130 protein-coding genes and 1 pseudogene (2 of these 131 cut by a window edge) are annotated in these 107,414 nt (G+C 62.9%); 64 read left to right on the top strand and 67 right to left on the bottom strand.

Translation table 11 applies throughout. From position 1 onward, the window contains the following. The 8 genes from hisD to NKI54_RS08370 form a co-directional block, all read left to right on the top strand. Positions 1–94, top strand: partial view of a histidinol dehydrogenase gene (hisD, locus tag NKI54_RS08335; RefSeq protein ID WP_352569218.1) — the final stretch only. The gene continues 1,229 nt to the left of window position 1, outside the view; only the last 94 of its 1,323 coding nucleotides appear in the window; the start codon falls outside the window, past its left edge; its stop codon occupies positions 92–94. A gap of 15 nt (positions 95–109) precedes the next feature. Continuing rightward, entirely contained in the window at positions 110–1,132 is a 1,023-nt protein-coding gene (locus NKI54_RS08340; RefSeq protein WP_352691116.1) for a zinc-dependent alcohol dehydrogenase, read from the top strand. Between the two features lie 31 nt (positions 1,133–1,163). Then, positions 1,164–1,895: a histidine utilization transcriptional repressor HutC gene (gene hutC / locus NKI54_RS08345; protein WP_352691118.1), complete on the top strand. Its 732-nt coding sequence runs from the start codon at positions 1,164–1,166 to the stop codon at positions 1,893–1,895. A 225-nt stretch (positions 1,896–2,120) separates the two neighbouring features. Next, entirely contained in the window at positions 2,121–3,122 is a 1,002-nt protein-coding gene (locus NKI54_RS08350; RefSeq protein WP_023676187.1) for an ABC transporter substrate-binding protein, read from the top strand. Between the two features lie 97 nt (positions 3,123–3,219). Beyond that, positions 3,220–4,017 (top strand): ABC transporter permease, encoded by a 798-nt coding sequence (locus NKI54_RS08355; RefSeq protein WP_502898207.1) that lies wholly within the window; start codon positions 3,220–3,222, stop codon positions 4,015–4,017. A 10-nt stretch (positions 4,018–4,027) separates the two neighbouring features. Continuing rightward, a complete protein-coding gene (locus tag NKI54_RS08360; RefSeq protein ID WP_352634583.1) occupies positions 4,028–4,810 on the top strand; it encodes an ABC transporter ATP-binding protein in 783 nt (260 codons plus the stop codon). A gap of 204 nt (positions 4,811–5,014) precedes the next feature. Continuing rightward, positions 5,015–5,416 (top strand): YciI family protein, encoded by a 402-nt coding sequence (locus NKI54_RS08365; RefSeq protein WP_352578795.1) that lies wholly within the window; start codon positions 5,015–5,017, stop codon positions 5,414–5,416. An 86-nt stretch (positions 5,417–5,502) separates the two neighbouring features. Further along, a complete protein-coding gene (locus NKI54_RS08370) occupies positions 5,503–6,759 on the top strand; it encodes an RNA polymerase sigma factor (protein WP_352634581.1) in 1,257 nt (418 codons plus the stop codon). An 87-nt stretch (positions 6,760–6,846) separates the two neighbouring features. Here NKI54_RS08370 and NKI54_RS08375 read toward each other — a convergent pair whose 3' ends face one another. The 4 genes from NKI54_RS08375 to NKI54_RS08390 all read right to left on the bottom strand — a co-directional run bounded on the left by NKI54_RS08375 (position 6,847) and on the right by NKI54_RS08390 (position 8,249). Then, positions 6,847–7,254: a PIN domain-containing protein gene (locus tag NKI54_RS08375; RefSeq protein WP_352578797.1), complete on the bottom strand. Its 408-nt coding sequence runs from the start codon at positions 7,252–7,254 to the stop codon at positions 6,847–6,849. Further along, the gene (locus tag NKI54_RS08380; protein WP_023676182.1) at positions 7,244–7,474 is read right to left on the bottom strand and encodes an AbrB/MazE/SpoVT family DNA-binding domain-containing protein; all 231 of its coding nucleotides are present in this window, start codon (positions 7,472–7,474) and stop codon (positions 7,244–7,246) included. Before NKI54_RS08380 ends, NKI54_RS08375 begins: the two co-directional genes overlap by 11 nt. Positions 7,475–7,581: 107 nt before the next feature. Then, a complete protein-coding gene (locus tag NKI54_RS08385; protein WP_352578798.1) occupies positions 7,582–8,010 on the bottom strand; it encodes a type II toxin-antitoxin system VapC family toxin in 429 nt (142 codons plus the stop codon). Beyond that, the gene (locus tag NKI54_RS08390) at positions 8,007–8,249 is read right to left on the bottom strand and encodes a type II toxin-antitoxin system Phd/YefM family antitoxin (RefSeq protein ID WP_352691121.1); all 243 of its coding nucleotides are present in this window, start codon (positions 8,247–8,249) and stop codon (positions 8,007–8,009) included. The genes NKI54_RS08385 and NKI54_RS08390 overlap by 4 nt, the downstream gene beginning before the upstream one ends. Positions 8,250–8,443: 194 nt before the next feature. Between NKI54_RS08390 and NKI54_RS08395 the strand changes: the two genes are divergently transcribed. The 6 genes from NKI54_RS08395 to NKI54_RS08420 all read left to right on the top strand — a co-directional run bounded on the left by NKI54_RS08395 (position 8,444) and on the right by NKI54_RS08420 (position 10,916). Next, positions 8,444–8,767: an ArsR/SmtB family transcription factor gene (locus NKI54_RS08395; protein WP_023716560.1), complete on the top strand. Its 324-nt coding sequence runs from the start codon at positions 8,444–8,446 to the stop codon at positions 8,765–8,767. Beyond that, positions 8,764–9,174 carry an SRPBCC family protein gene (locus NKI54_RS08400; protein ID WP_352578799.1) on the top strand — a complete coding sequence of 137 codons (411 nt, stop codon included), beginning with the start codon at positions 8,764–8,766 and terminating at the stop codon, positions 9,172–9,174. Before NKI54_RS08395 ends, NKI54_RS08400 begins: the two co-directional genes overlap by 4 nt. Before the next feature lie 71 nt (positions 9,175–9,245). Further along, a complete protein-coding gene (locus tag NKI54_RS08405) occupies positions 9,246–9,638 on the top strand; it encodes a VOC family protein (protein WP_352451012.1) in 393 nt (130 codons plus the stop codon). 82 nt (positions 9,639–9,720) lie between these two features. Further along, positions 9,721–9,951, top strand: coding sequence for a hypothetical protein (locus tag NKI54_RS08410; protein ID WP_352578800.1), 231 nt, complete (start codon positions 9,721–9,723; stop codon positions 9,949–9,951). 4 nt (positions 9,952–9,955) lie between these two features. After that, positions 9,956–10,426, top strand: a complete 471-nt coding sequence (locus NKI54_RS08415) for a DUF1801 domain-containing protein (RefSeq protein WP_352691124.1) — start codon at positions 9,956–9,958, stop codon at positions 10,424–10,426. A gap of 91 nt (positions 10,427–10,517) precedes the next feature. Further along, positions 10,518–10,916: a DUF1801 domain-containing protein gene (locus tag NKI54_RS08420; protein WP_292654454.1), complete on the top strand. Its 399-nt coding sequence runs from the start codon at positions 10,518–10,520 to the stop codon at positions 10,914–10,916. Here NKI54_RS08420 and NKI54_RS08425 read toward each other — a convergent pair whose 3' ends face one another. After that, on the bottom strand, positions 10,917–11,825 hold the full coding sequence (locus NKI54_RS08425; RefSeq protein WP_352578802.1) for a dihydrodipicolinate synthase family protein: 909 nt from the start codon (positions 11,823–11,825) through the stop codon (positions 10,917–10,919). 240 nt (positions 11,826–12,065) lie between these two features. Here NKI54_RS08425 and NKI54_RS08430 point away from each other — a divergent pair, with 240 nt between their 5' ends. The 6 genes from NKI54_RS08430 to NKI54_RS08455 all read left to right on the top strand — a co-directional run bounded on the left by NKI54_RS08430 (position 12,066) and on the right by NKI54_RS08455 (position 17,799). Further along, a complete protein-coding gene (locus tag NKI54_RS08430) occupies positions 12,066–13,163 on the top strand; it encodes a Gfo/Idh/MocA family protein (protein ID WP_352691126.1) in 1,098 nt (365 codons plus the stop codon). A gap of 12 nt (positions 13,164–13,175) precedes the next feature. Beyond that, on the top strand, positions 13,176–13,835 hold the full coding sequence (locus tag NKI54_RS08435) for a ThuA domain-containing protein (protein ID WP_352691128.1): 660 nt from the start codon (positions 13,176–13,178) through the stop codon (positions 13,833–13,835). A gap of 140 nt (positions 13,836–13,975) precedes the next feature. Then, on the top strand, positions 13,976–15,175 hold the full coding sequence (uxuA, locus tag NKI54_RS08440) for a mannonate dehydratase (RefSeq protein WP_352680329.1): 1,200 nt from the start codon (positions 13,976–13,978) through the stop codon (positions 15,173–15,175). Continuing rightward, the gene (locus tag NKI54_RS08445; RefSeq protein ID WP_352680330.1) at positions 15,172–16,086 is read left to right on the top strand and encodes a PfkB family carbohydrate kinase; all 915 of its coding nucleotides are present in this window, start codon (positions 15,172–15,174) and stop codon (positions 16,084–16,086) included. Before uxuA ends, NKI54_RS08445 begins: the two co-directional genes overlap by 4 nt. Positions 16,087–16,184: 98 nt before the next feature. Beyond that, positions 16,185–16,967 carry an SDR family NAD(P)-dependent oxidoreductase gene (locus tag NKI54_RS08450; protein WP_352457404.1) on the top strand — a complete coding sequence of 261 codons (783 nt, stop codon included), beginning with the start codon at positions 16,185–16,187 and terminating at the stop codon, positions 16,965–16,967. Positions 16,968–17,037: 70 nt separating this feature from the next. After that, positions 17,038–17,799, top strand: a complete 762-nt coding sequence (locus NKI54_RS08455) for a GntR family transcriptional regulator (RefSeq protein ID WP_084641055.1) — start codon at positions 17,038–17,040, stop codon at positions 17,797–17,799. On the opposite strand, the gene NKI54_RS08460 is transcribed toward NKI54_RS08455, so the two are convergent. From NKI54_RS08460 to NKI54_RS08470, 3 genes are read right to left on the bottom strand one after another with little or no spacing between them, the layout of a single operon-like run. Next, complete coding sequence (locus NKI54_RS08460) at positions 17,785–17,973, bottom strand: hypothetical protein (protein WP_352457405.1); 189 nt, start codon at positions 17,971–17,973, stop codon at positions 17,785–17,787. The two genes, NKI54_RS08455 and NKI54_RS08460, sit on opposite strands and share 15 nt — an antisense overlap. Positions 17,974–17,981: 8 nt before the next feature. After that, complete coding sequence (locus NKI54_RS08465) at positions 17,982–18,110, bottom strand: hypothetical protein (RefSeq protein WP_280952094.1); 129 nt, start codon at positions 18,108–18,110, stop codon at positions 17,982–17,984. A gap of 5 nt (positions 18,111–18,115) precedes the next feature. Further along, positions 18,116–18,331 carry a DUF2934 domain-containing protein gene (locus NKI54_RS08470; protein WP_023676165.1) on the bottom strand — a complete coding sequence of 72 codons (216 nt, stop codon included), beginning with the start codon at positions 18,329–18,331 and terminating at the stop codon, positions 18,116–18,118. A 219-nt stretch (positions 18,332–18,550) separates the two neighbouring features. Here NKI54_RS08470 and NKI54_RS08475 point away from each other — a divergent pair, with 219 nt between their 5' ends. The 6 genes from NKI54_RS08475 to NKI54_RS08500 are packed head-to-tail and all read left to right on the top strand — an operon-like array spanning position 18,551 to position 22,660. Then, a complete protein-coding gene (locus NKI54_RS08475) occupies positions 18,551–18,949 on the top strand; it encodes a hypothetical protein (RefSeq protein ID WP_352578809.1) in 399 nt (132 codons plus the stop codon). Next, entirely contained in the window at positions 18,946–20,166 is a 1,221-nt protein-coding gene (locus NKI54_RS08480; RefSeq protein WP_352691130.1) for an NRAMP family divalent metal transporter, read from the top strand. The genes NKI54_RS08475 and NKI54_RS08480 overlap by 4 nt, the downstream gene beginning before the upstream one ends. Next, positions 20,166–20,528 (top strand): hypothetical protein, encoded by a 363-nt coding sequence (locus NKI54_RS08485; protein ID WP_023676162.1) that lies wholly within the window; start codon positions 20,166–20,168, stop codon positions 20,526–20,528. The genes NKI54_RS08480 and NKI54_RS08485 overlap by 1 nt, the downstream gene beginning before the upstream one ends. Further along, positions 20,528–20,866, top strand: a complete 339-nt coding sequence (locus NKI54_RS08490; RefSeq protein ID WP_352691131.1) for a hypothetical protein — start codon at positions 20,528–20,530, stop codon at positions 20,864–20,866. The genes NKI54_RS08485 and NKI54_RS08490 overlap by 1 nt, the downstream gene beginning before the upstream one ends. A gap of 34 nt (positions 20,867–20,900) precedes the next feature. Then, a complete protein-coding gene (locus tag NKI54_RS08495; RefSeq protein WP_352691132.1) occupies positions 20,901–22,187 on the top strand; it encodes an SDR family oxidoreductase in 1,287 nt (428 codons plus the stop codon). Continuing rightward, complete coding sequence (locus NKI54_RS08500) at positions 22,187–22,660, top strand: DUF2269 family protein (protein WP_023676159.1); 474 nt, start codon at positions 22,187–22,189, stop codon at positions 22,658–22,660. The genes NKI54_RS08495 and NKI54_RS08500 overlap by 1 nt, the downstream gene beginning before the upstream one ends. Before the next feature lie 39 nt (positions 22,661–22,699). On the opposite strand, the gene NKI54_RS08505 is transcribed toward NKI54_RS08500, so the two are convergent. From NKI54_RS08505 to NKI54_RS08545, 9 genes are read right to left on the bottom strand one after another with little or no spacing between them, the layout of a single operon-like run. Then, complete coding sequence (locus NKI54_RS08505) at positions 22,700–23,269, bottom strand: c-type cytochrome (protein WP_352691133.1); 570 nt, start codon at positions 23,267–23,269, stop codon at positions 22,700–22,702. Beyond that, positions 23,250–24,134, bottom strand: a complete 885-nt coding sequence (locus tag NKI54_RS08510; RefSeq protein WP_023676157.1) for a cytochrome c oxidase assembly protein — start codon at positions 24,132–24,134, stop codon at positions 23,250–23,252. Before NKI54_RS08510 ends, NKI54_RS08505 begins: the two co-directional genes overlap by 20 nt. Beyond that, entirely contained in the window at positions 24,131–24,472 is a 342-nt protein-coding gene (locus NKI54_RS08515) for a hypothetical protein (RefSeq protein WP_352569438.1), read from the bottom strand. The genes NKI54_RS08510 and NKI54_RS08515 overlap by 4 nt, the downstream gene beginning before the upstream one ends. A gap of 1 nt (position 24,473) precedes the next feature. Further along, positions 24,474–25,079, bottom strand: coding sequence for a cytochrome c oxidase subunit 3 (locus NKI54_RS08520; RefSeq protein ID WP_352691134.1), 606 nt, complete (start codon positions 25,077–25,079; stop codon positions 24,474–24,476). Beyond that, the gene (gene ctaD, locus NKI54_RS08525) at positions 25,076–27,052 is read right to left on the bottom strand and encodes a cytochrome c oxidase subunit I (RefSeq protein ID WP_352691136.1); all 1,977 of its coding nucleotides are present in this window, start codon (positions 27,050–27,052) and stop codon (positions 25,076–25,078) included. The genes NKI54_RS08520 and ctaD overlap by 4 nt, the downstream gene beginning before the upstream one ends. Beyond that, on the bottom strand, positions 27,049–28,065 hold the full coding sequence (coxB, locus tag NKI54_RS08530; protein ID WP_352569232.1) for a cytochrome c oxidase subunit II: 1,017 nt from the start codon (positions 28,063–28,065) through the stop codon (positions 27,049–27,051). The genes ctaD and coxB overlap by 4 nt, the downstream gene beginning before the upstream one ends. Then, on the bottom strand, positions 28,062–28,595 hold the full coding sequence (locus tag NKI54_RS08535; protein ID WP_352569233.1) for a c-type cytochrome: 534 nt from the start codon (positions 28,593–28,595) through the stop codon (positions 28,062–28,064). Before NKI54_RS08535 ends, coxB begins: the two co-directional genes overlap by 4 nt. Continuing rightward, positions 28,592–29,461, bottom strand: a complete 870-nt coding sequence (locus NKI54_RS08540; protein WP_352569234.1) for a substrate-binding domain-containing protein — start codon at positions 29,459–29,461, stop codon at positions 28,592–28,594. Before NKI54_RS08540 ends, NKI54_RS08535 begins: the two co-directional genes overlap by 4 nt. Further along, positions 29,442–31,235 (bottom strand): methanol/ethanol family PQQ-dependent dehydrogenase, encoded by a 1,794-nt coding sequence (locus tag NKI54_RS08545; protein ID WP_352569439.1) that lies wholly within the window; start codon positions 31,233–31,235, stop codon positions 29,442–29,444. Before NKI54_RS08545 ends, NKI54_RS08540 begins: the two co-directional genes overlap by 20 nt. A 329-nt stretch (positions 31,236–31,564) precedes the next feature. Between NKI54_RS08545 and NKI54_RS08550 the strand changes: the two genes are divergently transcribed. Together NKI54_RS08550 and NKI54_RS08555 are read left to right on the top strand one after the other, a co-directional pair. After that, a complete protein-coding gene (locus tag NKI54_RS08550; RefSeq protein ID WP_352796248.1) occupies positions 31,565–32,395 on the top strand; it encodes an SIR2 family NAD-dependent protein deacylase in 831 nt (276 codons plus the stop codon). Positions 32,396–32,832: 437 nt separating this feature from the next. Beyond that, a complete protein-coding gene (locus tag NKI54_RS08555; protein WP_023676147.1) occupies positions 32,833–33,327 on the top strand; it encodes a hypothetical protein in 495 nt (164 codons plus the stop codon). Between the two features lie 32 nt (positions 33,328–33,359). Here the strand turns inward: NKI54_RS08555 and NKI54_RS08560 are convergent, their stop codons facing one another. From NKI54_RS08560 to NKI54_RS08570, 3 genes are all read right to left on the bottom strand, one after another. Beyond that, on the bottom strand, positions 33,360–33,659 hold the full coding sequence (locus NKI54_RS08560; protein WP_023676146.1) for a DUF982 domain-containing protein: 300 nt from the start codon (positions 33,657–33,659) through the stop codon (positions 33,360–33,362). A 70-nt stretch (positions 33,660–33,729) separates the two neighbouring features. Beyond that, positions 33,730–34,023 carry a DUF982 domain-containing protein gene (locus NKI54_RS08565; protein ID WP_023676145.1) on the bottom strand — a complete coding sequence of 98 codons (294 nt, stop codon included), beginning with the start codon at positions 34,021–34,023 and terminating at the stop codon, positions 33,730–33,732. A 125-nt stretch (positions 34,024–34,148) separates the two neighbouring features. Continuing rightward, the gene (locus tag NKI54_RS08570; RefSeq protein ID WP_023676144.1) at positions 34,149–34,352 is read right to left on the bottom strand and encodes a hypothetical protein; all 204 of its coding nucleotides are present in this window, start codon (positions 34,350–34,352) and stop codon (positions 34,149–34,151) included. A 312-nt stretch (positions 34,353–34,664) separates the two neighbouring features. Here NKI54_RS08570 and NKI54_RS08575 point away from each other — a divergent pair, with 312 nt between their 5' ends. Then, positions 34,665–35,228, top strand: coding sequence for a sigma-70 family RNA polymerase sigma factor (locus NKI54_RS08575; protein ID WP_352634736.1), 564 nt, complete (start codon positions 34,665–34,667; stop codon positions 35,226–35,228). Between the two features lie 50 nt (positions 35,229–35,278). Further along, on the top strand, positions 35,279–35,407 hold the full coding sequence (locus NKI54_RS08580) for a hypothetical protein (RefSeq protein WP_352634551.1): 129 nt from the start codon (positions 35,279–35,281) through the stop codon (positions 35,405–35,407). Positions 35,408–35,595: 188 nt separating this feature from the next. Here the strand turns inward: NKI54_RS08580 and NKI54_RS08585 are convergent, their stop codons facing one another. The 10 genes and pseudogenes from NKI54_RS08585 to NKI54_RS08630 form a co-directional block, all read right to left on the bottom strand. Beyond that, positions 35,596–35,814, bottom strand: coding sequence for a hypothetical protein (locus NKI54_RS08585; RefSeq protein ID WP_023676213.1), 219 nt, complete (start codon positions 35,812–35,814; stop codon positions 35,596–35,598). Positions 35,815–36,039: 225 nt separating this feature from the next. Next, positions 36,040–36,804 (bottom strand): annotated as a pseudogene (locus tag NKI54_RS08590) (class I SAM-dependent methyltransferase); the annotation flags it as partial. Then, complete coding sequence (locus NKI54_RS08595) at positions 36,801–37,790, bottom strand: GNAT family N-acetyltransferase (protein ID WP_352691138.1); 990 nt, start codon at positions 37,788–37,790, stop codon at positions 36,801–36,803. The gene NKI54_RS08595 and the pseudogene NKI54_RS08590, both read right to left, overlap by 4 nt. A gap of 7 nt (positions 37,791–37,797) precedes the next feature. Then, a complete protein-coding gene (locus tag NKI54_RS08600) occupies positions 37,798–38,862 on the bottom strand; it encodes a glycosyltransferase family 4 protein (RefSeq protein WP_352691140.1) in 1,065 nt (354 codons plus the stop codon). Positions 38,863–38,882: 20 nt separating this feature from the next. Next, a complete protein-coding gene (locus NKI54_RS08605) occupies positions 38,883–39,815 on the bottom strand; it encodes a glycoside hydrolase 5 family protein (RefSeq protein WP_352569240.1) in 933 nt (310 codons plus the stop codon). Continuing rightward, on the bottom strand, positions 39,808–40,569 hold the full coding sequence (locus NKI54_RS08610; protein WP_352569241.1) for a TIGR04290 family methyltransferase: 762 nt from the start codon (positions 40,567–40,569) through the stop codon (positions 39,808–39,810). The genes NKI54_RS08605 and NKI54_RS08610 overlap by 8 nt, the downstream gene beginning before the upstream one ends. Before the next feature lie 2 nt (positions 40,570–40,571). Next, entirely contained in the window at positions 40,572–41,372 is an 801-nt protein-coding gene (locus NKI54_RS08615) for a nucleotidyltransferase family protein (RefSeq protein WP_352569242.1), read from the bottom strand. Then, positions 41,372–42,475, bottom strand: coding sequence for a CgeB family protein (locus NKI54_RS08620; RefSeq protein ID WP_352569243.1), 1,104 nt, complete (start codon positions 42,473–42,475; stop codon positions 41,372–41,374). The genes NKI54_RS08615 and NKI54_RS08620 overlap by 1 nt, the downstream gene beginning before the upstream one ends. A gap of 14 nt (positions 42,476–42,489) precedes the next feature. Next, entirely contained in the window at positions 42,490–43,086 is a 597-nt protein-coding gene (locus NKI54_RS08625) for a histidine phosphatase family protein (RefSeq protein WP_352569244.1), read from the bottom strand. Further along, the gene (locus tag NKI54_RS08630) at positions 43,083–44,186 is read right to left on the bottom strand and encodes an inositol-3-phosphate synthase (protein WP_352569245.1); all 1,104 of its coding nucleotides are present in this window, start codon (positions 44,184–44,186) and stop codon (positions 43,083–43,085) included. Before NKI54_RS08630 ends, NKI54_RS08625 begins: the two co-directional genes overlap by 4 nt. A 152-nt stretch (positions 44,187–44,338) precedes the next feature. On the opposite strand from NKI54_RS08630, the gene NKI54_RS08635 reads away from it, so the two are divergent. Further along, positions 44,339–46,171, top strand: coding sequence for a hypothetical protein (locus tag NKI54_RS08635; protein WP_352691142.1), 1,833 nt, complete (start codon positions 44,339–44,341; stop codon positions 46,169–46,171). On the opposite strand, the gene NKI54_RS08640 is transcribed toward NKI54_RS08635, so the two are convergent. From NKI54_RS08640 to NKI54_RS08680, 9 genes are read right to left on the bottom strand one after another with little or no spacing between them, the layout of a single operon-like run. Beyond that, complete coding sequence (locus NKI54_RS08640) at positions 46,108–46,401, bottom strand: hypothetical protein (RefSeq protein ID WP_352691144.1); 294 nt, start codon at positions 46,399–46,401, stop codon at positions 46,108–46,110. The two genes, NKI54_RS08635 and NKI54_RS08640, sit on opposite strands and share 64 nt — an antisense overlap. Positions 46,402–46,425: 24 nt before the next feature. After that, positions 46,426–47,472 (bottom strand): UDP-glucuronic acid decarboxylase family protein, encoded by a 1,047-nt coding sequence (locus tag NKI54_RS08645; protein WP_352691146.1) that lies wholly within the window; start codon positions 47,470–47,472, stop codon positions 46,426–46,428. Between the two features lie 23 nt (positions 47,473–47,495). Continuing rightward, positions 47,496–48,605 (bottom strand): CgeB family protein, encoded by a 1,110-nt coding sequence (locus tag NKI54_RS08650; protein WP_352691148.1) that lies wholly within the window; start codon positions 48,603–48,605, stop codon positions 47,496–47,498. Continuing rightward, positions 48,602–49,696 (bottom strand): CgeB family protein, encoded by a 1,095-nt coding sequence (locus NKI54_RS08655; protein WP_352569250.1) that lies wholly within the window; start codon positions 49,694–49,696, stop codon positions 48,602–48,604. Before NKI54_RS08655 ends, NKI54_RS08650 begins: the two co-directional genes overlap by 4 nt. Further along, positions 49,693–50,823, bottom strand: coding sequence for a CgeB family protein (locus tag NKI54_RS08660; RefSeq protein ID WP_352691150.1), 1,131 nt, complete (start codon positions 50,821–50,823; stop codon positions 49,693–49,695). The genes NKI54_RS08655 and NKI54_RS08660 overlap by 4 nt, the downstream gene beginning before the upstream one ends. Before the next feature lie 2 nt (positions 50,824–50,825). Next, a complete protein-coding gene (locus tag NKI54_RS08665; RefSeq protein ID WP_352691151.1) occupies positions 50,826–51,929 on the bottom strand; it encodes a glycosyltransferase family 4 protein in 1,104 nt (367 codons plus the stop codon). Beyond that, positions 51,914–53,206, bottom strand: coding sequence for a TIGR04295 family B12-binding domain-containing radical SAM protein (locus tag NKI54_RS08670; protein WP_352691152.1), 1,293 nt, complete (start codon positions 53,204–53,206; stop codon positions 51,914–51,916). The genes NKI54_RS08665 and NKI54_RS08670 overlap by 16 nt, the downstream gene beginning before the upstream one ends. Next, complete coding sequence (locus NKI54_RS08675; RefSeq protein ID WP_352457432.1) at positions 53,203–54,282, bottom strand: NAD-dependent epimerase/dehydratase family protein; 1,080 nt, start codon at positions 54,280–54,282, stop codon at positions 53,203–53,205. Before NKI54_RS08675 ends, NKI54_RS08670 begins: the two co-directional genes overlap by 4 nt. Further along, on the bottom strand, positions 54,279–55,385 hold the full coding sequence (locus tag NKI54_RS08680) for an NAD-dependent epimerase/dehydratase family protein (protein WP_352691154.1): 1,107 nt from the start codon (positions 55,383–55,385) through the stop codon (positions 54,279–54,281). The genes NKI54_RS08675 and NKI54_RS08680 overlap by 4 nt, the downstream gene beginning before the upstream one ends. 256 nt (positions 55,386–55,641) lie before the next feature. On the opposite strand from NKI54_RS08680, the gene NKI54_RS08685 reads away from it, so the two are divergent. Next, entirely contained in the window at positions 55,642–55,914 is a 273-nt protein-coding gene (locus tag NKI54_RS08685; RefSeq protein ID WP_023676123.1) for a hypothetical protein, read from the top strand. 29 nt (positions 55,915–55,943) lie between these two features. Here NKI54_RS08685 and NKI54_RS08690 read toward each other — a convergent pair whose 3' ends face one another. Continuing rightward, a complete protein-coding gene (locus NKI54_RS08690) occupies positions 55,944–56,492 on the bottom strand; it encodes a response regulator (RefSeq protein ID WP_352691156.1) in 549 nt (182 codons plus the stop codon). A gap of 49 nt (positions 56,493–56,541) precedes the next feature. Next, positions 56,542–56,739 (bottom strand): hypothetical protein, encoded by a 198-nt coding sequence (locus NKI54_RS08695; RefSeq protein WP_352457435.1) that lies wholly within the window; start codon positions 56,737–56,739, stop codon positions 56,542–56,544. A gap of 251 nt (positions 56,740–56,990) precedes the next feature. On the opposite strand from NKI54_RS08695, the gene NKI54_RS08700 reads away from it, so the two are divergent. Both NKI54_RS08700 and NKI54_RS08705 read left to right on the top strand, forming a co-directional pair. Further along, positions 56,991–58,772, top strand: coding sequence for a chemotaxis protein CheB (locus NKI54_RS08700; RefSeq protein ID WP_352691158.1), 1,782 nt, complete (start codon positions 56,991–56,993; stop codon positions 58,770–58,772). A 14-nt stretch (positions 58,773–58,786) separates the two neighbouring features. Continuing rightward, a complete protein-coding gene (locus tag NKI54_RS08705; RefSeq protein ID WP_245274673.1) occupies positions 58,787–59,128 on the top strand; it encodes a response regulator in 342 nt (113 codons plus the stop codon). A 67-nt stretch (positions 59,129–59,195) separates the two neighbouring features. Here the strand turns inward: NKI54_RS08705 and NKI54_RS08710 are convergent, their stop codons facing one another. Further along, complete coding sequence (locus tag NKI54_RS08710; protein WP_352457437.1) at positions 59,196–61,496, bottom strand: FdhF/YdeP family oxidoreductase; 2,301 nt, start codon at positions 61,494–61,496, stop codon at positions 59,196–59,198. A 146-nt stretch (positions 61,497–61,642) separates the two neighbouring features. On the opposite strand from NKI54_RS08710, the gene NKI54_RS08715 reads away from it, so the two are divergent. From NKI54_RS08715 to NKI54_RS08740, 6 genes are all read left to right on the top strand, one after another. After that, the gene (locus NKI54_RS08715; protein ID WP_352472892.1) at positions 61,643–61,861 is read left to right on the top strand and encodes a hypothetical protein; all 219 of its coding nucleotides are present in this window, start codon (positions 61,643–61,645) and stop codon (positions 61,859–61,861) included. A 34-nt stretch (positions 61,862–61,895) separates the two neighbouring features. Then, entirely contained in the window at positions 61,896–62,333 is a 438-nt protein-coding gene (locus tag NKI54_RS08720; protein ID WP_502898205.1) for a GFA family protein, read from the top strand. A 321-nt stretch (positions 62,334–62,654) separates the two neighbouring features. Continuing rightward, the gene (locus NKI54_RS08725) at positions 62,655–62,855 is read left to right on the top strand and encodes a hypothetical protein (protein ID WP_352457439.1); all 201 of its coding nucleotides are present in this window, start codon (positions 62,655–62,657) and stop codon (positions 62,853–62,855) included. A 120-nt stretch (positions 62,856–62,975) separates the two neighbouring features. Then, positions 62,976–63,236, top strand: a complete 261-nt coding sequence (locus NKI54_RS08730; protein WP_352451552.1) for a hypothetical protein — start codon at positions 62,976–62,978, stop codon at positions 63,234–63,236. Between the two features lie 127 nt (positions 63,237–63,363). Then, entirely contained in the window at positions 63,364–63,543 is a 180-nt protein-coding gene (locus NKI54_RS08735; RefSeq protein ID WP_292657139.1) for a hypothetical protein, read from the top strand. A gap of 3 nt (positions 63,544–63,546) precedes the next feature. Next, positions 63,547–63,765: a hypothetical protein gene (locus tag NKI54_RS08740; RefSeq protein ID WP_352455303.1), complete on the top strand. Its 219-nt coding sequence runs from the start codon at positions 63,547–63,549 to the stop codon at positions 63,763–63,765. A gap of 43 nt (positions 63,766–63,808) precedes the next feature. On the opposite strand, the gene NKI54_RS08745 is transcribed toward NKI54_RS08740, so the two are convergent. Then, entirely contained in the window at positions 63,809–64,069 is a 261-nt protein-coding gene (locus NKI54_RS08745; protein WP_352451554.1) for a hypothetical protein, read from the bottom strand. 447 nt (positions 64,070–64,516) lie between these two features. On the opposite strand from NKI54_RS08745, the gene NKI54_RS08750 reads away from it, so the two are divergent. The 9 genes from NKI54_RS08750 to NKI54_RS08790 all read left to right on the top strand — a co-directional run bounded on the left by NKI54_RS08750 (position 64,517) and on the right by NKI54_RS08790 (position 72,324). Then, entirely contained in the window at positions 64,517–65,233 is a 717-nt protein-coding gene (locus NKI54_RS08750; protein ID WP_352691163.1) for a GntR family transcriptional regulator, read from the top strand. Next, complete coding sequence (locus NKI54_RS08755) at positions 65,233–66,327, top strand: LLM class flavin-dependent oxidoreductase (protein WP_352451596.1); 1,095 nt, start codon at positions 65,233–65,235, stop codon at positions 66,325–66,327. The genes NKI54_RS08750 and NKI54_RS08755 overlap by 1 nt, the downstream gene beginning before the upstream one ends. After that, positions 66,327–66,872, top strand: a complete 546-nt coding sequence (locus NKI54_RS08760) for a flavin reductase family protein (protein ID WP_352691165.1) — start codon at positions 66,327–66,329, stop codon at positions 66,870–66,872. The genes NKI54_RS08755 and NKI54_RS08760 overlap by 1 nt, the downstream gene beginning before the upstream one ends. A gap of 79 nt (positions 66,873–66,951) precedes the next feature. Then, positions 66,952–67,929 (top strand): TRAP transporter substrate-binding protein DctP, encoded by a 978-nt coding sequence (dctP, locus tag NKI54_RS08765; RefSeq protein WP_352691167.1) that lies wholly within the window; start codon positions 66,952–66,954, stop codon positions 67,927–67,929. Between the two features lie 58 nt (positions 67,930–67,987). Next, positions 67,988–68,500 carry a TRAP transporter small permease gene (locus tag NKI54_RS08770; RefSeq protein ID WP_352575489.1) on the top strand — a complete coding sequence of 171 codons (513 nt, stop codon included), beginning with the start codon at positions 67,988–67,990 and terminating at the stop codon, positions 68,498–68,500. Between the two features lie 3 nt (positions 68,501–68,503). Beyond that, on the top strand, positions 68,504–69,814 hold the full coding sequence (locus NKI54_RS08775; protein ID WP_023676099.1) for a TRAP transporter large permease: 1,311 nt from the start codon (positions 68,504–68,506) through the stop codon (positions 69,812–69,814). Between the two features lie 26 nt (positions 69,815–69,840). Continuing rightward, positions 69,841–70,554 (top strand): hypothetical protein, encoded by a 714-nt coding sequence (locus NKI54_RS08780; RefSeq protein ID WP_352691170.1) that lies wholly within the window; start codon positions 69,841–69,843, stop codon positions 70,552–70,554. Positions 70,555–70,596: 42 nt separating this feature from the next. Continuing rightward, complete coding sequence (locus NKI54_RS08785; protein WP_352691172.1) at positions 70,597–71,355, top strand: HpcH/HpaI aldolase family protein; 759 nt, start codon at positions 70,597–70,599, stop codon at positions 71,353–71,355. Positions 71,356–71,367: 12 nt separating this feature from the next. After that, on the top strand, positions 71,368–72,324 hold the full coding sequence (locus NKI54_RS08790) for a C-terminal binding protein (protein ID WP_352691173.1): 957 nt from the start codon (positions 71,368–71,370) through the stop codon (positions 72,322–72,324). A 241-nt stretch (positions 72,325–72,565) separates the two neighbouring features. Here NKI54_RS08790 and NKI54_RS08795 read toward each other — a convergent pair whose 3' ends face one another. The 8 genes from NKI54_RS08795 to NKI54_RS08830 all read right to left on the bottom strand — a co-directional run bounded on the left by NKI54_RS08795 (position 72,566) and on the right by NKI54_RS08830 (position 79,868). Then, on the bottom strand, positions 72,566–73,018 hold the full coding sequence (locus NKI54_RS08795) for a MaoC/PaaZ C-terminal domain-containing protein (RefSeq protein ID WP_352569274.1): 453 nt from the start codon (positions 73,016–73,018) through the stop codon (positions 72,566–72,568). A 1-nt stretch (position 73,019) separates the two neighbouring features. Continuing rightward, on the bottom strand, positions 73,020–74,096 hold the full coding sequence (locus tag NKI54_RS08800) for a Gfo/Idh/MocA family protein (RefSeq protein WP_352691175.1): 1,077 nt from the start codon (positions 74,094–74,096) through the stop codon (positions 73,020–73,022). Further along, positions 74,089–74,418: an L-rhamnose mutarotase gene (locus tag NKI54_RS08805; RefSeq protein ID WP_023676093.1), complete on the bottom strand. Its 330-nt coding sequence runs from the start codon at positions 74,416–74,418 to the stop codon at positions 74,089–74,091. The genes NKI54_RS08800 and NKI54_RS08805 overlap by 8 nt, the downstream gene beginning before the upstream one ends. Before the next feature lie 9 nt (positions 74,419–74,427). After that, positions 74,428–75,540: a mandelate racemase/muconate lactonizing enzyme family protein gene (locus NKI54_RS08810; RefSeq protein WP_352575500.1), complete on the bottom strand. Its 1,113-nt coding sequence runs from the start codon at positions 75,538–75,540 to the stop codon at positions 74,428–74,430. Between the two features lie 4 nt (positions 75,541–75,544). Beyond that, positions 75,545–76,642, bottom strand: coding sequence for an ABC transporter ATP-binding protein (locus NKI54_RS08815; protein ID WP_352691177.1), 1,098 nt, complete (start codon positions 76,640–76,642; stop codon positions 75,545–75,547). A gap of 1 nt (position 76,643) precedes the next feature. Beyond that, positions 76,644–77,510, bottom strand: coding sequence for a carbohydrate ABC transporter permease (locus NKI54_RS08820; RefSeq protein ID WP_352451567.1), 867 nt, complete (start codon positions 77,508–77,510; stop codon positions 76,644–76,646). A 2-nt stretch (positions 77,511–77,512) separates the two neighbouring features. Further along, positions 77,513–78,409, bottom strand: a complete 897-nt coding sequence (locus NKI54_RS08825) for a carbohydrate ABC transporter permease (RefSeq protein WP_352575504.1) — start codon at positions 78,407–78,409, stop codon at positions 77,513–77,515. A gap of 142 nt (positions 78,410–78,551) precedes the next feature. Beyond that, on the bottom strand, positions 78,552–79,868 hold the full coding sequence (locus NKI54_RS08830; RefSeq protein WP_352691179.1) for a type 2 periplasmic-binding domain-containing protein: 1,317 nt from the start codon (positions 79,866–79,868) through the stop codon (positions 78,552–78,554). Positions 79,869–80,026: 158 nt separating this feature from the next. On the opposite strand from NKI54_RS08830, the gene NKI54_RS08835 reads away from it, so the two are divergent. Both NKI54_RS08835 and NKI54_RS08840 read left to right on the top strand, forming a co-directional pair. After that, complete coding sequence (locus tag NKI54_RS08835) at positions 80,027–80,815, top strand: IclR family transcriptional regulator (protein WP_352691181.1); 789 nt, start codon at positions 80,027–80,029, stop codon at positions 80,813–80,815. A 67-nt stretch (positions 80,816–80,882) separates the two neighbouring features. Continuing rightward, positions 80,883–81,719, top strand: a complete 837-nt coding sequence (locus NKI54_RS08840; RefSeq protein ID WP_352691183.1) for an amidohydrolase family protein — start codon at positions 80,883–80,885, stop codon at positions 81,717–81,719. A 65-nt stretch (positions 81,720–81,784) separates the two neighbouring features. On the opposite strand, the gene NKI54_RS08845 is transcribed toward NKI54_RS08840, so the two are convergent. Genes NKI54_RS08845 through NKI54_RS08880 form a run of 8 tightly spaced genes read right to left on the bottom strand, consistent with a single transcriptional unit; the run spans position 81,785 to position 89,320 of the window. Next, complete coding sequence (locus NKI54_RS08845; RefSeq protein ID WP_023676085.1) at positions 81,785–82,750, bottom strand: ABC transporter permease; 966 nt, start codon at positions 82,748–82,750, stop codon at positions 81,785–81,787. A gap of 5 nt (positions 82,751–82,755) precedes the next feature. Continuing rightward, complete coding sequence (locus NKI54_RS08850) at positions 82,756–83,706, bottom strand: ABC transporter permease (RefSeq protein WP_352691185.1); 951 nt, start codon at positions 83,704–83,706, stop codon at positions 82,756–82,758. Next, complete coding sequence (locus NKI54_RS08855) at positions 83,703–84,446, bottom strand: ATP-binding cassette domain-containing protein (RefSeq protein WP_352472917.1); 744 nt, start codon at positions 84,444–84,446, stop codon at positions 83,703–83,705. Before NKI54_RS08855 ends, NKI54_RS08850 begins: the two co-directional genes overlap by 4 nt. After that, entirely contained in the window at positions 84,439–85,176 is a 738-nt protein-coding gene (locus NKI54_RS08860; RefSeq protein WP_023676082.1) for an ATP-binding cassette domain-containing protein, read from the bottom strand. The genes NKI54_RS08855 and NKI54_RS08860 overlap by 8 nt, the downstream gene beginning before the upstream one ends. Before the next feature lie 57 nt (positions 85,177–85,233). Beyond that, on the bottom strand, positions 85,234–86,421 hold the full coding sequence (locus tag NKI54_RS08865) for an ABC transporter substrate-binding protein (protein WP_023676081.1): 1,188 nt from the start codon (positions 86,419–86,421) through the stop codon (positions 85,234–85,236). A 20-nt stretch (positions 86,422–86,441) separates the two neighbouring features. Beyond that, positions 86,442–87,584 carry an extracellular solute-binding protein gene (locus NKI54_RS08870; RefSeq protein WP_352691290.1) on the bottom strand — a complete coding sequence of 381 codons (1,143 nt, stop codon included), beginning with the start codon at positions 87,582–87,584 and terminating at the stop codon, positions 86,442–86,444. Positions 87,585–87,604: 20 nt separating this feature from the next. After that, entirely contained in the window at positions 87,605–88,765 is a 1,161-nt protein-coding gene (locus NKI54_RS08875) for a CaiB/BaiF CoA transferase family protein (protein WP_352590347.1), read from the bottom strand. A 3-nt stretch (positions 88,766–88,768) separates the two neighbouring features. Then, on the bottom strand, positions 88,769–89,320 hold the full coding sequence (locus NKI54_RS08880; RefSeq protein ID WP_352455282.1) for a MaoC family dehydratase: 552 nt from the start codon (positions 89,318–89,320) through the stop codon (positions 88,769–88,771). A 190-nt stretch (positions 89,321–89,510) separates the two neighbouring features. Between NKI54_RS08880 and NKI54_RS08885 the strand changes: the two genes are divergently transcribed. Beyond that, the gene (locus NKI54_RS08885) at positions 89,511–90,608 is read left to right on the top strand and encodes a lactonase family protein (RefSeq protein WP_352691188.1); all 1,098 of its coding nucleotides are present in this window, start codon (positions 89,511–89,513) and stop codon (positions 90,606–90,608) included. A 7-nt stretch (positions 90,609–90,615) separates the two neighbouring features. On the opposite strand, the gene NKI54_RS08890 is transcribed toward NKI54_RS08885, so the two are convergent. After that, on the bottom strand, positions 90,616–91,329 hold the full coding sequence (locus tag NKI54_RS08890; protein WP_352691190.1) for a GntR family transcriptional regulator: 714 nt from the start codon (positions 91,327–91,329) through the stop codon (positions 90,616–90,618). A 258-nt stretch (positions 91,330–91,587) separates the two neighbouring features. Here NKI54_RS08890 and NKI54_RS08895 point away from each other — a divergent pair, with 258 nt between their 5' ends. From NKI54_RS08895 to NKI54_RS08920, 6 genes are all read left to right on the top strand, one after another. Further along, on the top strand, positions 91,588–92,676 hold the full coding sequence (locus tag NKI54_RS08895; RefSeq protein ID WP_352691192.1) for an ABC transporter ATP-binding protein: 1,089 nt from the start codon (positions 91,588–91,590) through the stop codon (positions 92,674–92,676). Between the two features lie 36 nt (positions 92,677–92,712). Next, positions 92,713–94,002, top strand: a complete 1,290-nt coding sequence (locus NKI54_RS08900) for an ABC transporter substrate-binding protein (protein WP_352451581.1) — start codon at positions 92,713–92,715, stop codon at positions 94,000–94,002. Between the two features lie 199 nt (positions 94,003–94,201). Further along, positions 94,202–95,113 (top strand): ABC transporter permease, encoded by a 912-nt coding sequence (locus NKI54_RS08905; protein WP_352691292.1) that lies wholly within the window; start codon positions 94,202–94,204, stop codon positions 95,111–95,113. A 4-nt stretch (positions 95,114–95,117) separates the two neighbouring features. Further along, positions 95,118–95,936 carry an ABC transporter permease gene (locus NKI54_RS08910; protein ID WP_352451583.1) on the top strand — a complete coding sequence of 273 codons (819 nt, stop codon included), beginning with the start codon at positions 95,118–95,120 and terminating at the stop codon, positions 95,934–95,936. Between the two features lie 2 nt (positions 95,937–95,938). Continuing rightward, positions 95,939–96,679, top strand: a complete 741-nt coding sequence (locus NKI54_RS08915; protein WP_352691194.1) for an aspartate/glutamate racemase family protein — start codon at positions 95,939–95,941, stop codon at positions 96,677–96,679. Positions 96,680–96,684: 5 nt separating this feature from the next. Next, positions 96,685–97,521 (top strand): GNAT family N-acetyltransferase, encoded by an 837-nt coding sequence (locus NKI54_RS08920; RefSeq protein WP_352691196.1) that lies wholly within the window; start codon positions 96,685–96,687, stop codon positions 97,519–97,521. Positions 97,522–97,572: 51 nt separating this feature from the next. On the opposite strand, the gene NKI54_RS08925 is transcribed toward NKI54_RS08920, so the two are convergent. From NKI54_RS08925 to NKI54_RS08950, 6 genes are all read right to left on the bottom strand, one after another. Then, positions 97,573–97,719: a hypothetical protein gene (locus NKI54_RS08925; protein WP_352634466.1), complete on the bottom strand. Its 147-nt coding sequence runs from the start codon at positions 97,717–97,719 to the stop codon at positions 97,573–97,575. Between the two features lie 75 nt (positions 97,720–97,794). Further along, positions 97,795–99,087, bottom strand: a complete 1,293-nt coding sequence (locus NKI54_RS08930; protein WP_352691198.1) for an NAD(P)/FAD-dependent oxidoreductase — start codon at positions 99,085–99,087, stop codon at positions 97,795–97,797. Next, entirely contained in the window at positions 99,084–100,061 is a 978-nt protein-coding gene (locus NKI54_RS08935) for a branched-chain amino acid ABC transporter permease (protein ID WP_352691294.1), read from the bottom strand. The genes NKI54_RS08930 and NKI54_RS08935 overlap by 4 nt, the downstream gene beginning before the upstream one ends. Beyond that, a complete protein-coding gene (locus NKI54_RS08940; protein WP_352569309.1) occupies positions 100,058–100,966 on the bottom strand; it encodes a branched-chain amino acid ABC transporter permease in 909 nt (302 codons plus the stop codon). The genes NKI54_RS08935 and NKI54_RS08940 overlap by 4 nt, the downstream gene beginning before the upstream one ends. Next, positions 100,963–101,712 carry an ABC transporter ATP-binding protein gene (locus NKI54_RS08945; protein ID WP_352452381.1) on the bottom strand — a complete coding sequence of 250 codons (750 nt, stop codon included), beginning with the start codon at positions 101,710–101,712 and terminating at the stop codon, positions 100,963–100,965. Before NKI54_RS08945 ends, NKI54_RS08940 begins: the two co-directional genes overlap by 4 nt. Continuing rightward, positions 101,709–102,506 carry an ABC transporter ATP-binding protein gene (locus NKI54_RS08950; protein WP_352569310.1) on the bottom strand — a complete coding sequence of 266 codons (798 nt, stop codon included), beginning with the start codon at positions 102,504–102,506 and terminating at the stop codon, positions 101,709–101,711. Before NKI54_RS08950 ends, NKI54_RS08945 begins: the two co-directional genes overlap by 4 nt. A 126-nt stretch (positions 102,507–102,632) precedes the next feature. Between NKI54_RS08950 and NKI54_RS08955 the strand changes: the two genes are divergently transcribed. Genes NKI54_RS08955 through NKI54_RS08980 form a run of 6 tightly spaced genes read left to right on the top strand, consistent with a single transcriptional unit; the run spans position 102,633 to position 107,012 of the window. Further along, positions 102,633–103,370: a GntR family transcriptional regulator gene (locus NKI54_RS08955; RefSeq protein WP_352505374.1), complete on the top strand. Its 738-nt coding sequence runs from the start codon at positions 102,633–102,635 to the stop codon at positions 103,368–103,370. Continuing rightward, complete coding sequence (locus NKI54_RS08960; RefSeq protein ID WP_352691202.1) at positions 103,367–103,855, top strand: DUF3830 family protein; 489 nt, start codon at positions 103,367–103,369, stop codon at positions 103,853–103,855. Before NKI54_RS08955 ends, NKI54_RS08960 begins: the two co-directional genes overlap by 4 nt. Continuing rightward, positions 103,856–104,215, top strand: coding sequence for a TIGR04076 family protein (locus tag NKI54_RS08965; RefSeq protein ID WP_352569311.1), 360 nt, complete (start codon positions 103,856–103,858; stop codon positions 104,213–104,215). After that, entirely contained in the window at positions 104,212–105,267 is a 1,056-nt protein-coding gene (locus NKI54_RS08970; protein ID WP_352569312.1) for an aldo/keto reductase, read from the top strand. The genes NKI54_RS08965 and NKI54_RS08970 overlap by 4 nt, the downstream gene beginning before the upstream one ends. Next, positions 105,264–105,704: a DUF4440 domain-containing protein gene (locus NKI54_RS08975; RefSeq protein WP_352569313.1), complete on the top strand. Its 441-nt coding sequence runs from the start codon at positions 105,264–105,266 to the stop codon at positions 105,702–105,704. Before NKI54_RS08970 ends, NKI54_RS08975 begins: the two co-directional genes overlap by 4 nt. 48 nt (positions 105,705–105,752) lie before the next feature. Next, positions 105,753–107,012, top strand: coding sequence for an ABC transporter substrate-binding protein (locus tag NKI54_RS08980; protein ID WP_352569314.1), 1,260 nt, complete (start codon positions 105,753–105,755; stop codon positions 107,010–107,012). A 75-nt stretch (positions 107,013–107,087) separates the two neighbouring features. Here the strand turns inward: NKI54_RS08980 and NKI54_RS08985 are convergent, their stop codons facing one another. Continuing rightward, a protein-coding gene (locus tag NKI54_RS08985) for a sigma-70 family RNA polymerase sigma factor (RefSeq protein ID WP_352575528.1) crosses the window boundary here: on the bottom strand, positions 107,088–107,414 show its end. 591 nt of this gene lie beyond the right edge of the window; only the last 327 of its 918 coding nucleotides appear in the window; its start codon lies off the right edge, out of view; the stop codon is at positions 107,088–107,090.

The raw sequence follows: 107,414 nt of genomic DNA on the forward strand, positions 1-107,414 counted from the left end.
CGCCCTGCATGCCCGCAGGCTCGCCCGCTACGAAGGATTCAGCTCGCATGAGAACGCGGTTTCGGAGATCCGCGATCGCTATCTCGCCGGCTGAGCGGAAACGATGACGATGAGGGCGGCGCGACTCCATGGACCCGGCGACTTGCGCGTCGAGGATATCGCCGCGCCAGGCGCTCCCGAGCCGGGCTGGGTGAAGCTGAGGGTCGATGCCGCAGGCATTTGCGGTTCCGATCTCCACAACTTCCGCACGGGCCAATGGATAAGCCGATCGCCTTCGACGGCTGGCCATGAGCTGACAGGCACGGTGATCGCCATCGGCGAGGGCGTGGACACCGTCGCTGTTGGCGACCGCGTGGTCGCCGATTCCCGTTTCTGGTGTGGAGAATGCGCGCAATGCCATGCAGGCAGGCGGCATCTTTGCACGTCGCTGGGCTTTGTCGGCGAGATATGCGACGGCGGATTTGCCGAACAGGCGGTCCTGCCCGCACGCCTGCTGCACGTCGTCGATGCCGCGCTTGACGAACGGGTCGCGGCGATGGCCGAGCCGCTGGCTGTAGCGTTGCACGCAGTGCGGCGTCTGCCGAAAACGGCCGGCTCCGTTCTTGTCGTCGGCTGCGGGACTATCGGCGGGCTTGCCGCACTGCTGCTTTCCCGGACATTCGCAGGTACCGTGCTCGTCGCCGATCGCAACCCTGGCCGCTGCGCCCGCGTGGCGCGTGTGACCGGCGCCAGCATCGTCGATTTGAACCGGGACGCCATTGCCGCCGCCACCGCGGATGCCCCCTTGCTCGCTGCCGTCGAAGCAACCGGCAGCGTCGCAGCACTCGGCCAGTTGCTCGGCGTTCTCGATGCCGGCGGCACCGTTGCGATGGTCGGCATATTCCATGGCCGCCTCGATATCGATCCCAACATCCTGGTTGAACGCGAAATAGCATTGCTGGGATGCCACGCCTTTGCCGATGAGCTTCCCGACGCCATTCGGATGCTCGGCGAATTGACCGAGCCCATGGTCGAACTGATCGACCGCGAGATCGGCCTGGATGATGTTCCCGCAGCCTATGAGCGGCTGTTGGCGGGGCAGGGTGACGGCTTGAAAACGATCATCCGGATGCGGTGTGCCGGGCGCGTGTGATTTCCGAACCTTGCCGGAAAGGATTTTTGAAATGATAACTTTGCCCGACACCGCCAGCCCTCTTTACGAGAAGGTCAAGGACTACATCCTGACGAACATCGGAACGGGGCGATGGAGCAAGGACCGCAAGCTGCCTTCCGAAAATGAATTCGTGGCGACACTCGGCGTGTCTCGGATGACGGTCCATCGTGCCTTGCGGGAGTTGACCTCTGCGGGTTTTCTGATCCGGCTCCAGGGCGTCGGCACATTCATCGCGCCACCTCGACCGCAATCCGCACTGATCGAGATCAACAACATCGCGGCGGAAATTGTCGCGCGGGGAAACAGGCATCGCTCCGAGGTTATCGTCCTCGAAAAGATCATGCCGACAAAGGAGCTCGCGCTTTCGTTCGAGTTTGCAAAGCGCGTGTCGGTCTATCATTCCATCGTCGTTAACTTCGAGAACGACCTGCCTGTGCAACTGGAAGAGCGCTTCGTCAACCCGGGCCTGATACCCGACTATGACAAGCAGGATTTTTCCAGGACAGCGACCTACGACTATCTCATGCAGAAAACCCCGGTGACGGAGGTCGAGCACATCATCTCGGCGACCCCTGCCGATGCCGAGACGGCGCGGTATCTGGGCGTCGACGTCGGCAGCTGCTGCCTGTTTCTGCATCGCCGGACATGGACGGGCGCCGTCGTTGCCACGATCAGCAAGCTGACTTACGTTGGCAGCCGCTACTCGCTTGGCAGTCGATATTCTCCATCCAAAAAAACCTGATCGCAGTGAAGCGAATCAGAGTCGGAAGGAGGGGGCTAACTTGTATATGCATGTATGTATTTAGCCTTGACATCCGCTGTTGCTGACGTTGAAGTGTCGTCGCACTTTCGTTGAACGAACAGCTAAGATGCCGAGGCACGGTGCCGCAAGGGCAGAAGCCCGCATTCTCACCAGGCCGGATGTTTGGTTCAAAAAAGCGGCCTGATCATCAAGGGGAACAAGATGATGCGTAACCTAGCAGGACAATTTCGGGCACTCGTTATGGCTGCTGCCGTCGGGTTTGCCCCGGCGGTCTACGCGGCCGACACGACAATTCCGGCGACGCCTGAGGCAGGAACATTCAAGATCGGCATCGAGCCATGGCTTGGCTACGGCCAGTGGCACGTCGCCGAAGCCAAGGGTCTGTTCAAGGCAAGCGGGCTGTCCGACGTACAGATCGTGAACTTCGCCGAGGACAAGGACATCAACGCCGCCCTGGCGAGCGGCCAGCTCGATGCCGCCAACATCGCGACCCACACGGCTATGGGCATGGTAGCGGCCGGCCTGCCGGTGAAGATCGTGCTTCTGCTCGACGTCAGCATGACGGCGGACGCCATGATCGCCGGCAAGGACATCGCCTCCGTCGCCGACCTCAAGGGCAAACAGGTCGCTTTTGAGGAAGGCACGACGAGCGACATCCTGCTCAAATACGCGCTCGCCAAGAATGGCATGTCCATCGCCGATGTCCAGCCGGTTCCAATGCCGGCGGCGGATGCCGGCAGTGCGTTGATCGCCGGCCAGGTCCCGGTGGCGGTGACCTATGAGCCCTATCTCACCGCGGCCAGGGCACAGAACAAGGACGTCAAGCTGCTCTTCACCGCAGGCGAAGATCCCGGCCTGATCAGCGACGTGTTCGTGGTGCGCGATGAGGTGATCAAGTCGCGTCCCGGCCAGGTGCTTGCCATGATCAAAACCTGGGATGCGGCCCTGAAGGCTTACAATGCCGACACGCCCGACGGCCGGGCGATCATCTCCAAGGCAGTCGGTTCGAGCGTCGAAGACCTCAACACCGCCTTTGATGGCGTGCGTTACTATACTCTCGCCGAAAACAAGGATGCGCTGACGGGCGAATTTTCCACCAAGACATTCGCCGATGTCGAGGCAGCCGCCAAGAACGCCGGGCTGCTTCAGGCGGACGTGACGCCGGAGCAGATGATCGACCCGTCATTCGTCAAGGCCGCGAAATGACGAGGGCCGGCTCGCGGTGGTGACGCAAATGTCCGAGCAGCGTGCGACCAAGCCAAGCCCGTCTCACGCAGCGCCGGGGCCGGTGATCAAACAGCCGATGCGCCGTCGCCCCTCCACCGGGCTCGGCGCGCCCATCGCACGCTCGCGCTTCCTGATGATAGCAGTGGCGGTTTTTGCCGGCCTCGGTCTCGCCTGGTGGGCGGCAACGGGGCTGGGGCTGGTAAAGCCGATTTTCCTGCCCTCGCCGGGGAGCGTGGTGACCCAGCTCGGCAAGCTCTCGGGTGACGGCACGCTGTGGCTGGATGTCAGAGCCTCGATATACCGTATTTCCATTGGCTTCCTCATCGCCTCGGCATTGGCGATTCCGATTGGCGTGCTGATCGGCAGCTTCAGGACCTGGGAAGCGGCGATCGAGCCGCTTGTGGATTTTATCCGCTACATGCCGGTGGTCGCTTTCGTGCCCCTCTCCATCCTGTGGTCGGGGACCGGCGATGCCCAGAAGTTCCTGATCATCTTCATCGGCACCTTCTTTCAGCAGGTGCTGATGATCATGGACAATGTGAAGCGGGTTCCCGCTGATTTCATTGGCCTTGGCAGGACACTCGGCCTGCCGGATCGCAGGATCCTGACGCGCATTGTGGTTCCCAGCGCCTTGCCAGGCATCTGGGATACGTTACGCATCAGTCTCGGCTGGGCATGGACCTGGCTGGTGTTGGCGGAACTTGTCGCGGCGACATCAGGCCTCGGCTACCGCATCACCGTGTCCCAACGCTATTTCCAGACAAACACCATCATCGGCTACATCCTGCTGCTGGGCGTGCTTGGCCTCATTACCGACCAGGTCATGAAGGCACTGGGAAAAGTGCTGTTCCGGCAGGAGGGCCACGTGCAATGAGGCCGGGCCGATGAGTTTGCCCAAACTGCGGATCGAGGGTCTCCACAAGAGCTTCGGCACGGGCGCGCGGCGCACGGAAGTGCTGCGCGATATCAACCTCGATCTTGCCGACAACGAGTTCGTCTCGCTGGTGGGCACGTCGGGTTGCGGCAAGAGCACGCTGCTGTCGATCGTTGCCGGACTGCAGGATTTCGACGCGGGAGATATTGCCATCGATGGCGCGCCGATCCTGCAGCCGGGCCTCGACCGCGGCGTCGTCTTCCAGTCCTACACCCTGCTTCCCTGGCTGACGGCGCAGCAGAATATCGAGTTCGCCCTCAAGGCCGCGGGTCATGATCGCGCGACCTGCCGCAGGATAGCACGCGAGCATCTCGATCTGGTCAAGCTCCCGCACAGCGCCAATCGTTATCCGTCTGAGCTTTCGGGCGGCATGAAGCAACGGGTGGCCATAGCGCGTGCTCTTTCCTATCGACCCAAAATGCTTCTGATGGACGAGCCCTTTGGCGCGCTCGATGCCCTGACCAGGCATCAGATGCAGGAACTCCTGACGCAGATCTGGGAGGAGCACAGGCTCACCGTGCTCTTCGTCACCCATGATGTGGAAGAAGCCGTCTACCTGTCGGACCGCATCGTCGTGATGGGGATCGGCCCGGGACGCATCATGCAGACCTTCAATGTCGACATCGAGCGCCCGCGCCGGGAAGAGGTCATGGAAACCCCGGCCTTCATGGATTTGCAGCGCAGCGTACACAAGGCGATCCGCGAGGCTTCAAAACGTCCCGAAATGGTTTAGGCGGGCCACTCAATTACTTACAATCGGCGACCAGCGTTGCGCCCAATCTCGATATCGCGCCATCGCGATTCCTGACCAGGGGAGCCGCGATCGGCGGCTTTCTCCTCAACCTCGAAAAAAATTTGCAGGACAATGTCGATTTCCTAAACTCCGTTCGTCGTTTCGATGCCGGCCGGTGAGTCCGGCTCAACAAGGAGACAGACGATGCGTGTGATGGTGCTCGTGAAGGCTACCGAAGACAGCGAAAAGGGCTTTGTCCCCACGCCCGAGGCGAAGGAGGCGATGGAGGCGATGGGCAGGTTCAACGACGAGCTGCGCAATGCCGGCATCTTGCTCGACGCCGATGGCCTCAAGCCCTCCTCGCAGGGCAAGCGCGTTGCGTTCGATGGTCCCCGCCGGACGGTCATCGACGGGCCTTTCGCCGAGACCCGAGAACTGGTCGCCGGTTTTTGGCTCTGGGAAGTCAAGGACATGGACGAGGCGGTCGCCTGGGTGAAGCGCTGCCCCAATCCCATGCCGGGACCGAGCGAGATTGAAATCCGGCCGCTGTACGAGATGGCTGATTGGCAATGGGAATCTGACGCCGGAGGTCACGCAAATCCATGACCGGACGCGCGAGAAGCTCAGCGGCAACTGAACCTGTTGGCCGCAACCTGTTTTGCCTTCGTTATGGCTTTGGCCGATAAGGCAGCATGACGGCAGGCGAGACGCAGCAGGCGATCGAGGCGATTTTTCGCATTGAACGTGCCCGGCTCATCGCGGGCCTGGCCCGCCTCGTGCGCAATGTCGATCTTGCAGAGGAACTGGTGCAGGACGCCCTCGTCATAGCCCTATCCGAATGGTCCAGGACCGGCGTTCCGGCCAATCCCGGCGCTTGGCTGATGACGGTCGCCAAACGCCGCGCCATCGACGCGATCCGTCACGACAAGATGCGCGAGCGCAAGCATGAGGAGATCGCGCGGGAGCTGGACGGCGAGTGCGATGGTACGGCCGAGGGAAACGAAATGGCCATGAACGACGATCTTGGCGACGAGCTGCTGGGCCTCATCTTCACAGCCTGCCACCCCATACTTTCGGCCGACGCCCGCGCGGCCCTCACGCTGCGTGTCATCGGCGGCCTGACGACGGACGAGATCGCCCGTGCTTTCCTGTCGAGCGAGGTGACGATCGCCCAGCGCATCGTCCGCGCAAAGAGGACGATCGGAAAGGCCGGGCTCAGCTTCGAGGTGCCGCGCGGCGCCGAGCGTGCGGCGCGTCTGTCCTCGGTGCTGGAGGTCATCTACCTCATCTTCAATGAAGGCTATGCTGCCACGGCAGGCGACGACCTTGTCCGGCCGAGCCTGTGCCTGGAGGCACAACGGCTCGGCCGCATGCTGGCGGGGTTGATGGCCGAGGATGCCGAGGTGTTCGGCCTGCTGGCTCTGATGGAAATCCAGGCATCGCGCCTGCCGGCACGCATCGGGCCGGACGGCGCCCTCTTGACCCTGACCGAGCAAAACCGCGCGCGCTGGGACCAGCTGCTGATCCGCCGAGGCCTTGACGCGCTGGCCCGTGCCGAAGCCCTCGGGGGCGATGGCCCCTATGTGTTGCAGGCCGCGCTTGCAGCCTGTCACGCGCGGGCGCGCAGTCCGGCCGATACCGACTGGCCCCGTATCGCAGCGCTCTACGACCGGCTGCGTGCAGTGATGCCCTCGCCGGTGGTCGATCTCAATCGAGCGGTCGCGCACAGCATGGCCTTCGGGCCCGAAGCGGGCCTGCGGCTGGTAGACGAGATTGCCGACGCCGCCGCCTTGCGCAATTATGCGCCATTGCCGGCGGCGAGGGGCGATTTTCTGTTTCGGGCCGGCCGGCTGGCCGAGGCCCGCGCCGAATTCGAGGCTGCGGCCAAGCTCACCCGCAACGTGCGCGAAGCGGCCTTTCTCCTCGCCCGCGCAGACGCTTGTGGTTGACAGCATCGCTCTCCGTGCCCGACGCGCCGCTCGGCAACATCGAAAGCCGCCAGTTCGCTCCCGGCCAGCTCCCTTCAATGAGCGTGATCAGCTCGCAACGCGAAAGGGATTAACGATGCGCAAGCCTTCGTCGAGCGCCATTCCGTGCTGCATGTCCTCCGACCAAAGTGTATCGCAGCCAGCGTGAACCGCCGCGGAGGCGATCATCGCGTCATAGGTGGAAAGGCCGTACCGCTCGGCGAGCCTCAATCCTGTTTCGTGGGTCTCGAGCGTGAGCGGATGAACCGTCAACAGGCCGCGCAGCGTGGTCAGCAGCGCATGCGTGTCGTCCCATGACATTTGCATCTTCCGACGCGCGACATTGGTGAGTTCATTGAGAACCTGCACGCTGATCGCCCCGCCATCGGCGATGACCGCCTCGGCCCGATCCGCCTTCGCCGTGTCGCCTGACGCGATATAAAGAAGGACATTGGTATCGAAAAAACTAACGGGCATTTGCCTCGTCCCGATCGAATTTGAAGTCAGCGGGAAGCCGACCGCGGAAGGCGCGGAGACGCTTCAGCAACTCCTCACGCCCGGGCTTCCGCGCGACGCCAAGCTGGCGGGCGTCAGCGACATGGATTTCGATCTCATCGCCTTCCCTGAGTTCAAGCGCTTCGACCACAGCGGCGGGAAGGCGGACCGCAAGACTGTTTCCCCATTTGGCGACCTGCATGCCACTTCCTCTCTTAGATATACGCTGGAAGAAATGTATATCCACAAGTCGTCAAGGTCAAGAATTGCAGCCAATCGGTTTATTCATTTTGGAGGAGAGGGCCTCGATCATGCCAGCAACTGCGTCGGCACGCCGAGAATCGGTCCTGCCTCGGCGAGCCGCTGGTCGAGGGTCCACACCGTGGCGCCATGCTCCGATGCCGTCGCGAGGTGCAGGGCGTCGCCAGCACGAAGCCCGAGGATATGCTGATCGGCGAATTTCGCGGCGACCCGAAAATGCCCGCCCGTCACCGGCAGCACGGTGAAGCTCTCAGCGACAAGCCTATTGAACATCGCGAGCGCTGCCGCGCGTTGCTCCAGGTCGATCTGTCCGGTCCGAAGCTTGATCGCCATGGCGGAGGACATCTCGGTGATGGTCCAGTCGCTGATCACAAGTTGCGCTGGGTCCTGCTCCGCCAGCCAGCCCTGAACGCGCGCGGTCATGGCTTCGTTGGATAGCGCCGCGATGATCAGCGAAGTATCGAGATAGGACGTCAATAGCGATCGCCATCTCGCATCGATCGCACCAGATCGGCGGCAGCCTGAGCCTGCAGAGGCATGGTTGCGGTCAGGGAATGGAGCAGGACGGCGTCGATCCGTTTGCGAGGGCGGGCCACGGCCGTGAGCCTGGCGACCGGCTTGCCACGCCGGGTTATGTCGATCGAGTCTCCAGCTTCAACCCGGTCGACGAGCTCACTCAGATGTGCCTTGGCGTCCGCCAGATTGACCGCGTCCATGTCACGCTCCTGACCATGTAGATGGTCATGTAGCGTATAACGCGTGACAATTCCAGTGCAGAGCACGGCGAATAAGCAACTGGCTGCGTGAGCGAAGCAGGTGACCTGCAACGAGAAACATGCCGCTTCCCACTTGACTCATACATATCCCGGTGGTTATACATCGACCAATAGCCGAAGGGTTATCGATCCCAATGCCAAACGCTCACGATGTGCTCTTCAGAACGCTTGCCGATCCGACTCGGCGCGCTATTTTTGAGCGGCTGTGTCGCGAAGGAGAGCAGACGGTCGGGGCTCTGACGGCTCAGGCCGGGATCTCGCAACCGGCCGTGTCAAAACATCTCGGCGTTTTGAGGCAGGCCGGGCTCGTGCGCGACCGCCATGCAGGGCGACAGACCCATTATAGCGCGCAGCTTGCTGCGCTTGCCCCCCTGATTGACTGGACAAGCCAGATGACCGGGTTCTGGCAGAGCCGGTTCGACGACCTCGAAGACCTGCTCAAAAGGATGGACCAGTGAACGAAATGGCGACCGAAACGCTCTCCGTCGTTGTCGAACGGGAAATCGCTTATCCGCCCGAGAAGATCTGGCGCGCGCTCACGCAACCACACTTGATCGAGGAGTGGCTCATGAAAAATGACTTCAAACCTGTCGCGGACCACCGTTTCAATTTTCACGCAGACTGGGGCGCTGTCGAATGTCAGGTGCAGACGGTCGAGCCGAACAGAACACTGACTTACACGTGGGATACCAAGGATCTCAAGAGTGTCGTCTCCTGGACCCTCACCCCCACGAGCACCGGAGCCCGCTTGCGCATGGAACAGTCGGGCTTCCGGCCGGATCAGCAGCCTTACTTCCGGGGTGCCAAAGTCGGCTGGCCGAGGTTCTTTGACGATCTGGAGCAGGTTCTGGCGCGGACGGACTGAGATCCGCTGGGCTATCCAAGCAAGGGCTCTGTTACAGAGCGACATCACGAGGCGATAATGGAGGCAAGCCAATGAAGATCAAGTTGGCCAAAGTATACGTGGACGACCAGGAAAAGGCACTGGGCTTTTACACCGAAACGCTCGGCTTTACCAAGAAGGCCGATTTCAGCAATGGGCCGTTTCGCTGGCTGACCGTCGCATCACCCGACGAGCCGGACGGTGCCGAGCTGCAACTCGCGCTCAATGACAACCCGGCGGCCAAGGCCTACCAGCAAGCCATTTTCCAGCAGGGCCAGCCCGCGGTCATGTTCTTCACCGATAACGTCAAGGGCGACTACGAGCGCATAAAAGCGCGCGGCGCCGAGTTCACGATGCCGCCGACCGAAGTAACCGGCTCGACCATCGCCCAGCTGAACGACAACTGCGGCAACCTCGTTCAAATCACCCAACTGGCGCGCTGGTAAAGCATGCGCTCAGTGGCGTGGCTGCCCGGCGGGAGTCGCCAAACGGGCCGCCCGATCCGCTTCGTCTTCAGAGGAGGTCTCAATGGATTGGAACAAATGGGTTCGGCAGATCCACCGCTGGCTGTCGATTATCTTTGCGGCGGTCGTCGCCGCCATCTTCATCAGCCTGGGAGTAGGCAAGGAGCCCGCCTACTGGGTATACCTCTTGCCGCTGTTTCCACTCGGCTTGCTCCTGCTTACCGGTCTGTACATGTTCGTGCTGCCTTACGCTCCCAAGTGGCGCAACGCAGGGGGCGCCGGCGCATTGGAGTGAACGCATGGCCAACAAGACGTCCATCAAGTCAGCGGCGGTCGCGAAGAAGCCCGCCGCCAAGCCTGCAGCCGCCAAGCCGGTCCTCCTCGCAGGCGGCAACCCGCAGATCCCGAAGGGTGATGGTGACGCTCCTGTGCAGGCCTACATCGCGGCCATGCCGGGCTGGAAACGCGACGTCGGCCGCCGCCTCGACGCACTCATCGAGCGCAACGTTCCCAACCTGCGCAAGGCCGTCAAATGGAACTCGCCCTTCTATGGCGTAGAGGGTCAAGGCTGGTTCCTCAACTTCCATTGCTTCACAAAGTACATCAAGCTGGCTTTCTTCCGCGGCACGTCGCTGCATCCTGTCCCTCCAGGCGAGTCCAAGCACAAGGACGTGCGCTACTTCGACATCCGCGAGGACGACCAGCTCGACGAAGCTCAACTCACCGACTGGGTAAAGCAAGCCAGCCAGTTGCCTGGCGAGCGAATGTGAGTGGAATGCGAGTCATTCCCGCAAACCCGGTGCCGACTAGCGGTATTCATGTGACGGGCGAGCGGCAACAACCCTAGGGAAAGCGACAATGATGATGAAGAGTGGCTCTATGGAAGGAAATGCAGAGAGCTCTCCCTCTCAGCTGATAGATGCGAGGATCAGTGAGCTGGGCGATTGGCGAGGCAAGACGCTTTCCCATGTCCGCGCTCTCGTCAAGCAGGCTGACCCGGAAGTGGTCGAGGAGTGGAAGTGGCGAGGCGTTCCGGTGTGGTCGCACGCCGGAATAATCTGCACCGGCGAGACCTACAAGAACGTCGTGAAGGTGACCTTCGCAAAGGGCGCCTCCCTGCCGGATCCTTCAGGCCTGTTCAACTCCAGTCTCGAAGGCAACACCAGGCGCGCCATCGATATCCGTGAGGGCGAAGATATAGATGAGAATGCGTTCAAGGCGCTGATACGCGCTGCTGCCGCCCTGAACACGGCCCGATAGTCAGCTCCGGCCGATATGGTCGGCTAGCGGGCCGAGAGCGGCGAGCAAAGCTTCGCCGGTGGCTTGCGTCGCGTTCTCATGCGGCGCGCGCAGGTTCAGCCAGCGTCTGTCGCCGGACCGTACCGCCAGCACTGCCTTCATCGCGGAGATGAGGCCGGCGTCCTGGATGATTTTGCGGAACGCCTTGATGGCGGCATCCGCGTCAGTAATGTCCTCTCCCGCCAGTGCTGCGTCGTAGAGGGCCCGGATCGCTGGGGCATTCAGATTGACCGTCGCCGAGATGCACCCCGCAGCACCGTTGGCGAGGCCTTTCGTCAGCTGTGCTTCCGAGCTCGGGAACACCGCGACCCTTGGGGCTGCCGCAATGACCGCCGCGGTGTTGTTCCAATCGCCGGCGCTGTCCTTGTAAGCCACCACGACATCCGGAAACGCTTGGCTCAAGCGGGCGGTCAGCGCCGGGCTCACCGGTACGCCGGAATTCTGCGGGATGTGGTAGAGGATCATCCTCATCGCCGGGTTCGCCACCCGTTCGATCAGCTCGCCATAGTAGCGGGCCTGTCCGTTGTCGCCGGCGGCCGTATAGAAGAACGACGGCAGCACCATCACCCCGGCACAGCCGAGCCCGACGGCATGCGCCGTCAGCTCGACGGTTTCGGCAAGTGCTGTGACACCGGTGCCGGGCATCAGACGGCCTGGCGAAATGCCGGCCTCGACCAGCCACTCCAGCGCTTGCATGCGCTCGCGCAACGAGACGGACAAGGCCTCGCCCGTGGTGCCGAACGGCGACAGGAAGTGCGCTCCCTGATCCAGCACCCATTTGGCGTGTGACATCCAGAGGTCGCGGGCAATGCGGCCGTCGTTTTCGAACGGCGTCAGGATCGGTGCGATGGTTCCTTGTGGGCGGATCATGTGCGTCCTTCTAAAGCCGGCATCAAAAATGTCGAGCAAGCTACATGAAGCAATGTTGCTGAGTACCGGCCGTTCGACCTCGAAAGCAAGCGGCTCGCGCATAGGCGCGCGATTGTGATCGGGCGGCGGTTCTGAGGCTCTCGAAGTATATCCTTGTCACGGGATAACGTCGTCTGGCCGAAAGGGGGGTGACAAACGAGTTCTGCTGTTTCATCAATGCCGCCTTTTGAGGAGAAGCCCATGCGGAGGATCGGTGTCGGCATTATCGGCTGCGGCAACATTTCGGATGCCTATCTGAAGGCATCGCCACAATTCCCGGTGCTCGACATTGTCGGCGTCGCCGACATCAACCGGGCGGCGGCCGAGGCCAAGGCAGCGGCCTACGGCCTGGCTGCCATGCCGGTTGACGCGCTGTTGGCCGATCCGCGCGTCGAGATCGTGCTCAATCTGACGACGCCGCAGCATCATGTGCCGGTCGGCCTGCAGGCTGTCGGGCAAGGCAAGCACGTCTATTCCGAGAAGCCGCTGGCAACGACGCTCAGCGACGCCGAGCGGCTGGTCGCGGCCGCGCGCGAAAAGGGCGTGCGCGTCGGCTGCGCACCCGACACCTTTCTTGGCGGCTCCCACCAGACGGCGCGGCGGCTGGTCGATAAGGATACGGTCGGGACCATTGTCGCCGGCTCTGCCTTCATGCAGGTGCCCGGCCACGAACTCTGGCATCCCAATCCGGATTTTTACTATCAGCCCGGCGGTGGGCCGATGCTCGACATGGGACCGTACTATCTGACCTGCCTGGTCAATCTCCTGGGTCCGGTAAAATCCGTGACCGGGCAGGCGAAGTCATCCTACGCCACCCGCACCATCGATTCTGGACCGCGCCAGGGCGAAACCATCCGGGTCGAGGTGCCGACCCATATTTCCGGCCTGCTCGCATTCGAGAATGGCGCCGCGGTCTCGATCACCACCAGCTTCGACGTCTGGAAGCATGAACACAATCACATCGAACTTTACGGAACCAGGGGCTCGATGATCGTCTCCGATCCCAACCAGTTCCAAGGCGACATCAGGACCAGCCAGCGCAAGGGCGACTGGACGGTGGCCGATCAGATCCATTCGTATGGCGACGGCAATTACCGGGGCCTCGGCCTTGCCGACATGGCGCAGGCGGTCGTCTCGGGCAGACAACACCGCGCCAGTCTCGATCTTTCCCTCCATGTCCTGGAAATCATGGAATCGATCATCTCTTCAGCAGAGATAGGGCAGTGTATCGATCTCAGATATGGCTGCGCCCGGCCGGCGCCGATGCGCGCCGACCTGCCTTTCGGAATTCTGGAATAGGGGAATAATGCGATGAGCAAGACGGCACTGATTTTCTGGGGCGGCTGGGAAGGTCACACCCCGGCCCGAAGCGCCGAAATCGTCAAGGAGATGCTGGCCGGCAACGGCTTCGACGTGCAGCTGGAGCAGGGGACTTCGGCGCTTGCCGATCCGCAGCTGGGCAAGCTCGATCTCATTGTCCCGGTGATCACCATGTCGACGATCGAAAAGCCGGAGCTGCAAAACCTGACCAGCGCCGTCAGGGCCGGCACCGGCCTTGCGGGCTTTCACGGCACCATGTGCGACAGCTTCCGCAACGAGCCGGAATACCAGTTCATGACCGGCGGCCAGTGGGTCGCCCATCCCGGCAACATCATCGACTATCACGTCGACATCACCAGGCCAGGCGATCCGGTCATGCAGGGCATCGACGGCTTCGCCTACCGTTCAGAGCAGTATTACATGCATGTCGATCCGACCAACGAGGTGCTGGCGACGACTACTTTCACCGGCGAGCATCTCGATTTCATCGCCGGCGTCGTCATGCCGGTTGTCTGGAAGCGCCGCTACGGCAAGGGCCGCGTCTTCTACAGCGCGCTCGGGCACACCGCCGACGAGTTCGCCGTGCCGCAAATGCGCACGATGTTCGAACGCGGCGCGATTTGGGCCAGCCGAAACTCGGACCTTGAATAGCCGTTCAATCTGAACGCCACGTATCGTTGTAATCTTTTAAAGGGCGGCCGCCCGAACGCTGACACAGGCACAATTGACTACCATGGTAGTATCCAATACACCAGCGGTCTTCATCGAGAAATTCCGCAGCTGGAGGTCGAATGGAGCAGACGTGGCGATGGTTTGGTCCGAGCGACGCGGCAACGCTTGCCCACGCAAGGCAGGCCGGCGCAACCGGCATCGTGACAGCATTGCACGACATCCCTTACGGCGAAGTCTGGCCGATCCACGCTATCAGGCAGCGCCAGGCGCTTATCGAGGCGGATCCGGCGATGGGCCTGAAATGGAGCGTCGTCGAGAGTGTGCCCGTGCACGAGGACATCAAGCTCGGCCGCGGCGATCTCGACCGGCTCTACGACAATTTCAGGCAGACCTTACGGAATCTCGGCGCCTGCGGTGTGCGCACGGTCTGCTACAACTTTATGCTGATCCTCGACTGGACCCGGACCGACCTGGCTGCGCCGCTGCCGGGCGGTGGACGGGCGCTCCGCATGAACATGCACGAGCTTGCCGCGTTCGATTGCTACATGCTGCAGCGCAAGGGATCGGAGCGCGACTATGCGTCCGATGTTCTCCAGCGGGCGAGCGAATGGTTCGAGACGACGCCGGATACGTCAAAAGAGCGTCTGCTCGCCAACATCATGGCCGGCCTGCCGGGCGCCTTCAAGCGCTACGACATAGCAGAATTGCGCGAAGTGGTGGCCGAGCAATCGGGCCTGTCGCACGACCGGCTGCGCGAGAACCTCGTCCGTTTTCTCGAAAACGTGCTGCCGGCGGCCGAAGAGGCGGGCGTCACGTTGGCGATCCACCCGGACGATCCGCCGCGCGATCTCGTCGGCCTGTGCCGGATCGTCAAGAACGCCGACGACATCGCCCTTATCCTGGACGCCGTGCCATCGGCCCATAGCGGCCTCACCTTGTGCACGGGGTCGCTGGGCGCCAACCCGGCCAATGACGTGCCCGCCATCGCCAGGCGCTTTGCGCACAAGATAAACTTCGTGCATCTGCGCAACGTCAGCAAGGACCCGGACGGCTCGTTCATGGAATCCGAGCATCTGAGCGGCGATGTCGACATGGTCTCGGTGGTCTCGATCTTGCTCGACGAGCAGCAACGCCGCCGCGACGCCGGCGAACCGGCGGCGCTGCTGCCGTTTCGCCCGGATCATGGCCACGAGCTGATCGATGACGCTGCGCGGCACACCCATCCCGGCTACCCCGTGATCGGCCGTCTTCGCGGCCTTGCCGAATTGAGAGGCGTGATGACGGCGATTGCCCATCAGCGCGGCTACCGGCTGCAATGACGGCGCCCCGCCTGCTCTGCGTCGGCGCGCTCACCTACGACACGATCTTGCGCCTCGATGTCCTGCCCTCCGGCGCCGGCAAGTTCCTGCCAAGCGAGGCCGTGCAGATCGCGGCCGGCATGGCGGCAAGTGCCGCCGCGTCGGCCAGCCGCCAGGGCGGGCAGGTCTGGCTATGGGCAAGCGTCGGCGACGATGCTGTCGGCCGCGATGTCATCGGCCAGATGGAGGCGGAGCGGGTCGACTGTTCGCTGGTGCGCAGGGTTGAAGATGGCCGCTCGGCCATTGCCACGATCCTGGTCGATGCCGCCGGCGAGCGTATGATTGTGCCCTTCTACGATGCAGTCACGCAAGCCGATCCTGACCGTCTTCCGCCCGCGGATTTTTCCCGCTTCGACGCCGTGCTGGTTGATGTCCGCTGGCCCGGAGCCGCGGCCCTGGCGCTGGCGAAGGCTCGCGAGTGCGGCATCCCGGCGATCCTTGACGCCGATGTCGCGTCGCGACCGGTGCTCGACCGGCTGCTGCCGCTCGCCTCGCATGTCGTTGCTTCGCTGCCGGCGGCACGCATCCTTTGCGGTCCGGAGATATCCGCCGGTTCTGCCGTCGCCATTCTCGGCGAACGGACCGGCGCCTTCGTGGCGGTCACCGATGGCGCGAACGGCACCGTGTTCCGCTACTCGGGCAGCAATGACGTCCGTCATCTGCCGTCGCCGCGGGTCGAAGCCGTCGACACTCTGGCGGCAGGCGACGTGTTCCACGGCACCTTCGCTCTCGGCCTGGCCGAAGGTTGGGACGAAGAGCGGGCGATAGCAGTGGCCAGCGCCGCCGCCGCCCTGAAATGCCTGCGCTTTGGCGGACGTCTTGGCGCACCGACGCGCGCGGAAACGCTGGCTTTCATGCAAGGATCGACATGATGCCGAACCCGCTTGGGCCGGCTCGGTGGAAAGAGCACGTCAAGTGGCGGCCGTCGACTACCATGGCAGTTCCTGCGCAACTGTTCGAGGGAGGATAAATGGCTGAGTTCAAAAAACGCGCACTGGTCACGGGGGCGGCCATGGGCATCGGCCGTGCTGTCGCCGAAAGACTGGCCGAGCAAGGCGTCGACCTGATCCTGTTCGACCGGGCGGGCGATCAGCTGGATGAGGTCGCGGCGCAGCTTTCGGCGCGCGGCGTGACCGTGCACACCGTGCTCGGCTCGACCGCCGACACTGAGGCCTGCGGCCGCGCCGTCGAGCTTGCCCGGTCCGCGTTCGGCGGGCTCGACATGCTCTCCCACAATGCCGGCATCCAGCGTTACGGAACGGTGGAGACCACGGACGAGGCGCTTTGGGACGAGGTGATGAACGTCAACCTCAAGGCTGCCTACCTGCTCTCCCGCGCGGCGATGCCGCTGCTGCGGCAAAGCCGCGGCGCCATCGTCCATATGAGCTCGGTGCAGGGTCTGGCCAGCCAGGAAGGGGTTCTGGCCTACAGCACGGCCAAGCACGGCCTGATCGGCTTGGTCAAATCGATGGCCGTCGACTATGCGCCGCTCGGCGTGCGCGTCAATGCCGTCGCTCCGGGTGCGGTCGACACGCCGATGCTGCGGGATGCGGTCAAGCTCAACGATAAGCCCGACGAGATCCTGCGCATCCTCGACAATATGCATCCGCTCGGCCGTACCGCCCAGCCGCAAGAGATTGCCGCAGTCGTCGCCTTCCTGCTGTCCGACGATGCCTCCTTCGTCACCGGCGAGGTCGTACGCGTCGATGGCGGCCTGCTGGCGCGCATCGGCGGTTCTCCGCGCAAGGAATAACGTCGGCGCTGCTGCTTGCGCAGGCATTTCATGAACGGCTTGAAGCTGCAGAGCCTATAAGGGGTCGCCGATGGCAGGGCTTTTGGGAATGCGGACCATCACCGAGGGGCGGCTCGGCGAAACCGCCCCTGGCGCTTCAGTTGCGGCTAGGACGTTCGAGGTTTTGCTCGACCAGATCCTGACCTTCCGCCTGAAGCCGCACGAGCTGATTTCTGAAAAGGCGATGTCGGAAGCCCTCGGCGTGAGCCGCACGCCGGTCAGGGAGGCGCTCGCCCGGCTGGCCGGTCTTGGCTTGATCGACATTTATCCGCAGCGCGGCAGCATGGTGGCACCGCTGCGGATTGCCGATCTCGAGAAATCGCAGTTTCTGCGCGAAGCGCTCGAAGTCGGCCTGATCAAGCGCGCGGTCGAGAGCCCGCGCCGTGCCGACCTGCTTGCCGTGCTCAAAGGCGAACTGGCGGTCCAGGAGACGTTCGCCTCCATCGCGGACGACAGGCGCTTCTTCAAGTCGGACGAGCTGTTCCATCAGCACATCGCCAGCCATGCCGGCTTCCCCGGAATCTGGGCCGATATCAGCGCGGCGAAGCTGCACATGGACCGCTTCCGCTTCCTGTCTTTCCCGCGCCTCGACAGCATGTCGGTGGTTCTCGGCCAACATCGGCGGATCGTCGATGCGCTCGAGCAGGCCGACGCCCTTGCCGCGGAAGAGGCGATGCGAACGCATCTTCGCCGCATCTTCGAGGTGCTCGAAATCGTCCGGGAGCGCTATCCCCATTATTTCGAGGCAAACGGCAGTGTGAGCCCGCTTTCGGCCGGCTCAATCCAAGCCTGAGCCTTTCTTGCGCGCTTCCGAAGGCGTCTTGGTCTTGCTGCCGGATTTGTCGGAAGCTGGCTCGGCTTTGCGATCTTGACCCTCGCCGCCTTGCTCCTTGCGGAGCTGCTTTTCCACTATCGATCGCGATCCTTCCGCCGGGTCTTGTTCAGGATGAGTATCGGTTCCCGTCATGTCGGCTCCTATCCATTTTGATCAATTGCGTGCGGCGTGGGCTGACCTCCGCCGCCGGTTCTGTCGCGCCCGATCATCAGCCAGGCGGCGAACAGCACGACCAGTACGACCACGATCCAGGCGACGAAACGAGGCATCGGCCTCATGTCCCTCGCCGCCGCTTGCTGCCGCGTGCCTCCGGATCGGAGCCGGCCTCGACCGTTGGATCGGGCACGACCGGGCCGCGTTCGGCCTCGGAACCCTCAGCTTCGATCTCCTGCACGGCCTGATCCCAGTGCTCGCGCTCACGTCCTTGCGGACGGCCTTCGCGCTCCCAGATCTCATGGGCTCGCTGCCGGATACGCTCTTCCCTGTCCATGGCCTTTGCCTCCTCATCCCCTAATCCGGCGATCGCTGGTTTGTTCCGCGGTGCCAGCGCCGTTCATCGCGGTTCAGTTGACCTGATCATCCAGCGCTCTAGATCAAACTTCGCGCCGAAGTCGCCTGGTGCGGGGAGAACAATCGTGTGGCAGCAACGCTACAAGCACGTATTGTAAATGCCGTTACAGCCATCGGTCTTCGACCAGACCGCCTGTGCTTGCTGCTGATAATATTTGTACTGACGGCATGCTCGCCTTCCGGCCAGGTCGAGCAGCAGTCGAAAACCGCGGCTTCCGCCACACAGACCGCATCGCTGGTCCTGGAGAGCTGGATCGCTGGGGAAGCCCCGTCGAGATACACGTCGCGCACTTTGCAATCGGTCGGCAAGGCGCTCGCCGATGCCGGTGCGCAAATCCAGTCCGCCAAGTCGCCTGAGCCCAGCGGGCAAGCCGGTCTGACGATGGTGGTTGGACGGCTTTCGGCAACGGTAATGCGCGCGGCGACGGCCGTGCAGAACGGCAACCGCTCGGAAGTGGAACAGGCGCAGCAGGATCTGCGGGCCGCCGCCGCCGACCTGAGCACGTCCTACGCGAAATATTTCGCGCCGAAATCATGAAGAAGCTGCTCGAAATATCGCTCGGCGTCGTCACCAGCGTTGGCGGCTTTCTTGAGGTCGGATCAATGGCGACCGCCGCTCAGGCCGGCGCGGCGTTCAGGTTTCAGCTGATATGGGCCGTCGTCCTGGGCACGATCTGCATCATCTTCCTGGTCGAAATGGCCGGACGCTTCGCCGCAGTTAGCCATCACACCATCGCCGACGGGATCCGGGAACGGTTTGGCTTCAACGCCTTTCTGTGGCCGTTGCTTGCGACCTTGCTGGTCAACTTCCTGGTCATGGCAGCCGAAATCGGCGGTGTTGCCATTGCGCTCGAGCTCGCCACCGGCATCGGCTTTCAGTGGTGGGCGCTGCCGGTCGCTTTTCTGGCATGGCTGTTCCTTTGGAAAGGCACGTTCGGATTCATCGAAAAAGGCGTCGCGATCCTCGGGCTGGTCACGCTGTGCTTCGTGGTTGGCGCCGTCATGCTGAAGCCCGATTGGGGGCAGGTCGCGGCCGGGGCCGTGCCAACACTGCCGAATCACGACGCGGCCAACTACTGGTTCATGGCGGTCAGCATTCTTGGTGCGTCGATCTCGCCCTATCTGTTCATGTTCTATTCGTCGGGAGCGATCGAGGACGAGTGGGACAAGAGCTATCTCGGAGCAAATCGGGCGATTGCCGGCCTGGGCATGAGTTTTGGCGGCACAATCGCTATGGGTGTGCTGATTGTGGCGGCGCTCGTTCTGGCAGCACACGGCATAGAGCGGGTCGACGACTACCACCAACTGCCGCTGATGCTGATCCAGATCTTCGGTTTCTGGGGGTTCGTCCTGTTCGTCGCTTCACTTGGCATTGCCTGTTTCGGTGCCGTGCTCGAAATCGGCCTGCAGCAAGCCTACCTTGTGGCGCAGGGTTTCGGCTGGACCTGGGGCGAGAACCTGAAACCGCGCGACGACCCGGGTTTCAGCACCGTCTATACAATCTTGTTGGTTCTCGCCGCCATTCCGATCGCACTGGGCCTCGATCCGCTGAAGCTCACCATCTTTTCCATGGCGCTGACGGCCGCCAGCCTGCCGCTGACCGTGGTGCCGTTCCTCTTCCTGCTGAATGACGAGCGTTATGTCGGCGAGCACCGCAATGGCATGATAGCGAATGCCGCGGTCATCTTCATCATCGCGCTCGGTTTCGTGCTCGCGATCGTGACCATTCCTTTGCAGATATTCGGAGGCACGTGATGAAGTTGCTGCGCGACATCCTGGACAAGCAAGTGGTCGACCGCGAGCAGGTCAAGATCGGCAAGGTCGACGGGCTGGTGGCCGAGCTCAGGCCAGGCGAGCCGCCTAAAATCGTTGCGGTCGAGCTCGGCTCGATCACGCTGGGGCGTCGGCTTGGCGAGCGACCCGGGCGCTGGATGGCGCGGGTTGCGGCAAGGCTCGGCGGCAAGCGCCATGCCGAGCCGCACCGCATCGCCTGGAACAAGGTGCGCGACATCGGCGTCGACATCGAGTTCGATATCGACGTCCGCGAAACGGCGATTTTCGACTGGCAGGACTGGCTGCGCGATCATGTCATTGGGCGTATTCCGGGAGCTGGATGATGGCCACCGTCAATCTTGAGCAATTGGCTGGCAGGAATGTGCTTTCGCAGCGCGGCAAAAGCATCGGCCGTATCGAGGAGATACGCGCCGAACCGGATGGCGACGACCTGGTAGTTGCCGAGTACCATGTCGGCATCTACGCGGCCTTCGAGCGTCTGTCCGCTTCGGCCATCGGCATTTCGGTCCTCGACGCCTTTCGATTGCGCAGTCGCGACAGCGTGTACCGCATTCCCTGGGACAAGCTCGACATCTCCGACCCGGCGCGGCCGCGGTTGTTATGCACGACGGAAGAACTTTCCGGTATGAAGGGGAGTATCGAGGGCGATAAACCGGAATGAACGATACTTTCCCGCCGTCGGAGAATGGGGTCCAGTGAAAGTCCTGGTTACCGGCGCCACCGGCCTGATCGGTGCCTCCGTCGTGGCACGCCTTCTTTCCGAAAGGCATGAGGTGATCGGATTGGTCCGCAGCCCCGGCGCAAACCGGGCCGGCAATTATCAATTGCTGGTGCTGGACATGGCGGCGGCGCTGCAGCCCGAAGACTGGCTACCGCATCTCAGGGGTGTCGACGCCGTCGTGAATTGTGCCGGCGTCCTGCAGGACAGCCCTCGCGAAAAGACGCGCGAAGTCCATCGCGATGCGGCGGCAGCACTCTTCCTCGCCTGTGCGCGGGCAGGGGTTGCCCGGGTAATCCACTTCTCGGCGATAGGCGTCGATCGGGCGCAGCCTTCGGCATTCTCGGCGACGAAACTGGCCGGCGACCAAGCGCTTATGGCGCTTGATCTGGATTGGGTGATCCTGCGCCCGTCCGTGGTGCTCGGCCGGCCGGTGTTTGGGGCCAGCGCATTGTTTAGGGGTCTCGCCTCGCTGCCGGTGCTACCGTCCATGCCCGGCACCGGCCGGCTCCAGGTGGTACTACTCGACGATGTGGTCTCAACAGTCGTCTTCCTTCTCGATCCCGACAGTCCGTCTCGCGTCGTGTTGGAACTTGTCGGTCCCGAACAGCTGAGCATGGACGAGGTCGTCGGCAGCTATCGCCGATGGCTCGGCTGGGCTCCTGCAGCCAGGTTTGTCTTGCCGGCGGCTGTTGCAAGGCTTCTCTACCGCCTCGGCGACCTTGCCGCGATGTTCGGCTGGCGTCCACCGATGCGCACCAACGCGGCCAGAGAGATCGCCCGAGGAGCGGTTGGAGATCCCTCGGACTGGACCGCCGCGACCGGCATACGCCCGCAAACCCTGGCGGGCTTCCTCGCGCTCAATCCGGCAACGGTGCAGGAAAAATGGTTTGCCCGGCTGTATTTCATCAAGCCTGCGATCTTCGTCGTCCTGCCCTTCTTCTGGATCGTGACGGGTATTGTGTCGCTGACCACCGGCTATAACGGTGGCATCGAGCTGATGCAAAGCACGGGGGCTGGCATCTTGTCGGCGCCGACCGTGATAGCCGGTGCTCTTGCCGACATCGCCGTCGGCGCGCTCCTAGCCTGGCGGCCAGCGACGCGAAAAGGCCTCTATGGCGGCATCGCGCTCTCGCTCTTCTACCTTGTCGTCGGAAGCTTCCTGAGCCCCGATCTGTGGAACGACCCGCTTGGGCCGTTCCTCAAGGTGTTGCCGATCCTGGTGCTGCACTTTGTGGCCTTGGCAGTGCTGGAGGAGCGTTGATGCTCTATTTCCTGCTGAAATTTCTGCATGTCATCGGCGCATCCGTGCTGCTTGGTACCGGCGCCGGTATCGCTTTCTTCATGCTGCTCGCCCACAGGACCGGCAATGCCGCGACGGTTGCGGCCGTGGCGCGTATCGTCGTCGTCGCCGACTTCCTTTTCACCGCGACGGCCGTGGTCGCGCAGCCTTTGACCGGAGCCGCGCTCGCCTGGCAGGCAGGCTACTCGCTGTCGGAGGGCTGGATCGTACTTTCGATCGCGCTCTATATCTTCACCGGAATGTTCTGGCTCCCGGTCGTCTGGATGCAAATGCAGATGCGCAAGCTGGCATCGCAAGCCGCCGCTGCAGGCGCGCCGTTGCCGCCGCGCTATCATCGGCTCTTCTGGCTGTGGTTCGCCTTCGGCTTCCCCGCCTTCGCTGCGGTACTCGGGATTTTCTGGCTGATGATCACTCGGCCTGCGATCGACTGGTGAAGACAGGCCGCGTGCAGCTGCCGGGATGAGCGATGACTTTCATTTCAGCGAATAGAGATAGGCCGCGATATCCCGCGCCTCCTGCTCGGAAATTCTGGTCGAAGGCATTGCCGTGTGCGGATTGATCTCTCTTGCGGCGCGTATCCAACGGACCATGTTTCGCGGGTTGTTGGACAATACGCCGCCGATATAGACCCGGGTGGCCAAGCTGGCGTCGAGGCGTGGACCGACCAGTCCCTGCGCGCCGGGCACGCCGGTGATCGTGTGGCATCCGGCACAGCCATTGGCCATGATGATTGGTATGGCGCGGGCGCCAACACCGCCGGTTGCATTGTCGGCCTTCTGCTCCACTCGACGGCTTTGCTCAAAGTACAACGCGATCCCGGCCAGGGCTGCAACAAGCACGACAATTGCCGCGGCGCCGAGGATGGGTCCGGACGGAGTGAAGCGCGATGTTGCGCGCACGCCGATGCTGCCAGGGGCATTGTCCGTCTTATGCGCGACCCTGACGAGGCGCTCCGGCCACAACGTCAGCGCCGCCCAAGCTGCGGCCAGCACGGCAATTGCCGTCCCGGTACCAATGACCAGCTTAGACAGCCTGGAGCGCATGCGACGCCTCCCATCTTCTCTGTCCACTTGAGCGAATCCACAGACCGGCCAGCAGCAACGCGGCTCCGCCATAAATCAGGCCGGCCGGAACCCACATCACCAAGCCGGCGAGCTGCTGGTCCTCGAGCGGGCTAAGGCTCCACAATTCCGCGCCGGCTGCGTTTACCGGGTACCACAGCCTTGGCGAGACCAGCAGCAGCACCCCGAGCAGGCCGGTGTGCAGCGAGGTGAAAAAGAGGTGCATGACTGCGCTGCCGTAGGCTTGTTCGCGGCCTGAACGCGGCAGCAGCACCCACCAGAACAGCAGCCCCGTACCAAAGAAGCTGGCATGTTGCGCATAATGCAGGACACCCTGTGCAAGCGCCGCCTCGAACAGCGCCGGAACGTGCCACGCCCAAATCGCGACGCCGTGCAGGAAGGTCGCGGCTAGAGGGCGGCTGACGGCGGCCCAAACGGTTCGAAGCACCTTCGCCTGCCCGGCTGCGCCAAATGCCAGCCGCAGCTTGGTCGGCAATGCCCACATCATCGCCGCCGCCGGACGGGAGGCGACCAGCAGGGGTGCCGCCACCGCCATCAACAGCTCGTGCTCGATCATGTGGGCGGTGAAAACGCGCTCACCCAATGCATGGAGCGGACTGACCAGTGCTGCCGCCAAAATGGCCCAGCCGGTCGCAAACAGCAGGGCTTGCCGCAACCGCAACGGGCGGCTGCGGGCACTCCGCCGCCACAGCCGAAAGGCGCCTGCCGCGTAAAGCAGTGCGACCATGGTTAGCGGCAGCGTGATCGGCAACGCCAGCGTCCAGCCGGCCTGCGGGGCGCCGGCACCGTAGCAGATCGAGGTCGAGAAGAGCGCGTCGAAGCTCATCGTAGGCAGCCGTCAACAATGAGCGAAGCCGCGCCTTGCATGACGATTACCAGCGCAAACAGCACCGCGCTGAGAATGCCGATCTTGGCGACGAAATGCTCGGTGCCGCGCGTACGATCCGGTTTAAAGGCGGCGCCACCTTGCTGTCGCGCCCGCCACGAAAGCCCGCCGCCGAGCAACGCCAGCACTGTCAGCACCAGCGCAATGACCGGTATGACGGGAATACCGTGGGCGCACTGCCACTCCACGAACGCATAATTCAGCTGCGTCGACACCGCCCAAGCCAAAGGCCCGGACAACAGCCCGCCCCATGATGTGCCCAAGCGAAGCGCACGCATCTCAGTCAAGCCTCGGCATCCAGTAGATCAACAGATAGATCGGGATCCAGGTCGCGACCACGAAATCCCAGTAGAAGACGTTGTCGCCAACGTCCCCGAAACGCCGGCCGCTATAGCCATGGCGCGTGAACATCAGGACCGTCAGCACCAGCGTGTCGCCGACGTCGGTAATCAGGTGCGTTGTGTGAAGGCCGAGCAGGACCCACAGCATCGAGCCGTACGCATTGGTATCCCAATAAATGTTGAGGGCCGGAAATTCGAACCACCGCACGACAAGCGGTGCGATACCGAGCAGCGACATGACGATCAGGCCGATGCGCACGGGCACCATGGCACAGGCTTCGGTGTAGCGGTTCAGTATGTGATTGGGCACCACGCTGGCGAGCAGCAACAGCGTGACGATGGTGCCCGGCCAATGGTTGGGCGGCGGCACGCCCAATGGCCATTTGGGCGACAGATAGGCGAGGTAAAGATAGGTGCCTGCGGCGAGCGCGAAGCCGGTGCCCTCCAGCGCCATGAAGGCGAGAGTGCCCCACCAGGTCGGGCTGCGCGGTCCGATCCCGAAGGTCGGGAGTTTGGAAAGATCGGCGGCAGGACGCTGTTTCATTCCTCATCCTCCGGATCGCCTTTCGGCCAGAACCAACCGATCAAAGTGATGGCGATCGGCCCGGCTCCCCAGACCACCGCCCACGGGCTGAAGATCGAATAGAGAAAGGTGGCGCCGACGGCGAGCGCGGCGAACAATGGCCAGATCGACGGCGTCGCCGACTTCTCGCGCACATCTGGATGCGCCTCTGCCACGGTCGAAATGACAAGTTCGCGCGCGTCGACGCGAAGCCCGGTCGCGACAGGCAGCGTGTCACGTTCGGCCCAGAGCGGCTCGGCGTGGGTAACCACCGGGATCCGAGCGAAATTATAGCTCGGCGGTGGAGATCTCGTCGCCCATTCCAGCGTGCCGGCATTCCAGGGATTGTCCCCGGCCGGGGCGCCCCTCGAGGCGCTGTACACCAGGTTTATAGTGAACAGAACGAAGCTTAGGAACAGGATGACCGCGCCGGCTGTGATGAACAGGTTGATGTTGCCCCAGCCGAGTTCCACCGGATAGGTGTAGACCCGCCGCGGCATGCCCCACAGGCCGACAATGTGCATCGGAAAGAACGCCGCATTGAAGCCTAGGAAGGCAAGCCAGAAGTGCCAGCGTCCGAGACGTTCGCTCATCATCCGGCCGGTGATCTTGGGGAACCAGAAATAGGTCGCGCCGAGCAGCGGGAACACCGACCCGCCGATCAGCACGTAATGGAAATGCGCGACCACGAAATAGGTGTCGTGCACTTGCAGGTCCAATGGCACCGACGCCAGCATCACCCCAGTCAGGCCGCCCGCGACGAACGTGAAGAAGAAGCCGAACACGAACAGCAGCGGCGTTCTGATTATCGGGCGTCCGTCCCACAATGTCGCCAGCCAGCAGAAGATCTGCAGCCCGTTCGGGATGGCGATCAGCATGCTCGAGGCGGTGAAGAAGCTCGCGCCGAGCTTGGGCAGACCGGTTGCGAACATGTGGTGAACCCACAGGCCGAACGACAGAAAGCCGACCGCGATCAAGGCCAGTACCATGCCCAGATAGCCGAAAACCGGACGCCGGGCGAAAGCGGCGATGATCGAGGACACCATGCCGGTAGCCGGCAGGAATATGATGTAGACTTCGGGGTGGCCGAAGAACCAGAACAGGTGCTGGAACAGCAATACGTCGCCGCCCTCGGCGGGATTGAAGATATGGGTGCCGACCAGGCGGTCGAGGATCAGGAACGTCGACGTGATCATGACCGCCGGCATCGCGAACACGATGACGAAGGAGGTGACCAGCATCGCCCAGACATAGAGCGGAATCTTGTCCAGCGACATGCCCGGCGCACGCTGCTTCAGCACGGTGACGATGGTGGCAACCGCGACCGCCAACGATGACACTTCGGTATAGGTGATCATCTGCGCCCACACGTCGGAACGCTTGCCTGGCCCGAATTCAGGACCGGACAGCGGCACGTAGGAGAACCAGCCGACGTCGGGCGCCATGTCGAGTGCAAACGAGACCCAGGCGAAGAGGCCACCGGAGAGATAAATCCAGAAGCTGAATGCATTGAGGCGCGGAAAGGCGATGTTGCGGGTGCCGACCATCAGCGGCACGAGGTAGATGCCGGTCGCCTGGACGATCGGCACCGCAAACAGGAACATCATGGTCACGCCATGCATGGTGAACAGCTGGTTGTAGCGGTCGGGCCCGATCAGCCCGCGCTCCGGCCCCGACAGTTGGATGCGCATGGCAACGGCGCTGAGGCCACCGAGGCACAGGAAGGCGAAAGCGGTGATCAGGTAGCGCCGCGCGACAATCTTGTGGTCGACGCTCGAGAGCGCACCGATGATGCCCGGCGCCGTCTGCCATGTCCGCGCCAGCCAGCGGTCAAGGCTGGAGTCGTCGAGGCTGGTATCGCGAGGACCGTCGCGCTCGGGGGCCAGGTCTCCTTTGCCGGCCGCTGCTCGCTCGCCGGCGAGCCGACGCTCACGGGCCACGTCGGCGCTGCTCATTTCAGGCCCTCGAGATAGGCGACGATCGCATTCAGTTCGTCCCCGTCCAGTCGCACCACCGGCATGTGGGCGCCTGGCTTGATCCCCTGCGGATTGGCTATCCAGGCTGCGAGATTGCCGCGGCTCATTGTCAGCGTGCCGGCAGCGAGCGTTTGCCGGCTTGCGATATGGGTGAGGTTTGGGGCGACCGTGCCGCCGGCGATGGTGCCGCCGATCTTGTGGCACATCACGCATGGCCGTTTGAGGAACAGGTCGTGGCCGGTTTTGGCCTCGGCCGACACGGGGGCGGCTGCCGGCCGCAGCTGATCGTTCAGCCAGGCATCGAAGACGGGCCGAGGTTCGGCGATGATGAAGGTGCTCATATTGGCATGCTGCGCGCCGCAGAACTCGGCGCATTGCCCGCGATAGACGCCGGGCTTGTCCGCCTTCAGATCGAGAACGTTCTCGTGGCCTGGAATGACGTCCAACTTGCCCGAGAGGTTCGGCACCCAGAAGGAATGGATAACGTCGGTCGAGGTCACCACAAGCCGCACCGGCTCGCCCGCCGGGATGTGGATTTCATTGGCGGTCGTCAGGATGCGGTTCGGCTGGTCGTTTTCGTAGCGCACCTCCCACCACCATTGATGCCCGGTCACCCGGATCGTCAGCGCCGCATCCGAGCCGATGGCGGCGAGCGTCCCGTTAGCGAAGTAGCTCAGCAGCGTCAGGCCGACCAGGATCAGGGCGGTAGCGGCGAGTGCGGCGACGACAATTCGCATCTTGCTGCGCTCGGCCGCAGCGTCGAGGACAAGCGGGTCGCCGAGCGGCGCCGCGCGCCGGGCCAATGGCACGATCAGCACGGCCATCACCAGAAGCCAGACCACCGTGCACAGCGCGGTGAACAACCAGATCAGCCATGCGAGTTCGCCCGCGGCCGGGCCCTTTGGGTCGAGCGCGGATTGCCAGCCGCTGCATCCTGCAAGGAGCAGGATGCAGGCCGTGCACCCGCACACCGTCCAGACACCGCGGCTCACGGCGACTTCCCCAGCGTCGCGGCGTCCGGCAGGCGATTCTCGGATGGATGGGGCATCATGTCGTCGTCGCGGCCCGGCGCGGCGGAGGACGGTGCGTTGCCGCTCAGTGCCCGGACGAAGGCAGCAAGCTCCCAGATCTGGTCGTCCGGGATCTTGTCGCGGAAGCTCGGCATGCCGTTTGGCCGACCGTCCCCGATCGTGGCGTGGATGCTTTCGATCGAGCTGCCATAGAGCCACTTCTGGTCCATGAGCGCCGGGCCCATGCCGCCACCGCCGTTGGCATGGCAGCCGGAACAGTTGAACCAGTTGAACAGACGCTTGCCCTCGCTGAGGTGGAAGGCGTTGGCCTCGAACACTCCGGCCTTGTTGTTGGACGAGGTTGGCCGCTGGCCGCCCGGCTCGAGGGCCGTGACGGCTGCCGGTTGATCGCCCGAGCCGAGCGCCGACTGTGGACGCGTGTCGCGTTCCTCACGCTGGCAAGCGGCAAGAACGAGCATCGCCGACAGCACGCATGGAAGGCCGCGGTTCATCGCGCTGCCGCCCCGGCGACGTCGAGGCGAGGCACGTCATATGCCGCCAGGGTTGCATCGATCTCGGCGCGGTGTTTGGCGAGCGCTGCGTCTACCTCGCTGCGCAGCGCATCGTCGTCGTGGCGCACGCCCATCGAGATGTCGTAGATCATCGGCAGCAGCGGACCGTCCATGCGCGGCGCAACCGGCGTAATCCGCAACGGTACTTTTTGCCTGGCACCGAAGTAGCCGGCCAACGGCCCCCAGACGACGGCCATATCGATGTCGCCATTCGCGACCGCCTCAATGATGCGCGCTGGCGGGTTCGGCGCCGAATAGTCGCCATAGACGGGGAAACCGACGAGATGGCCGACGATGCCGCGACTGCCAAGCGCCAGGACGGGTGGCGAGTTGGCGCCGTCGTCGCCGATCAGCTGGACGCCGATGTGCAGATCGCGCAGGCGAGGATCGTTGAAGGACGCGATTTCCGGCGCATCCCTGCGTGTCACGAAGACATAGGAAGACCGGTAGTAGGGCGCGGTGGTGCGCAGCATCTCGAGATTGGCGGGCGTGCCGGGCACAAGATCGCACAGGCCGGCCTTCAGCGTGTTGCGGACGAAGCCACGGCGCTGTGCCCACCATGTGTAGGAAACCGTTGCGCCAAGCTCCGTCGCGACGAGTTCGGCGATCTTGTTTTCAAAGCCCTGCCTGGCGGCATTGGAGAACGGCATGTTGTTGGGATCGGCGCAGATCCTCAATTCGCGCGCATCGGCAACGGCGGCGACGAGCGAGAGCGCCAGTGCGCCGACCGCGGCGCCAAACCGCCGGGAAGATTTTCTCCGTGCGCGCGCAACTCGGCCGGTCGTCTCAAGGGAGCCGGAACACATACAGCGTACCTCCCGGCGTGGTTACATCCTTCAGATCCTTCATGACGTTGACGAAGCCGAGCGCGGCGGTGGCGTCGCGCGGATCGAGATCGCTGGATACGATCGCGCCGGCCCAGCCGCCGACGCCCGAAAGAATCGCGACATATTGGTGCCCGTCCGGGCCGCGATAGGTGATCGGCTGGCCGATGATGCCGGACGACGTCTTGAACTGCCACAGCAGTTCGCCGGTCCTGGCGCTGACCGCCTTGAACCAGCCTTCCATAGTGCCATAGAACACGACGTTGCCGGCGGTGGCGACGGCGCCGCTCCACACCGGAAAGTTCTCCTTCAGGCTCCACGCCGGCTTGGCGGCGGCGACATCCCAGGCGGTAAAAGCACCGCGATCGCCGCCTGGTCCGGGGATCATGCGCACGTTCATGCCGACATAGGGCGTGCCGGCGATGTAATTTACCTCGACGCCCTCTTCGTCCATGCAGAGATTGTTGTGCGGGATGTAGAGCAGGCCGGTCTTGGGCGAGAACGCCGAAGGCTGCCAGTCCTTGAGGCCGGACGCGGTCGGGCAGATGTCGCGCACGACCTTGCCGGTGCCGGTCTTCTTGTCCGGATTTACAATCAGCCGGCCGGTCTTGAGGTCGACGCCCGTGCTGGAATTGACTGGCCCGAACGGGACTGCCGACAGGACCTCGCCTGTGGTGCGATCCAACAGATAGACGTAGCCGTTGCGTTCCGGTCGGACCAGCACCTTGCGGGGCTTGCCCTGCCAGGTCATGTCGAGCAGCACCTGTTCGTTGATGCCGTCGTAGTCGTGCAAATCGTGCGGGGTCCATTGATAGAACCATTTGGCTGCGCCGGTGTCGGGATCGCGGGCAAAGATTCCGGCGGTCCATTTGTTGTCGCCGGGCCGCAGATCCGGATTCCACGGACCGGGATTTCCGGTGCCATGGAAGATCAGGTTTAGGTCCGGGTCATAGGAGATCCAGCCCCACACATTGCCGCCGCCGATCTTCCAGGCGTCGGGCGGCCACGACGTCACGCCGAGATCCTTGCCCTTGTCCATGTCGTAATGCGGCTTGAAATCGGGGCCGATCAGCACCTCGGCGTCAGGGCCGGTATTGTAGGCCGTCCAGACGACATGCCCGTCGCCGGCGTCGAGCGCCTTGATCCAGCCGCGTACGCCCATTTCGCCGCCGGAATTGCCGACCAGCACTTTGCCCTTCACCACCAGCGGCGCCATAGTGATGGTCTCGCCGATATTGATGTTGCCGATATGGGTGTTCCAGACCGGTTTGCCGGTGGCCGCATCGACGGCGATGGCATGGCCATCGAGCGTGTTGAAATAGATGCGCCCTTCGAAGAAGGCTGCACCGCGGTTGACCACGTCGCAACAGGCAACTCCCTGCGCGGCGGGCTCGGGGTTGGGCTCGAATTTCCACTTCATCGGCGCGCCGGGCTTGGTAAGGTCAAGCGCATAGAGGATGTTGGGGAAGGGCGTCACGATGTACATCGTGTTGCCGACGACCAGGGGCGCAGCCTCCTGACCCTTGTTGACGCCGGTCGAGAAGGTGAAGGCCACTTGCAGGTTTTTGACGTTGTCTTCGGTGATCTCCGCAAGTTCGCTGTAGCGGGTCGAGGCGTAGTTCTTTGCCGGCATCGCCCATTGGCCGTCGTCGGGCGGAGCAGCTGCGGCAGGCGGATTTATCGCAAAGCTTGACGTTGACTGAGCAACCGCCGCGGTAGTCAGCGCGAAGCCTGCCAGCAGCGTCCATCCCAGCATCGCAGCCAATGGCCTCTTTCCCCTTTTGCCAGGCACCCTATTTTTCGCCGCCACCAGTCGCGCTTGCCTCATTGGCTGTCGAGTTTGCCGACATTGGCGCAGAGCTCCATTAGCTGCAGCTGCGCCGTGTTTGTTGAACACTCTCCAACGCGTGAGCGGCGCAGAAGTGCCAAATGCAACGAAATAAATGTCGGATTCGGTTGGCCAAAGTCGGCGGCCGGGCGCTCGGGACAGCCGATCCGAATGTTAGCACTCAAGTCGGAAGTAAATCTATTCCCGGTGGTCCGGGTTCGGCTGGAACGGAGCGGCGCTTTTCGCAGTTGTGTCGAATGCTGTCTGCAGTCGAGCAACTGGCTCAATCGGTAAAAGAGCGGCGAGCGATCTTGTTCGTTGGAGCCGGGGTGTCGATGAGCGTCGGCTTGCCGTCCTGGCAAAAGCTCATCGAACACATGCAAAAAGAACTCGGTCTGGACGAGGATACGATCGGTGCGCCGGAGGCCAGCTATCAGGCGCTTGCCGAATACTACCGGCTGAAGCAGGGGAGCCTCGGCCCCTTGCGCAGCTGGATGGATCGTGAATGGAGCGTCTCGCGGGAGAAAGTGCAGGGCTCGGCGATCCACAAGCTCATCGTGTCGCTCGATTTTCCGATCATCTACACGACAAACTACGACCGAAATCTCGAAGTTGCCTTCGAGATCCATAGCCGGCCCTTTGTGAAAGTGGCCAATGCGAAGGATTTGCCCAAGGCCACTGGCGAGGTGACGCAGATCATCAAATTCCACGGCGATTTCGACGACGATAAATCTTTGGTCCTGGCGGAGACCGACTATTTCGACCGGCTGTCGTTCGATTCGCCGCTCGACGTGAAATTTCGGGCCGACGCGCTCGGGCGCACCATCCTGTTCATCGGCTACAGCATGTCCGACATGAACATCCGTCTGCTGCTGCACCGGCTTTGGCAGACCTGGCGCCGCTCCGGCTATGACAAGAATCGCCCGAAATCCTTCATCTTCATGTCGCAGCCGAGCATCGTCCAGGAGGCTGTCCTCGGCCACTGGGGCATCGATATGCTGACCGAAGAGGCAGACGATCCTGAGGACGCGCTGCTCGCGTTCCTTAACGAACTCGAGGACAGGGTGGGCCGGCCAGACGGCGCGTGAGAAAACTTGCCGAAACGGATTGGCCAGGCGCTGGGAACCGGCTGATCCGGGACCGAGTCTGAATGGGCGCACGCAAACACCAGCGAAAAATGCATGCCAAACACGACCTGTCGGCCGAGTTGCCTATGAGATCGATTGTTTTGCCCGCAGGTGCGGTCTGACCAGGGACGAAGCACTCAAGATGATGCAAAATGCCGGCAGGTCCAACGATGGCACCAAGGCATCTGGCGAATCCGGGCCGAAGTAGCCGCATGGATTCTACATAGCGGGCGGCCGGGACGGTCATCCGGCACAGCTGCTTCGTCGTCGGTCTCGGTATCCGCATTGCAGTCGGTGGTGGCGCGCACCGCTGAGGATCAAGCGATGCACCGGCCACCACCGATGGAACATCCGCCGACAATTTTCGTTGACATGCTCCACAAGGCGAGAGGTCGAACATGTCGAAGTTCCAAGCCGCTACTCCGGAGCGTTTGCAGCAGCTCAGGCTCGAGGCGACAGCGCACTTTGCGCCGCTCATACTGCGCGAGGCGCTGGTGCGTCTCTGCCGAGCGTGTGGAAGCGAGAGCCTCGAACGGTTCGAGAAGACCATGGTTGACCAAATCGAGGCATCGCGTGACGAAAAGGCCGATTTCGACACAATGAAGGAATTTGCCATCGAACAGCTCTATGGCTGGATTCGAGAAGTCAGGTCTTCACCGGACATGACACAGCCGCTGGAGAATGTAGACACCCGAAGGACCCCTGGCCGCTCGGAAGAGCCGCAGACGCTGGAAGACCAGCTGCAGGCGGGTCTGGAGGATTCTTTCCCCGCAAGCGACCCGCCGGCTGTTGTTTCCACCGCGATCCCCGGCGGATCGAAGAAGCTGGTCGGAACCGACGAGGTCCTCAGGCAGCAGCGGGAGAAAAAGGCCGAGGAAGCCAGCCATTCGTGATAAACGGCTCTGCGGGGAAGCAGCCTGCCGGTTCACCCGCCGTCCGGCATGAAGGCTGTCCGGGCATGTGTGTCATGCGGCTCGCCTTCGACAAGAATCTTCGCTTCCAAAGCCGCGTCGATAAATGCTTCGCGGGCTTCCGCTGCCGTAATCTGGCCGATCTGGGCGCCATCCAATGCATCCCCCGCCATCAGCGACAACGGGGCATTGCGGGCAGGCCATTTCTCGCTTTTGAGGCAGTAAGAAGCCTCGAAAACGGAGCTGACCATTCGCGATCGTCCCGGCTTGCCGAAGTAGATGCAAACCGGAGCATCGAACTTTATCTCCAGCATGGCGGTCCTCCCGATTTAACCACCCTTGATATAAATTAGCCTCAGCGGGTCACATGGCCTGCTGGGCATTTTAGCCGACGTCGCGAACCGCAGTGGGATTGGTGCCTGCTGGTATTTCGGCGGCGACATCGTGCGCCAGAATGCCCGCCTTGCGGGCGAATGCTTCGAACGCCGCGCGCACGGTCTCGGCATCGACCTCGTCAGCCAGCCCGGCGCGACAGGCGTCGAACGCCGCCTTGTGCGCCGGGCCGCGGCTCGGCCATTCGTTCAAGACGTCATAGGCCTGCCAGATATTTTCGACATGGCGAGGGAAACCAAGGCCGACGAGAATTGGAACGGGGCGGCCAAACGATTTTTTTGTCATCTGTGTCTCCGCGAAAGAGCCTGTCGCATCAACGCTGGGCGGACGCGAGGCCCATGCCCTTTAACGCGGGATTGCTGCACGGGTTGCAGCGGGTTTGTTCGATCGTGCGCCGGCCGATGCTGGCGTCACTTGTTGGTCCGCATCTTTTGCCGGGGATTGATACCGCCTTGAGGCGTGGTGTCGTTCTCGACATCGCCTTCGAACGTGTTGTCGCCCTGATCGAGCCGGTCGCCCTCCTTGATCGTGCCCTTGGAACTGCCGATGCCGGGATCGTTGGCAAGGTCGCTATCGGCCGGCGTTTTGCCTTTGGCGTGCTTGTTTCCTGTCATGGGTTCCTCCTGTTTTGAGGTGGCGGACTGTCCTTGAGGTGGCGGCCCAGGCTCGCTGCGAAAATCGCGTTTCGACACGCCAATGGCGGCGCCCCGGATTTTCGGACGGCCTGGATTCCAACTCCGCGATACCGGTGGTTGTTCCGTCAAAAATATCACCGCCGGCTGGGTTGCCCAGCCAAGCCGCTCCGGTTCCCGATCCGGGTGATTTTCGCCAGCCGGAACGATCTTTCGCCCAATGCATTTAACTGGTCTGCGCTCACGAACTCATTCTGGACGGGAGCTGGACCATTGCCACCTACAGCCTACGCCTTGGCGACTCGCGAAACCGAAGAAGTTTCCATCGTCGACCTCATACCCGCTTTGAGGGCTTTCGCCCGCACCTTCTGCCGCACTCCCGATGATGCCGACGACCTGGTCCAGGAGACGCTGACCAAGGGCTTGGCCAACATTGACAAGTTCGAAGCTGGAACGCGCATGAAGTCATGGCTCTTCACGATCATGCGCAACACCTACTACACGCGTGTCAGGGCCGCGGTGAGGGAAGCGCCCGGCCTGCTCGACTGCGCTTCGCTGCGGCCGATCTCGGAAGCGACGCAGGAATGGTCCGTACAGGGCAAGGAGGTCCACCAGGCCATCCAGAGCCTTCCCGAGCACCAGCGCGAGGTTCTGATGTTGATAGGCGTTCTGGGCGTCAGCTACGAGGAAACCGCCGAAATATGCGGTTGCGCGGTGGGAACCGTGAAGAGCCGGCTCAACAGGGCACGCGCCGGCGTGCTGGAATACCTTGGCGAAAGTTCCTCGCGAACCCTGATGGAAAGGCGCAGCTATCTGTCCGAAGGACAGCTGGACTTCGAAGCCGAGAGGCGCCGCTAATACACGTCACGTTAGTTGCTGGTCTCGCGCAAGCGCCTTTCGATAAGCGCATGCTGCAACTCGATCGCAAGTTTGGTCAGCCGGTCAGGAACCCTTTCCTGTTCGATGGCCGCAAGCAAGGAAGCGATTTCCCGATCTATCGTCAGATCGGCACGCCTGCTGCCGGAATCTTCCCTTGAGCGAGACATCGCGTTCTCTTGGCAAATGTTGGTTCCTTCACCTCACTCTGGTGGCAACAGTGCGAGTTTGCAAGAATTTGCAGGGCGTCCATGCGACCGGCATCGGTCCTTGCACAGCTTCGTCAGCGGTTGGGCTCTCGCTGCGTTTCAATTGCTCGCCGGCTGCAAGCCATATGCTGCCGCAACGATCAGTCTTCAGGCCGCCGATCCGCTGAATGATCCTGGTACTGCTCGGACTTGACCCGATTGCCGTCGAGCCCACGCTCCTTGGTGTGCTGCTTCTTGTCTCTGTTGGACAGAACGGCGTTCTCTCCGATCTTGTCCTTGGGAAGATCGGTCATCGCGCCAGCGCCAGCGCCTTTGCCGTGACTGCCGCGACCGATGTGCTTCTTGCTGCCGGACGCCATCTTGTTCTCCTTCATACTGTCGAATAGCGGCTTTTCCCGTTCGGCATCCGAACCAGCGTTGGGCCGCAATGTTCCGATGGAAATCGTAAGCAGGAAGGCATCGCCGTCCCAGTGCCGGAAAGGCTTTTCGCCGTCGACGAGGACTTGCATGCCATTTGCGTTGGCGAAGTTATGGACATCGGCGCGATCCAGCGCCGGCGATCCGCGATATGAATAATTCAAAAGCGCGGCCATGCCCGGCCTCTTCAGCACGCGCGCGATTTCCACGAAATGTCGCTCCGCAAGGCCGGCCAGCACCAGATAGGGAAAGCTGTCGACGGCCAGCACGCGGTCGAAGCTGGCATCGCAAAAATCGGCAAGATCGAAACCGCGCGTAGGGCGGAATTCTACATTGCCGAGCCCGGCGCATCGCCGGCGGGCGATCGAGATCATCGCTGGGGATATATCGCTGCCGACGATCCGGCGCGACAGAGCGGAGAGCGCCTGTTCGAACCGACCGATACCACAGCCGATATCCAGTATGTCGCGGTCAGTGCCGGTAAAGCCTCGCCTCTCCAGCCATGCAACGATCTCAGCCGTAGCGGCAGAGAGCTTTTCCTCATTGCCCAGCGATGACAGCTGGACGCTCGCCGCCGGGGAGATCGCCGCCGCCGCGTCAAACCCGGCCGCCAGCCGCTTGACGACCGCATCGTCGGTCTCGTCCTCGCCACGCTCGTGCCGAACGGCACCACCTGTTTTGCGCAGCGTGGCGAATATCTCGGGCCTGCGCCGCAGCAGGTCGGCAATCCGTTGCAGTTTTGCCGTGTTTCGCGGGTCAGCCGAGTGCGTGTTTTGCGCAATCTTCGCCAATTCTGCAGCATCGATTCCTGTCTCGAAACGGAGAGCCAGCCTTGCGATGACGGCTTCGACGCCGGCACCGTCTGCCATGCAATCCTCCAGCACCCGCCTTGCTGATGTCGACCGCCGAGATTCCGGCTGGGTCGCGCTCATCGCCCTTTGCTCCGCGTCCAGATCTTGCGCATCGTCCACCGGTCTACGGCGCCCCAGCTGTACTTGTAGGCCTCTTGTCCGCGCAGAAAATCGAACTCTTCCGCGCCTTCGCAGATCGCCTGCCTTATCGCTTGGCCGATGAGCAGCGCGCCGGGACTTTCCTCGGCATAGGCCGGATCGAAGCCACCGAGGTAAGCGCAAGCGCGGCCCCGATGATGGAACCCGTAATAGGCGCCCACGATCGCGTTACCGATCGTGATAAGCCAGCATCGGGCAAGTACCTGTGCGACCAGCTGCGGCAGCGCCTGACGGTGGAATGCTTCCACGCGGGAATCGGACAGAACGCCGTCGCCGTGTCCGGCCCAGCGCGCGCGGTGAAGGCGGATCAGGTGGTCGAGGAATGTCTGCGGATCGGACAAAGCGGGTTCGATGGAGACACTGCCGCGTCTCGACGCGGCCCTGTGGGCGCGGCGCAATTGGCGCCTCCGCCGCGCCGGAACGCAGCCTTGAAGCGTCTGGTCGCCGGCGAGGGCGAGCACCGGGCAAGCGGCGTGACCGACGGCTTGGCACGATTCGAGCGCGGCATGCCTGATGGCAAGGCCGGCGCCGCCGGGAGGCAGGTCCTGCAAGATCCACTGTGACCAGCCGACGGAAAGAACGGCGCCACCGATGACTGCGCCGACCGGTTCGGCGATCTCGGGAAGACAAAGGACATCCAGATAGTCGCTCACCGAAATGCCGAGCGGAAGCAATCGCGCGCCGGCGTCGTGGCGTTCCAGATAGAGTGGCGCCAGGCCGACCAGATCGTCGCCACGCCAGATGGCGACCGTCGCTAGGTCGCCGGGAGCAAATGTCCGCCACCATGGCAGCAACCATGCGGGAGACTGGAACGGCGTCGCCGAGGGACTGCTCGACCAGAGTTCCCACCAGTGCGGCTCGAGGGCTTCGAGGTCCGCCGGATCGTCGATGATCTCACTGCGGAGCATGTCGCGCTCACTTTGCCGTCGCGAGCTGCCCGCTGTCTGTGCCGAGCCGTGCCAGCGCCCGATAGGCGTCCATGTAGGAGGAAACCATGCGGTCGAGTGAAAAGCGCCGCCGCGCCTCGGCCCGGCAGGTCTCGGGGTCCAGGCTGGGTGCGGCAGCGATGGCTTCGGCCATCTTGTCGACATCCCCAACCAGATACCCGGTCTTGCCGTGCTCGACCACATCCGGCAGTGCGCCATTCGGGAAGGCCACCACGGGGGTGCCGCAGGCGAGCGCCTCCATGGCGACGAGCGAACTGGTTTCCGCGGCAAGGCTCGGGATGACTAGGCAGCGGGCTGTGTTCAGCAGGCGCCGCTTGGCGACAAAGCCGAGCGGACCAAGGAAGCGGCGCCGGTCGTCCAGCCGGGGTTCGACCTCGTCGCGAAAATACGCTGTGTGCGTTTCATAGGGGTAGACCTTGCCACCGATGACCAGCGGCACGCTGGCCTTCTTGGCTGCGTCCAGCGCCAGATGGATGCCCTTTTCCGGGCAGACGCGGCTGAGCACGAGCGCAAAGTCGTGTTTGGCCTGCGGTTCGCTCAGCGCGTCGACGTCCACTCCGTTGGGAATCGGCCCGATCAGCCTGGCTCCCGGCGGCGCGGTTCTTTGCTGAGCCGCGGATACAGCATGCAGCCATAGATCGTTTCGCGCCGGATTGAGAGCGTCGGCCGGATACCAGTCGAGCGGCAAATGCAAGGTCACCAATGTCGGCCCGTCGCCCGGCAGATAGGCGTCGAAATCGATGCCGTGCAAATGAACCACGTCGATTGGCCAACGGGCGCGCGCGGCAGCAATTGCGGCGCGATGAGCACGCTGTGCCCGGTGCCTCGCCGCTTCATCGAGCACGCCCGGTTCGGCCGGCGTCTCGATGAGGACACCCGCCGCGCTCGAGCCTTGGCAGCCGATCACGATCGAACGGTGTCCGGCGCGTACGAGCGCCTGGTCGAGCATCGACAGAACCTGCTCGGCGCCGCCGACCGCATCCGGCCCGACCGGGGCGAGGGGATAGGCGACGTTGAGGACGGTGAGCGTCATGGCTGGAGAGCCGAAGCTCCTCACGCTGCGGAGGCGCGCAGCCTGCCGACCGAAGGGGCAGCGATGCTGCCGGCATATCGGCGCGTCATTGCCGCGCAGAAGTCGGCGAATTCCTCCGGCACCAGCGGCGGACTGCTGTGGTGCGGCATCATTCCGCGGTGTTCCGGCGTGAAGCAGAAGGTGACCGTCACGTCGAAGTCGGCCAACGCCTCCATCTGCCTGTCGAACCAGTCAAGTGCGTTCGGCCTGAAGCTGTCGGCCCAGGAAAGCCCGGTGCGCAGATTGGTGACGCCGAGCCGTTTCATCCAGGCGACGGCGTCACCCAGCCGGTGATCTTCGAAATGGAACCACTGCACCAGTCCCATTGCCGGCGCGTGGCGCAGGAATTCCTCGAGCGCGGGCTTTGGCGTGCCGTCCTGGCGCAGCAGGCCCATGTAGAAATGGCGGTAGTAGGAAGAGCCTTCCGCCTCGCGATGGCGCGTCGTCGCTTCCCATTCTCGCGGCAGGTCGTAGAGGCTATACCATTGGATGCGCGGTGCGTTGCCGATCAGCAGTTCCGCGGTCCGGCGCAGGCCCCAGACCTGCACCTCCTCGGCGCCGAAGGTCGACACGCCGACCTCGCTGACCCATACCGGAAGATCGGTGACAGCCGAAATCTCCCCGATCTTCTGCGGCCATTCGTGGATCTGCCAGAGGTTCCAGTCGAGCGGGAAACCGTGCACGGCGACAGCATCGACATGATCGAGCACGTCGAACTCCTTCATCCGTGTCATGAAACCGGCATCGATCGGCGAGATGCCGCCAAGAACCTTGGTCAAGGCCGGATTCTCCGACGCGATCGCGTCGGCGGCCAGGATTGCCATGTTGGCGAAGCGGCTCCAGTCGGGGTCGAGCTCGGGATCCCAGTGGGATTTGTTGTTGGGCTCGTTCCAGATCATCGCGGCTTCAATCATTTATCGGTCCTTTCGACGGGTAGACGGCGGCGCCGCCGGCCGGCACGTCGCCGGTGCGGCAGAAATAGACCTCCTGCTCCGGTTGCAGCACGATCTCGAAGCCGGCGCTGCGCAGCATGGCTTCGGTGCAGGCGCGATTGGGAATCCACCAGTTGGTCGGGTCGTCGGCATAGCGATGCTCGATGAAATGCAGCTTTGGGAACTCCGGCCGGTCGAACAGGTCGTGGGTCCAGAAATGATAATTCTGCTCGAGCGCCGGCACGTTGGTGCTGCCGCGCTGCATCGACTGGAAGATCATCAGGTCCCGGGCGACGTGCTCCCGGATCAGATCGAGTGCGAGCAAGGGATGGCGCAAATGGTAGAGCACGCCCATGAACAGCACGATGTCGAACCGCTCATGCAGGGCGCCAACGTCGTAGACCGAGAGCTGCCGGAATTCGATGTCGCAGTCTGCTACCTCAGCGGCAAAGCGCGCCTGCGCCAGGTAAGCCTCATCGAAATCGATGCCAAGCACGCGGCCGGCGCCGCGGCGTTTCATCTCGATCGAATAGAAACCCGCATTGCAGCCTATGTCGAGCACCGCCTTGCCGGAAAGATCGGCGGGGATGGCGTCGGCGAATTTGCGCCATTTGATCAGGGGGTAATTGCCGAGGAAATGATCGGGAGCCGTTTCGACGCCGGCCAATTCCATGTTGTGGAACCATGGGCCGAGCGCATCGATACGGCGGCGGATTTCGGCATCGGAATGCAGCATGGCTAGCCTCCTTCGCCTGCGAGGACAGGGACGTGCTGGTGGCCGGGCAGCGTAATGGCGACTTGGTCGTCCTTGGTACCGCCGGCGCTTTCAAGCAGGCGAAGTGCGGTGCGGTAGCCGTTGAAGGTGCCGACGTCGACATAGGCGGTGCCAGCCTTGATGCCATAGGCATCGCCTCCGGCGGCGAGATAGGCATTGACCAGCGTTCCGATATATTCGTCGCACCGGTCCCGTTCCCGCCACAGCGCGGCGAGCTGGTGAAGGGTGCGGCCGGGCATCTTGAACGCACCCCAGATCCAGTTCGATTGGGCATTCTGCTGCTTGACCTGGATTTGCTTCACCCGGTCGTCCTGGTCGACAACGACGGCATCGAAGAACTCCGGCTGGTCCACCGGAAACAGCAGGAAGGACAGGCCGTCGTCCGGGAGGGCCAGGAAGCCGTCTTCGGGAAACCAGATTGTATCGGGCAACCCGACCAGAACGGTCTCATCGGCTGTGACGAGCGGTGCGGCACGGAAGATGGCGTCGCAAAGGCCGACCGGAGAGGGCTGCACCACAAACAGCGCAGTCGCGTCGGCATAGCCGGCAGAATAATATTCGAGGATATCCGACTTACCCGAGCCGATGACGAAGCAGATCTTGTCGGCCCCCGCGCGCACCATGCGGCGCACCAGGTATTCGCTGACCGCGCAAGGCCGCTCGGTGTTGCCGTCGATGCGGCTGCCGACCGGCAGAAGCTCCTTCGAAAAGCCGAGCGGCTGGATGCGGCTTCCCCGTCCGGCTGCGGGCACGATGCCCAACATCAAACTGCCTCCTTCAACGGCTCGCCATGCGTGGAGCCGTGCAGTGCATCGGACAGGATGCGGTCGAATTCCTTCGCGCGCCGCGCCGAGGTGTGTTCGTCCAGCACCCGCTCGCGCGCTCGGCGGCGGATAGCGTCAAGCTCGGCGTCGGACAGGTCGAGCGCGGCGACCACGTCGTCGGTGCTGTTCGCCACGACGATCTCTTCGCCGGGCCGGAAAAAGGCCTCCAGTCCCGGCCATGTGTCGCTCACCATCGCGGCACCGCAAGCGGCGGCTTCGAACAGCCGGCCGGAAGGACACCAGCCCCTTTCGGCCATCGCCTCGCGGGTCACGTTCAGGGTCAGCCGTGATGATGAAAAGAAGGCGGGGTGGTCGGCCGGCGGCAGATGCCGGACGAAGAAAATATTGTCGCTCCACGGGAATTCCTGCGGATATTGTGCGCCGCCAATGATGAAGCGGCGCTCCGGCAGGCGCGCAGCCGGACTGACCAGCAGCCTCTCGACCCCGACCTGGCGGTCTGCCGCATAGGTCCCGAGATAGGAAAGGTCGCCGGCAAACTCCGGCCTGGGCGGAGCCGGCCGGTGTCGCTCTGGATCGACATGGCCGTAGAGCGGCATGACGCGGCGTGCACCCAGCATCGACTTCAATGCGTCGATCGCGGTGCCTCCCGTGTAGCTCAGCACGAGATCGAAATCGCGAAGCCCTTCCGGCCCGAAATAGGCCGGAGGCTCACCTTGTTCGATCCGCGCCAGTGTCACCGGCGTATCCAGATCGTAGAACACCTTCAGCCCGCGACAGGCCTGGAGGGCAAGGCGCGACGCGCTCACGGCATCGGGGCAATAGGAGGTGACGATGACCACATCGGCCTCATTCATCGCCTGCTCGGCAACGCGCTGGATGTCCTCCCAATCCTGATAAAGGACGAGGTTGCCGCCATCCAACTGGTCGAGGTCGCGCGTCCCGGCATAATAGGGAGTGTTGCGTTCGAAGAAGGTGATAGACCAGCCCAGCCCGGCCATCGCCCGGATCAATCCGCGCCACAGCGTAGCGTGCCCATTGCCCCACGACGATGTCACGGTAAGACCGAAAATGACCATGCGCATCCGGCAATTCCTCGTCAGGCAGCTTCGTTGAGTCTGATCAGCTTCGACCCCCAGTCCCCCCAAACAACCGTGGTGATCGACGCTGGGTCGATATCGAAGCGAAAGCAGTTTCCCAGCGACAGGCCGAGCACCTTGCACACGGCGGCCTTGATGACGTCGGCATGGCTGACCAGTGCGACGCCCTGGTTCTGGTAGGTGCCGCGGACCTGCTCGATCAATGAGACGACGCGTTGCTGCACGTCCAGCATGGTCTCGCCGCTCGGTGTTCTCGCCTGCTGACGCTGGTCGTTCCACACTCGCCAGTCGGCATCCTGGTTCAGCTCTTCGAAGGTCTTTCCCGACCAGGTGCCGAAGTCGATCTCATCGAGTTCCTCGCGGATCACGATCTCACCGGCATTGCAGGCGAGCGCGATCGGATTGGCAGTCTCCTGCGTGCGTTCGCGCGGGCTGCAGAAGATTGCCGCTATCGCGTCGCGTGCCATGCGGTCTGCCAGATGCGAGGCCTGTGCCTTGCCGGCTTCGCCGAGGCAAACGCCGGCCATCCGTCCGGCAAGATAACAGCCGACATTGTCGTGCGCGGCGTGGCGCACCAGAAAGAACGTCGTCGTCATTCCGCGGCATCGAGCATCGGCTCGTCCTTGCCGGCGATGAACGAGAGCGTGCGCTGGCGGGCTTCCGCGTCGGTGAACTGCTCGGGCGGCGATTTCATGAAATAGCTGCAGGGACCGGTCAGCGCGCCCGCGATACCGCGGTCGAGCGCCAGCTTGGCGCAACGCACCGCATCGATGACGACGCCGGCCGAATTGGGCGAATCCCACACTTCCAGCTTGAGCTCGGCATTCAGCGGCACACCGCCGAAGGTTGTGCCTTCGACCCGGATATAGGCCCACTTGCGATCGGTCAGCCACGGGACATGGTCGCTCGGCCCGACGTGAATGTTGCCGGGCTCCAGGGGAACGTCGATCTGGCTGGTGACGGATTGCGTCTTTGAGATCTTCTTCGATTCCAGCCGCTCGCGTTCCAGCATGTTGAGGAAGTCGGTGTTGCCGCCGAAATTGAGCTGATAGGTGCGATCGATGCGCACGCCGCGCTCGCGGAACAGGTTGGCGAGCAGCCGGTGGACGATCGTCGCACCGACCTGGCTCTTGATGTCGTCGCCGATCAGCGGCAGGCCGTGCTGCTCGAAGCGCCGGCGCCACTCCGGCCGCGAGGCGATGAAGACGGGTATGCAGTTGACGAAGGCACAGCCCGCCTCGAGCGCGCACTCGGCATAAAAGCGCGTTGCCTCCTCCGAACCGACAGGCAGATAGGACACCAGGATTTCGGCGCCGCTTTCGGCGAGGATCTTGCCGATGTTGGCGACCGGCTCGTCGGCCTCCACGATCTCGTCGCGCAGATATTTGCCGATGCCATCCAGCGTCGGTCCGCGTTCGACGCGGGCGCCGGTAGGCGCTACATTGGCAAAGCGGAAAGTATTGTTCGGCGCGCTGTAGATCGCGTCTGCCACATCGCGTCCGACCTTGCCGTTGGCGACGTCGAAAGCGCAGACCACTTCGATGTCCTTGACATGATAGCCGCCAAGATCGGCATGCATCAGCCCGGGTATGGGCTCATTGCTCCTTGCGTCGCGGTAATAGGTGATGCCCTGAACAAGGGAGGAGGCGCAGTTGCCGACGCCGACTATTCCGATCCGAACTTTCTTCGATCCCACGAAACCGCTGCCTATGCTGTTGAAGGTAAGTTCTTCGTGCCAAACCGCCTGCCTCGCTGATTGTTCCTTGCCGGCTGCAAAAATCGTGCAACCGATGGTGGATCAAAGTAGCGCTCGCCGAGTTGTGCAGTGAGGCCAACCGGGACGGGACAATGATCGTCTATGGCGACCACAAGCGAATTGAGAGCGCGCGATATGTTCGCGGCTCGGCCTGCAAAGCGGCCGGGCACATTGCGGATATGCCAAGCGGGATCGGACGGCACGCAGCCCTGGTCGGCCTGTTCATCAAGATCTCGGAATTGGTCCAGGGCCTTGCCGATGCTGAATTCGAGGCCAACGGCATGGACAGGAATTCCCGACAGCGGATCGCGGGCGCAAATCTCCTGGTCGGCTTGGCCCGGGACGTGGGCAGATCGTGGGCGGCCGGATTCGCCATCGACGGCCCGGTCGATGCCGAAGTGCCGCGAATGCTGGCCGAACTCGATTGCGATGGCGAAATCCTCATCGGCACGGCCGAGGGCTACGCCCATTACGCGCTCTATCCGGAGAGCTATTTCGTCGCCGCGCGGCAGTCGGGTCTCGATGCGAACACATGCGTAATCGGCATCCGCAGCATCGGCCTGGGGCTTGCAGCGATGGTGGCTGCAGCCATCGGCGCACCGGCACCCGTCAGCGTCCGTCCGACCGGTCATCCGTTTCGCAGGCGGCTTGCCGCCGATCCGGAACTGATCGGCGGCTGGAGGACAAGGCCATCGGCCCATTTCGCTGTCGTCGATGAGGGCCCGGGCCTGTCCGGCAGCTCGTTTCACGCAGTCGTCGCATGGCTGCAAGCGCTGGATATCGATGCCGGGCGCATCCATCTGTTCCCCAGCCATTCGGGTGGGCCGGGCCCCGAGGCATCGACGAACAGTCGGGAGGCATGGACGGTTTGCCAAAAACACAGCGTGGATTTCGAACGGACTTTCCCTGCTGGATCCGCTGTCCCGACGTTGCGGGATTGGGTGGCCAGGACGATCGGCCGCACAGCGGCCAGCCTGACCGAAACATCCGCCGGAGAGTGGCGTCGCTTGCACTATGGCTCGCTGGATCATTGGCCACCTGTTCACCGCGGCTTCGAGCGGCGAAAGTTCCTCGCTTTTGCGGGCCGGGGAAAATGGTCGGTCAAATTCGTTGGCCTCGGCGAAATCGGAATGCAAAAGGCCGAGACCGCCAGGAAGCTGCACGATGCAGGCTTTGGCCCGGAAGTCGCCGGGCTGTGCCATGGCTTTCTCGTCGAACGCTGGATCGACGGTGCAACGCTGGACCGGGCAAGGCTTTCGAAAGAAAAAATGGTCGCTCATCTCGCGCGCTATCTGTCCTGGCGCGCAGCCAATCTGCCCGCCTCCCAGCCGGGCGCCTCGCTGGAGGCCCTTGCCGACATGGCCGTGCGGAATACAAGTGAGACGCTGGGCGAAAACCGCGCGGCGGAGCTGCAGAACTGGTTTTCGACACGGGCTCCACCCAAGAACATGCAGCGGGTCGAGATCGACGGGCGGCTTCATCCGTGGGAGTTCATCCTTTCGCGCGGCGGAACGCTGATCAAGACGGACGCCCTCGACCATTGCCGATCGCACGATCTGATCGGCTGCCAGGACATCGCCTGGGACATTGCCGGCGCCCGTGTCGAGTACAGCCTCTCCGACGCAGCGACTGCGGCACTGTGCAAAGCTGTCGAGGCGACTACCTCTCGTCGCGTCGATGCCAATCTGGTCCACTACTACGAGCCCTGCTATCTCGCCTTCCAGCTTGGCTTGTGGAGCATGGCTGAGCGATCGGGCGATGATCGGGAACAGATCCGGCTGGCGGCCGCGGCAAGACGTTACGCTGCCGCGCTGCTTCGTTTCCTGGAAAGCCAAGGCGACCTGCCGCCGCTCGACCAGGATCAGTCCAGCCGGCGCAGCATATCCGCTTCCTTTTCGAGGATGGCCGCTACCTCCTCGCGCTGAAGATGCGTCATCATCAGGCTCACACAACATTCCAGATAGGTGATGGAGGCGCGCCGCAGGAAGGCAGCCGTCTCCTTTGCGGCCATTTGTTCGATGTCTTTGGCGGATCGCTTCGGATGCACAATCGTCTCCATGCCGGTACCTTGACAGAACCAGAAGCTGGACGGGTTGTTCCCGCAACGAGAAAAAGTGACCAAATCCGAGACGACGGCGCTTTCCGTCGTGACCAAGCAGCGGCCAGACGCTCCCCGCCTTCAGGCCGGCAGGTTTTGCAGCCGGCCTGATGCAGAACGCACGGTGGCGGCAATTCGACGTCTTCTGTCGACCATCTGCGCCGTCTCAAGCTCGGCAAAATAGCCGATTGTGCGCATCAAACCCTGCCTGAGCGGCACTTTGGGCGACCAGCCGAGAAGCTTCCTTGCACGGGAAATGTCGGGTTGCCGACGACGAGGATCGTCTTGCGGCAGCGGCAGGAATTTCAAGTCCGATTTGGTGGCGGTCATGCCTCTCACCAGGCCCGCCAGTTGCAGGATGGTGAACTCCCCCGGATTGCCTAGATTGATCGGCTGGCGCGGGTTGGGATTGACCTCCATCAACCGGATCAAGCCGTCGACCAGATCGGAAACGTAGCAGAACGACCTGGTCTGCAGCCCGTCGCCGAATATCGTCAGCGGCCGTCTCTCGAGTGCCTGCATGATCAGATTGGAAACGATCCGTCCATCCGCAGGATCCATCCTGGGACCATAGGTGTTGAAGATGCGCGCGACACGGATATCGGCCTTTCCCATTCTCAAATAATCGAAGCACAAGGTTTCGGCGGTGCGCTTGCCTTCGTCATAGCAGGCGCGGGGGCCGATGCAGTTCACGTGGCCGACATAGTCTTCCTTCTGCGGATGCTGTTCGGGATCGCCATAAATTTCGCTGGTGGACGCCTGCAGGAAGCGGGCGCCATTACGGGCGGCGAGCTCCAGCAGATTGAGCGTCCCGATGACGCAAGTCCGTGTCGTGTGGACCGGGTCGGCCTGATAGCGTGGTGGCGAGGCCGCGCACGCCATGTTGAAGATGCGGTCAACCGGTTCGCCAAGCTCCAACGGTCGGCAAATGTCTTGCTTGATCAGCCGAAAATCCGGACGATCGGCGATCGATGCTATGTTCTCCATGCGGCCGGTAAGGAAATTGTCGACGCAGATCACGCGCCAGCCGGCCTGGAGCATTGTCTCGCAAAGATGCGAACCGAGGAAACCTGCGCCGCCGGCGACAAGCACGGTCTTGGTCCGTTGCGCCTTTCTTGATAGCTGCATCTCTATCTTCTCCCGTCTGCGGGTCATGCTGCGCTCTCGACGTCCAGATCGAGAACAGAACGTGGCGATTTGGCCTGCGCCAGCAGCGAAACGAATTCGCGGGCTCTTGCGATGCTTGTGTGAGCTGCGAGGATGAGCACGCGCGCCTGCCTGGCCATGGCAAGCCGGGCGCCGTCGGATTCCCCAGACAGGATACCGATTACGTCCTCGGTCCTGCGCGCCGTGTGGATCGTCCGCTCTGGAAACAGGCTGTCCAGTCCGGCCCAGCTATCGCTGATGATCGCCGTGCCGCAGGCGGCTGCCTCGAAGAGGCGCACGCTGGGCGACCATCCGGCCGCGATCATGGAACTGCGCGTGACGTTCAACGTGTAGCGTTGGCGGCTGTAAAAGGCGGCGTGATCTGCCGGCGGCAGGTGTTCGATGCGATCCACATTGTCCGGCCAGGCGATTTCGCGCGGATATTGCGAGCCTGCCACGACGAAGCGGCGCTCCGGCATGCGACGCGCCGGTTCGAACAGCAGGGCCTCTAGCGTCGCCTGGCGGTCGGGGCTGTAGGTGCCGAGATAGCCGAGATCCCAGCGGATTGGATCACCGGTTCCGTGATGCCGTTCCGGGTCGACGGAGCAGTAGAGCGGCTCGGCCCGCCTCGCGCCGAATTCCGCCGTCAGACGGGCAAGCGTCGGCCCGCCGGTGAAGGAGAAATAGACGTCGAAATACGGGACCTGCCGCCTGGCAATGTACTCGCAATCATCGGTCGAAAGCTTTGCCAGCGTGATCGGCGTGTCGATGTCGTAGAAGCAGAACTGACCCGTGCACAGCGATGCCACGACGTCGATGATTTCAGGGCCTTCGGGAACGAAGGAGCCGACGACCACGATATCGGCATCGCGCAGGCAGCGCGCAAAATTGCGGCGAAGATCATCGGTCGTCTCATAGTAGCGCAAGGCGCAGAAATCGGGATCGCGCAGATCCCGGTGACTTGCGTACCACGGCACGTCGCGTTCGAGAAAAGTGACGCGGTGGCCGAGTTCGTGGAGACCTTTAAGCAGCCCCCGAAAGGTGGTGGCGTGGCCGTTTCCCCAGGATGAGGAGAGCGACAGGCCAAGAAAGACGATGTCGAGCGGCTTTGTCATTCGGCCGCCTCCACGGTCGGACGCTCGAAATGGCGCCTGAAGATGGCGTCGGCTAAAACGGCACGTGTCGTATAGGTATGTTCGCCAAGCACGCGCCGAAGCGCCGATGTCCCGATCGCCTTGGCCCGTTCGGCACTAAGGCTTTGCATGATCTCGGCGACGTCCTCGCCATCGCGCGCGACCAGGATTTCCTCGCCGGGTTTCAGGAACAGGTCGACGCCGAGCCAGGCGTCGGTGATGAGGCATGCGCCGGCGCCCGCCGCCTCAAAAACGCGCGTCGCAGGTGAAAAGCCATTGGCCGCCATGCTGTCGCGGCTGATGTTCAGCACCGCCTTGGCCGTGACGTTCAATGCATTGTGGTCGCGCGTGCCGACATGGCCGAGCCATCGGACATTGGCGGGCATCTGCTTGTCGCCCCAGCCCGATCCGCCGAGCAGGAAGCGCTGATCGGCGGAGAGGCCGGCCGGGTCGAGGAAGAAGGCCTCGACGCGCGCCTCGCGGTCCGGCAGCCGGTTGCCGAGAAAGGCGAGATCGCAGGCAAAGCGCATGTCCTTGCCGACCGGATGATGCGTTTCCGGATCGAGCGCGTTGTAGATCGGCGCGCATTCGGCCGCCCCCATTGCCCGATAGGCCCAGACCACCGGGTCGCCGCCGCCATAGGTCAGCACGAGGTCGATTTCCTGCAGCGCGCGATGCAGCGGATGGTCGGGCTCGTCGCGCAACTGGCCAAGCGTCGCCGGCGCATCGACATCCCAGAATACGGTGAGCGCATCGGCACGGGCGTGATCGAGCACCGCCCGCAACAGCGCGTCGTCGGCGAAACCGACGCCGCTCGCCTTGACGACGATGTCTGCCTCCGCCGCCCGCGCCGCCACCTGCATCAGCGCCTGTGGGGTCGCCTCATAGACGACGACGGCACACCAGTCCGGCGCCTCGATGTCGCGGTTCTTCTGGCGATCGTAGACATCGGGCTCATAGAAGGTGATGTCATAGCCGAGCCTGGCCAGAGCCTTGAGCAGCCCGCGGTAATAGGTGGCTGCGCCGTTCCAGTAGGACGACAGCAGGCTTGACCCGTAAAATGCAATCTTCATTCGGCGGCCTCCGTTGCAAGGATCGTGTCCGCGGCTTGGCGGCGCCCGCATTCGGCGAGCACGCCGAACAGCTCATTCGCCCGGTGCCGGCATGTGTGCCGCAAGCGGATGGTCTCGAGGCCCGAAGTCGCCAGAGAGGCGGCGAGATCCGCGTCGTGCAGCACGGCGCGAAGATGACGCCGCATCTCGGAACCGTTGTTTGCAAACAGAAAATCTACGCCGGGCCTGAACAGGCGTTCGACATCGGACCACGGCGCCGAAACGAGCGGGATGCCGCAGGCGAGCGCCTCGAACATACGGATGGTCGGGATGCCTGGCAGGCTTTCGCGGTATGGACGCCTGGGGATGTGCACTGTGATGCGGTTTGCTGCAAACGCCTTCGGCACGTCGGCGTTGGCGATCCAACCTTCGTAGTGCAGGCCGGCGGCCGCAAGGTCGGCGAGCGCTTGCCGTGGATAGCGAACGCCGTGGACAGTGCCGCTCAATCCGAGCTCACGCACCGGCTCGACCAGGAATTCCCTGATTTCGGCGCTGCGCTCGTCGTCGCCCCAATTGCCGATCCAGATCAGGTCGGCGCAGCGCTCGATTTCAGGATGGGGCTCGAACAGATGGTCATCGGCTGCCTCGTGCCAGGTAAAGACCCGCTTGCCCCATCCGGCGCGAAGATAGCTTTCCCGCAGCGCCTCGCCGAAGGCGAGCACGCCGTCGTAATGTTCAAGCTGCAAGGCAGAAATCGCTTGCGTGGCCGAGATGGCGCGATGGTGCGTGTCGTGGAACAGCAGCGTGAAACGGCCGCCAGTTGCTTTCGCCTTGCCCAGCCGCGCAACAAGGTCCGGCTCGGTCCACTCATGCACGATCACCACATCGGCATCGGATATCCAGGCTTCGTGGTCGAAAGCGGCATCGTAGGTCACCGGCATCAACTCGGGGAAATCCTTCCGGAATCGCTCGATCGCGAAGGACCCTTTCTCGGCTACCAGGTTCGACCGGCTCCAACCGTCGGCGGGTTCCAGCGCGATCGCCTGGTGCCCGCGCGCGACCAGCTCGCGCATGATGCCGCGCAGGAAATGTGCGTTGCCGTGGTTCCAGTCGGAAACGATCGAATGGGTGTAGAATAAAAATCGCATAATCAATTATCCGCCATGGTGGCCAGGGCCGCCTTGTCGTAGACGCCGCGCATGGCGGTCGCCTGCCTTGCCAGTGAAAATCTGCGGCTTCGGCGCGCCGCCGCCTCACCGAGCTCTCGCCGGCGCTGCGCGTCATTGCAAAGGCCATTGATGCAGCTGGCGAGATCACTCGGATCGCGCACGTCGTAGAACAGGGCCGCGCCGTCCCACAGTTCCTGGTAGGTCGCGATATCGGCGAGCACCAAGGGCGTTGCCGACATTGCGGCTTCCAGCGTGGCCAGGCCGAACGGTTCGTAGAGCGACGGCGATACGAAGATACCGGCCCGAGCCATCAGCGAGCGCACTTCCTCATGTGGCACCGGCCCGAGGGGAACGGCGCCACTGAAGCCAACATGCTGGCCGTCCGGCCCTTGCTGCGAGCCGGCGACGAAGACCGGCCATTGCGTCAGGGAGGCGGCCTGGTCAAGCACCGCCGCGTTCTTTCCTTCATCCCACCAGCGCGCAGCGGCGAAAACGATCGATTCCCGCCTTTCGCTCTTCAGGCCGGGCCGTGCGCCGTTGCCGACGACACTCAGGCGCGCGATCGGCCCGTAGCAGGTTTCCAGCATGTCGGCATGGCTGCGGCTCGGCGCAACGACCATTCCTGCTTTGTCGAGACCGCGCCGGTTGCGGTCCTTCTGCCAAGCCCATTCGCCGTCCGCCGCCTGTCCCTTGACGGCGTGGAACCATGTCACCACGCAGGAATGCGACACCGCCACAACGGGGCAGGGCACGTCGAGCCCCGCGGCCTGCGTCGGCGCGTTGAGATGGACGATTTCGACGGCGTAGTCACGTATGAGCGGGTGCAGATCCTGCTGCAATGTGTCGAGGTCGTGCTCGTTGCGGGTCATCCAGTCGGGCGGCGTGTTGAGCCATGTCAGCGTTGCGAATGACTGGGCCTCCTCCGCCTGCTGCCTGGACGGTTCCGGACCAAGCCCGGCAAGCACGACGCTGTCGCCGCCGGCGACCAGTTGCCTGGCCAGATCGAGCGCATAACGCCAGACGCCCCCAACGGCATCGACAGTCATCAGGATACGCCGCGGCCGCGGGCTCAGTGTCCGCAACATGTGGCCTCCAATTCGGCCAGCGGACGCGGCCGCTTCTCCTGGATGTCGCTGAACGTTCGGAAGGATGCGAGATAATGTTCATGCGCGCGCTCCCAGGCGAGATCGTCCGGCTCGCCCCAAAGTTCGCGGTAGCTCGGCGAACTCGGATAAGGATAGAGCGGCACCGGTTCGTTGGCCCAAACGCCGTTGTCGATCAGGTGCTTCCGCCAATAATCGACGAGCGCGGGATCGTCCTCGACCACGCCGATCAGATTGGCCTGCACGAACGGCACGTGGCGCCTTGCGTCGACCAGCAACGCGGCCAGCTCCCCGGTGCCCAAACGGCAGCGTTTTGCCAGCATGGCGCGGCCTTCCACCGTCAGGCTTTCGAGCCCCGCCTCTATGGAGACGCAGCCGGCGGCGCCGAGCAGCTTCAGCAATTCCGGCTTCCAGAGGTCGATACGGGTCTGCACGCCGAACTTCACATCACGATCGACCAGCGCCTCCAGCAATGCCTTTTGCGGCAGGAAGATCTCGTCGATGAAATAGATGTAGCCGACGCCCTGTGCGATCAGCCGGTCGATCTCGGCGATCACTGCTTCGTGGTTCCGGCGGCGATAGGCATCGCGGAAATCGATCTTGGCGCAGAAACTGCAATTATACGGGCAGCCGCGCGACGCCTCGACCTCCGCTCCAAAGCCGACCTGGTCGTCGTCGAAGCGGTGATGATGGTGCGAATGGGCGGCAATCCAGTCTGATGGCCATTCGAGCGCTGGGTGATCGATGAACGAGCTCGCATGCACGCCGCCGTTCGAGACCAGTTCTCCATCCTCGAAGTGGGCGGTGGACGGCACCGCACTCCAGTCGTCGCGCCGGGCAAGTTCCGCGACCACTTCCTCGCATTCGCCGCGCACGACGATGTCGACGCCAAGCTTGCGCAAAGTCGGCGTCGGCGTCGCCGAGCCATGCGGCCCGACGGCGACGGTGCGACCGCCGCGCCCGGCAAGATGGTTGAGAAAATCGGCCGGCACGCGCAACTCGGGCGGTGCGCAGCGCCAGAACAGGTAGGTCGGCGCGGTGCTGACGACGGTCATGTCAGGCTCGAATGCGGCGGCGCGATCGGCGAGCGCGGCGTTGTCGAGCTTCTGGATCTGCCCGTCCAGCATCAGCACCTCGTGGCCGGCTGCTTCGAGCAGCGCTTTCGAATAGCCGAGTTCGAGCGGCAGATGCGGCTGGCGGCAGCCGAAATAGATGCTGTCCTGGTAGGTCCAGGACGGATTGACCAGAGCGACCCTCATGCCACGTACCTCGCCGGTTCGGGATGCGGGTCGAGGCGATGACGCTGCAGCCAGTCGGCGAGGTCGCGGATGCCGTTTTGCCACGGGACGTGCGCTTTCCATCCCAGCGCCGCCTCGATCGCGCGTGTGTCGGCGACGAAGAACGGTTGGTCGCCGGTGCGTTCGCGGTCGTAACGAATCGGAACGTCCCGTTTCGTTATGTCGCGAATCTCCTTCAGCAGCATGCGCAGGCTGACGGCGTTGTCCGGTCCGCCGCCGAGATTGAATGGCTGGCCCTTGACCGCCTCGATGCGGTCGAGCACGGCGCGGTAAGCCGCGACCGCGTCGGCAACGTGGAGGATGTCGCGCACCTGCTTGCCATCGCCATAGATGGTGATCGGCCGGTCGGAGAAGGCACTAAGCAGGAAATGGGCGACCCAGCCCTGATCCTCCGTCCCGAACTGGCGCGGTCCATAGATGCAGCTCATGCGCAGCACCGCCGTCGGCAGATCGTATGACTTGGCGTAATCGAGGACATACTGGTCCGCCGCGCCCTTGGAGCAGCCATAGGGCGTGCAGAAATCGAGGCCGCGCGTCTCGTCGATGCCGTGCGCATGGACGCCCGCGTCGCGAGGCGCGTATCTGCCGCCTTCTTCGCGCATGGCGAGATCGGCGAGGCGGCCATAGACCTTGTTGGTGCTGGCGAAAACGACGGGGATGCGCTTGCCGCTGCGGCGAGCGGCCTCCAGGACGTTGAACGTCCCGCGCAGGTTGATGTCGAAATCCTCGTCCGGCCGAACCAGGCTCGTGGTGACGGCGGTCTGCGCGGCAAAGTGGAAAACCGCCTTCGAACGCGCCACCAGCGGCATCAGCGCCTCGGCGTCACGGACATCGGCGATTTCGACGGCGAGGCGGTTGCCGTGCTTTTGCGTCAGCCATTCCAGGTTCTGTTCGACGCCGGGACGGCTCAGATTGTCGATGACCAGCACCGGCTCGCCGTCCGACAACAGGCTGTCGGCGAGGTTCGAGCCGATGAAGCCGCTGCCGCCGATAATGGCGACGGGCGCTTCGCGAAAATTGCGTGAATCCGGTCTCATGATACCAGCCCTCGCGCTTCGAGTTCCCGCTTCATCTCGGCGCTGCGATCGATGGCGACCGTGTTACGCACCCAGGCGACGAAATCGCCGAGCGAATGCTCCAGCCTGTACTGCGGCTGGAAGCCGAGCAGTTCGCGCGCCTTCGAGATGTCGGCAAAGCAGTTGCGGATATCGCCGGAGCGTGCCTTGCCGAGGATTTCCGGCTGGCGGCCAGGCACGCCCATTGCTTCGGCGAGCAGCCGGGCGACCTCGCTGACCGCGTAGGCTCGCCCGCTGCCGATGTTGGTGACGTGGCCGCGCGCCTGGGGCTGTTCCAGCGCCAGCCGGAAGGCGAGGGCGACATCGCGTACATGAACGAAGTCGCGCTGCTGTTCGCCGTCTTCGAAAATCAGCGGCCGCTGGCCATTGGCGATGCGCGAGGCGAAGTTCGCCAACACGCCGGTATACGGGTTGGAGAGTGCCTGTCCGGCACCGAAGACATTGAACAGGCGCAGCGCCACCGCATCGACGCCATAGGCTTCGCCGAAGATCAGCACGGCGCGTTCCTGGGCGTATTTCGTCAATGCGTAGATCGAGGCGAGGTCGACCGGTTTCTGCTCGTCGGTCGGCAGCGGCGACAGGACTTCTCCTTCCGGCGACAGGGGATTCCATTGGCCGCTGCGGATGTCGTCCGGCTGCCGTCTTGCATTGTCGATGCGCCGGCCGTCCGGCGTGGCATAGAGACCCTCGCCATAGACGCTCATCGACGAAGCAACGACGATCCGTTCGATCGGCCGTTTGATCAGTGCCTCCAGCAACGTGGCGGTGCCGAGGTCGTTGGCGCCGACATAGCGGGCGATCTCGTACATGGACTGGCCGACGCCCACTTCAGCCGCCAGGTGAATGATCGCGTCGACATCTTCGACCGCCTCTGCGATGGCGTCGCGATCACGAACGTCGCCCTTGATCAGCTTGGCGCCTGGCGGCAGGCTGATTGCCTCGCCGCCATGCACCTGCTCCAGCAGCGCATCGAGAATTGAAACCCCATAGCCATGTTCAACGAGTTCCTGGGCGACGTGGCGGCCGATAAAACCGCAGCCTCCCGTGACCAGTATACGTTTCACGACAACTCCTCATACGAATGGCTTTGCCGCCCCAAACTTCCGGGCGAAAGGTTTGTTCCCTTGCTTCAACAAAGTTCAGGAGGCTCGCCGGGGTAGGTTCAACCAGGCGTGGGAACATCGAAGGCTGCTTGGTGTTAGGAGCCATGTTCGACCAACCGCGCGCACATGCCGGGCAGCGATGCATCTGCTGGTTGTGTGGAGGCAGACCGGCAACGCGGGGTCTCGCGGTCTGCGGTGGAATCGAAGGGAGATTGCGATGTCTGAATCGAAGACGACCACCGATCACGACGAAATCCGCCGTTGGGCCGAGGATCGCGACGGGCGGCCGGCGGTGGTGCGCACCAAGGGCGAGGGCGGCATACTGCGCATCGACTTCGGCGAGCCTGAAGAGACGTTTGAGCCTGTCGAATGGGACGAGTTCTTCAGGATCTTCGATGAGAACGAACTGGCCTTCCTCTACCAGGATGAGACCAGCGGCGGAAAGACCAGCCGCTTCAACAAGTTCGTCGAGCGCAGCCGGAAAGGCTAACATCGTCTAGTTGCCGGCAACGGCCGCGGTCAGTGCAACAAGTTTGCTCCGCGTGCCCTGACGATGTTTCGCATGATGCCGTTCAGCCAGTCCTCCGTGGAGGAGCCGGATCGTCTCTTGTCTATCTCGCCGATGGCCTGTTCGAGCGTTCGCTCGACCAGCCGGTCGGAGGCCTCCACGTCTCCCAGCAGCAGGCGTGCAGCGAGCCTGAGCTTGGGCAGCAGTGAAAATACGTCGTCCGAGGGCTCCGACGCTCGACCTCCTTTCGATGCAGGCGTCTCGGCTGGGAAGAGAGCATCGAAAACAGCCTGGCCGTCCGAGGATTTTCTGAGGCTGCTGGCATACCGAAGGCGCTCAGGAATAACGATGTCTTCGTCGCCGCTGAAAAACACGAACGGCACGCCGCGGCGCATCAGTTCGTCCGCGATCGGGAATACCCGTCTTCCGTTGAGATTGACGTCCAGGATTGCGGCTTCCGCCTCATCGGTATGCTTCGACGCCTGTTCGACTGTCGCCACGGGGCCAAGCACGACGGCGCCCATCTTGCTGAAATAACGTGCAAGATCGCCCGCCAGCATCCATTCGTCCTCGACGATCAGGATATGCAAGCCTTGCAGGTCGCGCACCTCATTGTTCCTTCTTTCTGCGGGAGTCACGGCTGTCGGCGCGGACTTGTACAAAATGACGGGACAAAGCCTCTTGCAACCGTTCCGCGCGCGCGAGCAGACGAGGCGGGATTTCTTCGGATAGCGGGACCTTGGCCAGATCCGGCGAACGTAACGAGATTTGTTTTGCCGGCTTTATCTCAGGTGGTCGTTTTGCCATTGGAACCGCCTCGAAAACCGGATGTTAATGCCCACCCGCGGTGCTTTGTTCCGTTCGAGGACTATTTACTGGCCTGAGGCTCGGTCCGGTCCTAAAGCACGTCGCGATTTGCCGGCCTCATGCGACGCGCTTTAGGCTGTTGTTTTTATTCATCTCGTTATCGCAAAACCGCTGCACACTTTTGCGCGACATGCATTAGTCTGAGGTCCGATTTGGCGGTTTCGCAGCCGCGGCTGTTACCGAGGCGTGGCATGGTATTCCAGAACGGAAGATTTCCCATTGTCGGCGTCGGCGCATCGGCCGGCGGCATTCCCGCGATGGAGGGCCTGTTCAAAGGACTGACCGGCGGCACCGGCATGGCGTTCGTCGTCGTCACTAATCTGAGCCCAGAGCGCGAAAGCCTGCTGCATGACGTTATCGCACGTTACACCGGCATGCCGGTCATCGTCGCCGAGGAGGGCATGGCGGTCCAACCCGACCAAGTCTATGTGATGCCGCAAAACGTCGTCCTCACCATCCGTAAGGGCGCGCTTTCGCTGCGCCGGCCGAACACGCTTAACCGCGAGCGCAAACCGATCGACATCTTCTTCCGTGCACTGGCCGAGGACCAAGGGGAGTACGCCATAGGCATCATCCTGTCGGGGGGCGATTCGGACGGCACGCTGGGCGCCCGGGCGATCAAGGAACATGGCGGACTGACGATTGCCCAAGCCTCCAACGGTTCCGGCGCGCGCAACCCGGACATGCCGCAAAGCGCGATTTCGAGCGGCCTGATCGATATCGCAGCGCCCGCCGAGGAGATCGGCGCAAAGCTTCAGGCGTTTGGCCGCGGCTTCAATGTGCTGAACGGGCTGGCCGAGGGGGGTGGCGAGCACAAGGCTGACATGGATCGGGCCGCCGATGAAATCGACCCCACTCTGCGCGGCCATTCCGGTCACGACTTTTCCAGCTATAAGACGAAGACGTTCTCCGCCAATGAAGAGCCGCAGTCGACTAATGAGGAGCTTGAGGCCTCGAAGGAGGAGAAGCAGTCGCTCAACGAAGAGCTCAGCATCATCAACGCGGAGCTGACCAGCAAGATTGAAGAGCTCGACCGCGCCAACAGCGATCTCAGAAACCTGTTCGAAAGCACAGAGATCGCAACCATCTTCCTCGACCGCAACCTTGTGGTGCGGACCTTTACCCCCGCTGCATCGGCCTTCTTCAATCTGCGCCCATCCGATGTCGGACGGCCGCCGACCGACCTTTCAAGCCAGCTCGACTATCCCGAGCTGAAGCCTCACATCGAGGCAGTGTTCGAGACGGGAGAGATCCTGAACCATCACCTTGCGCGCGACGACAAGGGCCGGTTCTACCTGGTTCGCATCAACCCGTACCGGGACAAGAGCGGCAGCATCCAGGGCGTGGTCGTGACCCTGATCGACGTGACGACGCTGGCGCAGGCGGAAGAGCGTCAGCAGGTTCTCATCTCGGAGCTGAACCATCGCGTCAAGAACATGCTGGCGGTTGTCGCCAGCATCACCAACCGGACCCGTGAAAACTCGGCATCGAAAGAGGAGTTCGCCGAAGCCTTGATCGGGCGCCTGCATGCAATGTCACGAGCCTATAGTCTGCTCTCGCGCGAGAGCTGGACGGAAGCCTCCGTCGAGGAACTGCTGCGTCAGGAACTCGATCCCTTCGGCCCCGAACGGTTTGAGCTCGATGGCAAGAGGGTAAATCTCAAGCCGGCACAAGGGCTTTCCTTCGGCATGGCCATCCATGAACTGGCGACGAATGCCGCCAAGTATGGCGCACTGTCGAGGCCTGCCGGGCGGATAGTTGTCAAATGGTCGGTGGCCGACGGAACCTTCAAGCTCGTCTGGCGCGAGAAGGGCGGCCCCCGCATCAAGGAGCCAACCGACAGCGGCTTCGGCCTTACCCTTCTGCGCGGAGAAATCGGCTATAGGCTGGGCGGAAAAGTTGAAACAAGTTTCCGCTCAAATGGTTTGGAGGCGGAAATCGCATTCCCTCTGACCCGCGAGGGCTCGTCGTGACCGGAAAGGTGCGTGTGCTGATCGTCGAGGATGAATGGCTGATCGCCGACGATGCGGCGGCTTACCTGCGCAAAGCCGGCCATCAGGTGGTTGGACCTGTTTCGTCGGTGACGGCGGCACTTAGGCTCGTTGGCGAAGGCGGCGTCGACGCGGCGTTACTGGATATCCAGTTGAACGACGAAACCAGCTATCCGATTGCGGAAGCGTTGCGGACGCGTGGTGTTCCGTTCGCCTTCCTCTCAGGCTTTGGTGAACGCGAAATTCCGGCCGGGTTCCGCGCTTGCAGGATCGTGCAGAAGCCGGCGAGCCAGAGTGCGATCCTGAATGCCGTGGATGAACTCGCGCGAGCCGGCTGAGGTCGCGATTTGAAAGTCGCGCCAGGTCACATCGGCGTGGTGCGTGCCTGCCGCGAACGACGAACGCCTATGGCAATATCCGCACCGGTACCGATTTGACCGCCGGAACATGAGCCTTCTCGGCTCTGTGCCACAAAGGAACCAGCGGGTTGAGCTCGGGGTAGTAACCGGCGCAATTTCCCTCCGGCACCGAGTAAGGTGTAACGCGCAGCCCGTGCACGCAGCGCTCCACACCGTCCTGCGCATTGGCTTCGAGATCGACTTCCTGTCCGGCGCTCAAACCGAGGCGCTGGATATCCTTCTCGTTCATCAACAGCACCATGCGTGTGCCGCTGATGCCGCGCAGCCGGTCGTTGTAGCCGTAGACGGTCGTGTTGAACTGGTCGTTGGAGCGCACCGTGATCAGTGTCAGCACATCGCGGCCGGCGACATCGATGTCAGGATCGGTTTCAAGGCCACTTGGCAGCTTGAAGTTTGCCCTTTTGTTCGGCGTCTCCCACACCCGCTTGCTCGCCTTGATATCGCGATGGAAGCCGCCGGGCGTCAGGAAACGCTTGTTGAAGTCGCGGAAATGTTGGGGGTAGCAGCGCTCGATTTCGTCGCGGATGCGGGAATAATCCCCAACCCACTCGTCCCATGGGATCGAACTCCTGCCCGGCACTGTCGCCTTGGCAAGCTCGGCAACGATCCTGGGCTCGGAAAGCAGATGCGGCGAAGCCGGAGGTCGCGATCCGAACGAGCCGTGGATACAGGCGGTGGAATCCTCTACCGACACCCTTTGGTCGCCGCTTGCCTGATGATCTCTTTCCAGCCGTGACAGGCAAGGCAGCAAATAGGTTGTCCGCCCGGCGATCAGGTGGCTGCGGTTGAGTTTGGTCGCGATCTCGACATGCAGGTCGAGCCCACGCCAGGCCTTTTCGACCAGGCCGGTTTCCGGAACGGCCCGCACGAAATTGCCGCCCAGTCCGACGAAGCCCTTGACCGATCCGTCGATGACGCCTTCGCAGGTTTCGACCGTATCGCGACCTTTCTCGCGCGGCGGTTCAAAGGCATAGAATTCGGCGAACTTGTCGAGCGGCACGAGCTCGGGTTTTTCCGATATGCCGACGGTGCGCTGCCCCTGGACGTTGGAATGGCCGCGCAGCGGCGAAATGCCGGCGCCGGGTTTTCCGATATTGCCGCGCATCATCAAAAGGTTGCACAGCATCTGGACGTTCTCGGTGCCGTGCCGATGCTGGGTCAGGCCCATGCCGTAATTGCCGATCACCGCGTTGGCATGGCTGTAGACCTCGGCGACATGCTCCAGGTCGGTCTGCGCAATGCCGGATCGTGCGACGATATCGCTCCACTGGGTGTTGCGCAGGAAGGCTTCGAACTCGGCGAAGCCATGCGTGTGCTCGGCGATGAATGCCGTGTCGAGGACACGCGTCCTGCCGCTTTCGCGGGCGGCATCGTCGAGCGCCAGCAACGCTTTGCCGATGCCCGTTATCGCGGCAATGTCGCCGCCGGAACGAACCTGGAAGAAGTCGCTGGACATTTTGGTGCCAGGCCCGGGCGACAGCATGTCGACAGGGTTTTGCGGGTTCTTGAAGCGTTTCAGTCCCCGCTCGGGCAAGGGATTGAAGGTGAAGACGGGCACGTTGCGTTGACGTGCCTCTTGCAGCGGATGCAGCAGGCGCGGCGCCGTCACCCCGGTGTTGTGCCCGAAGAAGAACATCATGTCGCATTTCGCAAAGTCCTCGAGCTGCACGGTCCCGACCGGCGAGCCGATCGATTCCGGCAAGCCGACCGACGTCGATTCATGACACATGTTAGATGAATCGGGCAGGTTCGAAGACCCATAGATCCGCGCAAAAAGCTGGTACATGAACGAGGCCTCGAGCGAGGCGCGGCCGGATGTGTAGAACACCACCGATTTGGGTTCGAGCCGCCGCAGTTCGGCAGCTATGTCGCGGAATGCATCGTCCCAGGAAACCGGCTCGTAACGGTCGGTGGCGGCATTGTAGCGCATGGGCGCGGTAAGCCTGCCCTGCTTCTCCAGATCGTGGTCCGGCCAATCGAGCAATTCCGTCACCGAGTGCTCGGCGAAGAATGCGGGTTCGCAGCGCAGCTTGGTCTGATCCCACATCGTCGCCTTGGCGCCGTTTTCACAGAATTCGAAAGGCCTCGGCTGGGCTGGCTTTGCCCATGAGCAAGACACGCACATATAGCCGTCGGCCTTGTTCTGCTTGAGCAGCGTGCTCCATATCCCGGACAACAGCAGGCCTTCGCCTCGCGCCTTGCGGACCAGGGATTTGAGCGATCCCCAGCCGCCTGTCGGGTGGTCGTATTTCTTGGTTTCGATGCGATCGGTTACGGCGGGTCTCATGCAAGCCACTCCCTGTAGAAGAGCACTCATTCGAACCTGCGGTGAGGCTGAATGTTCCGGGCTGGGTCCGTACCGTCACGCCGGTCCGTCTCGCCGGAACCATTTCCGCCATCGTTTGTTCGGCTCGAAGAAAGGAGCCGCGCGAAATGGAGCGACGTAACGCGTTAATTGCGATGGTGATTTCGGCCATCATCATCGTCGGCTTTCTGATTGGCTTTTTGTACGGCGATATGGGCTGGCGAACTTCGCCGCTCAAAAGAGCCCCTGAACAGAACCAGGGTGGCAATGCTCCGGCCGATACCTCGCCTGCCGCCGGCATCAAGAAGAACCCAAAGGAAAATACCGAAATGCCAGGCCAGCAATGACGTAGGGCCAGCAATGAAATCCAGCAGCAAGGCAATGCCACGAACTGAAACGGGTTCCTGTTTTTGCGGCGCCATAACGGCGGAGATGCGCGGTGAGCCTTTCTGGATTTGCTCCGATCACGATGACGACTGTCGCAAGGCGATAGGAAGCCCTCTGTCGGTGTGGGTCGGTTATCGGCCTTCCGAATTCACATTGCTCACCGGCACGCCGAAGACCTTTTCGAAAACCCCAGGCGTGCTTCGGTCCTTCTGTGCGGATTGCGGAACATCGATCGGCTATGTCGACCGGGGCCTGCCCGACGAACTCTATCTGGCGGTCGGCTTCCTCGATCATCCCGAACGGTTTTCGCCGCAGGCCCACGCATATTGGGACATGAGGCTTCCCTGGGTCGACTTTCCAGACGAGCTGCCGCGGGTGGGGACGTATTCGAGGCGGCGAGATCCCGCCTTCGGAAATCCGGCGGAACGCTAGGACGTAGAGTCAATTACTGCGTAGCCAGATGCGAGTTGAGACGAGTTTGAGGGCAGCAAGGATCACGCGCCATTCGAAATCGGTCAGGTCATATCGGCTCATGCTGAGCCTGAATCAGATTCCGCCGCAACATAAAAGTCTCAGTCGGCAAACGATCCATTGCGGACCTACGCCCAAGAAGGATATGTTGCCGCAGCGCGCGTAGGCATCCCGCTTCATCATCGCGCATGTCCCATGAAGGCAAAAAATAGATTCGACTCGCTCATGCACGCGGTCTGTGTTGGTCATGGCTATTGTGGAGGAATGCACGGCGACAAGTTCATGGATGTCATCGATTTTATTCCTCAAGTCGGTGATGTTACAGCGGATCAATTCGTGGAATGGGTATTTCTAGCTGAATATGAGAATGAAAGTGAACGAATGTCTCCCAGGTGGGATCGGCATCGCCGGAGGATAAGAGACTTTTTTGTTGAGCATATGGGATCAGACGTCGTCGATGCCAGCCAACTAAATGGGGCGTGAAGGGCTAAGCCAAGCCCTTTACTCTGCTTCCCACTCATCGCGGTCATACCGCATTTATGAGTTCACGGCCTAGCTTTCGATCCCTTCAGTGGTTGGGAAACGTGCCTTTCGCGACTTGGTATGAAAACGACAATTGGCGCACGGCTGAAAACGCGCGATCATGTGCCAATGGGCCGCCGTTTGGATGACAAGCTCGATTGCAAGGCGTGCGGGACGATCCTGATGGAGATTCCCGACAATCCGAAGGATTCGACGCCGATCCATTGCAGCAATTGCGGCGCCTATCTCGGCGAATGGGGCGATCTGCAGGAGGATTTCTTCAGGCAGGCGTTCGGTGCCCAGGCCTTCGATCTGAACAACGGAAACATCATCAAGAAATAATCCTGGATCCCGCCGGCCCCAAGCCACGGCCTGTGGACCCGGCTCGTTGCGGCAATCACCGTTAGTATCGGACCCTCGGGAACCTTTCTCCCGAGCCGCTTGTTTGGGTGGCGGAAGGAGAAACGCCATGAGCACAAAACCTCCGCCTGTGCCGCCGAAGAATCTGAGCCCAAAAGGCGCCGGTGACAAAAAATCGGTAGCAGCCGACCAGGCGCCGCAATCTGCCGTTCCGGATCCCGACAAGCAGGGCCAGCAAGGCAATACGAAGGTCAACACCACTCATCAAGGCAACGTTCAGGATCGCTAGGTCATGTCCACGTCGAAGAAGACTCCTGCCAGCATCCGCCAGGGCGGTCCCGGCGCCGCGCACGAAAACGCCAAGCAGCCGCTGAGCATCGAAAAGCCGCCGGCCGACTCCGACCGTCGCAGCCACAGCAAGGTCTCCGGCGGCGGCGGCGAACGCGACAGCCACCATACCCACGACCCCGAAAAGAAAGGCGACACTCGGCCCGCGCATCAGGACAAGTGAAGTCGAGCGGCGACGCGATGATCGGTGAAGTTCGAGCGAAGTGTCAGCGGGGACGGCGCGCCAAGGCAAACGGCACGACGTTGTCGACCACCGGCAAGTCGAACAGCATCGGAAGCCCGCGCGTCGCGGCCATTTCCACGATCAGCTCCTCGATGGAGTGATCGGTCAGACGGGTCTCGACGCCCAGCCGGATCATCGCCGCCAGCTTGTGCACCGGCACTGGCACGGACTTCGCCCGGTCATCGAGCAGCTTGCTGATTTCGATCACGACGTCGGCGTCGATATTCCTGGGCAAGTCTCGCATAAGCGCCTCCCCGCCAAACGAAACGAAAAGCCCGCCGCACCTTTCGATACGGCGGGCGATCCAGTAATGCGTACCGGCGAGGGGATCGGGGTGGGCGTGCCGGCGCGCGCAGATCGCAAGTAATTTTAGTTAAATCCGTCAACTTCGATGTGTCACGGAAAAACGTCTGTACGTTTTTTACCGAACCGCGCGGATCGTTAGCTGTCCCCGCCGTCGCGCGGCGCGGCAGCACGGATGGCGCGATCCATTGCCCTCCGGACAGCGAACTCAAACAGTATACATTATAAACTTAAAACATCTTGCCAGGTGATCCAGCCTATGCTCCACTTGAGCCGGGAACATGGCTGATAGGTCGATTTCTGCCGACACGTGGCTGCATTTCAAACGGCACGACTGCGAGAACACAGCCTCAAACGATATACGAAATCTTCGCATGGGAAGGCGTGGATGACGGAAACGATAGAGCTCAAACGGGTTGGCGATGGCAATCTGCGTGCCCAGGTCTATCAACAAATCCGGCTGACGATACAGCATGGCGAATTGGCGCCTGGCCAGAAGCTCGTCGACGTCGATATTGCCGCCCAGCTCGGCATTTCCAGAATGCCTGTCCGCGACGCCCTGATGCAGTTGGTGCATGAGGGCTATCTCGTCGGCACCACACGCGGCTTCACCCTGCCCACGCTTACCGCAACGGATGTCGCCGACATCTTCGAGGTCCGCCGCTTGCTCGAGCCGCGGGCCGCCGCACACGCGGCACGGACACTTGACGCCGCTGGCCTCAAGACCCTGGCAGCCGCGCTTCGGGAGGCCGAGGCCGCGGCCGCCGCCGGCGATGCCGACCGCTTTTTCCAGGCCAATTCGGCATTCAGGAATTGTTGGCTCGGCGCTGTCGAGAACGAGCGCCTTTCACAAACGATTGCCCGCTTCGCCGACCATGTGCTCGTCGTCCGCTTAAGGACGCTGTCGCACCAGCCGACGCAGGCCGTTATCGTTGCCGGCATGCGCGCAATCTATGAGGCATTCGTCAAGCGCGACGCCGTCGCCGCTTACGACCGCATGACCCACTTCATTCAGAACGCCGAGGAGCGTTTCATGAAGCTTAGCCCACCGTTTCAAAACTCCAACGGTGAAGGTCAGGGCATGTCGCGGCGGGGGAAAGCATGATCAGGAAGCAGCACCCGCTGAAAGGGCCGAACAGGTTCAAGCTCGGCGTCTTTTCAATGAATGCCGATGGCGGCCTGGCAATGACCACCGTTCCCGAGCGCTGGCGTGCCCGCTGGGAAGACAACCTTAACTCCGCCTGTATCGCCGATCGCGCCGGCCTCGAGTTTCTGCTGCCGATCGCCCGCTGGCGCGGCTTCGGCGGTCTGACGCATGTACGGGAATGGTCGTTCGAGACTTTCACCTGGGCGGCGGGCCTTGCTGTCGCCACCGAAAACATCGGCCTGTTCATGACGGTGCATGTGCCGCTGGTACATCCGCTGCAGGCTGCAAAAGCGCTGGCGACGGTCGACCACATCTCCAACGGGCGGGCCGGCTTGAACATTGTCTGCGGCTGGAACCCCGACGAGTTCGCCATGTTCGGGCAGACGGTCGGCGATCGAACCTACGATCAGGCCGAGGAATGGATCAACATCATCGTGCGCGCCTATCAATCGAGGGAGCCGTTCGACTTCGGCGGCGAGTTCTATGATCTGAAGGGGGTCGTCAGCCGCCCGCCAAGCCTGCAGGCGCCACGACCGGTGACCATGAACGCCGCCTTCGGCGCGCCGGGGCGCAACTATGCGGCGCGCCACTGTGACTATTTGTTTTCGACTTTTTCCGAAATTGCCGACGGCCGTGCGCATGTGGTCGACATCACCAACCGAGCGGCCGAAGTCGGACGCGAAGTCGGCGTCTATACGGTCTGTCACGTCGTCTGCCGGGAGACCCAGCAGGAGGCCGAGGACTACTACCGGCACTACGCGCTGGAATGCGCGGACGAGGGTGCGGTCGACGAGCACATGCGCAAGAAGAAGGAATTCGCGAACTCGCACGATGCGAAGGCTTTCACCGAATATCGGCAAAGGTTCGCCGGCGGTGCCGGAACGTTCCCGCTCATCGGCACGCCGGAAAAGATCGTCGACGATCTCACTGAGATCATGGACCAGGGCTATTCCGGCGCCGCCCTTACATTCGTCAACTACACCTACGAATTGCCCTTCTTCTGCGACCGCGTGCTGCCGCTGATGCGACAGGCCGGGCTTCGAGTCAATTGATGCCGGCGGCCGCCATTCCGACCCCGTGGGTGCATGGGCACGACGCCATCGATCCGCGCGCCTTCAAGCAGGCGATGCGGGCCGTGGCGGGCTCGGTCGCCATCCTCGCGTCGGAACATGACGAGATCGGTTTTTGCGGCATCACGGCGACGGCCCTCTGTTCGTTCAGCGCCGAGCCGCCGTCGCTGCTGGCCTGCGTCAACCGCGGCAGCACCTTTGCCTCGGCCATTCGCGAAGGATTGCCGTTTTCGGTCAATCTTCCCGCCGGCGACCAGGAGAATGTCGCACGTGCCTTTGGCGGCATGACCAAAGCCAAGGGCGCCGCGCGGTTCTCGACCGGATCATGGGTGCGTGGCGAAACCGGCGCGCCCTTGCTTGTCGGCGCGCGGGCAATGTTCGAATGCCGGGTGGCCGAAATCATCGTGCGGGCGTCGCACATGATTGTCATCGGCATCGTCTCAGGCGTTGCGCTGGATCGCGCTGACCGATCGCCGGTCTTCTATGCGCATGGGCGGTTCCTGACAGTAGGAGATGATATCAACTAACCGCCGTTCGTGTGGCGGCGCGGCGATCGCAATTTCAGATCGGCCCGATCATGGGCGAACTATCAGAGGGAGTACGGCAATGCGCATTTGGAAATCCCTTGTTTTGGCTGCACTCATGTCGGGTGTGGCGGGTATCGCCATGGCCGAAGAGGTCGTCCTCAACGCCGTGCATTTTACGCCGACGCAGAACGGCTACGCCCAGAGCTTCCTGAAGTTCGTTCAGAAGGTGAACGAAAAGGGCAAGGGCGTGGTCCAGATCAACGTGCGTGGCGGGCCGGAGGTCATTCCGCCGATCCAGCAGGGCGCGGCGCTCAGGAGCGGCCTGATCGACGTGATCGACACACCGGCAGGGCAGTTCCTCGAGCTCGTGCCCGAAGGCGAGGTTTTCTCCGCATCGACGAAGACGCCGTGGGAGGTCCGCGAGAGTGGCGGCTGGGATTTCATCAGCGGAATTTTCGAGAAGAAGGCCAATGCCCATCTGCTGGCGCATGTCGACGCGGGTTCGGGCTTCAACGTCTTCACCGTCGACGAACCTAAGCTCAACGATGAAGGCAGCATCGAGTGGAGCAGTCTGAAGATCCGCTCGTCGCCGCTCTACCGCGATTTCCTTGAATCCTTGGGCGCAACGGTCATCGTCCAAGCGCCGGGGGATGTCTACACCTCGCTCGAGCGCGGCGTCGTTAATGCCAACGCGTATACCGTGTTTGGCTACGCGTCGTTCGGCTGGGACAAATTCACCAAATACCGTGTCGACCCGCAATTCTTCAAAACCGATGTGCTGATCTCGATCAACAAGGCGAAATGGGACACGCTGTCACCCGAGGCGCAGAAACTGCTTGTCGACACGGCCGTCGAATACGAGCGCGTGAGCTATGACGCCAATCTCGCCGAGTCCGAAAAGCAGGCACAGGCGATGATCGGCGGCGGGCAGAAGGTGATCAGCTTGACCGGCGCCGGCCGCGACAAATTCCTGGCGGCTGCCACGCAGGCGAGCTGGGCGAGAATGACCAAACGCGATCCCACCAACATCGATCAGTTGAAGAAATTCTTCCAGTAGCCCGAGCCGAGGGCGCTCGTGCGCCCCTTCATCAAGGTGGATATGAGGGTCGTGGGAAATGGAAGGATTGTTTGCAGCGATCGGGAAGCTGAGCCTTGCGTTGGCGGCGGCGGCAAAAGCAGTGCTTGGCCTCATCATCGTCGCGGTGGTTGCTGATGTGTGCGTCCGCAATCTGGGCCTGAGGCCGCTTGCCTGGGCAGTATCGGCGACGGAATACGGTCTGCTCTATGCGGCATTTCTGCCGATGCCCTGGCTGGTCCACAGCAAGGGCCATGTCTTCGTCGAGTTCCTGCGCCAGGCGCTGCCGGTGCGGGCACGGGCGGTGCTTGAAAAGCTGGTCTATCTCGCCTGCATTGCCGTCAGCCTCTACCTTGGCAGCGTCGCTCTGTCTTCGCTGACAAGTGCTGTGGCGGGCGGCGAATACGAAACGCGCAGTTTCGATATGCCGAAATGGCTGGTCTTTCTGCCCATCATGCTCGCCTTCTATCTCTCGGCGCTGGAATGGCTCAGATATCTGCTCGGCCGTGACACGCTGTACACGCTCGATCCGCTGGAAATGGAAGGGCTCTGACCGGTGGCCTGGCTGTTTCCATTCGCCGTGCTCGTCGGCACCATCCTAGTGTTGATGGGGCTTGGGCTGCCGGTCGCCTTCGCGTTCTTCGTCACCAATGTGATCGGGCTGTACCTGTTCTTCGGCGGTTCGATCGGCGTGACGCAGATGGTCGCCAACTTCTCCGACGCTGTCTCGACCTATGCGCTTGCTCCGCTGCCGATGTTTCTCGTCATGGGCAGCCTGTTTTTCCGCTCCGGCCTCGGCGAGAAGGTCATCTACGCGCTCGACCTGTGCATCGGCAATCTGCGCGGACGCCTCGCTTATGTCGTCCTCGCCGCCGGCACGATCTTTTCCGCGCTGTCAGGTTCCAGCCTCGCCAATACCGGCATGATGGGCTCGCTGATGGTGCCCGAGATGCTGAAGCGAGGCTACAAGCCTCATATGGCCTACGGCCCGGTGCTTGGCGCCGGAAGCCTTGCCGTCATCATCCCGCCATCCTCGCTGGCCGTCTTGCTCGGCTCGCTTGCCCAGATCGACGTCGGCGCGCTGCTCATAGCGGGGGCTCTGCCTGGACTGCTGCTCGTTGTCATGTACGCGGCCCTGATCTTCGCGCAGACGAAGATCGATCCGGACGCCGCTCCGCACTATCCGGTACCCGCCGTTCCCGCGGCCGAGAAGGTGAGGGCGGTCGCCGTCAACATCATTCCGATGAGCGTCATCGTGTTCATGGTGGTCGGCACGATCATCCTTGGGATAGCGACGCCGACGGAATCGGCCGGACTCGGCTGTGCCGCCGTCTTCGCCTTGTTGTTTGTCTACCGACGGTTCAGCTGGTCGGTTGTCTGGAAGTCGCTGGACGATGCGATGAAGGTCACCGGCATGACCTTCCTGATCATCTCGGCTTCGACGACGTTCTCGCAGATATTCGCCTTCTCCGGCGCCTCCAACGGCTTTATCCAGTTCATCGTGGGCTACGATCTTGGACCGTATCCCATGCTGCTCATGATGGTGCTCGTCATCCTGCTGCTCGGCATGTTCATGGATCAGGTCTCGATGATGCTGATCACGCTGCCGATCTTCCTGCCGATCGCCCAGCAATTCGGCTACGAGCCGGTATGGTTCGGGCTGATCCTGCTGCTCGCCTACGAGGTCGGCTTCACCACGCCGCCGTTTGGTCTGCTGCTGTTCATCATGATCGGCGTTGCGCCGAAAGGCACATCGCTCAAGACGGTTGCCATGGCTGCGGCGCCTTACATCGCGCTGACGCTTCTGCTGATCCTGCTGATTGTCCTCTTTCCGCAGATCGCTCTCTTTCTTCCGAATTTGATCTAGTCGAACTCGATCCAGCAGGTGTCCACATGCGCTTTGCCTATCTTGCCTTCTTCCATGATGACCGCGAGGCAAATTTGGCCATCGCCGGCGAAGATGTTGACGCCGTGCGGCGTGTGATTGCTTCAACGCCGGGCCTTGTGCTTGCAAACATCTATCTACCCGAAGTGGCGACGGACATGTTCAACAACGATGGTCCACCGCCGGTCTTTGGCTTCCAGCTCTATTTCGACGAACTGGCGGACATGGAGGCGGCGCTGGCGCCGTCCGGCCATCTGCAGGCGCTTGCCGCACCTGGTATGCTGTCGAGCATCGCCGGTTCGAGGCCGACGCAACAGGCAATGTGCGTGCGTCCGTTTCCCGTCGACGACGCTGGCGTCAAGACGTCCGGGCTCCCCTGCAGCTATCTTGTCCACTATCCCGGGCCGGCCGAAGACATGAATGCCTGGCTTTATCACTATGTGACGCATCATCCGCAATTGATGCGGGGCTTCCCCGGCATTCGCCACATCGAGGTTCTGTCGCGACTGGATTGGTGCGGTTCGCTGCCCTGGCCGCGGATCGACCATATGCAGCGCAATCGGGTCATGTTCGACAGTCCCGCGGCATTGACGCACGCGCTGCAATCGCCGGCGCGGCTGGAGATGCGCGCCGACTACAAGACCTTCCCGCCGTTTTCAGGCGGCAGCCGGCATTTCCCGATGTCGACGGAAGCCGTGCATCCTTTGGCGCGGGCCACATAGCGCACACAGGTTTTGCCGACGCCGAAAATTTCTGGAGATTTCATGTACGACTTTCGCAAGAAATGTATCTCTCTCGATCGCCTCATCGGTACCTTCTGTGCCATCCCGCACCCTGTGGCGGTCGAAGTGGCAGCCGCCAGCGGGGTCGATTTCCTGTGCATCGACTGGGAGCATTCGCAGATCGGCCGCGAACGGCTAGAGGATCTGATCCGCGCCGCCGATGTCCACAGGATTCCCGCGATGGTGCGCGTTCCCGGCCACACGCCGGAGTGGATGGCGGCCGCGCTCGACGCCGGCGCGTCGGGTGTCCTGGTACCCCGCGTCTCCACGGCCGAGCAAGCCCGCATGGCGGTCATGGCCTGCCGTTACCCGCCGGTCGGCGCCCGCGGTGTCGGCCCGGGCCGCGCCGCCGGTTATGGCTACAGGATTCCGGACTACCTCAAGTCGGCCAACGAGGTCCTGACGGTCGCCATCCAGGTCGAGACGGCCGAAGGCCTCGCCAACATCGACGACATCGTCCAGGTCGACGGCGTCGACGTGGTCTTCATTGGCCCCGGCGACCTGTCGGTCTCGATCGACGCCATGGGGCCGGCCGGCCAGGACAAGCTCAATGCAGCGATTATGAGGATCGCGGCCGCGGCGCGCGCGGCCCCCAAGGCCGTCGGCATCTTTCGCCCTTCGGCGGATGATGTCGGCAAATGGTCGCGGCACGGCATCAGCTTCTACATGCTGGCCAGCGACACGATGTTTCTCGGGGCCGGCCTTGCCGCCGGCGTCGCCTCGGCGCGCAGCGCCTCATAGCAAGAGTTTGCCATGAAGATCATCAAGACCGACGGTGTGCTGTCAGTCGAGGAGGAGCAGCTGCGCTACCTCGACGGCCTGAACGTCGAATTTGTCGAAAAGACGCTGCTCACGGAAGATGCCCTGATCGAACACTGCCGCGACGCCGACGCATTGATGGTATTGCGGGAGCCGATCACGGCTCGCGTTTTGGCGGAACTGAAGAGGCTCAAGGTCATCGGACGGTTCGGCGTAGGGCTCGACTCGATTGACGTCGAGGCCGCCAGCCGTGCCGGTGTTCAGGTAACCTACGTGCCGGACGCCAATCTGGTTGAAGTCAGCACCCACGCCATGGCCCTGATCCTGGCCTTGACGCGCAAGCTGAAGCAGTTCGACAGCGCGGTGCGCGCCGGCCGCTGGGCTGCAATGACCGACGGCGCCGGCATCACACGGCCCGACAGGCAGATCCTCGGCCTGATCGGCTTCGGCCAGATCGGGCGGCTGACTGCCGAGCGGGCGCGGGTCTTCGGCTACCACATCATCGCCTACGACCCGCATATGCCGGCCGAGCGCATCGCGGCCGGTGGTGCCGAACCGGTCGGCTTCGACGAGTTGCTGGCCAGGGCCGACATCGTCTCGCTGCACGTTCCCGCGACACCGGAGACCAGAAACATCATGTCGGCGCAAGCCCTGTCGCGGATGAAGGAAGGGGCGATACTCATCAACGTGGCCCGCGGCGGCCTGGTCGACGAGGTCGCATTGGCGGACGCGATCCGGCGCGGCCATCTGGCAGGCGCCGGCATCGACACGTTCGAGCGGGAGCCGCCTTCGCCCGACAATCCGCTGCTGGCGCTGGACACCGTCCTGGTCAGTCCACACGCGGCGCACTACTCGACCCAGTCTTACGCGGAGGTTCGCAACAAGGTGTTTGCCGATGTCGCATCGGTCCTGCGCGGCGGCAAGCCGGTATATCCGGTCAACCGGATATGACCAATTCCCGATGTCGGCACCACCTCTATCCGCCTGCTCCGCGGAACCCAAGTCCTGCAAGTCGGCGTTCGCAGGGCGATAAGGGGCAGCGCAACCTTTCGCGGTTGTCCGGTTTGCCACATTTTGTTCTTGCTTTGTGCCGGCAGCTATGCTACTAATTTGCGTATGGTGCTGATTCGGACCGAGGACCCGCCGCAAGGCGGTTTTTTTGTCTTTAGGTTTCAGCGCCATCCGTCGAGGCTCAACTCGGCTTGTCGCGACGCTCGACGATGTAGATGTGATCGGCGACCAGCACCACGTCGCCATGCTGATTGATCACCTCGCAGCGCTCGACGACCCGGCCTGAATCGGGTCGCTTCGGGTCGTCTTCCTTGGCCGAGATGGTGGTGCGGGTCCTGATCGTATCGCCGATGAACACCGGCTTGATGAAGCGCAGCCTGTCGTAGCCATAGGAGAAGGCAACCGGGTTGACGACGCTGGCCGTCAGCCCGACGCCGACCGAAAACACCAGCGTACCGTGGGCGATGCGCTGCCCGAACGGCGTCGTCTTCATGAACTCGGCGTCCATGTGGTGGGGAAAGAAATCACCGGTATGGCCGGCATGGACGACGAAATCGGTCTCGGTGATCGTGCGCCCGCTGGTCATGCGCGACGAGCCGATCCGGTAGTCCTCGAAATAGACAGTCTGCTCCATGTCAGGGCCTCGCCGCTATCGGTGTTGCCGGCGCCGCGCTCGATCGGTAGGCGGCTTCGACCAGCGCCATCGTGTTCCAGCCGTCCTCGACGGAACTGACAAGCTCGGCGTCCTCGCCCGACGCGTAGCGCTGGACATTGGCCATGCGGCCGGCAAAGGCGTCCGGAAACCATGCGCCGACGAGTGGAACCGCAATCCAGTCCGTGCCGCCTTTGGGGTAGATTTCGAGGATGTCCGGCTCGCCGCGCGGATAGTCGAGGTTGACGCCCAGTTTGAGGTAAGCGGCGCCCTCGGTACCGCAGATGCGGAATTCGCAGGCCTGGTGTTTTCGACCGAATTTGTGATCGTGGTTGATCGACAGTGCACAGCGCACGGTGTCGCCATAGTCGAGGATCGCGCTGGTGCGCGTTTGCGCGACCTTATGGCCGGGGTGGCCGAGTGTCTTGGCGTGAACCCCCTTGGGGTCGCCGAGCAATTGCCGGATCAGGTCGAGATAATGGATGGAATGCATGGCGATCTCGACGCGCGGCGCCTGCAACAGGAATTCCCAGAGCTGCCAGGGTGTCGCCAGCGCCAGCCATGCGTCGAAATCAACCACGTCGCCCAGCCAGCCCTTGGCGATCGCATCCCTGAGCGCCAGCATCATCGGCGCGAAGCGCAGCTGGAAATTCACCGCCGCCTTCAGATCTTTGGCGCGGCAGATTTCGAGGATCTCGGTCGCCTCGGTGAGATTGCTGCCCATCGGCTTCTGGATCAGCGCCACCGCACCATCGGGCAGCGCCCTGAGCACGCCGGCGTGGTGAGCCGGGGGCGTCGCCAGATCGAAGACGGCGTCCTTGATTGACGCAGCTTCCTCGACCGACCGGTAAGCGGTGACGCCCCATCTCTGCGCCAGTTTTTCCGCCTTGGCCAGGTCGGGGTCGAACAGCCCGGCAACCGGGAAGCCGGCTTTCCCATAGGCCGGGAAATGCGCATCGCCGACGATCGAGCCGGCGCCGAAGATCACGATCGGCCTGGGCTTTGACGGCTGTGCCCAGGCCTGGGAGAGCGAGGCAGGATCGAAAATGTCATCAGTCATAATGGAAGACTTCGTCCATCGACGCCCACCACTCGCCCTCCTTGCGGGTCGGCAGCGGCTCCTGGCATGGCATGCAGAGCGCCCACCATTCCTGCGTCGTGGGATCGGCGGCCATCTTCGCCATGTCGGCGGCATAGTCGGTGCCGTGGTACTCGAAGGTGCTGAACAAAAGGTGCTCCGGCTCCCTCAGATAGATCGAATAATTCTTGATGTTGCAGGCGGAAATCATCTTGAGGACGTCCGGCCACACGGCAGCGTGAAGCCGCACATACTCGGCGACTTTCTCCGGCTTGAGGCCGAGCACCATTCCCATTCGCTGCATGTCCGCCTCCTACTTCACTATCGCCATGGTGAATTCCGCGATGCTCTTCGACTTGATCGCATCCCAGTCCCAGTCGATGCCGATGCCGGGCTCGTCCGGCGCCAGCGCGTGCCCGTCCTCGATACGCATTTTCTTGCCGGTCAGCTCGTCGAGCTGGGGAATATACTCGACATATCTGCCGTTCTGAACGGCGCATGTCAGGCTGACATGCAATTCCATCAGGAAATGCGGGCAGACCGGTATGTCGAACGCCTCGGCTGCATGCGCCACCTTCAGCCACGGCGTGATGCCGCCGATGCGACCGACATCGACCTGCACGATCGAGCACGCGCCCTTCTGCATATATTCGCGGAAATGCCGGATCGAGTAGAGCGACTCGCCGACGGCGATCGGCGTCGACGTCGCATTCGACAGGCGGATATGGCCGTCTATGTCGTCGGCCGGCAACGGTTCCTCGATCCAGGCGAGATCGAGTTCACGCAAGCGCTCGGCCCGGCGGACTGCCTCGTCGACCGAGAAGCCCTGGTTGCAGTCGGTCATGATCTCGTAGGAGTCTCCAACCGCCCGGCGCACCGCCGTCAGCCGGGCAAGATCCTCGGAGCCGTGCGGCTTGCCGATCTTGACCTTCGAGCCGCGAAACCCCTTGGCCTTGGCGGCCAGCGCATCCTCGACCAGCGCCTCGGTTTCGATATGCAGCCAGCCGCCTTCGGTCGTGTAGAGCGGGCAGCGGTCCTTGGCGCCGCCGGCAAGCTTCCACAGCGGCAGCCTCTGTTTCTTGGCCCGCAGGTCCCAAAGGGCAGTGTCGATGGCCGCGAGCGCGATTGCCGTGATCGCGCCGATCGTCGTGGCATGGGTGGCGAACTCCAGCTCGTGCCAGATCGCCTCGATCATGTCGGCGTCGCGGCCGATCAGCCGCGGCGCAAGGTGGTCGGCCAGCAGCCGCATCACCGAGGAGCCGCCCGTGCCGATCGTATAGCTGTAGCCGGTGCCGACCGCGCCGTCGGCGTCGGTGATGGTGACGATCGGTGTTTCCTGGCTGACAAAACTCTGGATGGCATCGGTGCGCTTGACCTTCGGCACCAGGTCGACCATCCGCAGTTCGATTTTCTCGATCTTTGCCATGATTTTAACCTCGCAATGTCTTGCCCGTTTCGGCGGAAAACAGATGGGCCTGCGACAGGTCCAGGCTCATCTTGACCCGGTCGCCGGCTTTCAGCGGCTTTGGATTGAGCATCCGCGATACCCAGTCGCTGCCGTTGAATTCGGCGAACACCAGCGTCTCGTTGCCGAGCGGCTCGGTGATGGTCACCGGCAACTCCACCTGGTGGACGTCGACGTCTTCGCCGGAGCTGATGCCATGCCCGGTCGGATAGATGTCGTCGGGCCTGAGGCCGAACACGACTTTGTCGCCGGCCTCGATATTGGCCTTGAACTGGCTGGGCAAAGGCAGCCTCTCGCCGCTGGCGAACAGCAACTGTCCGTCGTCGACAACCGCCTCATGCAGATTCATCGGCGGCGAGCCGATGAAGCCCGCGACGAAGCGTGTCTGCGGCCGGCGGAAGACCTCGTCGGGTGTGCCGACCTGCTCGATGAAACCGTCACGCATGATGACGATACGGTCCGCCAATGTCATCGCTTCGACCTGGTCATGGGTGACGTAGATCACTGTCGACTTGACCTTGGCGTGCAGCTTCTTGATCTCGGTGCGCATCTGCGTCCGAAGCTTGGCGTCGAGATTGGAAAGCGGCTCGTCGAACAGGAAGACGTCGGGATCGCGCACGATGGCGCGGCCCATGGCGACGCGCTGGCGCTGTCCGCCGGACAGCTGCGACGGCCGGCGGTCGAGCAACTGGTCGAGGCCGAGAATGCCGGACGCTTCGGCGACGCGACGGTCCATTTCTTCTTTCGCGGCGCCCGCTATCTTGAGCGAGAAGCCGAGGTTTTCGCGCACGGTCATATGCGGATAGAGCGCGTAGGACTGGAACACCATCGAGATGTTGCGCGAGCGCGGCGGCAGGTCGTTGACCATGCGGCCGCCGATCTCGATGATCCCGTCGCTGATCGCCTCGAGGCCGGCGATCATGCGCAGGGTTGTCGACTTGCCGCAGCCGGACGGCCCGACCAGCGCGATGAATTCGCGGTCGGCGACCTCGAGATCGATGCCGTGCACCACCGCCACCGGGCCATAGCTTTTGGTGAGGTTCTTGAGGGATACAGTTGCCATGTCAGCCTTTCACCGCGCCGGAAGTGAGGCCGCCGACGAGGTGTTTCTGGACGATGAAGGTAAGCGTGAGCGCCGGTATGACCATGACCACGGCGAGCGCGCACATGCCGCGCCAGTCGATGGTGAATTCGGCCGTATAGTCGAGCAGGCCGACCGGCAGGGTCTTGGAGTTGATCGAGCGCGTCAGCTGCGAGGCGAGCGCGAACTCGTTCCAGGAGGTGAGGAAGGCAAAGATGCCGGCCGAGGCGATGCCGGGCCCGGCGAGTGGAAACTCGACCTGCCAGAAGGCCTGCCAGCGCGTGCAGCCGTCGATCTGCGCGGCTTCGGCGAGATCTTTCGGCACCTGGCGGAAAAAGCCGTCGATCAGCCAGACGGTGAAGGGCACGTTGAGCGCGACATAGACCAGGATCAGCCCGAAATGCGTGTCGATGATGCCGAGCCGCGCAAAGACGAAGAACAGCGGCAGCGACAGCGCGATGCCGGGCACCGTGCGCGTCAGCATCAGGCCGAGGAACATCGCCGACTTGGCGCGAAAGCGGTAGCGGGCAAAGGCGTAGCCGCCGGCCATGCCGATGACGATGGCGATCACCGTCGAGGTCACCGAGATGATCAGCGAATTGCGGAAGTAGTCGAGCACCGGAATGCCGCCCTGGCCGACGCCGCTGAACATGGCGATGTAAGCGTCGAGCGAAAGCTGCTGCGGAATCCACACCGGCGGCTTGGCCATGATTTCGACGGTCGGCCGCAGCGACGACAGCACGATCCAGATGCCGGGCAGGCAGATGACCAGCATGGCCAGGAACAGTCCGATGCCGTGAACGATTCCGAGCGCTTTGTTGCCGACGCGATGCAGGCTGTTCTGGTCCATCCTCACCACTCCGCCGCGATCTGCGTGCGCGCTGCGGCGAGCTTGCGGTAGAAATAGACGGTGAACAGGATCGACAGCAGGATCGAGAAATAGGCCATGGCATTGGCCATTCCCATCCTGGCGTCGCTGTAGGCGGTGCGGGCGACCAGCGTCCAGACCAGTTCGGTGCGGCCGGCGGGGCCGCCGTCGGTCATGATCTTGACGATGTCATAGGCGCGCGCGACGTCGAGTGAGCGGATGGTCATGGCGATAAAGGCAAACGGCATGACGAACGGCCAGGTGACATAGCGGAATGTCTGCCACGGCGTGCAGCCGTCGACGCGGGCCGCCTCGACCGGTTCGCGCGGCATCGCCAGCAGCCCGGCCAGGATCAGGATCGCGAACACCGAGGTCGACGACCAGATCTCGGCGATCAGGATGGCGATGAAGGCGAGATTGCCGTCGATCAGCCACGGGATGGCGCGATCGGTCAGGCCGAGCCCCTGCAGGGCGTTGTTCACCAGGCCGATATTGTCATTGAACATGAATTTGAACTGGAAGCCGACGAGGATCGGCGAAAACATCATGGGGAACATCATGATGGTGCGCAGGATCCGCTGGCCGCGCGATGCCTTCTCCACCAGCAGCGCCAGCCCGAGCCCGATCAGCATTTCCAGGTTGAGCGCGACGGTCAGCAGCACCACGGTGCGGGCAAAGGCGACCCAGAAAGCGCGGCTGGTCAGGATGGTGACGTAGTTGCGCGCGCCGATGAAGACCCAGAACGTCTCCGGCCTGGTCAGCCGGAACGGCGTGAAGCTGGAATAGAGCGAAAGCAGCAGCGGCACCACCACCACCGCTGCCAGAACGATCACCGCCGGCAGCAGGAGCAGCAATGGCGGCGAAGGTCTCCAGCCTTTCATGGCGATCCGGTTCTGGTTGGTGCCCGGACACCGAAGGCCGCCATCGGCGAGCTGGGATCAAGACAAAGCGTGTTGCGCATGGTTCGTAAAAAGTTCGGGGACGCCGCTCTTCGATGAGCGCGGCGCCCCCTTGGGAGAATGGTCAAAGCTTGCCGGCGTCCTCGAGGATTTGCGTGGCCTTGGCGGCAGCGTCGTCCAGCGCCTGCTTGGAGGTCTTGTCGCCAAGGATGGCGGCCTGCAATTCGGGATAGACGGCGTTGGAGATTTCGATCCATTCAGGTGTCTGCGGCACGGCAAAAGCGTGCTTTGCCTCTTCCTGGAAAGCCGCCAGCACTTCCTTCTTGTAAGGATCGCTGGCCGCCTGCTGGATGTCCCAGTCCCACACCGCCGTGCGGGTCGGCAGTGGGCCGCTTGCCGCCTCGAGCTTCTGGCTGTCCTCATTGGTCAGGAACCAGACCAGCGACGCCGCGGCCTCCTTGCTGGCGCAGTTTTCGGTGACCGAAAATCCGTGGTGCCCCGACCAGCCGGTGCGAATGCCGGCCGATCCCTTCGGCGCCACCTTCACCCCGACATTGCCGGCGACCTTCGACGACTTCGGATCGTTGAAGAAGCCTGCCCAGCCCGGCCAGTCGAGGTTGATGGCGACGGTGCCCGAGGCAAAGCCCTGGCCGAGATCGTCCCACAGATAGTTGGTGGTGCCGGCCGGCACCGCCTTGGCCTTGTAGAGATTGACGAACCAGTCGAGCGCGTGCACGCCGGCTTCCGAGTTGAAGGCCGGCTTGCCATCCTTGTCGAGGTATTCGCCGCCGTCGGCGATGAGCATCTCGTAAAAGCGGCCGTTGATCGCCTCTTCCTTGCCGGCGAACTGGGTACCGTAGAAATCGGGCGGGCTGGCGAAGAATTCCGCCTGCTGGGCGACCTCGTCCCAGGTGTCGGGCGGTGTCAGCTCCTTGCCGTATTTGGCCTTGTAGGCGGCCTTCTTGGCTTCGTCCTGGTAGAGGTTCTTCTGGTAATAGAGCGCCGACACGTCGAACTGCGCGCGCGGCAGCATCACCAGCTTGCCGTCGAGCGTCGAGGCCTTGATCGTCGACGGCACGAAGGCGTCGATCTCCTCCTTCGGCAGCAGCTTGTTGAGGTCGGTGTAGATATCAGGATATTGCGGCGCGAAGGACGAGTGGTTCGACCCGACGCACCAGTTGATGCTGCCGGAGGCGATGTCCGATTTGATTTCCTTGTCGAGCTCGAAGTGATTTTTCTTCGAGATCACGTTGACCTTGGCGCCGGTCAGTTTTTCCCATTCGCCGATGCGTGCGTACAGCCCTTCATATTGCTGGCCGCCGATCAGCTTGGCGTCGATGGTGACGCCGTCGAATTTGCCGGGCAGGTCGGCAGCAAGGGCACTCGCACCCAGTGCGAGCAGCGTTACGCCGGCCGACAGGCCGCAAAACAGTTTCGTCATTGGTATCCTCCCAAGGTCTGCGTCGATCCATAGCGAGGGCTGATCGGCAGCTTCATTCATATACAAACAAAACATTTATAGGATCGTCAAGCCGAAAGTTCTTCCGGAAGCAATGCCGTTATGCGTATATGAAAGGTGAAATTCACTGGAGAAGCCCAATGGCAGAGGACGAGGAAGACGACCGCTATCGAGCCCCGGCGTTGGACAAGGGGCTCGACATTCTCGAGCTGCTGGCCGGCGTCGACGGCGGCCTGACGCAGGCGGAAATCGCCAAGAAGCTCGACCGCAGCCCGAACGAGTTCTACCGCATGCTGGACCGGCTGGTGCGGCGCGGCTACGTCACGCGGCCGGATGGCGACCGTTATTCGCTGACGCTCAAGCTGTTTGGCCTGGCGCAGCTGCACGCGCCGGTGCGCCGGCTGGTTTCCTATGCGACATCGCTGATGCGCGAACTGGCCGAAACCACACAGCAGGCAAATCAGCTCGTCGTCTTCGACCGCGGTTCCGCCGTGGTGATCGCACAGCAGGAGGCGCCGGATTACTGGGGCATCTCCATCCGCGTCGGCTCGCATATCAGCCTGTTCGACACCGGCTCCGGCCATGTGTTGCTGGCGTTCCGCCAGCCGGAAGAGCGGCAGATGATGATCTCAGAACATCTGCGCAGCACCGACAAGCCACCGCAATCGCCGGAATTCTTTGCCCGCCTCGACCAGATCCGGGAACGCGGCTACGAGATGATGGCATCGATGCAGACCGCCGGTGTCTTCAACCTGTCGACACCGGTTCTCGGCTCGGACGGCAAGGCGATCGCCGCGCTGTCGATCCCCTACATAACCCTGGTCAACGCACCCAAGGCGCCCGACATTACGAGGACGATTGAGCTGCTGCTGGCAGCGACCGAAAAGCTGTCGCAACTGGCGGGATCGACCGTCAAGCAATCAAGATGAATTCTTATTTGAATGAAGAATTTCTCCGTGAGATGATCTCGAAGTCGCCAAGGAGGAGCGCGCCACCATGATCTTCGACACCCATCTGCACCTGATCGACCAGTCCGCGTTGCGCTACCCCTGGCTCTCCGGCGTGCCGGCGCTCAACCGCGATTTCTCCTACGACGAATATGCACTCCAGGCGCGCCGGGCTGGCATCGAGGGCGCGTTGCACATGGAAGTCGATGTCGATCCAGCCGACATCGAGGCCGAAACCGGCCATGTCAAAGCGCTCTCGCGGGAAAAGGCCAGTTTGCTGAGGGGAGCGATTGCCTCCTGCCGTCCGGAAGAGCCAGGCTTTGCCGCCTATCTCGAGCGCCAGCGCGCCGATCCTTTCGTCAAAGGCTTTCGCCGCGTGCTGCACGTCATGCCGGACGAGCTTTCGGAGGGCGCGCTGTTTCGTGAAAACATCAAGCGGCTTGCCGGCACCGGCCTGACCTTCGACCTTGTCGTTCTGCCGCACCAGATCCCCAAGGCGATTGCACTCGCCGACCTCGCGCCGGACGTGCAGTTCGTGCTCGACCATTGTGGCGTGCCCGACATCAAGGGTGGTGCCGAGCACCCCTGGCGCGAGCACATGGCGGAGATCGCGCGGCGCCCGAACGTCGTCGGCAAAATTTCCGGTGTGGTCGCCTATGCGGATGCCGGATCCTGGACTGTCGAAACGCTGCTTCCCTATGTCGAGCACACCATCGAATGCTTCGGCTGGGACCGGGTCGTCTGGGGCAGCGACTGGCCGGTCTGCACGCTTGGCGGCGGGCTTGCGACCTGGATTGCGGCAACGCACGCGCTGCTTGCCGGCACCAGCACCGATGAACGGCAACAACTGCTGTCCGGCAACGCCAAGCGGCTGTGGCGTTTGTAGAGCATTTTGCAGCCAAGTGGAATCCCTTGGCGTCGCACAAATGCGGCTCAAACGAATAGGTGGCCTCAGATCGTCGCCGACACGTGCCGCTCGCGACCGTAGAGCGAAACCAGGAGCACGATGACCAGGCCAAGTGCCGCCTGCACGGTCGAGGGCCGGAAGCCGAGCCCGATCAGCAGCGTGTTGATTTCCGTCAGCACCAGGACGCCGGCAATGGTGCCGAAATAGCTGCCGCGGCCGCCGACAAGGGCGGCGCCGCCGACCACCACGGCTGCGATCGTCTGGAACAGATAGGGCTGGCCGACATCGCCATAGGCCGAACCGGTGAAGCCGAGCAGCAGCACGCCGGCCGCGGCGGCGAAGAAGGCGCTCGCGGCATAGGTCACGGTCCACATGCGGACCGGATCGATCAGCGCCAGCGGCGCAGCACCTGGATTGCTGCCGAGGGCATAGAGGCGGCGGCCGTAGGGCGTGCGCGCCAGCACCAGCGCCACCAGCAAGGTCAGCACCGCGACGCATGGCACCAGCCCCGGCACCGGCAGCGGTCCGACCGAACCGCCGATCGAAACGAAGGCGGAAACCGCTGCAGGCGCCGATCCGGACGGAAAGCCACCGGTCCACAACAGGACGGCACCTTGCACGATCATGCCGGTGCCGAGCGTGACGATCAGCGGGTGGATGTCGAGCCCGCGCGAGATCAGGCCGTTCAGCGCCCCGATCAGTATGGCGAGCGCGACGACGGCCGCGCAGACAAAAACAAAATTCCAGCCGTCGCCGTAGAGCTGTGCGGCAACGACATTGGCAAAGCCGATGATGAAGGGGATCGACAGATCGATACCGCCGAGAATGACGACGAGGGTCTGGCCGATCGATGCCACCGCCAGCAGCGAGGCGATCACCAGCAGCGCCCGGATGGCGAAGGGCTGGGAGTAGCCCGGGATGAGCAAGGTGCCAAGGACATGCAAGGCGACAGCGACGGCAAAGGCACCGGCGACGCGGGCATTGGTGGATTGGAACCAGTTCCGGCTCATGCTTCTCAGCCTTTCCGCCCTGATAGCCGCTCCTGCAGCGCCGTCATGATCACGGCCACAACCAGGATCGCGCCATAGGCGATCTGCAGCACATAGGTGGAGACGTTGAAGGCGGTCAGCACGCTCTGCAGCAGGAAGATGTCGACAGCGCCGATCGCGGCCCCGGCGAGCCCGCCGCGTCCGCCGGCAAGGCTGACGCCACCGAGCGCCACCGCGGCAATCGCGATCAGCGTGTAGGTTGGCCCGATATTAGGGTCGGCCGAACCGATCAGGGCGGTCAGCATGAGGCCGGCACAGGCGGCAAGTATGCCGGTCATGACATAGGCTATGAAACGTACTTTCGTCACCGGAATGCCGGCCGTGTAGGCGGCGCGGTCGTCGCTGCCCACCGCCATCAGCTGGTCGTAGTAAGGCGTCTGCCGCACCAGCCACCAGAACAGCAAGATCAGCGCCAGCGGCAGCGCCGACCAGGGGCCGGCCATGGCCTTCAGCCAGCCCGGCGCCGGACCGATCGGCGCCGGCAGGATGGTCAGCGTCATGCCGGTGAGGATCAGATAGGTGCCGAGCGTTGCGACGATCGGCTGGATGCGGACGATGGTCGCCAGAAAGCCGTTGGCGGCGCCGACGATCGCGCCGATCAGAAGCGCCGCCGGCACGATGAACAGCGGCGAAGACATGCCGAGCCTGAGGAACAGCAGCTGGATCGCCATCGCATTGACGAAGCCCATCAATGGCCCGACGGAAATGTCGATGCCGCCGCGCCCGGCGAGGATCACTGGAGCCGAGGCGACCGCTGCGCCGATCAGCGGCGCGGCGAGCCCGATCAGCGCGCCCCAGGCGGCAGGATGGAAGCGCGCCGGATTGAGCAGCAGATTGACCGCGATCAGGATCACCAACAGCACTGCCGCAAAGCCAGCGCCGCGCCATCGCGCCGCCATGCGCCGAAACCCGCTCATGCCGCGCGCCCGAACATGGCGGCGATCACCGTATCGCTTTTCATCGCGTCTCCGGTGATTTCAGCCGCGACCTGCTGTTCGCGAAATACCAGCACGCGATGGCAAAGCAGGAGGATCTCCTCGATTTCGCTCGACAGGATGACCAGAGCCATGCCGTCCGCCGCCAGTCCACGAAACACATCGTAGAGGACATGGCGCGTCGCCACGTCGACACCGCGCGTCGGATCATTGAGGAGCAGGATCGCCGGTTCCAACGCCAATGCGCGGGCCAGCAGCACCTTCTGCTGATTGCCGCCGGAAAGCGTGGTGATCGGGGCGTCCGGCCGTGGCGCGATGATCGACAGTCTGTCCCGATAGCGTTCATAGCGCTGCCGCCGCGCGGCGAAGCTGAGCAGACCGAAACGCATATCGCGCGACAGCGTCGAGACGGCAAAATTGTCGAGCACCGATTGGGTCGGAAAAATGCCGGTGGTGCGCCGGTCGCGCGGCAAATAGGCGATGCCGCCGGCGACCGCCTTGCGGAAATTGGTGATCGCGCGCGCTCCGGTTGGCGCCTCGACGGTCACCTCGCCGCCGGCCGGGCGTTCCAGGCCGGCCAGCACTTTCAGGAACCGCTCCTGTCCGTGGCCGTCGAGGCCGGCAAGGCCGACGATCTCGCCCGGCGCAATGGTTTGCGTCATGGGGCTTGCGCCCGGCGCGATCACCAGGCCACGCACCGAAAGGCTGGCGCGATCAGCCATGCGCCAGCTCCGCCGCCGTGCGTGGCGCCATCGCTCTGAGAAGTTCGGATGCGGTGGACGTGCCGCGTTCCTCAGTCGTCACCACGCTGCCGCCGCGCAGCACGGAAATCCGGTCCGAAAGCGACATCACCTCGTCCATGCGATGGGTGATGAACAGGATCAGGCAGCCTTCGGAGGCAAGCTTGCGCATCATGGCAAAGACCGCCTCGCGATCGGCAAAGTCGAGCGCCGCTGTAACCTCGTCAAGGATGAGAATGCGCGGGCTGCGCACCACGGCGCGGGCGAGCACTACCAATTGCTGAACCGCAAGCGGCACTTGCCCGGCCAACTGGTCGAGCGGGATCTCGGTCACCGCGAAGCGCTTCAGCACCGCTTGCGCGCGTTGCCGCCGCTCGGCGCGCGGCACGGTGCGCGTCAGCAGGCCGTCGAGGCCGAGCAGGATGTTGTCCGTCACCGAACGGTCAGGCGCGATCAGCACTTCCTGGAACACGGTGGCCAACCCGGCGGTCTGGAACGCCGCCGGCGAGAGGCCGGTAAAGGGCGCTCCGTCGAGCAGGATCGCGCCGCTGTCCTGCTGCACGATCCCCGACAGCAGCTTGACCAGGGTGCTCTTGCCCGAACCGTTCTCGCCCAGGATGGTGTGGATCGTGCCGGCGCGGAATGCGATGGAGGCATTGGCCAGCGCAATCGTTTCGCCGTAGCGTTTCGAGATGGCCTGGACTTCCAGCATGAGCAATCCTGATGTAGAAAGCCGGCACCGCTGGTGCGGAGCCGGCCCTCATAAATGCTACTTGGCGCAGGCGTCCGGCACCTTCGAATAGTCCCAGCCCTTGGTCGGTGCCGGATTGGCGAAATAGGCATCGAGCCATTCCTCCGGCATCGGATCCTTCGGCGGGACCGGGAAGATCGAGACGGCGTCCGGCGTCATGCAGTCCTTGTACCAGGCGCCGAGGTCGGCATTGTGCACCGGCGGAATCGGGATCAGCAGCGTGTTGAGCTTGGGTTTCTGCCCATCCAGCATGCGCGCCCCGACACGAAACAGCGTCTCGGCCGTCCAGTGCGGCAGAACCGCATGGCCTTCGAAGCGGTATTTGTCGGGATTGGCCTTCCAGTAGCCGAGCGCATCGCCGGTGATCGAGCCGGTGATCAGCGGGGCAGGGCGGCCGGCCTCGGCAAAGGCCTCGGCGACGACGCGGCTTTCGCTGCCCGTCGTCCACACTGCATCGATCGGCGCCGGATTGGTGGCGATTGCCTGCAGCACCGCCGTCTTGGTAACGTTGGCCGTCCAATTGCCGTTGACGCTGCGCGAGACCTTGAGCTTTGAATTTTCGGCCAGCGCCTTGTCGGCACCCTGGCGCTCCTGCACGACGATCGGGTGACCGGCAATGCCTTCGACCAGAAGCACGCTGCCGCCGTCCGGCATTGCTTTGCCGATCGCCGTCATCATGTCATAGCCCCAGCGCGCATAGTTGGAATCGACATTGATCGCATTCGGGCTGGTCACCGACCCAGCTGCCGTGATGAAGGGGATGCCGGCTTTGGCTGCGGCATCGATGGCATCGTCCAGCGCCGTCGCCGAGCCGGGGATCGAGGTGATGATCGAGCATTTCTTGTCGATGAAGGCGCGGATCTGGTTGATCTGCTGACTGGCGTCGTTGTTGGAATCCGACACCTCGAAGCTCGCCACGGTGCCGTCGGCGATCAGGCCGTCGACCAGCCGCTTCAACTCCTTGGTGACGGTGACGCGCCACGGATTGCCCTGGTAGGACTCGGAGTGGCACCATTTCCATGGCTTTGGCGGCGGCGTGAAATTATCCCAGGCCGACGGCAGCACCTTTTGCGGCGCGCCGTCATATTGCGCCTTCAGTTCGGTCGGCAATCCAGCAATCACGCCCGAAACGTCTTGAGCGCAGGCTATGGTCGTGACCGATGCAAGTGCGGTTGCGGCCATAAGGCCGCGGATCAGGCTGTTCATGTTCTCCTCCGTTCGGTTGTTCAGGCTCCTCCGCCGGCAACGCCGGACACCTGCGTCGAAAGGCTCTCCCGAAACAGGCGATTGAGATCGGCAACGACGCGAGCGGCATTGTGCCTTTCGCTCAGGCCGAGATTGATGCGATCGGACGCCGCCTGCTGGAACGCCATGTAGCCGTCGTGCCGCGGCCTGACCCAGGCACCTTCGAGCGTGGCCCGCGTGTCCTTGTAGAAATTGCCGGCGGCGGCGTTGACGGCGGCATCCGCCCAGGCTGCCGCATGGCCGGGCTGGCCGCCGGCCGAGGCGTAAGGGCCGCGCTGCACGTCACCGCTGGCGATCCAGTAGGCGAAGTCGATTGCTTCCTGTCCGGCCTTCGAGAAGGCCGACACGGCGATGCCGGTGCCGCCGAGCGCCGAGCCTTTGGGGCCGGCATTGCCAGCGGCCGGAATATCCGCGAAAGCCAGGCGGTTGGGTCGAAACCCGGCGATGGCATAGGAGACATAGCCATAGATCAGCGGCGCGCAGGCGATCCGCGAGCCGGATCCGGCCATTTGCTCCAGAACCGCGATCGGATCCATGCCAAGACAGGCCGGGTCGACGAGGGCTGCGATCTCGCGCATCATCTCGAAGACCTGCTTGCCCGCTGCCGGATCCACATGGTCGCCAGGGCCTTCACTGGCGGGTCGGCCGAGATTGCCGGCAAGCGTGTAGAACACCATCAGCGAATGCGGCGGCCTGAGCGGCAACAGCACGTGGCCTTGCCGGGCCAGATCGAGGGCATCGGCCCAGCTCGCCGGCGCAGCCGAAAGCATGTCGGGCCGCCATGCCTGCACCTGGCTGGCCGCGTCGATCGGAAACGCCCACTGCCGGCCTTGCCAGTTGTAGCTCGGAAAGGACCGGCCGACGCTGCCCGCCGCAAGTGCTGCACGCTCGCCTTCCCGGCCGGCGACATCGAGCGGCGTCAGGCAGTTCTCGGCGGTGATCTGGCCGACATGCGGATGGTCGACGACGATCAGGTCGTAGGCACGAGCCAGTTCCTCGACCGGGAAGGATTCGAAATCCTGCAGCGAGCGCTTGTCCCATTCAACGGCGACGCCGGTGCGTTCCGTCCACACTGCCGAACAGGCGACCATCGGGTCATAGCCGCGCGGATGGCTCCAGGTCATGCCTTTGAGCGTGACGTCGCTCACAGCCCGAACTCAGCGCGGATTTTTGCGCTGTGCTCGCCGATGCGTGGCGCGGCCCGCTCGACCTTCGCGCGGATGCCGTCTACCCTGAGCGGCGAGCGCGTGGTGAGGATCGAAACGTCATCCTCGCGCGTCACCGTCTGCAGCATGTCGAGGACCTGGAAGCCTTCGCTGGCCATCATTTCCGGCCAGGTCAAAACCTTGGCGCACCAGATGTCGGCAGGCTCGAGAATGGCAAGCCATTCGTCGACCGTCTTCGTTGCGATCTTTTGCGCGATGATCGCCTTGATCTCGTCGCGGGCGGTGAACCAGGTCGACGGCTGGTCGCGATAGGGCGCAAGCTCCTCGAGCCCGAGGAGATCGGCGAGTTTCGAGATCGGCGTCATGGCGATCGCCAGATAGCCGCCCTTGGCCGGATAGACGCCGTAGGGCGCCGAGAGATAGGCGTGCGCGCTGCGGAAGCTCGACCGCCGCGGCAGCCGGCGCCCGTCATTGAGATGCGTGGTCAGCACCTCGAACTGGAAGTCGACCAGCGCTTCGAGCAGGCTGGTCTCGACATGGCTGCCCTTGCCGGTCACGCCGCGCCGCACCAGTGCGGCGAGGATGCCTTGCGCGGCGGCGGAACCCGCCAGCATGTCGGCGATCGCCAGGCCGAAGGGCACCGGCCCCTGGTCCTCGTCGCCGTTCAGCCACATCACGCCGGAGCGGGCCTGCGCCAGCAGATCCTGCCCGGGCCGCTTGACCCACGGGCCTTCCTCGCCATAGCCGCTGATCGAGGCGTAGACCAGGCGCGGATTGATCTTGCGCACCGCCTCGTAATCGAAGCCCAGGCGTTCGATGACGCCGGGCCTGAAATTCTGGATCAGCACGTCGGCCTTGGCCAGCAGGCCGCGCAGCGCCGCAAGGTCGGCCTCGTCCTTCAAGTCGATGGCAAGGCTTTCCTTGGCGCGGTTGATCGCATGGAAAATGGTGGAATCGCCACCGATCTCGGTGTCGCTGAGATAGAGCCGGCGCGACAGATCGCCGCCGTCCGGCCGTTCGATCTTGATGACGCGAGCGCCGAGGTCGAGCAGTCGCAGCGAGCAGTAAGGCCCGGACAAGAACTGGCTCATATCGACAACGATGAGCCCGGTCAGCGGCAGTTCGGCAATGGCAGCCATTGCCTATTTCTCCGTCTTGCCGGCGAAATCGGCCGGATTGCGGTACTTCACCGTCTGCAGGTGCTCGCAATAAAGCACGAGCTCGCCTTCACCCTTGAAGACTTCATAGCTGGCGCGGATCAGCCCCATTTCCTTGTATTTTGGCTTCTTGTCGAGGTTGGAGCGGATCGAATAGATCGTGTCGCCTATGAACACCGGCTTGATGAAGCGCAATTTGTCGTAGCCATACGAAAAGGCGTTGATGCAATTGGTGGCGACGAGACCGAGCCCGGCCGAGAACACGAAGGCCCCTGCCACCAGCCGCTTGCCGAAAATGCCTTGCGTCTCGGCGAACATCTGGTCCTGCACGTATGGATGGATGTCGAGCACCAGCGTGTTGAAGAGATGGCTGTCGCCCTCGGCAATGGTCCGGCGCAGCGAGCGGATCTTCTGGCCGACCGGCCAGTCTTCGTAGAACCAGTTCTCCGCGTTCCAGACGGGAAGGTCGGCGTGATCCCTAGGCATGTTGGCGGGGTGTGTCGATGCCACGCCCACGGTTGGCGCGAAACCGCTCATGACGACTTCCTTTGGGAGCGGGAATCGTCCATCAGGGCGCGCCGCGGACCAGCGAAATGCATGATCGATCCTCCCGTCAATCTTCTTTTGTGAATAGTATTTTCACATATGGGGTTGTGTTGCAAGCGTGAACAGGCGAAATTTTGCCTGCTCCGTCGGGGCCAATGCCGGCGGAACAAGGGAGGAAGTGATGCAGAATGCCTGTCTGGTTTTCGTCGGCAGCCTCAATCGCGACGCCCCGTATTTTCAGGGCGCGCGCGGCATCGGGCTGGGTGTCTACAGTTTCGACGAAGGGACGCTGCAGACGAAGAAACTGGCCGAGACGGGAGACATCGACAATCCCACCTTCCTGTCGGTGACGCCGGACGGCTCCCACATCTATGCCAACTCAGAAGTGTTCACCTGGCGCGAAGGGGTGGTCTCGGCCTACCGTTTCGACAGGCAGACCGCCACGCTGTCCTACATCAACAAGCAGCCGACGCTGGGCAGCATCACGGCGCACAACGCCATCACGCGCGACCGGACGAAGCTGCTGGTCGCCAATTACGGCATGGGCGAGGGCGGCCCCGATCGCTCGGTCGTGGTCTATGGGTTGGGTGAGAATGGCGGCCTGACAGCGCCGTTGTCGAGCGTTGCCCATAGCGGGACCGGACCAGATCCTGCCCGCCAGGAGCGGCCGCATGCCCATAGCGCAACCGAGACGGTTGCCGGCGGCATGGCGATCGTCGCTGACCTCGGCATCGACCGGCTGGTGTCCTATCGCATCGGCTCAGACGGCAGCCTGACGAAGCTCGCCGAGTCGGCGCTTGCGCCAGGCGCGGGTCCGCGCCATCTCGCACTGCATCCGGGCGGTCGCTTCGTGTTCGTCATGAACGAGCTGGATTCGACGGTTGTCTCGCTGGCGCTGGACGAAGCATCAGGCAAGCTTACGGTGATCGACAGCAAGCCGGCCGTGCCGCCCGAGGCGCGCGACGGCAATCACTGCGCCGACATCCAGATCTCGCCTGACGGCCGCTTTCTCTACGGCTCCAACCGCGGCCATGACAGCATCGCCGTGTTTTCGATCGACCAGCAAACCGGCAGGCTTGCCCTTGTGGGCTATACGCCTTGCGGCGGCGCCACGCCGCGCAATCTGGCACTGACGCCCTCGGGCGGCCATCTGTTCTCGGCCAACCAGAATGCCGACCGCATCTCGATTTTCGCCCGTGATGCCGCAACCGGCCGGCTGACCGACACCGGCCGATCCATCGAAATTGGCACGCCGATGTGTGTGAGGATCGTGCGTTGACGCGATCTCAGAACTCGAGCGCCTGCCTGAGTGCCGGGCCGCTCCTGACGCGCAGATCGAGGTCGGCCTCGATATGGTCGATGTGGTGCAGCATCAGCGCGCTGGCGCGTTCGGCATTGCCATTTTCCAGCGCCTCGAGGATCTGCGTGTGTTCGTTGTGGCCGCAGCTCGAGATGCCCGAGCGGCCATAGAGTGCGATCACCAGCGATGAACGAGCGACCAATTCCTCCATGAAGCGCTGCAGGATGACGTTTCCCGCGACCGACGCCAGAAGCAGGTGAAAATCCCCCGACGCCTTGATCTCCGATCGCCTTGCGTTGGGTCCGCGTTCGGCGATGAAACGGCCTTCTTCGTCGATCTGGGCCTTGAACGCGGCGACATGCGCCGGCGTCATCCGTCCGGCGGCGGCAATCGCGATGCCTGGTTCGATGAGCCGGCGCGAAGCAAAAACCTGCCGCGCTTCCTCCGGCGACGGATTGGCGACGAAGGCGCCGCGATTGCGCTCGGTGCGCACCAATCCTTCGAAGGAAAGCATCTGCAGTGCCGCACGCGCCACGGTGCGGCTGACATCGAACAGCGTGCCGACTTCGCCTTCGGAAAGCTTTGTTCCCGGCGCCAGCCGGCGATCGACGATCGCGTCGCGCAACTGGTCGCGGATCGCCTGCGCGCGATCCTCGTTGGCGGCCTCGATAGCAGGGAAGGTCTGGTCGGCAATGTTCATGGCAGTGGTCCTGCGTTCTTCTACCCTGAATCGCATCGCTTGGACGAGAGACAAAGTGAATACAGAAATGAAAAAGATTGCATACGATCTTTGCGAAGATCGGCGGCAATCGCCTATAATTTGTGCATTGCACAAGGGCGACGTATCGGCAGCTATATAGAGGCGGCCCTGATTTCTTCGAGGATTCAGTCGGTTGGTGTGGCGGCGCGCAACTGGCACGCATGATGCTTTGGCTAATCCGACCAAAGGGGAAGCTGGATGTCCAAAGCCGCCGAAATCGACATTGTGTCCGTTTCGAAAGTCTATGGCGCGACGACTGCCGTCGAAGGCATCAGCCTGAAAATCCCTGCGGGAACCTATTGCTGCCTGCTCGGTCCGTCCGGCTGTGGCAAGACCTCGACGCTGCGCATGATCGCCGGGCACGAGAGCATATCGAGTGGCGACGTGCGTCTCGGCAACACAGTGGTCACCGACCTGCCGCCGGCCAGGCGCGGCACTGCCATGATGTTCCAGTCCTACGCACTGTTTCCGCATCTCGACCTGATCGACAATGTCGCCTTCAGCCTGAAGATGAAAGGCGTCGGCAAGGAGGAGCGCCGCGCCAAGGCACTCGACATGCTGAAGCTGATGCAGATGGAGGCCTATGCCAGCCGCCGCCCGGCGCAGCTTTCCGGCGGGCAGCAGCAGCGCGTTGCTCTTGCGCGCGCATTGATCACCGATCCCGAGGCGCTGTTGCTCGACGAACCGCTTTCGGCGCTCGATCCTTTCCTGAAGATCCGCATGCGAGCCGAACTGAAGAAGCTGCAGACGTCGCTCGGCATCACTTTCGTCCACGTCACCCACAGCCAGGAAGAGGCGATGGCGCTGGCCGACCTGATCGTGGTGATGAACGACGGCCGTATCGAGCAGGCGGCGCACCCTCGCACGGTGTTCGAGCGGCCGGCCACGGCCTTCGTCGCTCGTTTCATGGGCGACCACAATGTCATCTCCGGGCGCGTCGCCGGCAGTCGCGACGGCATGGTCGTTTTCGATGTGCCCGGCGGCGTCGCGCTCGCCGCCAGCGGGCAGGGCAGGGAGACCGGGGAACCCATCGACATCGCCATTCGCACCGACCACGTGCGCATCGGCGAGCCGCCGGCAGCCGGGCTCGGCTTCACCGGCATCGTTTCAAACGTCGAGTACCGCGGTTCGACCGTGAAGCTCTCGGTCAATGGCGCCGGCATCGAGGATTTCACGGTAATCGTCGACGACACCAGCTTCTTCGCCAGGCCGGTTGCCGTCGGCGACGCAGTGCCGATCGCCTGGGATGCCGAGGACGCGATCGTCCTTGGCCGTCTCGATTCCTGAAATCCAGCATAACCAACCAAAACAGGGGAACTGAACATGACCAACACCACCGACAAGAAGACTGGAATATCGCGACGTTCGCTGCTCAAGACAGGTGCCGCCGCCGTCGGTTTCGCCGCCGGTTCCGGCGCCATATCAGGCTTTCCGACCATCTGGGCGCAATCGAACATCACGCTGCGCCAGTTCGGCACCGGCGTGTCCAATCTCAATGCCATCGCCGACAAGTGCAAAGCCGATCTCGGCATCACGCTGGAGATGACAGCAACCGATTCCGACGCCGCCGCGCAGCGCGCCGTGACGCAGCCCGACAGCTACGACATCGCCGACATCGAATACTGGATCTGCAAGAAGGTGTTCCCGACAGGCGTCCTGCAGCCGATGGATGTCACCAAGCTGAAATATTACGACGAGCTGGTGCCGCTGTTCAAAACCGGCAAGCTGACGCCCGACAGCGTCATTGCCCAGGGCACCGCACCGCATACGGTCGGTTACGTCGAGGCCCAAGACAGCAAGGTTTTCGCCAAGGCGCCGACCAATTGGTTCACCATGGTGCCGACGATCTACAATGCCGATACGCTCGGCATCCGCCCCGACCTCGTCGGCCGCGATATCACCACCTGGGCCGACATCATGGATCCGGCCTTCAAGGGCAAGACCGCCATCCTCAACATCCCGTCGATCGGCATCATGGATGCCGCGATGATCATGGAGGCAACGGGCAACATCAAATACGCCGACAAGGGCAACATGACCAAGGAGGAGATCGACAAGACGATCGACTTCCTGATCAAGGCCAAGCAAGCCGGCCAGTTCCGCGCCTTCTGGAAATCCTTCGACGAAAGCGTCAACCTGATGGCTTCAGGCGAAGTGGTCATCCAGTCAATGTGGTCGCCGGCCGTGGCCGCGGTCCGCTCCAAGGGCATCGCGTGCCGCTTCCAGCCGCTCAAGGAAGGCTACCGGTCCTGGGGTGGCGGGCTTGGCCTGGCAGCCCATCTCTCCGGCGCCGAACTCGACGCCGCCTATGAATACATCAACTGGTACACGTCCGGCTGGGTTGGCGGCTATCTCAATCGCCAGGGCTATTACTCGGCCAACATGGTGTCGGCCAAGAAGTTTATGTCCGAGGACGAGTGGGGCTACTGGATCGAAGGCAAGCCGGCAAAGGGCGATATCCTGTCGCCGGACGGCAAGGTCATGGAAAAGGCTGGCGCCGTGCGTGACGGCGGCTCTTTCGAAGAGCGCATGGGCAAGGTCGCCTGCTGGAACTCGGTCATGGACGAGGACCGCTACATGGTGAAGCGCTGGAACGAGTTCATCGCTGCGTAGGTACAACGTCTTCCCCTTCTCCCCTTGTGGGAGAAGGTGGATTGGCGCGCAGCGCCAAGACGGTTGAGGGGTGCCGGGAGCGCTGTTGGTGCCAAGCTGGAACACCCCTCATCCGACCGAGCTTCGCTCGGCCACCTTCTCCCACAGGGGGAGAAGGAAAGGCGGCTTCGCCGCATCGCTGACTTATACCGAGATGTTCATGACAGTCGCGCTCGAACGCCCCGCCACCGCCGCCGCCAAACCCGCCAGACGCCGCCGGCTCTCGATCGGCGCCCTCGTCCCCTATCTCCAGGCAACACCACTTGCCCTGGTCCTCGGCGCGTTCCTCCTGCTGCCAATTCTGATGATCGCCGTGGTCTCATTCTGGGATTACGATTTCGCGGCGATGTATCCGGATTTCCTGACCACCAATTATTCCGACACGCTCGGCTCCTGGGTCACCTGGAAAACCTACCTGAATACGCTGAAATACGCCGCCATCGTCTGGGCGCTGACGCTGTTCATCGGTTTCTGGGTCGCCTATTTCCTTGCCTTCCATATCAGGACCACGGCCATGCAGATGGTGCTGTTCCTTGTCTGCACGGTGCCGTTCCTGACCTCCAACATCATCCGCATGATCTCGTGGATTCCGGTGCTTGGCCGCAATGGCCTGGTCAACTCGACGCTGGTGCAAATGGGGCTGATCCCGAAGCCGATCGAATGGCTGCTCTATTCCGAATTCGCCGTGGTGCTGGCCATGGTGCATCTCTATACGCTGTTCATGGTGACGCCGATCTTCAACACGCTGATGCGCATCGACAAGTCGTTGATAGAAGCCGCGCGCGACGCCGGCGCTTCCGGCTGGCAGGTTCTGTGGAACGTCGTCATTCCGCTCGCCAAGCCCGGCATGGCGATCGGCACCATTTTCGTCGTCACCCTGGTGATGGCCGACTTCTCGACGGTGCAGGTGATGTCCGGCGGGCAGAGCGCCTCCGTCGCGCTGATGATGAAGAACCAGATGTCGCTGCTGCAATATCCGGCAGCCGCCGCCAACGCCGTCGTGCTCTTGGTTCTGGTGCTGCTGATGGTCGCGGGCATCCTGCGCATCGTCGACATCCGCAAGGAGCTGTGAGGCGATGAGCCAGGACAAGCGCACCCTCGAATTCTATGTGTTGGCGGCGTTCTTCGGTCTTTTCGTGTTGTTCCTCTACGGCCCGCTTTCGGCGATCCTGATCCTCTCTTTCCAGGGCGAGAACGGCGGTCTGACATTTCCGCTGAACGGCGTTTCGCTGCACTGGTTCGCCAATTTGTTCGAACGCCAGGCGGTCGGCGACTTCGGCGGCAGCTTCAAACGCTCGCTCGTCCTTGGCCTGATGGTGATGGTCGTCACTGTCGCCGTGTCGCTGCTCGCCGGCCTGGCCTTCCGGCAGAAATTTCGCGGCGCAACCGCACTGTTCTATCTGGCCGTCGCCAGCCTGGTCGTGCCGTCGATCATCATCAGTCTCGGCATCGGCGTCGTCTTTCAGCAGATCGGCTTCCGCCCCGCCTGGTACACCTCCGCTTTCGGCGCCCATCTGACCTGGACCTTGCCTTTCGGCGTGCTGATTATGTTTGCTGTCTTCAACCGGTTCTCGCCAGCCTATGAGGAAGCCGCGCGCGATCTCGGAGCATCGTCGTGGCAGACCTTTGCCCATGTCGTGCTGCCGATGATCGCGCCCAGCCTGATCGGCGTCGGCCTGTTCGGCTTCACTCTGTCATATGACGAGTTCGCCCGCACGCTGATGACCTCGGGCACGTTCAACACGTTGCCGCTCGAAATCTACGGCATGACGACGAATGTCACGACGCCGGTGCTCTATGCGCTGGGCACCGTGACGACCGTGTTTTCCTTCCTGGTGATCCTGCTGACGCTCGGCGCAATCGTCTATGTCGGCCGCCGCCGCGAGCGTGCCTGACAGTGCAGATCCTCGTCGTCAATCCAAACACCACCGCCAGCATGACCGAGACTATCGCGGTCGCCGCCCGATCGGTCGCTGCTCAATCGACGAAGATCGTTGCCGTCACCTCTACGATGGGCCCGGTGTCGATCGAAGGCTATTACGATGAAGCGCTTGCCGTGCCCGGCCTGCTGGTCGAGATCGCCGCCGGCGAACGCTCGGGCGCGCAAGCCGCGATCATTGCCTGTTTCGACGACACCGGCCTTGATGCCGCGCGCGCCATGGCCAACATTCCGGTCATCGGCATTTGCGAGGCATCGCTCAGCACGGCCTCGTTCATCGCCCAGCGCTTCACCGTCGTCACCACCACCGGACGTTCGCGCGTGCCGGTCGAAGGCCTGGTGCAACGCTACGGTATGGCGGGGCGGGCACGCGTGCGCGCCGCCGACATCCCGGTTCTTGCCCTCGAAGATCCGGCGTCCGACGCACTGCTCAGGCTGCGCAGCGAGATTGCGCGCGCCATCGACGAGGATCGCGCCGAGGCGATCGTGCTCGGCTGTGCCGGCATGGCCGATCTGGCGGCGGCGCTGCAGCGGGAATTCGGGCTTCCGGTCATCGACGGCGTGGGCGCTGCCGTGAAACAGGCCGAGGCATTGATCGCCCTTGGCCTGACGACATCCAAGCGCGGCGCCTATGCAAGCCCGTTGGCAAAGTCCTATCATGGCGCGTTGAAATCCTTCGCGCCTGGCGCCGCCGAGTGATCGCAATGCCCCGAACGATCCGAACGCTCGCACGTGAAGAAGTGCAAACCCTTGTCGATTGGGCGGCGGCGGAAGGCTGGAATCCCGGCCTTAACGATGCCGCGCTGTTTCAGGCAGCCGACCCGCAGGGCTTCATCGGCGCCTTTATCGATGGCGAGATGGCGGCGGGCATTTCGGCCGTTGCCTATGGCGACGGTTTCGGCTTCATCGGCCTCTACATCTGCCGGCCGGACAAGCGTGGCCAAGGCCATGGCAAGGTCGTTTGGGATGCCGGCACGGCGCGGCTTGGCAAGCGCACGATCGGCCTCGACGGTGTCGTCGAACAGCAGGCCAACTACCGCAGCATGGGTTTTGCACCGGCCTACCGGACGATCCGGTTCATGGGGTCACCGAATGTCCCGGCAGCCGTCGGCAACGACATTCGCGCCATAGGGCCGGAACTCGTGCCGGACATACTGGACTATGACCGCCGCTTCTTTCCCGGCCCGAGGCGATCCTTCCTGGAACACTGGCTGCGCCCGCCGCATATGGCGCTTGCGATCCTCAAGCACGGCGCCATTGCGGGATACGGCGTCGCGCGCCAATGCCGGGACGGCTGCAAGATCGGCCCGCTCTTTGCCGACAGCCTGGACGCGGCAAGCCATCTCTTCGCCGCGCTCGCGCACATGTCCGGTCCCGGAAACGTCCATCTCGACGTTCCCGAAACCAGCCGGCAATTTGCAGACTTGCTGTCGTCCGCAGGCCTTCAACCGGGCTTCGAGACGGCTCGGATGTACAAGGGAAAGGCGCCGCAGCTCATGCAGTCCGGAGTTTTTGCGATAACGACGTTGGAGTTGGGGTGAGGCGGTACAAGCCGACTTCCAGTGCAAAGTCGGGCAACAGGACTACGCGGTCTATTTTTCCTGAACTGAAATGCCGGAATCGTCGATGCGAAGTTCCACGCCTTTCGGCCTAGTCTCCACGCGATAAACGTAAATCCCCAACGCAATAACGGCGACGGCCAAAGCGCCGATGATGAGATAAAGATAGTTCTGCTTCATCCGCTGTCGTTAACAACATGATTTGAGCGAGTCTAGCGGTTCGGTATCAGGACGGCGGACGGAGACGCACGTCGATCAGCCATCCAGCCGGTCGCGCAGCATGCTCCAGGGGAGCACCATGTTTGGTGCATGCCGCATCAGGCTATGGAACGGGATCGGCGACGGCGGCGCAAACGGCAGCGGCAAATCCTGAGGCTTTGTTCCATCAGCCCAATCCGCAAGCACCTTGCCCATGCTCGTGGTCATGGCGATGCCGCGCCCGTTGCAGGCAAAGCCCGCGATCAGGCCGAGGCCGAGATCGACGAGGTGCGGCAGGAAGTCGGGCTCGACGGCAGCCATCCCCGACCAGCTGTATTCAAGCGGCGGGATGTCCGGGAGATCGAGATGCCCGGCAAGCCGCCGCCAGATCGCCCGCGGCACGCGGGCGTCGGCGCCGGGACCAAAAATATGCATGCCGCCGGTGATCAGCCTGTTTTCGCTGTCGAAGCGGAAGGTGAAGAGATTGCGTCTTGTGTCGCCGACGCCTTGCCCGCCAGGAAGCAGGCGAGTGCGTATTTCGCGCGGCAGCGGCGCTGTCGCGATCTGGAAGATTTTCAGCGGGAAATAGGTTCGCTGCAACGCGCGATCCAGCGCTCCGCCATAGGCGTTGGTGGCGACCAGCACCTTTCCTGCGCGTACCGAACCGGAGGCCGTCTTCAAAGCCCAACCATCGCCTATGTGATCGATCGACGCGACACGCGTATGCTCGAAGATGCGCGCTCCGGCCTTTTCCGCCGCGTCGGCCAATCCGCGCGCATATTCGACCGGATTGAGGACGCCACCCGATCTGTCGATCCAGCCGCCGAGATAACCGCGAACGCCGGTCAGCTCTTCGACCGCCTGTCTATCCAGCGCAACAGCCGGCCTTGCGCGTGGTGCCCATTGTTCGGCGCGCGATCTGGTCTTTTGCAAAGCGGCCGCTGAATGGGCTGGTTGTATCCAGCCGCTCTGGACGGCATCGCATTCGATGGCATGCCGCCTGATCAGGTCGAAGACGAGGTCGGCGCTGCCGGCGGCGAAATCGACAAGGCGTTCGCCGCGTTCGGGCCCGAGCTGGGCAATGATATCGTCGGGGTCTCTTTTCGCGAAATTCGGCACGACGAAGCCGGCATTCCTGCCGGTTGCCCCCCAGGCGATGATTTCCGCCTCGAGGACGGCAACCGAGATGCCTTTCTCGGCACTGTGCAGCGCGGTGGAAAGGCCTGAAAACCCGCCGCCGACAATTGCCAGATCGACATCGAGTGCGCCTTCGAGGGTGGGCCGGTCGCGGCGACTGCGGCTGACGGCATGCCAAAGGGAAACGCCGTGCGGCCGGGTCACAGCGTTCATGAGCCGCTCTCGCTCGAGGCCACGCGTGCACGCTTGCCGAACCTTGGACGCCGCGGCCTGTCGCCAAACAGGCCGTTCGGCCTGACCAGAAGGATGACGCACAGCATCACGCCGATGGCGACGATCTGCAGCGAAGCGGCGCGGGCCTGTTGTTCGGGCGAGAACAACATACTGGTCAAGGCTCCCGATCCGGCCCATATCGCCCAGACCAGGATGCTGCCGATGACGGCGCCGATGTTGCTGCCCGAGCCACCGACGATCAGCATCACCCAGACCTGGAAAGTCAGCGCCGGCAAATAATTGTCCGGCGCGATGAAGCCGGTGAAATGCGCCTGCAGCGCACCGGCAAGCGCCATGATGGCGCCACCGACGGCAAAGGCCTGGACGCGGTAGAACCGTGCGCTTTTGCCTAGGGATATCGCGGCCCGCTCATCCTCGCGAAGCGCCTTCAACACGCGCCCCCACGGGCTGCGCGACAGATGCTCCAGCGCGAGATAGACGATCAGCGTCACCACCGAGACGATCGCAAGGTTCGAAAGGTTGAACAGCAACGGCGTTTCGGCAAGACCGCCGAACGGACGCGGAATGAAGCCGATGCCGAACGGCCCGCCGGTCAGCTTCTGGGCATTGAGCGCTACCAGTTGCACGACGACGGCGACGCCGAAAGTAGTGATCGCCAGATAGTCCGATCTCAGACGTAGCGTGGCAATGCCGGTGATGGCGGCGGCGACGCCGCCCAACAGCATGGCGCCAAGCCAGCCGATAAGGATCGGCAGGTCGAAGCCGCCCAGGCGCGCGGCATCGTCGGGCGTGGTCAGCAGCGCCGAGGTGTAGGCGCCGATGGCAACGAAGCCGGCGACCCCGACATTGAAAAGCCCGGTCAGCCCCCATTGCAGATTGAGCCCGAGCGTGATGAGCGAAAAAATCAGCGCGGTGGTCAGGAAAGAGGCGCCGTAGCCGAGCAGATCCATCAGCGTTCCCTCACTCCGAAAAGGCCGATGGGCCGCACGAACAGCACCGCCATCAGGATGATGAACGAGACGGCTGCCCGCCATTCGGCGCCGATCAGCTGCACCGCGCCGGCTTCGGCCATGCCGATGATCAGGCCGCCGAGAACGGCGCCGGGCACGCTGCCGATGCCGCCGAGGATGGCGGCCGCAAACATCGGCAGCAGCATCTCGAAACCCATGAACGGGCGGATCTGGATGAGAATGCCGATCATGACGCCGGCGACGCAGGCCAGCGCGCCACCGATGATCCAGGTGACGCGCACCACCCTGGCGACGTCGATGCCGACGATGCGGGCAAGTGCCGCGTTCTGGCTCAATGCCTGCATCGAGCGGCCGGTCTGGGTCCGCGTCATCAGGAGATGCACGCCGAGCACCAGCACGGCGGTCAGCAACAGCAGCGCGATCTGGTCCGGGGTGATGCGGATGCCGAAACCTATCGGCATGGCGATCTGGATCGCCCGGCTGAAATAGGTCGGACGCGAGGTGAAGATGAATTCGAGCAGGCTTCTCAGCGCCATCGAGGCGCCGAAGCTCGCCATCACCACGATGATCGCCTGACCCTTGGCCCGTAGCCGCGCGAACAGCACGATGTCGAGCGCCAGCGCCAGCAGGCCGGTGGCCGCCATGCCGATGATGAGCGCGACGATCAGCGGCCAACCGAAGGAGAGGGGCGCGATCGGCGCGATCTTGCCGAAAATCGCGCCAATGGCGCCAACCACGGCGAGCGTCGCATAGGCGCCCCAGGCCATGAAGTCGCCATGGGCGAAGTTCGAGAAGCGCAGGATCGAATAGGTGAGTGTCACGCCGATGGCGCCGAGGCCGATCATCGACCCTGCCAGCAGTCCGTCGACGACGAATTGCAGGTTCATGCCGCGCTTCCTTGTCCAAGGTCGAGGCGGCGCTGGCCAAGATAGAGTTCAGCGACGACCGGGTCGTTCCAGAGCTCGGAGGCGACGCCCTGGTGCCGCTCCTTGCCCTCGACCAGCACGTAGGCGCGGTCTCCAATGGCAAGCGCTGCCTTGGCGTTCTGTTCGACCAGCAGAATGGTGACGCCGGACTTTCGGATGCCGGCCAGCATCTCGAACACCATCGCCACGAATTTCGGCGACAGGCCGGCCGACGGCTCGTCGAGCACCAGCACCTTGGGATGGACGATCAACGCCCGGGCGACGGCCAGCATCTGCCGCTGTCCACCCGACAGATTGCCCGCGGCCGTTCTGCGCTGACGGGCGAGATCGGGAAAGGCCGCATACATTTCCTCGATGCGGGCTGGGACCTCGCGCGGCCTCAGGATGCCGCAGGCGACCCTGAGATTGTCCTCGACCGACATCAGCGGGAAGATGTTCTCTGTCTGTGGCACGAAGGCAAGGCCAAGGCGGACCATGATGTGAGCGGGCGACGCCGTGATATCCTTGCCGTCCAGCAGCACCGTGCCGCCGGTGATCGGGACAAGGCCGGCTATGGCCTTGATAAGGCTCGACTTGCCGGCGCCGTTGGGACCGAGAACGACGACGATCTCGCCCTGGTCGACGGTGATCGAAGCGCCGCGCACGATCGGAACGCCAGGCTCGTAGCCGGCTTCGAGATCGCGGACATCGAGTACCTTTTGGCTCATGCCGTGCCTCCGAGGTAGGCCTCGATGACGCGCGGATCGCGCGCCACCTCCTCCGGGGTGCCTTCGCACAGAAGCTGGCCGCTCGCCATGACCAGCACGCGGTGGCAAAGCCGCGTCACCATGTCGATATTGTGCTCGATCAGCAGGAAGGTGATGCCGCGCGCATTGATGTCGCGGATGCGGTCGATAATGACCTCGAGCAGGGTTGCGTTGACCCCGGCCGCCGGCTCGTCGAGCAGGATGATCGCCGGGTCGGCCATCATCACGCGGGCCAACTCGAGCAGCTTGCGCTGGCCGCCTGAAAGCACGCGCGCAGGTTCGTGCGCGAGGTGAGCGATCGTGACGAGCTCGAGCAGTTCGACGGCTCTTGTCTCGGCAGCCCTTTCTTCGGCAGCGACCCGCCGGGGCGTCAGGAAATTGGCGAGCAGTTTTTCTCCGGCCTGCCCTTGCGCGGCCAGCATGACGTTTTCGATCAGCGTCAGGTTAGGCAAGGGCCGGGGGATCTGGAACGTGCGGCCAAGGCCGCGGCCAATGCGGCGATGGGCAGCTTCCCCCGACACCGATACGCCGTTGAGGAGGATTTCGCCGCTGGTCGGCAGAATGCTGCCGGCGAGCAGGTCGAACATCGTGGTCTTGCCGGCGCCGTTCGGGCCGATAAGGCCAAGTATTTCGCTCGGCCGGACGTCGAACGAGACATTGTTGACCGCGACCAGGCCGCCGAAGCGTCTGAGGACGTTCCTGGCCGTGAGGACCGGCGTACGGATCTCCTCCTGCCGTTCCGTCGTGTCGCTCATCAATTCCTCTGGCCGAAAAGCGACCTTCATCGCCTATGATTTGATTTGTGATCACGCTTGCTTTGATCACGCTATTCGGCTTTAATTTCTTCCGCAAGCCGAAAACGGCCAAGACCGGGATTGCCTATGCAGAAGGCCGCCATCGAAAAGAACAATGAGATGATCGCAGCCCAGCTTACGCCGGTCGGCCGCGAGACCGTGCAGGATCGCGTCTATTCGGAGCTGCGCCGCGCCTTGATCGGCGGCCTTTTCGAGCCGAGCCAGGTTCTGACCATCCGCGGCCTCGCCGACGCGCTGGTCACCAGCACCATGCCGGTGCGCGAGGCGCTCGGACGGTTGATCACCGAGAAGGCACTGGAAGCGCTTCCCAACCGTTCGGTGCGCGTGCCGCCGATCACGCTGGAGCGCATCGACGACCTCTTGCGCGCTCGTTCTCTGATCGAGGGCGAAGCGATCGCGCTGGCTGCCACGCGCATGAACCCGCGCCAGATCGCTTCGGTCGAAGCCATGCTCGGCGAGTGGGACGAGATGCGGGCGCTGAAGCACAAGAAGGATATCGACCGCGAGGCCACGCTCAACCAGAGCTTCCATTTCGAGATCTACCGTTGCTGCGGTTCCGCCGTGCTGATCCCGATGATCGAGAGCCTGTGGTTGCAATCCGGGCCTTGCATCCGCGTTGCCATTTACGCCTTCTCCGACGCCGGCGAGGTCGATACGGCCCACTACCACCGCAGCATCGTCGCAGCGCTTTCCAGGCAGGATGCGCAAGCGGCGCGCGAGGCGCTGGTGGCCGACATCAGCCGGCCCTTCGCCTTTCTGCGCGACAAGCTCCAATCCACAAGCAAGGAAGGATTGAGGGCATGACGGTGCCTGGCATCAACATCACCGAGCCACACTCGATGCTTTCCGTGACCGCGCTGCTGTTGCCTGAAAAGGCGCCCGACAACGCTGCCTTCCTGCTGGCGTATCTCGAGCAGCCGCGCGTCGTTGCCGGCATCCATGCTATGTGGACGGGGCCGGAAATCTCCTGCCCGGTTCCATCAGCCGAACTTGAGGGCCAAACCTATGCCAGGCCCTTGCCGGCGGAGAACGCAACGCTGACGCCGCAGCCGGGCGACATCGTGTTGTCCTACGTGCCGCCGCGCATGTGGGGCGGCAACCCGAATGCCCTCTTTGACGTCGGCCTGTTCTACGGAGCGGGTGCACGCCTGCTGTTCCCGATCGGCTGGCTTGCCGGAAGCGTCGTCGCGCAGGTGGTGCCTGAGGATCGCGATAAATTCGCAGCCGCTTGTGGCGTGATCCGCCGCAACGGTGCCTGCGACATCACCTTCACCCGGGTGGAGATCTGAATGGCTGAGACCGACGACAGTTTCGAACTCTTCGACCTTCGCGTCGAGGCGGTTATCCCCGAGGGCAAGCCGATCTATTGCGGCGCCAAGCCCGGCGACTATTTCGAGTTGAAGGGCGAGATGCTGTCGATGCCGGCGGGGCAAGGTTTCTCGATCTATTCCATTGCGGCAGTGTTGCCGCTTCTGGCCGCAAAGCAGCGCCCGACCCACAGGAACGACTGGATGACGTCGGACGCCGAGATCGCTTGTCCGGATCCCAATTGTGCCAGCCGGCTCCGGATCGTCAGGACCGGCAAGCGGCGGTTCAGCCATGCCGAAACGACGACGGTGCCGCTGCCGAAGGAGAATGACCGGAGATGACCGCCAAGGCTTTCGAGCTCAGCCCCGGCTATACGATCTCGCGCGTTATTCGCGGCGGCTGGCAGCTTGCCGGCGGGCACGGCGCGATCGACCGCCAACAGGCGGTAACTGACCTGATCGCCACCTTCGACGCCGGCATCAGGACCTATGATTGCGCCGATATCTATGCCGGTGTCGAAGAGCTGATCGGCGCGGCGCGCCTGCGCCTTGCCAATGAGCGTGGCCTCGACGCTGCCACCAAAATGAAGGTGCACACCAAGCTGGTGCCTGACCTGGAAAGGCTTTCCAATATCAGCCGCGACTACATCAGAGGCATCGTCGAGCAGTCGCTGCGGCGGCTGAAGACCGAGCGGCTCGATCTCGTGCAGTTCCACTGGTGGGACTGTGCGCTGCCCGGCTACGTCGAAGCGATGGGCTGGCTCAACGAAATCCGCAGGGAAGGCAAGGTGCGCAACATCGGCACCACGAACTTCGACACGCCGCGGTTGGCCGAGATCCTGGCCGCCGGTGTGCCGCTGGTCAGCCAGCAATTGCAATACTCGGTGCTCGACCAGCGGCCAGCCAACAGCCTTGCAGCGCTCGCCAGCCGGCACGGCGTCAGTTTCCTCTGCTACGGTTCGGTGGCGGGCGGCTTCCTCAGCGAAAAATGGCTTGGCGCTGCCGAGCCGCAGACGCCGCTCGAAAACCGATCGCTGGTCAAATACAAGCTGATCATTGACGACTTTGGTGGCTGGGAGCTTTTCCAGGAGTTGCTTCGCATACTGAAGGCCGTCGCCGACCGCCACGGCGTCGATATCGCCACCATCGCCAGCGCCTGGGTGCTGGAGCAGCCGCAAGTGGCGGCCGTCATCGTCGGCGCCCGCAACCAGGCGTACGCCCTTGCCAATGCCAGAATCATGGACGTCGCGCTCGATGCCGACGACCGGGCGAGGATCGCTGCCGTGATCGCGCAAAGCCGTGGGCCGCTGGGCGACGTCTACACATTGGAACGCGACCGTCACGGCCGCCACGGCTCGATCATGCATTACAATTTGAATGCAGGCAGGAAATGAACGCGGCCACGGACGAAAAACCTTCCTTGCTTTCCCGCGCCAGCGCCGAGGTGGTCGATCTCCACCGCTTCTTCGTCGACTGGTTCAATGCGGCGAGTGCGGACAATGCAGATTTCAACCGGTTCGAAAGCGTCATGGGCGAAGGCTTCCAGATGGTTGCGCCGGACGGTCAGGTCCTCGATCGTGACGCGGTGCTTGACCATGTCAGGGCAAGCCGCGCCACCTCGGATGGCGATTTCAGTATCTCGATCGAGGATATCCGGGCCGGCTGGCAGGCAGGCGACACGATCGTCGTCTGCTACATCGAAACGCAGCAGCGGGCCGGCAAACATAGCCGCCGCCGCTCGAGTGCCGTTTTCACCACCAGTTCATCGGCGCCCAACGGCGTCGAATGGCGACATCTGCATGAAACCTGGCTGCAGATGCCGGAAGGCTGAACAGGCTCAAGACATCAATGAGAGTCGTGTAACAAAAGGGGAACAACAATGAAAAAGACCATACTTCAGATCACCACCGCGCTCGCACTGCTGACAGCGGCCGGCGCAGCGCAAGCCGCCGATTGCAAGATCACCGTCGGCCTCGTCATGGAACTGACAGGCCCGGCCGGCGAGTACGGCCAGGCCGGCGCCAAATCGGTCGAGATGGCCTTCCGCGACATCAACGATGCGGGCGGCGTCCGCGGCTGCGATCTCGCGACCGACACGCGCGACAGCCAGAGCCAGGGCAACATTGCGGTCGACGCCGCGACGCAGCTCGTGCAGGTCAAGAAGGTGCCGGTGATCATCGGCGGCATCATCTCCTCGGTGTCGATCCCGATCCTGACCTCGGTCACCGCTCCGGCCAAGATAGTCCAGGTGTCGCCTGCTTCCTCGTCGCCGACGCTGACGGCGCTCGGGCGCGACGGCAAGACCAACGGCATCTTCTTCCGCACCATCACATCTGATGCGCTGCAGGGCGTCGCTGCCGCCAAATATGCCATCGACAAAGGCTTCAAGAAGCTGTCGGTCATCCACGTCAACAACGATTTCGGCGTCAACATGGTGGCGGAATTTTCGCGCGCCTATAAGGCACTCGGCGGCACCATCGTCTCCGACACGCCCTACAATGAAAAGCAGTCGAGCTATGCCTCGGAGGTAACCGCGGCCATGGCCGGCGAACCGGACGGGCTTTACCTCGTCAGCACGCCTGTCGACGGCGCAACCATCGCCCGTACCTGGATTTCTCAGGGCGGTGTCCAGAAATTCCTGCTCAATGACGGCATGAACAGCCCGGACTTCATCGAATCCGTTGGCGCGGATTACCTGAAGGATGCGTACGGCACTTCCTCCGGCACCAGCCCGACCGCATCGACCGAGTATTTCACCAAGAACTACAAGGAATTTTCGGGCATCGAACCGTCGAACCCGGCGGCCGACCGGTCGTATGATGCCGGCGCCATCGTCGGCTTGGCCATCGCCATTGCCGGCTCCGAGGATCCGGCCAAGATCAAGGAGGCTATGTACAAGGCGGTCGACCCGGCCGGCACGCCGATCTATGCCGGCAAGGACGAGTTCGCCAAGGCCCTCGGCCTGATCAAGGATGGCAAGCCGATCCGTTACGAAGGCGTCATCGGCCCGGTTGCCTTCGACAAATACGGCGACATCACCGGCCCGTTCCGCCTCTGGAAGATCGTCGATGGCAAGGTGACGACCGACGGCGAAATGACCACGGATGACGTCAACGCCCTGCAGGCGAAGCTTCAGTAAGCCGCCTATGTCTTGTTCGGCATCGATCCCATTCCATTGAGGTTGATGCCGGACACTTGCATGTCCTGTTGCTGGTTAGGCCGGCCTGGAAACGACCACCGCACCAGCCGCCGGCATGATCCAAGGGCAGGCATAGTAATCGGCGATGCGATTTATGGTCCCGCCGGCGGCTTCGATCCGAACTGGATGGGCCGGCTTCCAACCGTTTTCGCCATGGTGGAGCACGAGCAGCACCGCCTGGCCATCGATCTCGCCAACCGCCATTTTCCAGGTCGTCGAGGCTCTTTCATATTCAACGAAGTAAGGTGATTCCGACAGCCTGCCCTTGAAGCAATCCGCGACACGCAATTGTGCGTCGGCGCTGGTCAACGCCCGTACCCCATCCCAGTCGCGGCGGTTGAA

It is taken from the genome of Mesorhizobium sp. M0663 (assembly GCF_040320585.1).
In the GTDB taxonomy this organism is placed as follows: domain Bacteria; phylum Pseudomonadota; class Alphaproteobacteria; order Rhizobiales; family Rhizobiaceae; genus Mesorhizobium.

Excerpts from the sequence above, each read along its gene's own strand:
- NKI54_RS08520 (WP_352691134.1), bottom strand. The coding sequence starts at position 25,079 with ATGAAACAGCGTCCTGCCGCCGATCTTTCCAAACTCCCGACCTTCGGG.
- NKI54_RS08595 (WP_352691138.1), bottom strand. The coding sequence starts at position 37,790 with ATGCTCCGCAGTGAGATCATCGACGATCCGGCGGACCTCGAAGCCCTC.
- NKI54_RS08635 (WP_352691142.1), top strand. The coding sequence starts at position 44,339 with ATGATCGTCTATGGCGACCACAAGCGAATTGAGAGCGCGCGATATGTT.
- NKI54_RS08795 (WP_352569274.1), bottom strand. The coding sequence starts at position 73,018 with ATGGAGCAGACTGTCTATTTCGAGGACTACCGGATCGGCTCGTCGCGC.
- NKI54_RS08730 (WP_352451552.1), top strand. The coding sequence starts at position 62,976 with ATGAAAACGACAATTGGCGCACGGCTGAAAACGCGCGATCATGTGCCA.
- NKI54_RS08960 (WP_352691202.1), top strand. The coding sequence starts at position 103,367 with ATGACGGTGCCTGGCATCAACATCACCGAGCCACACTCGATGCTTTCC.
- NKI54_RS08375 (WP_352578797.1), bottom strand. The coding sequence starts at position 7,254 with ATGCCCGTTAGTTTTTTCGATACCAATGTCCTTCTTTATATCGCGTCA.
- NKI54_RS08570 (WP_023676144.1), bottom strand. The coding sequence starts at position 34,352 with ATGACAGGAAACAAGCACGCCAAAGGCAAAACGCCGGCCGATAGCGAC.
- NKI54_RS08565 (WP_023676145.1), bottom strand. The coding sequence starts at position 34,023 with ATGACAAAAAAATCGTTTGGCCGCCCCGTTCCAATTCTCGTCGGCCTT.
- NKI54_RS08770 (WP_352575489.1), top strand. The coding sequence starts at position 67,988 with ATGGAAGGATTGTTTGCAGCGATCGGGAAGCTGAGCCTTGCGTTGGCG.
- NKI54_RS08760 (WP_352691165.1), top strand. The coding sequence starts at position 66,327 with ATGCCGGCGGCCGCCATTCCGACCCCGTGGGTGCATGGGCACGACGCC.
- NKI54_RS08855 (WP_352472917.1), bottom strand. The coding sequence starts at position 84,446 with ATGGCTGATCGCGCCAGCCTTTCGGTGCGTGGCCTGGTGATCGCGCCG.
- NKI54_RS08980 (WP_352569314.1), top strand. The coding sequence starts at position 105,753 with ATGAAAAAGACCATACTTCAGATCACCACCGCGCTCGCACTGCTGACA.
- NKI54_RS08910 (WP_352451583.1), top strand. The coding sequence starts at position 95,118 with ATGAGCCAGGACAAGCGCACCCTCGAATTCTATGTGTTGGCGGCGTTC.
- NKI54_RS08350 (WP_023676187.1), top strand. The coding sequence starts at position 2,121 with ATGCGTAACCTAGCAGGACAATTTCGGGCACTCGTTATGGCTGCTGCC.
- NKI54_RS08545 (WP_352569439.1), bottom strand. The coding sequence starts at position 31,235 with ATGCTGGGATGGACGCTGCTGGCAGGCTTCGCGCTGACTACCGCGGCG.
- NKI54_RS08820 (WP_352451567.1), bottom strand. The coding sequence starts at position 77,510 with ATGGACCAGAACAGCCTGCATCGCGTCGGCAACAAAGCGCTCGGAATC.
- NKI54_RS08880 (WP_352455282.1), bottom strand. The coding sequence starts at position 89,320 with ATGAGCGGTTTCGCGCCAACCGTGGGCGTGGCATCGACACACCCCGCC.
- NKI54_RS08535 (WP_352569233.1), bottom strand. The coding sequence starts at position 28,595 with ATGAACCGCGGCCTTCCATGCGTGCTGTCGGCGATGCTCGTTCTTGCC.
- NKI54_RS08725 (WP_352457439.1), top strand. The coding sequence starts at position 62,655 with ATGGATGTCATCGATTTTATTCCTCAAGTCGGTGATGTTACAGCGGAT.
- NKI54_RS08480 (WP_352691130.1), top strand. The coding sequence starts at position 18,946 with ATGAAGAAGCTGCTCGAAATATCGCTCGGCGTCGTCACCAGCGTTGGC.
- NKI54_RS08870 (WP_352691290.1), bottom strand. The coding sequence starts at position 87,584 with ATGACCTGGAGCCATCCGCGCGGCTATGACCCGATGGTCGCCTGTTCG.
- NKI54_RS08790 (WP_352691173.1), top strand. The coding sequence starts at position 71,368 with ATGAAGATCATCAAGACCGACGGTGTGCTGTCAGTCGAGGAGGAGCAG.
- NKI54_RS08745 (WP_352451554.1), bottom strand. The coding sequence starts at position 64,069 with ATGCGAGACTTGCCCAGGAATATCGACGCCGACGTCGTGATCGAAATC.
- NKI54_RS08510 (WP_023676157.1), bottom strand. The coding sequence starts at position 24,134 with ATGAGCTTCGACGCGCTCTTCTCGACCTCGATCTGCTACGGTGCCGGC.
- NKI54_RS08550 (WP_352796248.1), top strand. The coding sequence starts at position 31,565 with ATGCTGTCTGCAGTCGAGCAACTGGCTCAATCGGTAAAAGAGCGGCGA.
- NKI54_RS08555 (WP_023676147.1), top strand. The coding sequence starts at position 32,833 with ATGTCGAAGTTCCAAGCCGCTACTCCGGAGCGTTTGCAGCAGCTCAGG.
- NKI54_RS08490 (WP_352691131.1), top strand. The coding sequence starts at position 20,528 with ATGGCCACCGTCAATCTTGAGCAATTGGCTGGCAGGAATGTGCTTTCG.
- NKI54_RS08965 (WP_352569311.1), top strand. The coding sequence starts at position 103,856 with ATGGCTGAGACCGACGACAGTTTCGAACTCTTCGACCTTCGCGTCGAG.
- NKI54_RS08540 (WP_352569234.1), bottom strand. The coding sequence starts at position 29,461 with ATGTGTTCCGGCTCCCTTGAGACGACCGGCCGAGTTGCGCGCGCACGG.
- NKI54_RS08835 (WP_352691181.1), top strand. The coding sequence starts at position 80,027 with ATGGCAGAGGACGAGGAAGACGACCGCTATCGAGCCCCGGCGTTGGAC.
- NKI54_RS08420 (WP_292654454.1), top strand. The coding sequence starts at position 10,518 with ATGATGAAGAGTGGCTCTATGGAAGGAAATGCAGAGAGCTCTCCCTCT.
- NKI54_RS08955 (WP_352505374.1), top strand. The coding sequence starts at position 102,633 with ATGCAGAAGGCCGCCATCGAAAAGAACAATGAGATGATCGCAGCCCAG.
- NKI54_RS08740 (WP_352455303.1), top strand. The coding sequence starts at position 63,547 with ATGTCCACGTCGAAGAAGACTCCTGCCAGCATCCGCCAGGGCGGTCCC.
- NKI54_RS08430 (WP_352691126.1), top strand. The coding sequence starts at position 12,066 with ATGCGGAGGATCGGTGTCGGCATTATCGGCTGCGGCAACATTTCGGAT.
- NKI54_RS08485 (WP_023676162.1), top strand. The coding sequence starts at position 20,166 with ATGAAGTTGCTGCGCGACATCCTGGACAAGCAAGTGGTCGACCGCGAG.
- NKI54_RS08580 (WP_352634551.1), top strand. The coding sequence starts at position 35,279 with ATGCTGCAACTCGATCGCAAGTTTGGTCAGCCGGTCAGGAACCCTTTC.
- NKI54_RS08625 (WP_352569244.1), bottom strand. The coding sequence starts at position 43,086 with ATGACGACGACGTTCTTTCTGGTGCGCCACGCCGCGCACGACAATGTC.
- NKI54_RS08600 (WP_352691140.1), bottom strand. The coding sequence starts at position 38,862 with ATGACGCTCACCGTCCTCAACGTCGCCTATCCCCTCGCCCCGGTCGGG.
- NKI54_RS08845 (WP_023676085.1), bottom strand. The coding sequence starts at position 82,750 with ATGAGCCGGAACTGGTTCCAATCCACCAATGCCCGCGTCGCCGGTGCC.
- NKI54_RS08750 (WP_352691163.1), top strand. The coding sequence starts at position 64,517 with ATGACGGAAACGATAGAGCTCAAACGGGTTGGCGATGGCAATCTGCGT.
- NKI54_RS08830 (WP_352691179.1), bottom strand. The coding sequence starts at position 79,868 with ATGACGAAACTGTTTTGCGGCCTGTCGGCCGGCGTAACGCTGCTCGCA.
- uxuA (WP_352680329.1), top strand. The coding sequence starts at position 13,976 with ATGGAGCAGACGTGGCGATGGTTTGGTCCGAGCGACGCGGCAACGCTT.
- NKI54_RS08675 (WP_352457432.1), bottom strand. The coding sequence starts at position 54,282 with ATGAGACCGGATTCACGCAATTTTCGCGAAGCGCCCGTCGCCATTATC.
- NKI54_RS08500 (WP_023676159.1), top strand. The coding sequence starts at position 22,187 with ATGCTCTATTTCCTGCTGAAATTTCTGCATGTCATCGGCGCATCCGTG.
- NKI54_RS08605 (WP_352569240.1), bottom strand. The coding sequence starts at position 39,815 with ATGATTGAAGCCGCGATGATCTGGAACGAGCCCAACAACAAATCCCAC.
- NKI54_RS08695 (WP_352457435.1), bottom strand. The coding sequence starts at position 56,739 with ATGGCAAAACGACCACCTGAGATAAAGCCGGCAAAACAAATCTCGTTA.
- NKI54_RS08690 (WP_352691156.1), bottom strand. The coding sequence starts at position 56,492 with ATGCTGGCGGGCGATCTTGCACGTTATTTCAGCAAGATGGGCGCCGTC.
- NKI54_RS08355 (WP_502898207.1), top strand. The coding sequence starts at position 3,220 with ATGCGCCGTCGCCCCTCCACCGGGCTCGGCGCGCCCATCGCACGCTCG.
- NKI54_RS08785 (WP_352691172.1), top strand. The coding sequence starts at position 70,597 with ATGTACGACTTTCGCAAGAAATGTATCTCTCTCGATCGCCTCATCGGT.
- NKI54_RS08780 (WP_352691170.1), top strand. The coding sequence starts at position 69,841 with ATGCGCTTTGCCTATCTTGCCTTCTTCCATGATGACCGCGAGGCAAAT.
- NKI54_RS08460 (WP_352457405.1), bottom strand. The coding sequence starts at position 17,973 with ATGACGGGAACCGATACTCATCCTGAACAAGACCCGGCGGAAGGATCG.
- NKI54_RS08875 (WP_352590347.1), bottom strand. The coding sequence starts at position 88,765 with ATGGCTGCCATTGCCGAACTGCCGCTGACCGGGCTCATCGTTGTCGAT.
- NKI54_RS08840 (WP_352691183.1), top strand. The coding sequence starts at position 80,883 with ATGATCTTCGACACCCATCTGCACCTGATCGACCAGTCCGCGTTGCGC.
- NKI54_RS08885 (WP_352691188.1), top strand. The coding sequence starts at position 89,511 with ATGCAGAATGCCTGTCTGGTTTTCGTCGGCAGCCTCAATCGCGACGCC.
- NKI54_RS08670 (WP_352691152.1), bottom strand. The coding sequence starts at position 53,206 with ATGAGGGTCGCTCTGGTCAATCCGTCCTGGACCTACCAGGACAGCATC.
- NKI54_RS08930 (WP_352691198.1), bottom strand. The coding sequence starts at position 99,087 with ATGAACGCTGTGACCCGGCCGCACGGCGTTTCCCTTTGGCATGCCGTC.
- NKI54_RS08370 (WP_352634581.1), top strand. The coding sequence starts at position 5,503 with ATGACGGCAGGCGAGACGCAGCAGGCGATCGAGGCGATTTTTCGCATT.
- NKI54_RS08380 (WP_023676182.1), bottom strand. The coding sequence starts at position 7,474 with ATGCAGGTCGCCAAATGGGGAAACAGTCTTGCGGTCCGCCTTCCCGCC.
- NKI54_RS08720 (WP_502898205.1), top strand. The coding sequence starts at position 61,896 with ATGCCACGAACTGAAACGGGTTCCTGTTTTTGCGGCGCCATAACGGCG.
- NKI54_RS08610 (WP_352569241.1), bottom strand. The coding sequence starts at position 40,569 with ATGCTGCATTCCGATGCCGAAATCCGCCGCCGTATCGATGCGCTCGGC.
- NKI54_RS08975 (WP_352569313.1), top strand. The coding sequence starts at position 105,264 with ATGAACGCGGCCACGGACGAAAAACCTTCCTTGCTTTCCCGCGCCAGC.
- NKI54_RS08560 (WP_023676146.1), bottom strand. The coding sequence starts at position 33,659 with ATGCTGGAGATAAAGTTCGATGCTCCGGTTTGCATCTACTTCGGCAAG.
- NKI54_RS08465 (WP_280952094.1), bottom strand. The coding sequence starts at position 18,110 with ATGCCTCGTTTCGTCGCCTGGATCGTGGTCGTACTGGTCGTGCTGTTC.
- NKI54_RS08895 (WP_352691192.1), top strand. The coding sequence starts at position 91,588 with ATGTCCAAAGCCGCCGAAATCGACATTGTGTCCGTTTCGAAAGTCTAT.
- NKI54_RS08860 (WP_023676082.1), bottom strand. The coding sequence starts at position 85,176 with ATGCTGGAAGTCCAGGCCATCTCGAAACGCTACGGCGAAACGATTGCG.
- NKI54_RS08405 (WP_352451012.1), top strand. The coding sequence starts at position 9,246 with ATGAAGATCAAGTTGGCCAAAGTATACGTGGACGACCAGGAAAAGGCA.
- NKI54_RS08410 (WP_352578800.1), top strand. The coding sequence starts at position 9,721 with ATGGATTGGAACAAATGGGTTCGGCAGATCCACCGCTGGCTGTCGATT.
- dctP (WP_352691167.1), top strand. The coding sequence starts at position 66,952 with ATGCGCATTTGGAAATCCCTTGTTTTGGCTGCACTCATGTCGGGTGTG.
- NKI54_RS08865 (WP_023676081.1), bottom strand. The coding sequence starts at position 86,421 with ATGAACAGCCTGATCCGCGGCCTTATGGCCGCAACCGCACTTGCATCG.
- NKI54_RS08645 (WP_352691146.1), bottom strand. The coding sequence starts at position 47,472 with ATGCAGCTATCAAGAAAGGCGCAACGGACCAAGACCGTGCTTGTCGCC.
- ctaD (WP_352691136.1), bottom strand. The coding sequence starts at position 27,052 with ATGAGCAGCGCCGACGTGGCCCGTGAGCGTCGGCTCGCCGGCGAGCGA.
- NKI54_RS08735 (WP_292657139.1), top strand. The coding sequence starts at position 63,364 with ATGAGCACAAAACCTCCGCCTGTGCCGCCGAAGAATCTGAGCCCAAAA.
- NKI54_RS08950 (WP_352569310.1), bottom strand. The coding sequence starts at position 102,506 with ATGAGCGACACGACGGAACGGCAGGAGGAGATCCGTACGCCGGTCCTC.
- NKI54_RS08940 (WP_352569309.1), bottom strand. The coding sequence starts at position 100,966 with ATGAACCTGCAATTCGTCGTCGACGGACTGCTGGCAGGGTCGATGATC.
- NKI54_RS08710 (WP_352457437.1), bottom strand. The coding sequence starts at position 61,496 with ATGAGACCCGCCGTAACCGATCGCATCGAAACCAAGAAATACGACCAC.
- NKI54_RS08435 (WP_352691128.1), top strand. The coding sequence starts at position 13,176 with ATGAGCAAGACGGCACTGATTTTCTGGGGCGGCTGGGAAGGTCACACC.
- NKI54_RS08905 (WP_352691292.1), top strand. The coding sequence starts at position 94,202 with ATGACAGTCGCGCTCGAACGCCCCGCCACCGCCGCCGCCAAACCCGCC.
- NKI54_RS08800 (WP_352691175.1), bottom strand. The coding sequence starts at position 74,096 with ATGACTGATGACATTTTCGATCCTGCCTCGCTCTCCCAGGCCTGGGCA.
- NKI54_RS08450 (WP_352457404.1), top strand. The coding sequence starts at position 16,185 with ATGGCTGAGTTCAAAAAACGCGCACTGGTCACGGGGGCGGCCATGGGC.
- NKI54_RS08970 (WP_352569312.1), top strand. The coding sequence starts at position 104,212 with ATGACCGCCAAGGCTTTCGAGCTCAGCCCCGGCTATACGATCTCGCGC.
- NKI54_RS08650 (WP_352691148.1), bottom strand. The coding sequence starts at position 48,605 with ATGACAAAGCCGCTCGACATCGTCTTTCTTGGCCTGTCGCTCTCCTCA.
- NKI54_RS08505 (WP_352691133.1), bottom strand. The coding sequence starts at position 23,269 with ATGCGCTCCAGGCTGTCTAAGCTGGTCATTGGTACCGGGACGGCAATT.
- NKI54_RS08365 (WP_352578795.1), top strand. The coding sequence starts at position 5,015 with ATGCGTGTGATGGTGCTCGTGAAGGCTACCGAAGACAGCGAAAAGGGC.
- NKI54_RS08390 (WP_352691121.1), bottom strand. The coding sequence starts at position 8,249 with ATGGACGCGGTCAATCTGGCGGACGCCAAGGCACATCTGAGTGAGCTC.
- NKI54_RS08340 (WP_352691116.1), top strand. The coding sequence starts at position 110 with ATGAGGGCGGCGCGACTCCATGGACCCGGCGACTTGCGCGTCGAGGAT.
- NKI54_RS08920 (WP_352691196.1), top strand. The coding sequence starts at position 96,685 with ATGCCCCGAACGATCCGAACGCTCGCACGTGAAGAAGTGCAAACCCTT.
- NKI54_RS08425 (WP_352578802.1), bottom strand. The coding sequence starts at position 11,825 with ATGATCCGCCCACAAGGAACCATCGCACCGATCCTGACGCCGTTCGAA.
- NKI54_RS08715 (WP_352472892.1), top strand. The coding sequence starts at position 61,643 with ATGGAGCGACGTAACGCGTTAATTGCGATGGTGATTTCGGCCATCATC.
- NKI54_RS08415 (WP_352691124.1), top strand. The coding sequence starts at position 9,956 with ATGGCCAACAAGACGTCCATCAAGTCAGCGGCGGTCGCGAAGAAGCCC.
- NKI54_RS08850 (WP_352691185.1), bottom strand. The coding sequence starts at position 83,706 with ATGAGCGGGTTTCGGCGCATGGCGGCGCGATGGCGCGGCGCTGGCTTT.
- NKI54_RS08945 (WP_352452381.1), bottom strand. The coding sequence starts at position 101,712 with ATGAGCCAAAAGGTACTCGATGTCCGCGATCTCGAAGCCGGCTACGAG.
- NKI54_RS08585 (WP_023676213.1), bottom strand. The coding sequence starts at position 35,814 with ATGGCGTCCGGCAGCAAGAAGCACATCGGTCGCGGCAGTCACGGCAAA.
- NKI54_RS08900 (WP_352451581.1), top strand. The coding sequence starts at position 92,713 with ATGACCAACACCACCGACAAGAAGACTGGAATATCGCGACGTTCGCTG.
- NKI54_RS08685 (WP_023676123.1), top strand. The coding sequence starts at position 55,642 with ATGTCTGAATCGAAGACGACCACCGATCACGACGAAATCCGCCGTTGG.
- NKI54_RS08620 (WP_352569243.1), bottom strand. The coding sequence starts at position 42,475 with ATGCGCATGGTCATTTTCGGTCTTACCGTGACATCGTCGTGGGGCAAT.
- NKI54_RS08825 (WP_352575504.1), bottom strand. The coding sequence starts at position 78,409 with ATGAAAGGCTGGAGACCTTCGCCGCCATTGCTGCTCCTGCTGCCGGCG.
- NKI54_RS08815 (WP_352691177.1), bottom strand. The coding sequence starts at position 76,642 with ATGGCAACTGTATCCCTCAAGAACCTCACCAAAAGCTATGGCCCGGTG.
- NKI54_RS08470 (WP_023676165.1), bottom strand. The coding sequence starts at position 18,331 with ATGGACAGGGAAGAGCGTATCCGGCAGCGAGCCCATGAGATCTGGGAG.
- NKI54_RS08810 (WP_352575500.1), bottom strand. The coding sequence starts at position 75,540 with ATGGCAAAGATCGAGAAAATCGAACTGCGGATGGTCGACCTGGTGCCG.
- NKI54_RS08615 (WP_352569242.1), bottom strand. The coding sequence starts at position 41,372 with ATGTTGGGCATCGTGCCCGCAGCCGGACGGGGAAGCCGCATCCAGCCG.
- NKI54_RS08445 (WP_352680330.1), top strand. The coding sequence starts at position 15,172 with ATGACGGCGCCCCGCCTGCTCTGCGTCGGCGCGCTCACCTACGACACG.
- NKI54_RS08515 (WP_352569438.1), bottom strand. The coding sequence starts at position 24,472 with ATGCGTGCGCTTCGCTTGGGCACATCATGGGGCGGGCTGTTGTCCGGG.
- NKI54_RS08360 (WP_352634583.1), top strand. The coding sequence starts at position 4,028 with ATGAGTTTGCCCAAACTGCGGATCGAGGGTCTCCACAAGAGCTTCGGC.
- NKI54_RS08805 (WP_023676093.1), bottom strand. The coding sequence starts at position 74,418 with ATGCAGCGAATGGGAATGGTGCTCGGCCTCAAGCCGGAGAAAGTCGCC.
- NKI54_RS08660 (WP_352691150.1), bottom strand. The coding sequence starts at position 50,823 with ATGCGATTTTTATTCTACACCCATTCGATCGTTTCCGACTGGAACCAC.
- NKI54_RS08700 (WP_352691158.1), top strand. The coding sequence starts at position 56,991 with ATGGTATTCCAGAACGGAAGATTTCCCATTGTCGGCGTCGGCGCATCG.
- NKI54_RS08925 (WP_352634466.1), bottom strand. The coding sequence starts at position 97,719 with ATGAAGCAGAACTATCTTTATCTCATCATCGGCGCTTTGGCCGTCGCC.
- NKI54_RS08665 (WP_352691151.1), bottom strand. The coding sequence starts at position 51,929 with ATGTTGCGGACACTGAGCCCGCGGCCGCGGCGTATCCTGATGACTGTC.
- NKI54_RS08455 (WP_084641055.1), top strand. The coding sequence starts at position 17,038 with ATGGCAGGGCTTTTGGGAATGCGGACCATCACCGAGGGGCGGCTCGGC.
- hutC (WP_352691118.1), top strand. The coding sequence starts at position 1,164 with ATGATAACTTTGCCCGACACCGCCAGCCCTCTTTACGAGAAGGTCAAG.
- NKI54_RS08890 (WP_352691190.1), bottom strand. The coding sequence starts at position 91,329 with ATGAACATTGCCGACCAGACCTTCCCTGCTATCGAGGCCGCCAACGAG.
- NKI54_RS08395 (WP_023716560.1), top strand. The coding sequence starts at position 8,444 with ATGCCAAACGCTCACGATGTGCTCTTCAGAACGCTTGCCGATCCGACT.
- NKI54_RS08655 (WP_352569250.1), bottom strand. The coding sequence starts at position 49,696 with ATGAAGATTGCATTTTACGGGTCAAGCCTGCTGTCGTCCTACTGGAAC.